Source organism: Micromonospora sp. SD19, from assembly GCF_054462275.1.
Genome location: NZ_JBTLMN010000011.1, coordinates 1 through 110,183, shown reverse-complemented (window position 1 = coordinate 110,183; position 110,183 = coordinate 1). Strand labels below are relative to the sequence as shown.

At 71.7% G+C, this 110,183-nt stretch carries 111 protein-coding genes, 1 tRNA gene, 1 other RNA gene and 4 pseudogenes (1 of these 117 running past the window's edge); 68 read left to right on the top strand and 49 right to left on the bottom strand.

Going from position 1 to position 110,183, the window contains the following annotated elements:
- A protein-coding gene (locus ACX27O_RS28235; RefSeq protein WP_458940365.1) for a lipoprotein crosses the window boundary here: on the bottom strand, nt 1-49 show its 5' portion. It extends 614 nt beyond the left edge of the window; the window shows 49 of its 663 coding nt (coding positions 1-49); the start codon lies at nt 47-49; its stop codon lies beyond the left edge, outside the window.
- A 132-nt stretch (nt 50-181) separates the two neighbouring features.
- On the opposite strand from ACX27O_RS28235, the gene ACX27O_RS28230 reads away from it, so the two are divergent.
- Nucleotides 182-400 (top strand): hypothetical protein, encoded by a 219-nt coding sequence (locus ACX27O_RS28230; RefSeq protein WP_030330279.1) that lies wholly within the window; start codon nt 182-184, stop codon nt 398-400.
- 48 nt (nt 401-448) lie between these two features.
- On the opposite strand, the gene fabF is transcribed toward ACX27O_RS28230, so the two are convergent.
- From fabF to ACX27O_RS28195, 7 genes are all read right to left on the bottom strand, one after another.
- Complete coding sequence (fabF, locus tag ACX27O_RS28225; RefSeq protein WP_030330277.1) at nt 449-1,675, bottom strand: beta-ketoacyl-ACP synthase II; 1,227 nt, start codon at nt 1,673-1,675, stop codon at nt 449-451.
- Between the two features lie 2 nt (nt 1,676-1,677).
- Nucleotides 1,678-1,917: an acyl carrier protein gene (locus ACX27O_RS28220; protein WP_030330276.1), complete on the bottom strand. Its 240-nt coding sequence runs from the start codon at nt 1,915-1,917 to the stop codon at nt 1,678-1,680.
- Nucleotides 1,918-2,002: 85 nt separating this feature from the next.
- Entirely contained in the window at nt 2,003-2,947 is a 945-nt protein-coding gene (locus ACX27O_RS28215) for a beta-ketoacyl-ACP synthase III (protein ID WP_030330274.1), read from the bottom strand.
- On the bottom strand, nt 2,944-3,870 hold the full coding sequence (locus ACX27O_RS28210) for an ACP S-malonyltransferase (protein ID WP_030330272.1): 927 nt from the start codon (nt 3,868-3,870) through the stop codon (nt 2,944-2,946). Before ACX27O_RS28210 ends, ACX27O_RS28215 begins: the two co-directional genes overlap by 4 nt.
- 78 nt (nt 3,871-3,948) lie before the next feature.
- Nucleotides 3,949-5,268 carry a PucR family transcriptional regulator gene (locus ACX27O_RS28205; RefSeq protein WP_374224270.1) on the bottom strand — a complete coding sequence of 440 codons (1,320 nt, stop codon included), beginning with the start codon at nt 5,266-5,268 and terminating at the stop codon, nt 3,949-3,951.
- Between the two features lie 3 nt (nt 5,269-5,271).
- On the bottom strand, nt 5,272-5,973 hold the full coding sequence (locus ACX27O_RS28200) for a response regulator (protein WP_210863430.1): 702 nt from the start codon (nt 5,971-5,973) through the stop codon (nt 5,272-5,274).
- Entirely contained in the window at nt 5,970-7,154 is a 1,185-nt protein-coding gene (locus ACX27O_RS28195) for a sensor histidine kinase (protein WP_358129013.1), read from the bottom strand. Before ACX27O_RS28195 ends, ACX27O_RS28200 begins: the two co-directional genes overlap by 4 nt.
- Nucleotides 7,155-7,462: 308 nt before the next feature.
- Between ACX27O_RS28195 and ACX27O_RS28190 the strand changes: the two genes are divergently transcribed.
- Nucleotides 7,463-7,792, top strand: coding sequence for a hypothetical protein (locus tag ACX27O_RS28190; RefSeq protein WP_030330264.1), 330 nt, complete (start codon nt 7,463-7,465; stop codon nt 7,790-7,792).
- A gap of 120 nt (nt 7,793-7,912) precedes the next feature.
- Here the strand turns inward: ACX27O_RS28190 and ACX27O_RS28185 are convergent, their stop codons facing one another.
- The gene (locus ACX27O_RS28185; RefSeq protein WP_279519068.1) at nt 7,913-8,563 is read right to left on the bottom strand and encodes a hypothetical protein; all 651 of its coding nucleotides are present in this window, start codon (nt 8,561-8,563) and stop codon (nt 7,913-7,915) included.
- A 253-nt stretch (nt 8,564-8,816) separates the two neighbouring features.
- On the opposite strand from ACX27O_RS28185, the gene ACX27O_RS28180 reads away from it, so the two are divergent.
- On the top strand, nt 8,817-9,422 hold the full coding sequence (locus tag ACX27O_RS28180; RefSeq protein ID WP_245233571.1) for a copper resistance CopC family protein: 606 nt from the start codon (nt 8,817-8,819) through the stop codon (nt 9,420-9,422).
- A 172-nt stretch (nt 9,423-9,594) separates the two neighbouring features.
- On the opposite strand, the gene gltX is transcribed toward ACX27O_RS28180, so the two are convergent.
- Genes gltX through ACX27O_RS28165 form a run of 3 tightly spaced genes read right to left on the bottom strand, consistent with a single transcriptional unit; the run spans nt 9,595 to nt 13,679 of the window.
- Nucleotides 9,595-11,004 (bottom strand): glutamate--tRNA ligase, encoded by a 1,410-nt coding sequence (gene gltX, locus ACX27O_RS28175; RefSeq protein WP_458940364.1) that lies wholly within the window; start codon nt 11,002-11,004, stop codon nt 9,595-9,597.
- A gap of 51 nt (nt 11,005-11,055) precedes the next feature.
- Nucleotides 11,056-12,333 (bottom strand): MFS transporter, encoded by a 1,278-nt coding sequence (locus ACX27O_RS28170; RefSeq protein WP_458940363.1) that lies wholly within the window; start codon nt 12,331-12,333, stop codon nt 11,056-11,058.
- On the bottom strand, nt 12,330-13,679 hold the full coding sequence (locus ACX27O_RS28165) for a GH1 family beta-glucosidase (protein WP_358129007.1): 1,350 nt from the start codon (nt 13,677-13,679) through the stop codon (nt 12,330-12,332). Before ACX27O_RS28165 ends, ACX27O_RS28170 begins: the two co-directional genes overlap by 4 nt.
- Before the next feature lie 188 nt (nt 13,680-13,867).
- On the opposite strand from ACX27O_RS28165, the gene ACX27O_RS28160 reads away from it, so the two are divergent.
- Nucleotides 13,868-14,314, top strand: a complete 447-nt coding sequence (locus tag ACX27O_RS28160; protein WP_030330254.1) for an SRPBCC family protein — start codon at nt 13,868-13,870, stop codon at nt 14,312-14,314.
- Between the two features lie 384 nt (nt 14,315-14,698).
- On the opposite strand, the gene aceE is transcribed toward ACX27O_RS28160, so the two are convergent.
- Nucleotides 14,699-17,437, bottom strand: coding sequence for a pyruvate dehydrogenase (acetyl-transferring), homodimeric type (gene aceE / locus ACX27O_RS28155; RefSeq protein ID WP_030330252.1), 2,739 nt, complete (start codon nt 17,435-17,437; stop codon nt 14,699-14,701).
- Nucleotides 17,438-17,608: 171 nt separating this feature from the next.
- Between aceE and ACX27O_RS28150 the strand changes: the two genes are divergently transcribed.
- The gene (locus tag ACX27O_RS28150; RefSeq protein WP_458940362.1) at nt 17,609-17,959 is read left to right on the top strand and encodes a hypothetical protein; all 351 of its coding nucleotides are present in this window, start codon (nt 17,609-17,611) and stop codon (nt 17,957-17,959) included.
- 26 nt (nt 17,960-17,985) lie between these two features.
- Nucleotides 17,986-18,390: a YjbQ family protein gene (locus ACX27O_RS28145; RefSeq protein ID WP_030330248.1), complete on the top strand. Its 405-nt coding sequence runs from the start codon at nt 17,986-17,988 to the stop codon at nt 18,388-18,390.
- 97 nt (nt 18,391-18,487) lie between these two features.
- Here the strand turns inward: ACX27O_RS28145 and ACX27O_RS28140 are convergent, their stop codons facing one another.
- Nucleotides 18,488-20,134, bottom strand: a complete 1,647-nt coding sequence (locus ACX27O_RS28140; RefSeq protein ID WP_458940361.1) for an alkaline phosphatase D family protein — start codon at nt 20,132-20,134, stop codon at nt 18,488-18,490.
- Nucleotides 20,135-20,402: 268 nt separating this feature from the next.
- Here ACX27O_RS28140 and ACX27O_RS28135 point away from each other — a divergent pair, with 268 nt between their 5' ends.
- From ACX27O_RS28135 to ACX27O_RS28100, 8 genes and pseudogenes are all read left to right on the top strand, one after another.
- On the top strand, nt 20,403-20,807 hold the full coding sequence (locus ACX27O_RS28135) for a MarR family winged helix-turn-helix transcriptional regulator (RefSeq protein ID WP_245233577.1): 405 nt from the start codon (nt 20,403-20,405) through the stop codon (nt 20,805-20,807).
- Nucleotides 20,808-20,858: 51 nt separating this feature from the next.
- Nucleotides 20,859-21,230, top strand: a pseudogene (locus ACX27O_RS28130) (transketolase); the annotation flags it as partial.
- 117 nt (nt 21,231-21,347) lie between these two features.
- Nucleotides 21,348-23,324 (top strand): annotated as a pseudogene (locus ACX27O_RS28125) (transketolase C-terminal domain-containing protein); the annotation flags it as partial.
- 112 nt (nt 23,325-23,436) lie between these two features.
- Nucleotides 23,437-23,874: a DUF3052 domain-containing protein gene (locus ACX27O_RS28120; RefSeq protein WP_030330240.1), complete on the top strand. Its 438-nt coding sequence runs from the start codon at nt 23,437-23,439 to the stop codon at nt 23,872-23,874.
- 88 nt (nt 23,875-23,962) lie between these two features.
- A complete protein-coding gene (locus tag ACX27O_RS28115) occupies nt 23,963-24,427 on the top strand; it encodes a peroxiredoxin (protein ID WP_030330239.1) in 465 nt (154 codons plus the stop codon).
- Nucleotides 24,428-24,501: 74 nt separating this feature from the next.
- Nucleotides 24,502-24,573 (top strand) — tRNA-Val (locus ACX27O_RS28110).
- Between the two features lie 103 nt (nt 24,574-24,676).
- Nucleotides 24,677-25,294, top strand: coding sequence for a DUF2625 family protein (locus ACX27O_RS28105; RefSeq protein WP_458940360.1), 618 nt, complete (start codon nt 24,677-24,679; stop codon nt 25,292-25,294).
- 158 nt (nt 25,295-25,452) lie between these two features.
- Complete coding sequence (locus ACX27O_RS28100; RefSeq protein ID WP_030330235.1) at nt 25,453-26,001, top strand: hypothetical protein; 549 nt, start codon at nt 25,453-25,455, stop codon at nt 25,999-26,001.
- Nucleotides 26,002-26,065: 64 nt separating this feature from the next.
- Here the strand turns inward: ACX27O_RS28100 and ACX27O_RS28095 are convergent, their stop codons facing one another.
- A complete protein-coding gene (locus ACX27O_RS28095) occupies nt 26,066-26,809 on the bottom strand; it encodes a 3-oxoacyl-ACP reductase family protein (RefSeq protein WP_358128955.1) in 744 nt (247 codons plus the stop codon).
- Between the two features lie 237 nt (nt 26,810-27,046).
- Here ACX27O_RS28095 and ACX27O_RS28090 point away from each other — a divergent pair, with 237 nt between their 5' ends.
- From ACX27O_RS28090 to ACX27O_RS28080, 3 genes are all read left to right on the top strand, one after another.
- Nucleotides 27,047-27,673 carry an HAD-IA family hydrolase gene (locus tag ACX27O_RS28090; RefSeq protein WP_458940359.1) on the top strand — a complete coding sequence of 209 codons (627 nt, stop codon included), beginning with the start codon at nt 27,047-27,049 and terminating at the stop codon, nt 27,671-27,673.
- Between the two features lie 86 nt (nt 27,674-27,759).
- On the top strand, nt 27,760-28,239 hold the full coding sequence (locus tag ACX27O_RS28085; RefSeq protein WP_458940358.1) for a GNAT family N-acetyltransferase: 480 nt from the start codon (nt 27,760-27,762) through the stop codon (nt 28,237-28,239).
- Nucleotides 28,240-28,336: 97 nt separating this feature from the next.
- Nucleotides 28,337-29,479 carry a polysaccharide pyruvyl transferase family protein gene (locus ACX27O_RS28080; RefSeq protein ID WP_210862143.1) on the top strand — a complete coding sequence of 381 codons (1,143 nt, stop codon included), beginning with the start codon at nt 28,337-28,339 and terminating at the stop codon, nt 29,477-29,479.
- Nucleotides 29,480-29,487: 8 nt separating this feature from the next.
- Here the strand turns inward: ACX27O_RS28080 and ACX27O_RS28075 are convergent, their stop codons facing one another.
- Nucleotides 29,488-29,694 carry a hypothetical protein gene (locus ACX27O_RS28075; protein ID WP_030330229.1) on the bottom strand — a complete coding sequence of 69 codons (207 nt, stop codon included), beginning with the start codon at nt 29,692-29,694 and terminating at the stop codon, nt 29,488-29,490.
- Between the two features lie 82 nt (nt 29,695-29,776).
- Between ACX27O_RS28075 and ACX27O_RS28070 the strand changes: the two genes are divergently transcribed.
- A complete protein-coding gene (locus tag ACX27O_RS28070; protein WP_396820353.1) occupies nt 29,777-30,295 on the top strand; it encodes a DinB family protein in 519 nt (172 codons plus the stop codon).
- Between the two features lie 39 nt (nt 30,296-30,334).
- Here ACX27O_RS28070 and ACX27O_RS28065 read toward each other — a convergent pair whose 3' ends face one another.
- Nucleotides 30,335-31,207, bottom strand: a complete 873-nt coding sequence (locus ACX27O_RS28065) for a carbohydrate kinase family protein (RefSeq protein ID WP_458940357.1) — start codon at nt 31,205-31,207, stop codon at nt 30,335-30,337.
- A 185-nt stretch (nt 31,208-31,392) separates the two neighbouring features.
- On the opposite strand from ACX27O_RS28065, the pseudogene ACX27O_RS28060 reads away from it, so the two are divergent.
- From ACX27O_RS28060 to ACX27O_RS28050, 3 genes and pseudogenes are all read left to right on the top strand, one after another.
- A pseudogene (locus ACX27O_RS28060) lies at nt 31,393-32,515 on the top strand (ATP-dependent helicase); the annotation flags it as partial.
- Between the two features lie 107 nt (nt 32,516-32,622).
- Nucleotides 32,623-34,794, top strand: a pseudogene (locus ACX27O_RS28055) (DEAD/DEAH box helicase); the annotation flags it as partial.
- A 34-nt stretch (nt 34,795-34,828) separates the two neighbouring features.
- Entirely contained in the window at nt 34,829-35,773 is a 945-nt protein-coding gene (locus ACX27O_RS28050; protein WP_458940409.1) for an SWIM zinc finger family protein, read from the top strand.
- Between the two features lie 25 nt (nt 35,774-35,798).
- Here ACX27O_RS28050 and ACX27O_RS28045 read toward each other — a convergent pair whose 3' ends face one another.
- Nucleotides 35,799-36,056 carry a DUF3040 domain-containing protein gene (locus ACX27O_RS28045; protein WP_030330224.1) on the bottom strand — a complete coding sequence of 86 codons (258 nt, stop codon included), beginning with the start codon at nt 36,054-36,056 and terminating at the stop codon, nt 35,799-35,801.
- 430 nt (nt 36,057-36,486) lie between these two features.
- Here ACX27O_RS28045 and ACX27O_RS28040 point away from each other — a divergent pair, with 430 nt between their 5' ends.
- Genes ACX27O_RS28040 through ACX27O_RS28020 form a run of 5 tightly spaced genes read left to right on the top strand, consistent with a single transcriptional unit; the run spans nt 36,487 to nt 42,759 of the window.
- Nucleotides 36,487-38,565, top strand: a complete 2,079-nt coding sequence (locus tag ACX27O_RS28040) for a DUF1800 domain-containing protein (protein WP_210860898.1) — start codon at nt 36,487-36,489, stop codon at nt 38,563-38,565.
- Between the two features lie 8 nt (nt 38,566-38,573).
- Nucleotides 38,574-39,956: a DUF1501 domain-containing protein gene (locus tag ACX27O_RS28035; RefSeq protein ID WP_358128937.1), complete on the top strand. Its 1,383-nt coding sequence runs from the start codon at nt 38,574-38,576 to the stop codon at nt 39,954-39,956.
- On the top strand, nt 39,953-41,371 hold the full coding sequence (locus tag ACX27O_RS28030) for a ferredoxin reductase family protein (RefSeq protein WP_458940356.1): 1,419 nt from the start codon (nt 39,953-39,955) through the stop codon (nt 41,369-41,371). Before ACX27O_RS28035 ends, ACX27O_RS28030 begins: the two co-directional genes overlap by 4 nt.
- Before the next feature lie 13 nt (nt 41,372-41,384).
- The gene (locus ACX27O_RS28025) at nt 41,385-41,987 is read left to right on the top strand and encodes an FMN-binding protein (RefSeq protein ID WP_030330220.1); all 603 of its coding nucleotides are present in this window, start codon (nt 41,385-41,387) and stop codon (nt 41,985-41,987) included.
- A 49-nt stretch (nt 41,988-42,036) separates the two neighbouring features.
- A complete protein-coding gene (locus tag ACX27O_RS28020) occupies nt 42,037-42,759 on the top strand; it encodes an FAD:protein FMN transferase (RefSeq protein WP_458940408.1) in 723 nt (240 codons plus the stop codon).
- Between the two features lie 482 nt (nt 42,760-43,241).
- Here ACX27O_RS28020 and ACX27O_RS28015 read toward each other — a convergent pair whose 3' ends face one another.
- Nucleotides 43,242-43,913 (bottom strand): bifunctional DNA primase/polymerase, encoded by a 672-nt coding sequence (locus ACX27O_RS28015; RefSeq protein WP_030330217.1) that lies wholly within the window; start codon nt 43,911-43,913, stop codon nt 43,242-43,244.
- Nucleotides 43,914-44,161: 248 nt separating this feature from the next.
- On the opposite strand from ACX27O_RS28015, the gene ACX27O_RS28010 reads away from it, so the two are divergent.
- From ACX27O_RS28010 to ACX27O_RS27990, 5 genes are all read left to right on the top strand, one after another.
- Complete coding sequence (locus ACX27O_RS28010; RefSeq protein ID WP_030330215.1) at nt 44,162-45,391, top strand: helix-turn-helix domain-containing protein; 1,230 nt, start codon at nt 44,162-44,164, stop codon at nt 45,389-45,391.
- Nucleotides 45,392-45,407: 16 nt separating this feature from the next.
- Nucleotides 45,408-45,980: a flavoprotein gene (locus ACX27O_RS28005; protein WP_210862735.1), complete on the top strand. Its 573-nt coding sequence runs from the start codon at nt 45,408-45,410 to the stop codon at nt 45,978-45,980.
- 106 nt (nt 45,981-46,086) lie between these two features.
- Entirely contained in the window at nt 46,087-46,923 is an 837-nt protein-coding gene (locus ACX27O_RS28000) for a Nif3-like dinuclear metal center hexameric protein (protein ID WP_374224276.1), read from the top strand.
- On the top strand, nt 46,913-47,650 hold the full coding sequence (locus ACX27O_RS27995; protein WP_358128926.1) for a zinc ribbon domain-containing protein: 738 nt from the start codon (nt 46,913-46,915) through the stop codon (nt 47,648-47,650). Before ACX27O_RS28000 ends, ACX27O_RS27995 begins: the two co-directional genes overlap by 11 nt.
- Before the next feature lie 3 nt (nt 47,651-47,653).
- Nucleotides 47,654-48,832 carry a bifunctional RNase H/acid phosphatase gene (locus ACX27O_RS27990; RefSeq protein ID WP_458940355.1) on the top strand — a complete coding sequence of 393 codons (1,179 nt, stop codon included), beginning with the start codon at nt 47,654-47,656 and terminating at the stop codon, nt 48,830-48,832.
- Nucleotides 48,833-48,849: 17 nt separating this feature from the next.
- Here the strand turns inward: ACX27O_RS27990 and ACX27O_RS27985 are convergent, their stop codons facing one another.
- Genes ACX27O_RS27985 through ACX27O_RS27965 form a run of 5 tightly spaced genes read right to left on the bottom strand, consistent with a single transcriptional unit; the run spans nt 48,850 to nt 50,916 of the window.
- Nucleotides 48,850-49,092: a hypothetical protein gene (locus tag ACX27O_RS27985; RefSeq protein ID WP_030330206.1), complete on the bottom strand. Its 243-nt coding sequence runs from the start codon at nt 49,090-49,092 to the stop codon at nt 48,850-48,852.
- A complete protein-coding gene (locus ACX27O_RS27980; RefSeq protein ID WP_210859841.1) occupies nt 49,089-49,460 on the bottom strand; it encodes a YbaB/EbfC family nucleoid-associated protein in 372 nt (123 codons plus the stop codon). The genes ACX27O_RS27985 and ACX27O_RS27980 overlap by 4 nt, the downstream gene beginning before the upstream one ends.
- Nucleotides 49,460-49,873 (bottom strand): YbaB/EbfC family nucleoid-associated protein, encoded by a 414-nt coding sequence (locus tag ACX27O_RS27975; protein ID WP_167337285.1) that lies wholly within the window; start codon nt 49,871-49,873, stop codon nt 49,460-49,462. The genes ACX27O_RS27980 and ACX27O_RS27975 overlap by 1 nt, the downstream gene beginning before the upstream one ends.
- A complete protein-coding gene (locus ACX27O_RS27970; protein WP_210859843.1) occupies nt 49,870-50,601 on the bottom strand; it encodes a hypothetical protein in 732 nt (243 codons plus the stop codon). The genes ACX27O_RS27975 and ACX27O_RS27970 overlap by 4 nt, the downstream gene beginning before the upstream one ends.
- A 12-nt stretch (nt 50,602-50,613) precedes the next feature.
- Nucleotides 50,614-50,916, bottom strand: coding sequence for a hypothetical protein (locus tag ACX27O_RS27965; protein WP_210859844.1), 303 nt, complete (start codon nt 50,914-50,916; stop codon nt 50,614-50,616).
- Between the two features lie 202 nt (nt 50,917-51,118).
- On the opposite strand from ACX27O_RS27965, the gene ACX27O_RS27960 reads away from it, so the two are divergent.
- Together ACX27O_RS27960 and mctP are read left to right on the top strand one after the other, a co-directional pair.
- Nucleotides 51,119-51,364, top strand: coding sequence for a DUF3311 domain-containing protein (locus tag ACX27O_RS27960; protein ID WP_030330196.1), 246 nt, complete (start codon nt 51,119-51,121; stop codon nt 51,362-51,364).
- Nucleotides 51,364-53,013 (top strand): monocarboxylate uptake permease MctP, encoded by a 1,650-nt coding sequence (mctP, locus tag ACX27O_RS27955; RefSeq protein WP_358128909.1) that lies wholly within the window; start codon nt 51,364-51,366, stop codon nt 53,011-53,013. The genes ACX27O_RS27960 and mctP overlap by 1 nt, the downstream gene beginning before the upstream one ends.
- 535 nt (nt 53,014-53,548) lie before the next feature.
- On the opposite strand, the gene ACX27O_RS27950 is transcribed toward mctP, so the two are convergent.
- On the bottom strand, nt 53,549-54,097 hold the full coding sequence (locus tag ACX27O_RS27950) for a TetR/AcrR family transcriptional regulator (protein WP_458940354.1): 549 nt from the start codon (nt 54,095-54,097) through the stop codon (nt 53,549-53,551).
- 86 nt (nt 54,098-54,183) lie between these two features.
- Here ACX27O_RS27950 and ACX27O_RS27945 point away from each other — a divergent pair, with 86 nt between their 5' ends.
- Nucleotides 54,184-55,074 (top strand): NmrA/HSCARG family protein, encoded by an 891-nt coding sequence (locus ACX27O_RS27945; RefSeq protein WP_458940353.1) that lies wholly within the window; start codon nt 54,184-54,186, stop codon nt 55,072-55,074.
- A gap of 164 nt (nt 55,075-55,238) precedes the next feature.
- Here the strand turns inward: ACX27O_RS27945 and ACX27O_RS27940 are convergent, their stop codons facing one another.
- A complete protein-coding gene (locus ACX27O_RS27940) occupies nt 55,239-55,700 on the bottom strand; it encodes a MarR family winged helix-turn-helix transcriptional regulator (protein ID WP_030330188.1) in 462 nt (153 codons plus the stop codon).
- 54 nt (nt 55,701-55,754) lie between these two features.
- Between ACX27O_RS27940 and ACX27O_RS27935 the strand changes: the two genes are divergently transcribed.
- Nucleotides 55,755-56,987 (top strand): MFS transporter, encoded by a 1,233-nt coding sequence (locus ACX27O_RS27935; protein WP_030330186.1) that lies wholly within the window; start codon nt 55,755-55,757, stop codon nt 56,985-56,987.
- Nucleotides 56,988-57,142: 155 nt separating this feature from the next.
- Here the strand turns inward: ACX27O_RS27935 and ACX27O_RS27930 are convergent, their stop codons facing one another.
- Nucleotides 57,143-57,904 carry a sulfite exporter TauE/SafE family protein gene (locus ACX27O_RS27930; RefSeq protein WP_030330185.1) on the bottom strand — a complete coding sequence of 254 codons (762 nt, stop codon included), beginning with the start codon at nt 57,902-57,904 and terminating at the stop codon, nt 57,143-57,145.
- Between the two features lie 127 nt (nt 57,905-58,031).
- Here ACX27O_RS27930 and rnpB point away from each other — a divergent pair.
- An RNA gene (gene rnpB, locus ACX27O_RS27925) (RNase P RNA component class A) lies at nt 58,032-58,447 on the top strand.
- Between the two features lie 116 nt (nt 58,448-58,563).
- Here rnpB and ACX27O_RS27920 read toward each other — a convergent pair.
- Entirely contained in the window at nt 58,564-59,058 is a 495-nt protein-coding gene (locus ACX27O_RS27920) for an MmyB family transcriptional regulator (protein ID WP_458940352.1), read from the bottom strand.
- On the bottom strand, nt 58,980-59,408 hold the full coding sequence (locus ACX27O_RS27915) for a helix-turn-helix domain-containing protein (protein ID WP_458940351.1): 429 nt from the start codon (nt 59,406-59,408) through the stop codon (nt 58,980-58,982). The genes ACX27O_RS27920 and ACX27O_RS27915 overlap by 79 nt, the downstream gene beginning before the upstream one ends.
- A 128-nt stretch (nt 59,409-59,536) precedes the next feature.
- Here ACX27O_RS27915 and ACX27O_RS27910 point away from each other — a divergent pair, with 128 nt between their 5' ends.
- Entirely contained in the window at nt 59,537-60,523 is a 987-nt protein-coding gene (locus ACX27O_RS27910) for an aldo/keto reductase (protein WP_210857889.1), read from the top strand.
- Between the two features lie 40 nt (nt 60,524-60,563).
- Here ACX27O_RS27910 and ACX27O_RS27905 read toward each other — a convergent pair whose 3' ends face one another.
- Nucleotides 60,564-61,265 (bottom strand): TetR/AcrR family transcriptional regulator, encoded by a 702-nt coding sequence (locus ACX27O_RS27905; protein WP_458940350.1) that lies wholly within the window; start codon nt 61,263-61,265, stop codon nt 60,564-60,566.
- An 85-nt stretch (nt 61,266-61,350) separates the two neighbouring features.
- On the opposite strand from ACX27O_RS27905, the gene ACX27O_RS27900 reads away from it, so the two are divergent.
- Both ACX27O_RS27900 and ACX27O_RS27895 read left to right on the top strand, forming a co-directional pair.
- Complete coding sequence (locus tag ACX27O_RS27900) at nt 61,351-62,229, top strand: aldo/keto reductase (protein ID WP_210857887.1); 879 nt, start codon at nt 61,351-61,353, stop codon at nt 62,227-62,229.
- Nucleotides 62,230-62,351: 122 nt separating this feature from the next.
- Entirely contained in the window at nt 62,352-63,062 is a 711-nt protein-coding gene (locus ACX27O_RS27895) for an SDR family oxidoreductase (RefSeq protein ID WP_458940349.1), read from the top strand.
- A gap of 286 nt (nt 63,063-63,348) precedes the next feature.
- Here ACX27O_RS27895 and ACX27O_RS27890 read toward each other — a convergent pair whose 3' ends face one another.
- The 3 genes from ACX27O_RS27890 to ACX27O_RS27880 form a co-directional block, all read right to left on the bottom strand.
- On the bottom strand, nt 63,349-63,540 hold the full coding sequence (locus tag ACX27O_RS27890) for a DUF397 domain-containing protein (protein WP_030330172.1): 192 nt from the start codon (nt 63,538-63,540) through the stop codon (nt 63,349-63,351).
- 101 nt (nt 63,541-63,641) lie between these two features.
- Nucleotides 63,642-63,833 carry a DUF397 domain-containing protein gene (locus ACX27O_RS27885; protein WP_030330171.1) on the bottom strand — a complete coding sequence of 64 codons (192 nt, stop codon included), beginning with the start codon at nt 63,831-63,833 and terminating at the stop codon, nt 63,642-63,644.
- Complete coding sequence (locus ACX27O_RS27880) at nt 63,820-64,626, bottom strand: helix-turn-helix domain-containing protein (protein ID WP_030330170.1); 807 nt, start codon at nt 64,624-64,626, stop codon at nt 63,820-63,822. The genes ACX27O_RS27885 and ACX27O_RS27880 overlap by 14 nt, the downstream gene beginning before the upstream one ends.
- 243 nt (nt 64,627-64,869) lie before the next feature.
- Between ACX27O_RS27880 and ACX27O_RS27875 the strand changes: the two genes are divergently transcribed.
- Together ACX27O_RS27875 and ACX27O_RS27870 are read left to right on the top strand one after the other, a co-directional pair.
- Nucleotides 64,870-65,202, top strand: coding sequence for a hypothetical protein (locus tag ACX27O_RS27875; protein WP_307857800.1), 333 nt, complete (start codon nt 64,870-64,872; stop codon nt 65,200-65,202).
- Nucleotides 65,199-65,462: a hypothetical protein gene (locus ACX27O_RS27870; RefSeq protein ID WP_030330167.1), complete on the top strand. Its 264-nt coding sequence runs from the start codon at nt 65,199-65,201 to the stop codon at nt 65,460-65,462. The genes ACX27O_RS27875 and ACX27O_RS27870 overlap by 4 nt, the downstream gene beginning before the upstream one ends.
- Before the next feature lie 58 nt (nt 65,463-65,520).
- On the opposite strand, the gene ACX27O_RS27865 is transcribed toward ACX27O_RS27870, so the two are convergent.
- Nucleotides 65,521-68,316, bottom strand: coding sequence for a TIM-barrel domain-containing protein (locus tag ACX27O_RS27865; RefSeq protein WP_357636585.1), 2,796 nt, complete (start codon nt 68,314-68,316; stop codon nt 65,521-65,523).
- A 135-nt stretch (nt 68,317-68,451) separates the two neighbouring features.
- On the bottom strand, nt 68,452-68,808 hold the full coding sequence (locus ACX27O_RS27860; RefSeq protein WP_156057391.1) for a hypothetical protein: 357 nt from the start codon (nt 68,806-68,808) through the stop codon (nt 68,452-68,454).
- Between the two features lie 236 nt (nt 68,809-69,044).
- Between ACX27O_RS27860 and ACX27O_RS27855 the strand changes: the two genes are divergently transcribed.
- Genes ACX27O_RS27855 through ACX27O_RS27845 form a run of 3 tightly spaced genes read left to right on the top strand, consistent with a single transcriptional unit; the run spans nt 69,045 to nt 72,006 of the window.
- Complete coding sequence (locus tag ACX27O_RS27855; RefSeq protein ID WP_030330161.1) at nt 69,045-69,386, top strand: YciI family protein; 342 nt, start codon at nt 69,045-69,047, stop codon at nt 69,384-69,386.
- Nucleotides 69,383-70,579 carry an RNA polymerase sigma factor gene (locus ACX27O_RS27850; protein WP_030330159.1) on the top strand — a complete coding sequence of 399 codons (1,197 nt, stop codon included), beginning with the start codon at nt 69,383-69,385 and terminating at the stop codon, nt 70,577-70,579. The genes ACX27O_RS27855 and ACX27O_RS27850 overlap by 4 nt, the downstream gene beginning before the upstream one ends.
- A gap of 53 nt (nt 70,580-70,632) precedes the next feature.
- Nucleotides 70,633-72,006, top strand: a complete 1,374-nt coding sequence (locus tag ACX27O_RS27845; protein WP_210865444.1) for a hypothetical protein — start codon at nt 70,633-70,635, stop codon at nt 72,004-72,006.
- Nucleotides 72,007-72,057: 51 nt separating this feature from the next.
- Here ACX27O_RS27845 and ACX27O_RS27840 read toward each other — a convergent pair whose 3' ends face one another.
- Nucleotides 72,058-72,975, bottom strand: a complete 918-nt coding sequence (locus ACX27O_RS27840; RefSeq protein WP_458940348.1) for an expansin EXLX1 family cellulose-binding protein — start codon at nt 72,973-72,975, stop codon at nt 72,058-72,060.
- A gap of 55 nt (nt 72,976-73,030) precedes the next feature.
- On the bottom strand, nt 73,031-73,633 hold the full coding sequence (locus ACX27O_RS27835) for a TetR/AcrR family transcriptional regulator (RefSeq protein ID WP_030330154.1): 603 nt from the start codon (nt 73,631-73,633) through the stop codon (nt 73,031-73,033).
- A gap of 132 nt (nt 73,634-73,765) precedes the next feature.
- Here ACX27O_RS27835 and ACX27O_RS27830 point away from each other — a divergent pair, with 132 nt between their 5' ends.
- Nucleotides 73,766-74,614 carry an SDR family oxidoreductase gene (locus ACX27O_RS27830; RefSeq protein ID WP_458940347.1) on the top strand — a complete coding sequence of 283 codons (849 nt, stop codon included), beginning with the start codon at nt 73,766-73,768 and terminating at the stop codon, nt 74,612-74,614.
- Nucleotides 74,615-74,656: 42 nt separating this feature from the next.
- On the opposite strand, the gene ACX27O_RS27825 is transcribed toward ACX27O_RS27830, so the two are convergent.
- Nucleotides 74,657-75,277 carry a TetR/AcrR family transcriptional regulator gene (locus ACX27O_RS27825; RefSeq protein WP_210860473.1) on the bottom strand — a complete coding sequence of 207 codons (621 nt, stop codon included), beginning with the start codon at nt 75,275-75,277 and terminating at the stop codon, nt 74,657-74,659.
- A 141-nt stretch (nt 75,278-75,418) separates the two neighbouring features.
- Here ACX27O_RS27825 and ACX27O_RS27820 point away from each other — a divergent pair, with 141 nt between their 5' ends.
- From ACX27O_RS27820 to ACX27O_RS27810, 3 genes are all read left to right on the top strand, one after another.
- Nucleotides 75,419-76,198 carry an SDR family oxidoreductase gene (locus ACX27O_RS27820; protein ID WP_030330148.1) on the top strand — a complete coding sequence of 260 codons (780 nt, stop codon included), beginning with the start codon at nt 75,419-75,421 and terminating at the stop codon, nt 76,196-76,198.
- Between the two features lie 198 nt (nt 76,199-76,396).
- Nucleotides 76,397-77,620, top strand: a complete 1,224-nt coding sequence (locus ACX27O_RS27815) for an epoxide hydrolase family protein (RefSeq protein WP_030330146.1) — start codon at nt 76,397-76,399, stop codon at nt 77,618-77,620.
- Nucleotides 77,621-78,562, top strand: coding sequence for a redoxin domain-containing protein (locus tag ACX27O_RS27810; RefSeq protein ID WP_458940346.1), 942 nt, complete (start codon nt 77,621-77,623; stop codon nt 78,560-78,562).
- On the opposite strand, the gene ACX27O_RS27805 is transcribed toward ACX27O_RS27810, so the two are convergent.
- Nucleotides 78,549-79,433, bottom strand: coding sequence for a transglutaminase domain-containing protein (locus tag ACX27O_RS27805; RefSeq protein WP_030330143.1), 885 nt, complete (start codon nt 79,431-79,433; stop codon nt 78,549-78,551). The two genes, ACX27O_RS27810 and ACX27O_RS27805, sit on opposite strands and share 14 nt — an antisense overlap.
- Before the next feature lie 65 nt (nt 79,434-79,498).
- Between ACX27O_RS27805 and ACX27O_RS27800 the strand changes: the two genes are divergently transcribed.
- On the top strand, nt 79,499-80,089 hold the full coding sequence (locus tag ACX27O_RS27800) for a GNAT family N-acetyltransferase (RefSeq protein ID WP_030330141.1): 591 nt from the start codon (nt 79,499-79,501) through the stop codon (nt 80,087-80,089).
- 142 nt (nt 80,090-80,231) lie between these two features.
- On the opposite strand, the gene ACX27O_RS27795 is transcribed toward ACX27O_RS27800, so the two are convergent.
- The gene (locus tag ACX27O_RS27795) at nt 80,232-80,822 is read right to left on the bottom strand and encodes a GrpB family protein (protein ID WP_081883752.1); all 591 of its coding nucleotides are present in this window, start codon (nt 80,820-80,822) and stop codon (nt 80,232-80,234) included.
- A 165-nt stretch (nt 80,823-80,987) separates the two neighbouring features.
- Between ACX27O_RS27795 and ACX27O_RS27790 the strand changes: the two genes are divergently transcribed.
- Genes ACX27O_RS27790 through ACX27O_RS27780 form a run of 3 tightly spaced genes read left to right on the top strand, consistent with a single transcriptional unit; the run spans nt 80,988 to nt 83,312 of the window.
- Nucleotides 80,988-81,320: a PadR family transcriptional regulator gene (locus ACX27O_RS27790; RefSeq protein ID WP_030330137.1), complete on the top strand. Its 333-nt coding sequence runs from the start codon at nt 80,988-80,990 to the stop codon at nt 81,318-81,320.
- A complete protein-coding gene (locus ACX27O_RS27785; protein WP_210865447.1) occupies nt 81,314-82,324 on the top strand; it encodes a hypothetical protein in 1,011 nt (336 codons plus the stop codon). The genes ACX27O_RS27790 and ACX27O_RS27785 overlap by 7 nt, the downstream gene beginning before the upstream one ends.
- 31 nt (nt 82,325-82,355) lie before the next feature.
- The gene (locus ACX27O_RS27780; protein ID WP_245233570.1) at nt 82,356-83,312 is read left to right on the top strand and encodes a hypothetical protein; all 957 of its coding nucleotides are present in this window, start codon (nt 82,356-82,358) and stop codon (nt 83,310-83,312) included.
- A gap of 3 nt (nt 83,313-83,315) precedes the next feature.
- Here ACX27O_RS27780 and ACX27O_RS27775 read toward each other — a convergent pair whose 3' ends face one another.
- Nucleotides 83,316-83,813 carry an NUDIX hydrolase gene (locus tag ACX27O_RS27775; RefSeq protein WP_030330131.1) on the bottom strand — a complete coding sequence of 166 codons (498 nt, stop codon included), beginning with the start codon at nt 83,811-83,813 and terminating at the stop codon, nt 83,316-83,318.
- A 176-nt stretch (nt 83,814-83,989) separates the two neighbouring features.
- Here ACX27O_RS27775 and ACX27O_RS27770 point away from each other — a divergent pair, with 176 nt between their 5' ends.
- From ACX27O_RS27770 to npdG, 4 genes are all read left to right on the top strand, one after another.
- Entirely contained in the window at nt 83,990-84,193 is a 204-nt protein-coding gene (locus ACX27O_RS27770) for a hypothetical protein (protein ID WP_030330129.1), read from the top strand.
- Between the two features lie 83 nt (nt 84,194-84,276).
- Nucleotides 84,277-85,089 carry a hypothetical protein gene (locus ACX27O_RS27765; protein ID WP_081883751.1) on the top strand — a complete coding sequence of 271 codons (813 nt, stop codon included), beginning with the start codon at nt 84,277-84,279 and terminating at the stop codon, nt 85,087-85,089.
- A gap of 80 nt (nt 85,090-85,169) precedes the next feature.
- A complete protein-coding gene (locus ACX27O_RS27760; RefSeq protein WP_458940344.1) occupies nt 85,170-86,600 on the top strand; it encodes an RNB domain-containing ribonuclease in 1,431 nt (476 codons plus the stop codon).
- Between the two features lie 101 nt (nt 86,601-86,701).
- The gene (gene npdG / locus ACX27O_RS27755) at nt 86,702-87,400 is read left to right on the top strand and encodes an NADPH-dependent F420 reductase (RefSeq protein WP_030330123.1); all 699 of its coding nucleotides are present in this window, start codon (nt 86,702-86,704) and stop codon (nt 87,398-87,400) included.
- Between the two features lie 52 nt (nt 87,401-87,452).
- On the opposite strand, the gene panB is transcribed toward npdG, so the two are convergent.
- Both panB and ACX27O_RS27745 read right to left on the bottom strand, forming a co-directional pair.
- Nucleotides 87,453-88,298: a 3-methyl-2-oxobutanoate hydroxymethyltransferase gene (gene panB, locus ACX27O_RS27750; RefSeq protein ID WP_458940342.1), complete on the bottom strand. Its 846-nt coding sequence runs from the start codon at nt 88,296-88,298 to the stop codon at nt 87,453-87,455.
- Between the two features lie 195 nt (nt 88,299-88,493).
- Nucleotides 88,494-90,251 carry an NAD+ synthase gene (locus ACX27O_RS27745; RefSeq protein WP_210862815.1) on the bottom strand — a complete coding sequence of 586 codons (1,758 nt, stop codon included), beginning with the start codon at nt 90,249-90,251 and terminating at the stop codon, nt 88,494-88,496.
- Nucleotides 90,252-90,533: 282 nt separating this feature from the next.
- Between ACX27O_RS27745 and glnA (ACX27O_RS27740) the strand changes: the two genes are divergently transcribed.
- The 4 genes from glnA (ACX27O_RS27740) (at nt 90,534) to ACX27O_RS27725 (ending at nt 93,890) form a co-directional block, all read left to right on the top strand.
- Nucleotides 90,534-91,883 carry a type I glutamate--ammonia ligase gene (glnA, locus tag ACX27O_RS27740; RefSeq protein WP_030330117.1) on the top strand — a complete coding sequence of 450 codons (1,350 nt, stop codon included), beginning with the start codon at nt 90,534-90,536 and terminating at the stop codon, nt 91,881-91,883.
- Between the two features lie 88 nt (nt 91,884-91,971).
- Nucleotides 91,972-92,397 (top strand): DUF350 domain-containing protein, encoded by a 426-nt coding sequence (locus ACX27O_RS27735; RefSeq protein WP_030330115.1) that lies wholly within the window; start codon nt 91,972-91,974, stop codon nt 92,395-92,397.
- Nucleotides 92,398-92,624: 227 nt separating this feature from the next.
- Nucleotides 92,625-93,317 (top strand): helix-turn-helix transcriptional regulator, encoded by a 693-nt coding sequence (locus ACX27O_RS27730; RefSeq protein WP_030330114.1) that lies wholly within the window; start codon nt 92,625-92,627, stop codon nt 93,315-93,317.
- Nucleotides 93,318-93,506: 189 nt separating this feature from the next.
- A complete protein-coding gene (locus tag ACX27O_RS27725) occupies nt 93,507-93,890 on the top strand; it encodes a VOC family protein (RefSeq protein ID WP_210863893.1) in 384 nt (127 codons plus the stop codon).
- Nucleotides 93,891-94,439: 549 nt separating this feature from the next.
- Here ACX27O_RS27725 and ACX27O_RS27720 read toward each other — a convergent pair.
- On the bottom strand, nt 94,440-94,916 hold the full coding sequence (locus ACX27O_RS27720) for a hypothetical protein (protein ID WP_210865450.1): 477 nt from the start codon (nt 94,914-94,916) through the stop codon (nt 94,440-94,442).
- Nucleotides 94,917-95,097: 181 nt separating this feature from the next.
- Between ACX27O_RS27720 and ACX27O_RS27715 the strand changes: the two genes are divergently transcribed.
- The gene (locus ACX27O_RS27715; RefSeq protein ID WP_210863583.1) at nt 95,098-95,976 is read left to right on the top strand and encodes a Vgb family protein; all 879 of its coding nucleotides are present in this window, start codon (nt 95,098-95,100) and stop codon (nt 95,974-95,976) included.
- A 36-nt stretch (nt 95,977-96,012) separates the two neighbouring features.
- Here the strand turns inward: ACX27O_RS27715 and ACX27O_RS27710 are convergent, their stop codons facing one another.
- Together ACX27O_RS27710 and ACX27O_RS27705 are read right to left on the bottom strand one after the other, a co-directional pair.
- A complete protein-coding gene (locus tag ACX27O_RS27710; protein WP_458940337.1) occupies nt 96,013-96,975 on the bottom strand; it encodes a S66 peptidase family protein in 963 nt (320 codons plus the stop codon).
- Nucleotides 96,976-97,003: 28 nt separating this feature from the next.
- On the bottom strand, nt 97,004-97,420 hold the full coding sequence (locus ACX27O_RS27705) for a VOC family protein (RefSeq protein WP_030330104.1): 417 nt from the start codon (nt 97,418-97,420) through the stop codon (nt 97,004-97,006).
- 76 nt (nt 97,421-97,496) lie between these two features.
- Here ACX27O_RS27705 and ACX27O_RS27700 point away from each other — a divergent pair, with 76 nt between their 5' ends.
- From ACX27O_RS27700 to mptB (ACX27O_RS27675), 6 genes are all read left to right on the top strand, one after another.
- Nucleotides 97,497-98,087 carry a TetR/AcrR family transcriptional regulator gene (locus tag ACX27O_RS27700; RefSeq protein ID WP_030330102.1) on the top strand — a complete coding sequence of 197 codons (591 nt, stop codon included), beginning with the start codon at nt 97,497-97,499 and terminating at the stop codon, nt 98,085-98,087.
- A 74-nt stretch (nt 98,088-98,161) separates the two neighbouring features.
- Nucleotides 98,162-98,929 (top strand): type 1 glutamine amidotransferase, encoded by a 768-nt coding sequence (locus ACX27O_RS27695; protein WP_030330100.1) that lies wholly within the window; start codon nt 98,162-98,164, stop codon nt 98,927-98,929.
- Complete coding sequence (locus ACX27O_RS27690; RefSeq protein ID WP_458940334.1) at nt 98,929-101,976, top strand: bifunctional [glutamine synthetase] adenylyltransferase/[glutamine synthetase]-adenylyl-L-tyrosine phosphorylase; 3,048 nt, start codon at nt 98,929-98,931, stop codon at nt 101,974-101,976. Before ACX27O_RS27695 ends, ACX27O_RS27690 begins: the two co-directional genes overlap by 1 nt.
- Entirely contained in the window at nt 101,969-103,585 is a 1,617-nt protein-coding gene (locus ACX27O_RS27685) for a hypothetical protein (RefSeq protein WP_458940332.1), read from the top strand. The genes ACX27O_RS27690 and ACX27O_RS27685 overlap by 8 nt, the downstream gene beginning before the upstream one ends.
- A gap of 48 nt (nt 103,586-103,633) precedes the next feature.
- On the top strand, nt 103,634-105,034 hold the full coding sequence (gene mptB, locus ACX27O_RS27680) for a polyprenol phosphomannose-dependent alpha 1,6 mannosyltransferase MptB (RefSeq protein ID WP_458940330.1): 1,401 nt from the start codon (nt 103,634-103,636) through the stop codon (nt 105,032-105,034).
- Between the two features lie 14 nt (nt 105,035-105,048).
- On the top strand, nt 105,049-106,512 hold the full coding sequence (mptB, locus tag ACX27O_RS27675) for a polyprenol phosphomannose-dependent alpha 1,6 mannosyltransferase MptB (protein WP_458940328.1): 1,464 nt from the start codon (nt 105,049-105,051) through the stop codon (nt 106,510-106,512).
- A 57-nt stretch (nt 106,513-106,569) separates the two neighbouring features.
- Here mptB (ACX27O_RS27675) and ACX27O_RS27670 read toward each other — a convergent pair whose 3' ends face one another.
- The 3 genes from ACX27O_RS27670 to glnA (ACX27O_RS27660) all read right to left on the bottom strand — a co-directional run bounded on the left by ACX27O_RS27670 (nt 106,570) and on the right by glnA (ACX27O_RS27660) (nt 109,441).
- Entirely contained in the window at nt 106,570-107,553 is a 984-nt protein-coding gene (locus ACX27O_RS27670; protein ID WP_458940326.1) for a hypothetical protein, read from the bottom strand.
- A complete protein-coding gene (locus ACX27O_RS27665; protein WP_030330089.1) occupies nt 107,550-107,915 on the bottom strand; it encodes a PadR family transcriptional regulator in 366 nt (121 codons plus the stop codon). The genes ACX27O_RS27670 and ACX27O_RS27665 overlap by 4 nt, the downstream gene beginning before the upstream one ends.
- A 101-nt stretch (nt 107,916-108,016) precedes the next feature.
- Entirely contained in the window at nt 108,017-109,441 is a 1,425-nt protein-coding gene (glnA, locus tag ACX27O_RS27660; RefSeq protein ID WP_030330087.1) for a type I glutamate--ammonia ligase, read from the bottom strand.
- 263 nt (nt 109,442-109,704) lie between these two features.
- On the opposite strand from glnA (ACX27O_RS27660), the gene ACX27O_RS27655 reads away from it, so the two are divergent.
- Nucleotides 109,705-110,103 carry an RDD family protein gene (locus ACX27O_RS27655; RefSeq protein ID WP_030330085.1) on the top strand — a complete coding sequence of 133 codons (399 nt, stop codon included), beginning with the start codon at nt 109,705-109,707 and terminating at the stop codon, nt 110,101-110,103.
- Nucleotides 110,104-110,183 lie beyond the last annotated feature (80 nt).

The following is a 110,183-nucleotide window of genomic DNA, read 5'->3' as shown; positions in this document are numbered from 1 at the left end:
GGCCGAGGGCGAGCAGCGCCGACACGGCAACGCGGGTACGAGTGTCCATGGTGGTGATCCCCGTCAGTCGATCTTCAGTCGGCCCATCTAAGCCGGGCGCTGTCCCGGCGTCAATCGGCATCGGCTCCGCGCCACCGAAATCAGGTCGCCCCGAGCCCGGCCGGTCTGACAACCTCCCCCCATGGGAGCGGCAGCGGGATTCCGGCACACGCAACGGGCGGACGGCACAGTGGTGATCACCCACCACGGACGGGTCGCCGGGACGCTGCGCGGCGCGCGGGCCGAGGAGTTCCTCGCCGAGGTCGACGACGATCCGCAGTTGGTGATGGCCCGCTGGACCGGCAACTACCGCCACGGCAACGAACGCACCGCGAAACAGCACCCCCGCAACCGGGGCTGAACGACGTAAGGGCCCCTCCTCGTCGAGGAGAGGCCCTTACGCGGGAGCTCAGGGTCGGGCGAAAACGAGCGCCACGTTGTGGCCGCCGAAGCCGAACGCGTTGTTCAACGCGGCCGGGATCTCCATCGGGCGGGCCTTGTGCGCGGCGACGTCCAGGGTGAGGCCGGGCTCCGGGTCGTCCAGGTTGATCGTCGGCGGGACGATGCTGTCGCGGATCGCCAGGATGGTGGCGATCGACTCCAGCGCGCCCGCCGCGCCGAGCAGGTGACCGGTCATCGACTTCGTCGCGGACAGCACCGGGTGGTCGCCGAGCGCCTTGTGCAGCCCGCCGATCTCCAGCATGTCCCCGACCGGGGTCGAGGTGGCGTGCGCGTTGACGTGCACGATGTCGCGCTTGGCGATGTCCGCGTCGGCGATCGCCTTGGCGATGGCCCGGATGGCGCCCTCGCCCTCGGCGTGCGGCTGCACGATGTCGTACGCGTCGGAGGTGATCCCGGCGCCGGCGAGGCGCGCGTACACCCGGGCGCCCCGGGCTGCGGCGTGCTCGGCCCGCTCCAGCACCACGATGCCGGCGCCCTCACCGAGGACGAAACCGTCCCGGCCCCGGTCCCACGGGCGGGAGGCCCGCTCCGGGTCGTCGTTGCGGGTCGACATGGCCCGCATCGAGCTGAAGCCGGCGATCGGCAGCGGGTGGATGACCGCCTCGGTGCCGCCGGCCACCACCACGTCGGCCCGGCCGGAGCGGATGATGTCCAGGCCCAGGGCGATCGCCTCGGCGCCGGTGGCGCAGGCGCTGGCCACCGAGTGCACGCCGGCCTTCGCGCCGAGCTCCAGGCCCACCCAGGCAGCCGGACCGTTCGGCATCAGCATCGGGATGGTGTGCGGGGAGACCCGCCGTGGCCCGGAGGCCTCCAGGATGTCGTCCTGGGCGAGCAGGGTGGTGGCACCGCCGATGCCGGAGCCGACGCTGACGGCCAACCGCTCCCCGTCAAGGTCGGAGCCGGCGAGGCCGGCGTCCGCCCAGGCCTGCTGCGCCGCGATGATCGCGATCGCCTCGGAACGGTCCAGGCGGCGCAGGCGGACCCGGTCCAGCACCTCGGACGGCTCCACCGCCAACTGGGCGGCGATCCGGACCGGCAGTTGCTCGGCCCACTCCTGGGTGAGAGCACTCACCCCGGAGCGGCCGGCGAGCATGGCGTCCCAGGTCGACGCGACGTCCCCGCCAAGCGGGGTCGTCGCGCCGAGCCCGGTGACGACGACGTCGGAACGACTCATGATCAGGACTGGGCCGCGATGTAGCTGACAGCGTCACCGACGGTCTTGAGGTTCTGCACCTCGTTGTCCGGGATCTTGACGCCGAACTTCTCCTCGGCCGCGACCACGACCTCCACCATGGAGAGCGAGTCGACATCGAGGTCGTCGGTGAAGGACTTCCCCTCGGCCACGTCGTCCGGGTTCACCCCGGCAACCTCTTCGAGGATCTCGGCGAGGCCGGTGGTGATCTCGTCACGGGTCATTGCGGTTGGTTCCTTTCATCGGGATTATCCGGCGGTCGGCGTCGCCCACCGCCGCTCCTCGACGCGTACGCGCCCGAGGGGGTCATCAGGGGCAGCGGACGACCTGACCGGCGTAGGTCAGACCGCCGCCGAAGCCGAACAGCAGCACCGGCGCGCCCGAGGGCACCTCCCGGCGCTCGACCAGCTTGGACAGGGCCAGCGGAACGCTCGCCGCGGAGGTGTTGCCGGACTCGACGATGTCCTTCGCGATGATCGCGTCGGGGATGTTGAGCCGCTTGGCGATGCCGTCGATGATCCGGGCGTTGGCCTGGTGCGGCACGAACGCGGCCAGCTCCGACGGCTCGACCCCGGCCCGCTCGCAGGCCTGGAGCGCGAGCGGCGCGATCGCGGTGGTGGCCCAGCGGAACACCGCCTGCCCCTCCTGCTGGATGTACGGGCGCCAGCCCTCGATGCGGACCGCGTCGCTCTTGTCCGGCACCGAACCCCAGACGACCGGGCCGATTCCGGTCGGCTCGTCGTCGGCGGTGGCGGAGACCACCGCGGCACCGGCCCCGTCGGCGAAGATGATGCAGGTGGAGCGGTCGGTCCAGTCGGTGAAGTCGGACAGCTTCTCCGCACCGATGACGATCGCGTTGCGCGACGCCCCGGCCCGGATGGCGTGGTCGACGGTGCCCAGCGCGTAGGCGAAGCCCGAGCAGGCGGTGTTGAGGTCGAACGCGCCCGGCGCGGTGATGCCCAGCTTGGCGGCGACGCGGCAGGCCACGTTGGGGCTGCGGTCGATGGAGGAGCAGGTGGCGACCACTACCAGGTCGATGTCGGCGGCGGTCAGGCCCGAGTTGGCGAGCGCCTTGCCGGCGGCCGCGGCGGCCATGTCGGCGACCGTCTCGCTGTCGGCGATCCGCCGGCTGACGATGCCGACCCGGTCACGGATCCACTCGTCGTTGGTGTCGACGAGCTGGGCGATGTCGTCGTTGGTCACCACCCGGGACGGCTGGTAGTGCCCCATCGAGACGATGCGACTGCCAGTCATGAACGACCTCCGATACGGGCGATCAGGTCCCGTGCGGCCGGCAGGTCGTCCGGGGTGTTGAGGGTGACGATCTCCGGGGCGCCGTCGCCCTTGAGTTCCCGCTTGACCAGACCGGCGAGGGTGCCGGCCGGGGGCAGTTCGATCACGCCGGTGACGCCGAGGTCGGCCAGCGTCCGCATGCACAGGTCCCAGCGCACCGGCGCGGTGACCTGACGGACGAGGCGCTGCACCATGGCCGCGCCGTTGTCGACGGCGGTGCCGTCGAGGTTCGACAGCAGGGTCCGGGCCGGGTCGGCGGCGGCGATCCCGGCGGCCGCCGCGGCGAGCGCGGTCTCCGCCGGAGCCATGTACGGGGTGTGGAACGCGCCGGCCACCTGGAGCCGGATGACCCGGGTCCGGGCCGGCGGGGCGGCGGCGAGCTTGTCGAGCCCGTCCAGGGCGCCCGCGGCGACGATCTGCCCGGCGCCGTTGCGGTTGGCCGGGTAGAGCCCGTTCGCCTCGATCGCGGCGATCACCTCGTCGGGGTCACCGCCGAGCACGGCGGCCATCCCGGTCGGCTCCAGCGCGCAGGCGGCGGCCATCTCCCGGCCGCGGACGCCGGCCAGGGTGATCGCGGCGTCGGCGGAGAGCACTCCGGCCAGCGCGGCGGCACCCAACTCGCCGACGCTGTGGCCGGCGGTGAGCGCGACGCCGTCCAACGGCAGGTGCTCGGCCGCGAGCAACGCCGCGGCGACCAGCAACGGCTGGGTGCGGGCAGTGTCCTTGATCTCGTCGGCGTCGGCGGCGGTGCCCAGGTGCAGCAGGTCGACCCCGGCCAACGCCGACCACTCGCGCAGTCGCGCCTCAGTGCCGGTCAGGTCGAGCCAGGGGGTCAGGAAGCCGGGTTTCTGAGAACCCTGGCCGGGACTAAGTACAGCGAGCACGCCTATGACTCTCCCGGATAAAGGCGGGTAACGCTGTGCCGCCTTCGACCAAACCGTACTAGGACCTTTGGAGGTTTCCTACAAAGATCGGCGAGGATCACCCTCGTTTTGCGGGGATTTCCGGGCGGCCGGGGTCATTGTCTGAGTCGGGACCGCAGAGGCGAGCGGGGCAACCGGGTCCAACCGACCCACGGTCAGCGCGACCTGGAGGGCGAACGCGTCGCGCGGAGACAACGGCGAGAACCCGGTCACCTCGGCGATCCGGCGCAACCGGTAACGCACCGTGTTCGGGTGCACGAACAGTGCCCGGGCCGCGCTCTCCAACGTGCCACCCGCGGCCAGGAACGCGTCCAGGGTCGCCAGCAGTTCCCCGCCGGCACGCACCAGCGTCGCGTACACATCGTGGCGCAGCCGCCGACGGGCCTCCGCGTCACCGGCGAGGGCCCGCTCCGGCAGCAGGTCCGCCGCCGGCACCGGGCGGGGCGCGCTGGGCCATGCCGGCGCGGCCCGAAAGCCGGACAGCGCGGCCCGCGCCGACTCGGTCGCCTCGTCCAGGCTCGGTACGGCGGGACCGACGACCACCGGGCCATCCCCGAACGCGCTCAGCAGCTTCGCCGTGGCGGTCAGCGGATCCGGTGCGCCGCCCAGCACGATGACCAGCCGGTCGCCGTGCACACCGCCGATCACCTCCACGCCGATCCGGCGGGCCTGCCGGTAGACCACGTGCAGCACCGCGGAGACCTCGCCACCGGGCGACCGGCCGACCGCCACCGCCACCGGCGGCGCGTCCGTCCAGCCGAGCGCGGCGGCCCGACTGGCCAGCACGTCCGGCGAGTCACCGCGCAACAGGGCGTCGACAAGCAGCGCCTGCAGCCGGGCGTCCCACGCGCCGCGCGACTCGGCGGCCCGCGCGTACACCCGGGCGGCGGAGAACGCGATCTCCCGGGAGAAGCGCAGCACCGCCTCGCGCAACTGCTGCTCCTCGCCCTCGGCGGCCAGGTGCGACACCTGCTCCTCGACCACGTCGATCGTCACCTTGATCAACGCCACGGTCTGCTGGAGGGTGATCGACCGGGCCAGCGCCTGCGGGGCGGCGGCGAAGACCTCGTCCGAGACCTCCTGGGTGCTGTCCGCCGTGCCGCCGCCCTCGCGCAGCCACTGCACCAACGACCTCGCGCCCGCCTGGGCGACCAGCATCACCCAGGAGCGCTGGTCGGCCGGCAGCGACCGGAACCAGGGCAGCGTCTCGTCCATCCGGGCCACGCTGGAGGTGGCCAACGCCCCCGCCGATCGTTCGATACGGCGCAGCGTGGCCGACAGCTCCCCACCGCCCGGCGTGCTCACCGCCCTAGCCTGACACGTCGTGAGCAGGCCAACCACGTCGGCACCGGTCGGCACGGCTCACGGCTGCGGGGGAGCGGGCAGACCCAACTCCTGGGCCAGGATGGCGGCCTGCACCCGGCTGCGCAGGTCCAGCTTCGCCAGGATCCGGCTCACATGGGTCTTGGTGGTGCTCTCCGCCAGTACCAGCCGGTCGGCGATCTGCTGGTTGGACAGGCCCAACCCGAGGCAGGCCAGCACGTCACGCTCGCGCGGGGTGAGGGTGGTCAGCGCGGCCCGGGTGTCCGCCGACGCGCCCGGCGTGGTGGCCGCGAACGCGGTGATCAGCCGGCGGGTCACAGTGGGCGCGATGAACCCGTCGCCCCGGGCCACCGTCCGCACCGCGCTGACCAGACCGTCGGCGTCGGTGTCCTTGAGCAGGAACCCGGCCGCGCCGGCCCGCAACGCCCCGAAGACGTACTCGTCGAGGTCGAAGGTGGTGAGCACCAGCACGTCGGCGAGCCCGTCGGCGACGATCGCCCGGGTCGCGGAGATCCCGTCGGAGTGGGGCATCCGCACATCGAGCACCGCCACGTCGGGGCGCAGCTCCCGGCACAGGCGCACCGCGGCGTCACCGTCGGCAGCCTCGCCGACCACCCGGACACCCGGTGAGCCGTTCAAGATCAGGGCCAGTCCCGCGCGTACCGCCGGCTGGTCGTCGGCGAGCACCACCCGTACCGTCGCCGCGCCCGCGTCGTCCGCGGGCCGCGCCGCCCCGGTCACCCGGCCTCCCCGGTGGGCAGGGCCGCCCGCACCTGCCAGCGACCGTCGCACGGCCCGGCAGTGAACCGCCCGGCCAGCAGCGTGGCCCGCTCCCGCATGCCGATCAGCCCGGCCCCGGCGCCCGGCAGCCCGGCCGCGCCCCGGCGGACCGGGTTCTCCACCGTCAGCACCACCTCGGCCGGGCGGTACGCGATCGTCAGCTCCGCCTCACCCGTACCGTGCTTCAGCGCGTTCGTCAGCGACTCCTGCACGATCCGGTACGCGGCGAGGTCCACCCCCACCGGCAGCGCGCCCGGCGTGCCATCGGTCCGGACCCGCACCGTGAGACCGGCCGCCCGAGCCCGCTCGACCAGCCCGTCCGCCTCGGCCAACCGCGCGGTGACCACCTCCGGCGCGGCCTGGCCACCGCTGCTCCCGGGTTCGCGCAACACCTCGATCATCTGACGCATCTCCGCCAGCCCCTGCACGCTGCTCTCCCGGATGACCCGCAACGCCGACTCCACCTGACCGCGATCCAAGCCGGGCACCGACAGCACGGCGGTGGCGTGGATGGCCACCGCGCTGAGGTGGTTGGCGACCACGTCGTGCAACTCCCGGGCCATCCGGGCCCGTTCGGCGCTGACCGCCTGCCGACGGTCCAACTCGACCAGCCGGGCGGTCTGCTCGGCCCGCGCCCGCTCGGCGGCGGCCTGGTCGCGGTACTGCCGCACACTGATGCCGGTCAGCACCGGCAACAGCCCGGCGAGCACCACCAGCACCCCGAGCGCCGCCCCACGCCAGTGGCCGTACCTGAGCACCCCGACGACCGTCCCGAGCAGGCTCAGCGCCACGGTGATCCGCAGCAGCCACCGCCACAGCCGGGGCGGGCCGTACACGCAGGCGTCGTAGAGCACCTGTGTGTAGACCAGGACCGTGCCCAGCGAACTGCCCAGCGCCGTGTCGACCACCAGCGCGCCGGTGCCCAGCGCCAGGCTGGCGCGCGGTGCGACCCGCCGAAGAGCGACGGCGACGCACACCGCCACCAGCGGCGGCAGGAACAACGCCGAGGGCACCTCCGCGTTCGGGCGGACCTGCGGTTGCCAACCCAGGGCGTGCAACACCAGACCACCGGCCAGCGACGCGCCGGCCAGCACGAGATCACGGCCGAGGGTGCCGGAGTCGAGCCACGGTGGCGGACGCATGACCCGATCCCACCACAGCCGTCGCCGGTCTAACTCCGACCGGGGGAGGACCTCGACGGCACCGCCATGCGCCGAAAGGGGTACGCGCACCGCGCCCCGCCCGGTCCGCCCTCCGGCGGGCCCTTCGGTGAACGGCACGAAAAGATGCTGTGAACTGCGTAACCGGGTTCCGTGCTCGGCGGCGTCGCCGGGGACCGGCCCGTCCGGACGCCGGGTACGCTGCGCGCGGCCCGTCGGTCCCGGCCAGTACGGTGACAGGGCACCTCGGGGAGAGCACCCGAGGGTGGGGCGAGCGTGAGGAGACCGGGATGGCGCACGGGGAGGCCGAGCACGGCTGCGCCCAGGGCGAGCCCTGCCGGCCGGGGCACCACGACCCGCAGGCGGCGGGTAAGCACCGCCGAGCGGTCGGCGGCGCACCATCGCACCCGGCGGAGCCGCTCACCGGGCGGGCTGACGACGAGCCCGTGCTGCCGCGCCAGCGCTCCGCAGAGCCCAACACCCTCGGCGAGCCCGACTTCGACGTCCCCGCTGGTTGCCTGAGTGAACTTCCCGGCTGGGCCGGGGCGCACCGGCACGGCCCGGTCCGACCGCGTCCACGGGCCACCCGCCGGGAGCGCCCACCGCGCCGCTGGTGCTGACCAGCGCCGGTTGAGGCGCTGGCCAGCACGTGCGCCGGTGCCAGCGCCGGCTCAGTGTCAGTGTCGGCTCAGCGTGTGCGGCGCCGGCCGTGTGCGGCGCCGGCCGTGTGCGGCGCCGGTTCAGCGGGTGCGGCGGCGGATCAGCAGGGCGATCCCGGCGAGGCCGACCGTGATGGTCAACATCACGCCGACGTTGAGCAGCAGCAGGCGTTGCAGGTCGCCCAGCGCCTCGTCGAGGTCCTTCGCCGGGTCGAGCGTGTCTTCCGGGAGCACCCGCTCGCCGCCGCCCGCGCCGCCGCTGACCGTGTCAAACTGCCGCTCCAGCGGCACACCGGCGGTGCGTAGGGTCTCGGACATGCTGAGCCGACCCAGGAACCAGCCGGCGCTGGTCTTGCGGCCGTCCGGCTGCTTGGCCGGCCGGTAGACGCGGGGGCCACCGACCGCCTTCGGATAGAGGTCGTAGGTCTGCTTCGGCGTATCGCCGGCGAGCACCACGACCGTGTATTTCGGACCGAGGTTGGCCGCCTTAGGACCGGTCGGCATGCCGGTGCGGGCGAGGAAGTTGACCTGGTCGATGATCGCGCCCACGAGAGCGGGCTCGGTGTCCGCGTGCATTCGCAGCGGCTCGGACAGCCCCGTGCCGGTGATGTCCACTCCGGCGGGTGCCGGCTTCGGCGCGGCCGAGGCCGAGCCGGCGGTGCCCAGCGACAGCAGTGCCGCCGCCAGCGTGCCCGCCAACACGGCGGCCAACCGCCTCATGTGTCGGACCATCCCGCCTCCTCGCCCCGCTCGATGGATGGCTTCGTCGTGACGTCCGGACCGACCTGCCGGTGCGGGCATCGACCAGATGGCCGCGTCCACTCCTACAGACTCCGCAGAACGTCGATGAGTTGCAGCTTTCGGAACAGTAATTGGAACTATCTGCGATCTCTGCTCGACTAATGAGGAGCCGTTTGATCAGCGGGCGGATCGTACCCTTACGGAGGGGTTCATGGGGGGCAGGGTTACACGTACGGTGCGGGTCATGCCAGTGGTCCTCGGCGTGGCGTTCGGTGTGTCGTTTCTGGTGCCGCCCACACCGGCCGCCGCCCACAACGAGCTGACCGGCAGCAACCCGCGCGACGGTGCCCGCGTGGCGACGGCACCCGCCCGGGTCGAGCTGCGGTTCCTCGCCACGCCGTCACCGACAACGACGAAGATCACCATAACCGGACCGGACAATGTGGTCGCTGGCGGCCCACCGGTCTTCGCCGGCAGCCGGGTGCGGGTGCCGTTCAAGCCCGCGGCGGCGGGTCTCTACATCGTGGGCTACCAGCTCGCGTCCGCCGACGGGCACCCGGTGAAGGGCGAAGTGCGGTTCACCCTCACGACCGGTACGGCCGCCGACCCGTCCGCCTCGCCGTCGACCGCCGCCGGGACCACAGCTACCGGGTCGCCCTCGGCTGGCGCGTCGCCCTCCGCCGTGCCGGCGTCGACCACCCCCGCCAGCTCGACGGCGTCGACGGTGCCGGCCGCGTCGGAGCAGTCCGACTCCGGCGGCCGCTGGTGGCTCTGGGGGCTCGGCGGCGTGCTGCTGCTCGCCGCGCTCGGAGCCGGCCTCGTGTTCCGCCGCCAGCGAGGGGTTCGGTGACTCTCTGACACTCACCAACCCGGGTGGGTCAGGTGTGCGCGCCATCCTTTGCTCTGCACCCGCGGAAGCGACGGTTACGGTCTGCGACCGGTGCCTATTGGGGTGCAGAGCAAAGGCGGGGCGATGCGGAGTTGGGCCGGCGACGCGCCCGTGACGCGTCGATGCGCAACAGTCAGACCAGGCGGAGGCGGGTGGCGCGGATGCGGGTCAGGGTGCGCTCGCGACCGAGCACCTCCAGCGACTCGAACAGCGGCAGACCCACGGTGCGACCGGTGACAGCAACCCGTACGGGTGCCTGCGTCTTGCCGAGCTTGAGGCCCCGCTCGGCGCCGACCGCCTCCAGCGTCGACTTCAACGACTCGGCATCCCAGGACTCCAGCGCCTCGAACGCCGCGACGGCATCGTCCAGCAGCTCGGCGGAGCCGTCCTTCATCGTCTTGGTCCAGGCCGCCTCGTCGATCAGCGGCGTGGCCAGGAAGAGGAAGTCGACGTTCGGCACGATCTCGCTGAGCACCGCGATCCGGGTCTGGGCCAGCGGCGCCACGGCGGCGAACGCGTCGGCGTCGAACTCCTCGGGCTGCCAGGGTGGCGGCGCGATGGTGTCGGTGCCGGTCAGCCACGGCTGGCAGGCGTCGATGAACTCGGCCACCGGCAGCGCGCGAATGTACTCGCCGTTGAACGCGCGCAGCTTCTTCTCGTCGAAGAACGCCGAGGAGAGGTTGACCTCGTCCAGCCGGAACTCGTCCTCGATGACCGACCAGGGCACGATCTCCCGGTCGCCGGAGGGGGCCCAGCCGAGCAGCATGAGGTAGTTGCGCATCGCGCCGGCCAGGTAACCCTCGTCGCGGTACGCCTCCAGGGCGACCTTGTCCCGGCGCTTGGAGAGCTTCTGCCGCTTCTCGTTGACCACCACCGGCACGTGCGCCCAGACCGGCGGCTTGACCCCGAGGGCCTCCCAGAGCAGCTGCTGCTTGGGCGTGTTGGGCAGGTGCTCCTCGGCCCGGATCACGTGGGTGATCCCCATGGTCATGTCGTCGACGACGTTGGCCAGCAGGAAGACCGGCGAGCCGTCGCCCCGGGCGATGACGAAGTCCTCGATGAGCTTGTTCTCGAAGGTGGGCTCACCGCGGATCAGGTCGACCACCACTGTCGTGCCCTCGTCCGGCGTACGGAAGCGCAGCGCGCGACCCTCACCGGGGCCGAGGCCGAGGTCGCGGTGGTAGCCGTCGTAGCCCTGGTACTGCGAGCCGGTGCGGGCCTGCACGTCCTCACGGGTGCAGTCGCAGTAGTAGGCACGGCCCGACTCGTACAGGCGCGCGGCGGCGGCCCGGTGCTCACCGGCGTTCGCCGACTGGAAGTAGGGGCCCTCGTAGCTGCCCCGGGTGATGCCGATCCAGTCCAGGGCGGAGAGGATGCCCTCGGTCCACTCGGGCTTGTTGCGCGCCGCGTCGGTGTCCTCGATCCGCAGCACGAACACGCCGCCCTGCTGCTTGGCGTAGATCCAGTTCTGCAGCGCCGAGCGGGCGCCGCCGACGTGGAACATACCGGTCGGGGAGGGGGCGAAGCGCACACGTACTGTCACGTCCCCCAGCCTACGGCGGGCGGCGAGCGCTTTTGGGCACGGCCCCCTGACTCAGGGCACCGAACGGATCTTGACGACCAGGGCGCTGCCGAGGAGGGTGACCACGGCGGTGACCGCGTAGAGCGTGGGATAGCCGCCCAGATACACCACGAGCGGGGCGGAGAGCGCCGGGCCGAGCACCTGCGGCGCCGAGTTGGCGATGTTGATCACGCCCAGGTCCTTGGCCCGGTCGGTGGCCCGGGGCAGCACCTGGGTGATCAACGCGGCGTCCACCGAGAGGTAGACGCCGTAGCCGGCGCCGAGCAGCAGTGCCGCGACGATGGCCACCGGCCAGAGCGGGGCGACCGCGAGCAGCAGCGCCGCCACCGCCATGATCAACCCGGAGACGATCACGTAGACCTTGCGGCGGCCGGACCGGTCGGACAGTCGGCCGGCGACCACAGCGGTCAGCATCATGCCGAGCGTGTAGAGCAGGATCAGCACCAGCAGGCCGCCCTCGGGGTCGGGGTGACGCACCCCGTCGCTGAGGAAGTACAGCAGGTAGAGGGTGCCCAGCGCGTTGCCCAACTGGACCAGGAACCGGGTGATCCAGGCCCAGGCGAAGTCCGGGTGTCGGCGCGGGCTGATCCACATCGAGGCCAGCAGCGCCCGCGTCCGGAGCACCGGTCGGTGCGTCCGCGGCAGTGGCTCGTCGGGGGTGAGCAGCGCGAACGGCAGCGACAGCAGCAGGATGGCCACGGCGATGGCCAGGTAGCCGGCGGTGTTGCCGGTGACCACTGCGGTGACGAGCACCGCGCCGAGCACCAACCCGAGCGCCTGCGGGATGCCCACCCAGCCCGAGACGCCACCGCGCTGGCGCACCGGCACCCGGTCCGGGACGGCGGCGCTGAGGCTGGCCAGCATCGCGTTGAAGCAGACCTGCGCGGCCACCCAACCGAGGGCGACACCGAGGATGGTCCGCTGCTGGGCCAGCAGCACCAGGGCCGCCGCGCCGAGCACCGCCCCGCCCACCGTCCAGACGTGCCGACGACCGAACTCGCGGCCGGCGATCCGCAGGCAGGTCCGGTCGGAGAACGCGCCCGCGAGGGGGTTGGCCAGCACCGCGGCCAGTGCGCCGAGGCCGGTGACCACGGCCAGCATGTTCTCCTTGTCGCCGGGCGCGATCTGCTCGATCTGCTGCGGCAGCAGCACCTGGATCGGCGTGAAGAACGCCATCCACACGCCGAGGTTGGCCGCGAAGATCAGACCGACCCAGCCGCGCCGGACCGGCACCGTCGGCTCGGCGAGCGCCGCCGGCAGCGATGCCGGCGTCGGGTCGAGGGTGGTCACCGCGCCGACCCCGGCCGGCTGGCCGCGATCACGTCCCGCAACCAGGTGTACGACGACTTCGGCGTACGGGTCTGGGTGGCGTAGTCGACGTGCACCAGACCGAAGCGCTTGGTGAACCCCTCGGCCCACTCCCAGTTGTCCAGCAGCGACCAGACGAAGTACCCGCGGACGTCCACCCCGTCGTCGAGGGCGGCCCGGACCGCGCGCAGGTGCCCGTCGAGGTACGCGATCCGCTCCGGGTCCGCCACCTGCCCGTCGGCGTCGGGTGCGTCGTCGTACGCGCAGCCGCTCTCGGTGATCTCGATGGGTGGCAGCGCGTCGCCGTACGTGTCGTGCAGCCAGCCGAGCAGCTCGCGCAGCCCGTCGGGGGCCACCGGCCAGTCGAAGGCGGTACGCGGGTAGCCGTCCAGCGCAACCAGGTCGAACGGCAGGGGTGAACCCTCCTCGGCGGCCCGTACCCCGGTGGGGTTGTAGTAGTTGACCCCGAGCACGTCGATCGGCGCGGCGATCGTGTCGAGGTCGCCGGGGTGGACGATGCCCGGGTCGAGGCCGGGCAGTTCGGGGTAGCCGCGGCCGAGCAGCGGGTCGGTGAACAGCCGGTTGTGCAGCGCCTCGTACGCCGCCCCGGCGGCCCGGTCGGCGTCACTGTCGCCGAGTATCCGCACCGGCGAGTAGTTGTTGGCGATCGCCACCGGGCTGGTGGTGTGGGCCCGTAGCGCGGCGACGGCGAGCCCGTGCCCGAGCAGTTGGTGGTGGGCGGCCGGGAAGGCGTCGAACAGCAGCATCCGGCCGGGGGCGTGCTGGCCCATGCCGTAGCCGAGGCTCATGTGGATGAACGGTTCGTTCAGCGTGATCCACAGCCGGACGCGGTCGCCGAGTCGGGCGGCGGTCTTCTCGGCGTACTCGGCGAACCGGGCGGCGGTGTCGCGGTGCAGCCAGCCGCCGGTGTCTTCGAGGGGTTGCGGCAGGTCCCAGTGGTAGAGGGTGGCCACCGGGTCGACGTCGGCGGCCAGCAGCTCGTCCACCAGACGGTCGTAGAAGTCCAGGCCGGCCGGGTTGGCCGGGCCGGCGCCGGTGGGTTGGATCCGGGGCCAGGCGATGGAGAACCGGTACGCGTCGACGCCCAGGCCGGCCAGTAGCGCCACGTCCTCGGTGTGCCGGTGGTAGTGGTCGCAGGCGACCGCGCCGCTGCTGCCGTCGCTGATCCGCCCGGGTGACTGGGCGAAGGTGTCCCAGATGGACGGACCTCGGCCGTCGACAGTGGCGGCGCCCTCGATCTGGTGGGCCGATGTGGAGACGCCCCAGCGGAAGCCGGTGGGGAACTGGGGCATCGGTGCTGTCGACATACGCCCTCCCGGTCAACGTGAAACGTGCTCGGGACTTTAGGGCGCTGTCGATGAATGCGCCATAGGCCGGCCTGGCGCATTCCGCAATGGTTGATCGGCGTGTCTTTTTCCGAACCCGTCCTGGTAAGTCCGATTTAACGCATAGAGTGCCGATATCGTGGGATGTCCTCACCGGAGGAAAGACGGAAATGATCCTCGTGGAACGCAGTGCGCACGTGGCGGCGCCAATTGAAGTGGTCTGGGATGTCGTGCAGCGGGCCGAGCAGTTGCCGGCCTGGCTGGCCGGGGTCCGTGCGGCCGAAGTGCTCTCGGGTGAGGGCTTCGGACGACGACAGCTGGTCCAGGCGGGGCGCGGCTCGGCGCATGAGGCCGAGGTGATCGCCTACCAGGAGCCGACGCTGATCGGCTGGCGGGAGCGGGCCAAGGGCGCCGGTGCTCGTGCGGAGGCGCGCACCGAAATCTACGTCCAGCTCACCGCCGACGAGGAGGAGGGCGGCACCATCGTGCGCCTCATCGTGGTCCGCTGGCCGGCTGGCCCGGTCAAGGCGGCCCTGCTGCGCCTCGGACTGCGTCGGGTCGGCGCCGACCTGGAGGACTCGCTGGCCCGGCTCACCGACCTGGCCGCCGTCGGCTGACGAGCGCCCATCCTCCCGGCGTCACCCGCGACGGCGGTGGTCCGGATCCCCGCCAGGGCTCCCGGACCACCGCCGGATCGCGTCCTGAGGGTGTGCGCTCGCGCCACTTCGCGCGCGTTGCTGGACCCGGCCCGGCCCGGCTCGGCCCGGAGGCCCCGAGCTCGTGGAGATCGTGCTCGATCCTGGATGTGGTGGCCTCACCGCTGGCCGAAGCCACTACGTCCACGATCGAGCGTGATCTTGCGGCGGGGCGGCGCTTGGCCGCGGCGGTGCCCGGTCCGGGGGCGGCGTCCAGATGGGCGGGGACGGCGCGGGGGCGTACCGAAAGACGAGGGCCCGGCACGCGGTCGCGTGCCGGGCCCCTTCGTCCGGGTGAACCAGGATCTAGCTGTCGCCGCCGGTCTCGCCGACCGGGGCGGCGTTGACGTCGTCGATCGCGTACTTCTTGGCGGCCTCGGCCGGCACCGTGGCCGGCACCGCGCCGCTGCGGGCGAGCTGCCGCAGCGTGGCCACCACGATCGACTCCGCGTCGACGTGGAAGTGCCGGCGCAGCGCGTGCCGGGTGTCCGACATGCCGAACCCGTCGGTGCCGAGCGACGTGTAGTCGCCGGGTACCCAGCGGGCGATCAGGTCCGGTACCGCGCGCATGAAGTCGCTGACCGCGACCTTCGGCCCGTCCGCGTCGGCCAGCTTCTGCTGGATGTACGGAACCTTCGCCTCGGCGCCCGGGTTGAGCAGGTTGTACTCCTCGGTCTCCACCGCGTCGCGGCGCAGCTCGGTCCAGGAGGTCACCGACCAGACGCTGGCACCCACCCCCCAGTCCTGGGCGAGCAGCTGCTGGGCCTTGAGCGCCCACTGCATCCCCGTGCCCGAGGCGAGCAGGTTGGCCTTCGGGCCGTCGACCTGCGGGGCCGGCGAGTAGCGGTAGATGCCCTTGAGCAGGCCCTCCACGTCCACGTCGGCCGGCTCGGCCGGCTGCACCGTCGGCTCGTTGTAGACCGTCAGGTAGTAGAAGACGTTCTCCTGCGCGTCCCCGTACATCCGGTGCAGACCCTGCTCCATGATGTGCGCGATCTCGTACGCGAACGCCGGGTCGTACGCGACCACGGCCGGGTTGGTGGCGGCGATCAGCAGCGAGTGCCCGTCCTCGTGCTGAAGACCCTCACCGTTGAGCGTGGTCCGACCGGCGGTGGCGCCGAGCAGGAAGCCGCGGGCCATCTGGTCGGCCGCCGCCCACAGCCCGTCGGCGGTGCGCTGGAACCCGAACATCGAGTAGAAGATGTACATCGGGATCATCGGCTCGTCGTGCGTGGCGTACGACGAGCCGGCGGCGGTGAACGAGGCCACCGAACCGGCCTCGTTGATCCCCTCGTGCAGGATCTGCCCGGTCGTCGACTCCTTGTACGACAGGAACAGCTCGCGGTCGACCGAGGTGTAGCGCTGGCCGTGCGGCGAGTAGATCTTCGCGGTCGGGAAGATCGAGTCGAGACCGAAGGTGCGGGCCTCGTCCGGGATGATCGGCACCCAGCGCTTGCCGAACTCCTTGTCCTTCATCACGTCCTTGAGCAGCCGGACGAAGGCCTGCGTGGTGGCCACCTTCTGCTTGCCCGAGCCGCGCTTGACGTCGGCGAACCGCTCCGGGCCGGGGATGGCCAGCCGCTTGGTGCTGGTCCGCCGGGACGGCAGGAACCCGCCGAGCTGCTCGCGCCGCTCCTTGAGGTATGCCATCTCCTCGGACTTCTCGCCCGGGTGGAAGTACGGCGGCAGGTAGGGGTTGTCCTCCAGCGCCGAGTCCGGGATGTCGAGGTAGAGCCGGTCGCGGAAGGTCTTCAAGTCCTCCAGCGTCAGCTTCTTCATCTGGTGGGTCGCGTTGCGGCCCTCGAAGTGCGAGCCGAGCGTCCAGCCCTTGATCGTCTTCGCCAGGATGACGGTGGGCTGACCGGTGTGCTCGGTGGCCGCCTTGTAGGCCGCGTAGAGCTTGCGGTAGTCGTGCCCACCCCGCTTGAGGTTCCAGATCTCGTCGTCGCTGAGCGGCTCGACCATCTTGCGGGTCCGGGCGTCCCGGCCGAAGAAGTGCTCCCGCACGTACGCGCCCGACTCCGCCTTGTAGGTCTGGTAGTCGCCGTCGGTCGTGGTGTTCATCAGGTTGACCAGCGCGCCGTCGGTGTCCGCGGCGAGCAGCGGGTCCCACTCGCGACCCCAGACGACCTTGATCACGTTCCAGCCGGCACCCCGGAAGAACGCCTCCAGCTCCTGCATGACCTTGCCGTTGCCCCGGACCGGGCCGTCCAGCCGCTGCAGGTTGCAGTTGATCACGAAGGTGAGGTTGTCCAGCTCCTCGCGGGCGGCCACGCCGATGGCGCCGAGCGTCTCCGGCTCGTCCATCTCGCCGTCGCCGAGGAACGCCCAGACGTGCTGCTGGGAGGTGTCCTTGATGCCGCGGTGCTGCAGGTACCGGTTGAACCGGGCCTGGTAGATCGCGTTCAGACCGCCGAGACCCATCGAGACGGTGGGGAACTCCCAGAAGTCCGGCATCAGCCGAGGGTGCGGGTACGAGGGCAGCCCACCGCCGGGGTGCGACAGCTCCTGGCGGAACCCGTCGAGCTGGTGCTCGCTGAGCCGCCCCTCCAGGAACGCCCGCGCGTACATGCCGGGGGAGGCGTGGCCCTGGTAGAAGATCTGGTCGCCACCGCCCGGGTGGTTCTTGCCCCGGAAGAAGTGGTTGAAGCCCACCTCGTAGAGCGACGCCGAGCTGGCGAAGGTGGAGATGTGCCCGCCGACGCCGATCTCCGGGCGCTGCGCCCGGTGCACCAGCATGGCGGCGTTCCACCGGACGTACGCCCGGATCCGCCGCTCGACGTGCTCGTCACCCGGGAACCAGGGTTCGCGCTCCGGTGTGATGGTGTTGATGTAGTCGGTGGTGGTCAGGGGCGGAACCCCGACCTGGCGCTCACGGGCCCGCTCCAGCAGGCGCAGCATGACGTAGCGGGCGCGCTTGGCACCGCGTTCGTCGATGACACCGTCAAGCGACTCGACCCATTCGCTGGTCTCTTCAGGGTCGATGTCCGGAAGCTGGCTCGGTAGGCCGTCGCTGATCACCGGGCGCTTGCGTTCCGTAGCCACAGGCGTTCCCTCGGTTGTGTGTGGGATAGGTCTCTAGCGCCATCCTGCCCCCTGGTGGCACCCCTCGTCACGTCTAGGTGCCCTGGACGCGACGCTCAACACAGGTACTCGCCGGTAACTTAGCGCTACGACCCGCTTTCGACGCTTGTTCTGGCTTCCTACCGTGGTGGCATGGACGGACGGCGCGTGATTGTCGGCGGTGTGCTGTTGGCAGTCGGGGTGCTCCCGGCGGTCCCGGCGACCTGGGTGCTGGTGTCGGGTGAGTCCGCCGCGCTCCCGATCGTCATCTTCGGTCTGGCCGCAGCGCTCTTCGGCGCGATCCAGGTGCGTGCCGGCCTGCGGGAACCAGCGGCCCGGAGGGTGCGGCCCGTGCCCGGCCAGCGCGCCAGGCACGCGGACACCAGCACGCCGGCGAGCTACTACGGAAGCGACTCCGGCGGCTGGGACTGGGGCGGCGGCGGTGGCGATTCCGGCGGCGGTGGCGGTGGTGGGGACTCCGGCGGCGGTGGCGGCGGTTCCTGAGCCTGCCCTGGGGCAGAATGCGGTGTATGCGCAGCGACGTGATCACCGTCCAGACCGGGTCCCGGCCGGCCGTCCGGGACATCACCGCGGAGGCCCAGCAGTTCGTCTCCGGTGAGGGCGACGGCCTGCTGCACGTCTTCGTGCCGCACGCCACCGCCGGCCTGGCGATCATCGAGACCGGGTCGGGCTCCGACGACGACCTGCTCAGCGCGCTGGCCGACCTGCTTCCCACCGAGGACCGCTGGCGGCACCGACACGGCTCGCCCGGGCACGGCCGCGACCACGTGCTGCCGGCGTTCGTCCCGCCGTACGCCACGGTGCCGGTGCTCGGCGGCCGGCTGGCGCTGGGCACCTGGCAGTCGATCTGCCTGGTCGACACCAACGGCGACAACCCGACCCGTCAGGTGCGCTTCTCCTTCCTGCCCGGCTGACCGCCCGGCCGCCCCGCGTCACGATCCACGCGGCGTCCCCGCACCGCCCCGGCGGGAGAGGGCGGCGCCGTGCGCGGATCGTGACGCGTCGGGCGGGTTACGGGCGGACGGTCTCCTGGTCGACGGTCTGCTGACCGAGGTCGACGGACGGCGAGCCGCCCCGCAGCGCCGACGGCAGCGGGTTGTCCGCCGTCTGGTGCAGGCCCGGCACCCGGTCCTCGATCACGAACGACGCCCTGGTGTACGCGGGCGCGTCCGGCCGGCTGACGTACGGCAGCACGTCGAAGTCGGCGGTGAGCTGCCCCGGGGTGATCGTGGTGCGCACGTACCCCCGCAGGTTGTTCTGGAAGCGCAGGTGCGGGTTGAACGCGAACCACGGGTGCGAGCCGGACGCCGAGTCCGCGCCGTCACCGGTCGAGGTGATCGAGGAGCAGACCAGTTCGGTGCCGACGGTGCGTGAGGTCGGGTCGGCGTAGTCCAGCTTGAGATCGCTGGCCCAGTGGGCGTGCACGTCGCCGGTCAGCACCACCGGGTTGCGTACCCCGGCGGCCAGCCAGCCCCGGGTGATGCGGTCCCGGGAGGCCACGTAGCCGTCCCAGGCGTCCATGCTGGTGACGGTGAGCGGGCCGGAGTTGTTGTCCCGCTGCGCGAAGAAGACCTGCTGGCCCAGGATGTCCCACTGGGCGTCCGAGCGGCGGAAGCCGTCCAGCAGCCACGCCTCCTGCTCGGCCCCGGTGATCGACCGGGCCGGGTCGGATGCCGCGGCGCAGTCCCGGTAGCCGTCGCCGCAGGCCTGGTCGTCGCGGTACTGCCGGGTGTCGAGCAGGTGGAACGTGGCCAGCCGCCCCCAGCGCACCCGCCGGTAGAGCTGCATGTCGATGCCGCGGGGGATCGAGGTGCGCCGCAGCGGCATGTTCTCGTAGTACGCCTGGAACGCCGCCGCCCGCCGCGCGGGGAACTCCGGGTCCGGCGCCTCGGGCACCTCGTCGGCCCAGTTGTTCTCCACCTCGTGGTCGTCGAAGACCACCGCCCACGGCGCCACCGCGTGCGCGGCCTGCAGGTCGGGGTCGGTCTTGTACTGGGCGTGCCGCTGCCGGTAGTTGGCCAGCGTCCGGGTCTCCGGTCCCTCGTGGTCACGGGGGTTGCCGCCGGGCACGTTGTACGTGTCCGGGGCGTACTCGTACTGGTAGTCGCCCAGGTGCAGGATCAGCTCCGGCTCGGTCTCGGCCAGCCGCCGGTAGGCGGTGAAGTAGCCGTGCTCGTACTGGGAGCAGGAGGCGAAGCCCATCGCGAGGGTGGCGGGCATGGTCCACGGTGCCGGGGCGGTGCGGGTGCGTCCGGTCGGCGAGATGTGCCGCTCGGCCCGGAACCGGTAGAAGTACTCGCGCCCGGCCAGCAGGCCGGCCAACTCCACGTGCACGCTGTGCGCCGAGCGGGCACGGGCGACAGCGACGCCGCGGCGCACCACGTGCCGGAACCGCTCGTCGGCGGCCAACTCCCAGTGCACCGGCACGTCGCGGTCCGGCATGCCGCCGAGGCCGTCCTCGGCCAGTGGCTGCGGGGCCAGGCGGGTCCACAACACGAACCCCTCGTGGTCGGGGTCGCCGGAGGCCACCCCGAGGGTGAACGGGTAGGCCAGCGGCCGGCCCGCCGCCGCGCCGGCCGCCGTCGGCAGCCCGGTGACCGCGCCCGCGGCGCCGATCGCGGCGCCGGACAGCAGGATGGTACGTCGGGACAGTGACACGAATCCTCCCCAGAGTCCGATCTTCGTGACTCCGGGAGCCTCGCGAGCCCCGGTGGCCGACAGGTGACAGCGAGTCGCCCTGCTCGTCGCCGGCAGTCGAACACCGATGACCACAGTCGATTCGTGCTGGTCGCCGACGGGCCGGCCGCGCCGGCGGGCCCGGACGACGCCCGTCACTGCGTACGATGTGGCAGTGACGCAGGAGGTGGGTCCCGCGGCGGGCGCACCGGTGGATCGCGCCGGTCTCGCCTTCGACGTGGTGCGCCGGATGGCGCACGTCACCGCCGCGCTGCGACACCGGCAGGGCTCCGCGTTCGCCGAGTTGGGCCTCACCCCGGCGGCGGCCCGGGCGTTGCAGGAGCTGGACCCGGATCACCCGCTGCCGGCCCGCGACCTCGCCGGTCAGCTGGGTTGCGACCGGTCGAACGTGACGGTGCTGGTCGACAAGCTGGAGCAGGCCGGGCTGGTCGAGCGCCGCACCGATCCCACCGACCGCCGGCAGAAGACGTTGCTGGTGACCGGGGAGGGTCGTGTCGTACGGGCCCGGGTGATCGAGGTGATGTCCGACTCCCGACTGCTGTCCGGGCTGACGGACGAGGAGCTGAACACCCTTCGTGACCTGGTCTGGAAGGTGTCCGACGGCGGCTGCCCGGAGTCCTGCGAGTCACAGTGAACGCACCCCGGCCGGCCGTGTCCCACTGGGCGAGCCGGGCTCCCGTCGGTAATGCTGTCCGACGTGACCACCCCGCAAGATCTCGACGACCGGTTCCGGGAGACGCTGGCGGCGCTGCCCGCCGCCGAGCGACGGCGTGACCCCGCCGACCCGGTCACCGACGACGCCCCACTGACCGGCGCGCAGCTGCTGGACCTGTTCGACGCACAGGTGACCAGCCGGCAACTCGACCTGGCCGGCCGCTGGTTGCGCAGCTTCGGGGAAGGCTTCTACACCATCGGTTCGGCCGGCCACGAGGGCAACGCCGCCGTCGCCGCCGCGCTGCGTCCCACCGATCCGGCGTTGCTGCACTACCGCTCGGGCGCGTTCTACTGCCTGCGCGCCGCCCAGGTCGCCGCCGATCCCGCGCCGAGCACCGAGCCGAGCACCGAGACCGAGTCGACCACCGAGACCGAGCCGACCTCCGCTCGGGTGCCCTCCGCCGACGCGGCGGTGTCCGAAGCGGAGCCGTCCGGGTCCGAGCGGGTCACCGGTGGCTTCACGGCGTACGCCGACGCGGCCCGGGACGTGCTGCGCGGGATGGTCGCCTCCAGCCTCGAGCCGATCGCCGGTGGCCGGCACAAGGTGTTCGGCCGCGCCGACCTGGCCATCGTGCCGACCACCTCCACCATCGCCTCGCACCTGCCCCGCGCCGTGGGCATGGGGCTCGCCGTGGAGCGGTTGCGCCGGCTGGACAGCGCCGGACGGCGTACCGGGGCCGGGGTGCGAGTCGGCAGCGGCGCCGGCGCCACACACGCCCCCTGGCCACCGGACGCGATAGTGGTCTGCTCGTTCGGCGATGCCTCGGTCAACCACGCCAGCGCCACCGCCGCGTTCAACACCGCCGGCTGGTACGACCACGCCGGATTGCGCATCCCGGTGCTCTTCGTCTGCGAGGACAACGGGTTGGGCATCAGCGTCCGCTCGCCGGAGGGCTGGGTCGAGGCGACCCTGCGGGCCAAGCCGGGCATCCGCTACTTCAGCGCGGACGGAAGCGACCCGGTGCAGACGTACGCGGTGGCGGCGGAAGCCGCGGCCTGGGTGCGCCGCAACCGGCGCCCGGCCGTGCTGCACCTGCGCACCGTGCGGCTGATGGGGCACGCCGGGGCGGACGCGGAGACCGCGTACCGGAGCCCGGCCGAGCTGGCCGAGGACCTGGACCGGGACCCGGTGGCCGGCACCGCGCGGCTGCTGGCCGCCGCCGGCGTGGCGACCGGTGCGGAACTGCTCTCCCGGTACGACGAGACCGGCTGGCAGGTCCGCCGGCTGGCCGAGGAGGTGCTGGGCGAGCCGAAGCTGGCCGGCGCGGCCGACGTGGTGTCGACGCTGGCGCCTCGCCGTCCGGTGCGGGTGGCGCGGGCGGTGGCCGACGCCGCGGCGCGGGCCAGCGGGCCGGGCGCGGCCGCCCGGGCGGAGGCGTTCGGCGGTAAGCCGCCGGAGCTGGCCGGCCCGATGACGTTGGCGCAGAGCATCAACGCCGCGCTCGCCGACGGGATGCTCGACCACCCGCAGATGGCGGTCTTCGGTGAGGACGTGGCCGCCAAGGGCGGCGTGTACGGGGTGACGAAGGGGCTGCGCGACCGGTTCGGGGCGGCCCGGGTCTTCGACACCCTGCTCGACGAGACGTCGGTGCTCGGGCTGGGCCTCGGTGCCGGGTTGGCCGGGATGCTGCCGGTGCCGGAGATCCAGTACCTGGCGTACCTGCACAACGCCGAGGACCAGCTGCGCGGTGAGGCGGCCACCATGCGGTTCTTCTCCCAGGGGGCGTTCCGCAACCCGATGGTGGTGCGGGTGGCCGGCCTGGCGTACCAGGAGGGGTTCGGCGGGCACTTCCACAACGACAACTCGGTGGCCGTACTCCGGGATGTGCCCGGTCTGGTGATCGCGGTGCCGGCGCGGCCGGACGACGCCGCGCCCATGCTGCGAACCTGTCTGGCGAGCGCGGCGGTGGACGGCAGTGTGTGCGTGTTCCTGGAACCGATAGCGCTCTACCACACCCGCGACCTGTACGCCGACGGTGACGGAGAGTGGCTGGCCGGCTATCCGGAGCCGGGCGGATGGGTGGCCGGTCACGTGCCGATCGGGCGGGCCCGGGTCTACCGCGTCGGGTCGGCCGACGACCTCACCATCATCACCTTCGGTAACGGGGTGCGGATGTCGCTGCGGGCCGCGGCCGTCCTCGCCGAGGAGGGGGTGGGCACCCGCGTGGTGGACCTGCGTTGGCTGGCCCCGCTGCCGGTGGCCGACATCATCCGGGAGTCCTCGGCGACCGGCCGGGTGCTGGTGGTGGACGAGACACGCCGCTCCGGCGGGGTCGGCGAGGGCGTGATCGCCGCGCTCGTCGACGCCGGATATGTCGGTGCCGCGCGGCGAGTGGCGGGAGTTGACTCGTTTGTACCATTAGGTCCGGCAGCACGTCACGTACTGGTCTCCGCGGAAGCCATTACCGACGGTGCCCGTACGCTGCTGGCACGGTAAATTCCGTTCCACCCGGTGCGCCACTTGCGCGCAGACCCACAAGTGTGTGGACTTTGCCTGACGGCGTCGCACCGACGCCGCGAGCAGGGACGAGATGAGGAGGCACGCGACAGTGAGCGCGACCGCTGGTCAGGCCGCCGACGGGGTACGCAGCCTGGCGGACCGGTTCGGGATCGAACCGGGGATGGTCGTCATGGAGATGGGGTACGACGACGACGTCGACCAGGATCTCCGAGACGCCCTGACCGACCGCTGTGGAGATCTGGTCGACGAGGACACCGACGAGGTGGTCGACGCGGTGCTGGTGTGGTACCGGGACGGCGACGGCGACCTCTTCGAGCTGCTCGTCGATGCCCTCGGCCCGCTGGCCGACAACGGCGTCGTGTGGCTGCTCACCCCCAAGGCGGGGCGCGAGGGGCACGTCGAGCCGAGCGAGGTCGCGGAGTCCGCGCCCACCGCTGGCCTTCAGCAGACCTCGACCGTGAACGCCGGCCGGGACTGGAGCGGCGCACGTCTGGTGCTGCGCCGAGGGGCCAAGGCCAAGAAGTAGCCAGCGCCGCTCTGCGCGCCCGACGGTCCGCCCACCGCCGGGTGGCAGGCCGCTGCCGTTCACCCGACTCGACCCGAGGAGAGTGCGCATGCTCATCGAGGTTGGTGCCGAGGCACCGGACTTCGTGCTCAAGGACCAGAACAACCAGGAGGTCCGACTGTCGGACTTCCGGGGCAGGCGCACCGTGCTGCTGGTCTTCTACCCGCTCGCCTTCACCGGCATCTGCCAGGGCGAGCTGAGCGAGATCCGAGACAACCTCGACGAGTACGTGAACGACGACGTCCAGGTGCTGACCGTCAGCGTCGACTCGGTCTACAGCCACAAGATCTGGGCCGACCGTGAGGGCTACCAGTTCCCGATGCTGGCCGACTTCTGGCCGCACGGTGCCGTCGCCCAGGCGTACGGGGTCTTCAACGACGTGGCCGGCTTCGCCAACCGGGGCACCTTCGTCATCGACAGGACCGGCGTGGTCCGCTTCGCCGAGATGAACGGTCCGGGCGAGGCCCGCGACCAGCAGGGTTGGCGCAAGGCCGTCGCCGAAGCGACCAACTGACCGGGGTACGCCGTGCACCCGGGTCGGTGGCGGGCAGGTAAGCTTGCCAGCCACCGGCCCGCCACGGGCGATCCGGGCGCGTAGCTCAGTGGGAGAGCACTCGCCTTACAAGCGAGGGGTCGCAGGTTCGAAACCTGCCGCGCCCACAACAGGCAAAACTCGGAGGGCGTGCAGCACGTTCCATACGCTTGATCGTTCAGCGAGCACTCGCTCAGCGAACCACCGGAGAGGCTCTGCGAGGCTGAGAGGGTGGAACAGTCTGCGTGGTTCGAGATTTCGGCGCTGGTGGCAGCAGCTCCGTATCCGGTGGAGGTGCTGCCGGCCGATCCTCAGCGGGCGGGAGCATGCCTGGGGGCTCTGGAAATCACGACCAGGTCGTGGCTCGGGGCGGTGGTGGTCAACAGCGGCGGGCTGGTAGTCGATCACGGTTGGCTCCGGGTGCTGGGCGGTGGGCACGACGGGCTGCCGGATGTGGCGGCCGAGATGGTCGCGGGAGTTGGTCGTCCGGTCGTCGCCTTCGATGTGATGGGCGGGCAGTTCGCGTGGTTGCAGGCGGAGCCGGGCGCGAGGCCGACGGTGCACTATTTCGGCCCGGAGGACCTGGCTTGGCAGGATCTTGAGCTTGGGTATGGCGAGTGGCTGGAGGCGATGCTCGCCGGTGCAGTGACGGGGTTTTATGAAGGCTTGCGGTGGCCGGGGTGGGAGGCCGAGGTTGCGGGCGTTGCCCTGGATCAGGGGATCAGCGCATTGCCACCGCCGTGGACCACGGAGGGCAAGGATCTCTCGATGGTGTCTCGCAAGCCGATCCGGCTTGCTGAACTCGTTTCGGTTCACCAGGAGTTCGCGCGTCAACTCGGCTCTCTCTAGATCATCGCCCCCGGGACGACGGGCCGAACCCGGCCTCATCGCGGCGTCCATCGGGCAGGCTCGTCGGTCATGCCGACCTGATCCGGGAGTCGGTGGACGGGCTCACCGGCGAGGACCCGACGCGGCCGGGTCCGGAGTGATCACGCCATGATGGGTGGGTGCAGGACACCGTCGCCGTCGCGCTGATCACCTCACTGTCCACCTTGGCCGCCGCCACCCTCACCGGGCTGGTCGGCGCGCTCAGCACCCGCCGGCAACTGGCCCACCAACTCACCGTCGCCCGGCAGGAGAGCGTCGAGCGGTGGGCGACGCGTCGGGACGAGTTGCGCCGCGACGCGTACGTCGGGTTTCTGGGCGCCTGCGACCAGGCGTACCGGCAGTTGGACCGGCGGTGGCTCGAACCCGGCGGGGGCGAGCCGGTGCCCGGCTTCGACGAGGCGTACGCGGCGATGCGCGCCGTCGACGAGGCGTACAACCTGGTGTTGCTGGAGGGCCCGGCGGAGGTCGCGGCGGTCGGCCGGGCCGTGTTGACCAGCCTCACCGCGGAGCACGCCGACCAGCGCCGCCTCGGTGACGAGCCGGGCGACCGGGGTGCGCCGCTGCGCGACCGGCACCGGGAGCGCTGGCTCGCGGCGATCGAGGTACGCACGAATCACCGGATCTCGTTCGTCGACGCGGTACGCCCGGTGCTGGGCCACGACGGCTGACGAGCCGGCATTGGGTTGGTTGAGCCCGGGGCGGCGTCGGATGGCGCCGACGCCGCCCGGGTGCTCAGCTGTTGAAGCCGCCGTCCACGTTGACCACCGCACCGGTCACGTAACCGGCCTCGGGGCTGGCCAGGTGCGCGACGGTGGCCGCGATGTCGGCGGGGCGGGCGTACCGGCCGACGGCGGTGAATCCGGTGATCGCCGCCGCGTTCGGCCCGTCCGCCGGGTTGGCGTCGGTGTCCGTCGGCCCCGGGCTGACCAGGTTGACGGTGATGTTTCGGGGACCCAGTTCCCGGGCCAGGCCCCGGGTCAGCCCGACCAGGGCGGACTTGCTCATCGCGTAGAGCGTCAGCCCGGGAAAGACCACCCGTTCACCGACGTTGCTGCCGATGCTGATGATCCGTCCGCCCTCGCCCAGGTGCCGCAGCGCCGCCCGCGCGGCGACGTACGGTGCCCGGATGTTGACCGCGACGGTCTGCTCCACCTCGGCCGAGCCAAGCTCGTCCATGGCGCCGACCGTGAACACCGCGGCGTTGTTCACCAGGATGTCCAGCCGACCCAGTTCGGCGGCTGTCCGGTCGACAGCGCCCTGCACGGCGGCCGGGTCGGCGCCGTCCGCCTGGATCGCCAGCGCCCGTCGGCCCAGCGCCTCGATCTGCTTCACCACTGTCGCGGCCCGCTCGGCGTCCTGCCGGTAGGTCAGCGCCACGTCGGCCCCGTCCTGGGCCAGACGCAGGGCGATGCCGGCCCCGATGCCCCGGGAACCTCCGGTCACCAGTGCGACCCTGTCGTTGAGTGTCGTCGTCATGCAAACGATCATCTGGCCGCGCGGCCTCGTCGTCTGGCGGCTATCGGACCCCTCGTTGCGACCCCCAGGTCCGATTCCCGCGATCCTCGACGGCCTGCGGACGTGGTGGGCCGCCATGATCCGCGCGACTTCACGGATCCTGCTGCCTCACCCGGCGACGAGACAGCAGGATCACCGAAGTTGCGCGGATCTTGCCAGGTGGGGGAGGGTGGAGCGAGCGATGCGGGGAGAGTGGTCGTGGAACTGGCAGGCATCGGCGCGGTGCTGTTCGACATGGACGGCACCCTGGTCGACTCCGACCCCGCCGTGGAGCGGGCCTGGGAGCGGTGGGCCGGCGAGTACGCCGTCGATCCGGCGGCGGCGTTGGCCATCGCGCACGGCAGCCCGGCCGACCGGACCATCCGCCGGCTGCTGCCCGCGCTCGACGACGACGCGGTCGCCACCGCTGCCGCGCGACAGTTGGCGTTGCAGTACGACGACCTGTCCGACGTGACAGCCACCCCCGGTGCGCACGAACTGCTGAACGTGCTGGCCCGACTGGGGTTGCCCTGGGCGGTGGTGACCAGCGCCGACGCGCGGCTCGCCGAGGCCCGGCTCGACGCCGCCGGCATCAAGGCGCCGGTGCTCGTCACGGTCGACGACGTCAGCGTCGGCAAGCCGGACCCGGAGGGCTACCTGCGGGGCGCGGCGCTGCTGGGCGTACCGGTGGCGCGGTGCCTGGTCGTCGAGGACGCCGAGGTCGGCCTGCGGGCCGGGCGGGCGGCCGGGGCGATGACCGCCGCGCTGAAAGGGCTCGACGGCGACCTGCGGCTGCACGACCTGACGCAGTTGGCCCGCCAACTGGACCCGCCGACGGCATCCTGACCCCGCCCGCCCTGGCGGTGAATCTGTTGGCGTGTCCAGGCCGGTTCTGCTGCACTGCCTGCTGGCGACGATGAAGGGGAGACGCGGTGGAGTTGACGTTGACGCCGATGACGGCGCCGGAGCTGGCCCGCCTGCTGGGGGCACTGGAGCAGGGGTACGCCGAGGACCTGGTGGCCCACCGGGGGATGACCCCGGAGGCGGCCCGTGAGCGGACGGTCACCCAGATCGGGGAGTCGCTGCCGGCCGGCGTGGACACCGAGGGCGTGTTGCTGCGGATGGCCCGGGTCGGTGACACCGAGGTCGGCTGGATCTGGGTGACCCTGCCGACGGCCGCCGCACCGAACCAGGCGTGGATCCACAACATCGAGGTGCACGAGGAGCACCGGGGACGCGGGTGCGCACGGCGGATGATCCAGCTCATCGAGGCCGAACTCGCCCAGCTCGGCGTGCCGGAGCTGGGTCTGAACGTCTTCGGTACGAACACCGTGGCGCTCGGCCTCTACCGCAGTCTGGGCTTCGAGGTCACCTCGCAGCAGATGGCGAAACGCGTCACCCCGGCGGGCTGAACCGCCGCCGACGCCGTGCACTGTCGGTCCTCCCGGCAGGACTGTTCACCTGCCCAGCGGGAAACCGGCGCGGACCGCACCTGGGGAGGAGCGACGGATGACGCACGGCGCCGGACTGACCATCGGTGTGCTCGGCTCGTACGGTGGGCGAAACCTCGGCGACGAGGCGATCCTCACCGGCCTGCTCACCGATCTGCGGACGCAGGAACCGAACGCCCGGATCATCGTCTTCTCCCGGAACCCGGAGCACACCCGGGCCGCGCACCCGGACGTCGAAGCGGTGCCGTGGGAGGGCGTGAGCCGTACCGACTCGGCCCTGGTCCTGGCCCAGCTCGACCTGCTCATCCTGGGCGGTGGCGGCATCCTCTACGACCGGGAGGCCCGCCGTTACCTGCGGGTGGTCCGGGTCGCCCAGGAGCGGGGCCTGCCACTGATCACGTACGCGGTGGGGGTCGGGCCGCTCAGCGACGGGGTGGACACCGGCATGGTCCGGGAAACGCTCTCCAGCGCGACTCAGGTGACCGTCCGGGACCAGGAGTCCCGGATGGTGCTGGAGGAGGCTGGCCTGCTCAACCCGATCACCGTCACCGCGGACCCGGCGTTCCTCCTGCAACCGGAGGAGTTCCCGGCCCACCTGCTGGCCGAGGAGGGGGTGCCGGTCGGCAAGCGGTTGGTCGGGATAAGCGTGCGGGAGCCGGGCCGGGCCGCCGAACGCCTCGACGTGGACGGTTACCACCGGCTGCTGGCCCAGATCGGTGATTTCCTGGTGCACCGGATCGACGCGTACGTGCTGTTCGTGCCCATGGAGCGGGACGACATCCGGCACGCCCACGGGGTGCTGTCGCACATGGTCGCCGCCGAGCGGGGTCGGATCCTGCACGGCACCTACTCCCCGCAGCAGGTGCTGGGGCTGATGCGCCACTTCGACCTGGCCGTCGGCATGCGCCTGCACTTCCTGATCTTCGCGGCGATGGTCGGTACGCCGTTCCTGCCCCTGCCGTACGCCGGAAAGGTCTTCGACCTGGCCCAGCGGCTCGGTGTGCCGGCGCTACGCGGTGTGGAGCGGGAGGTCGAGGGGCCGCTGCTGGCCGAGGTCGACCGACTGTGGGACGAGCGGGAGCAACGCGCCGACGCCACCGCGCGACGGGTGGCGGAGGTGTGCGAGCAGGCGCGGGGCACCTCGGAGGTCACCCGTGGCGTGTTGGAGAGTTTGCGCAGCCAGACCCTCACCCGGGTCTGAGCCGGCGGTCACACCGCCGGGCCGGTCCACCGGTAGCGCCACTCGCGGGCGTCCTCGCGGAAGTTCTCCAACTCGTAGATCTGCGCGTCGGCAAGCCCACCGGAGCCGAGGTGATGGTGGGTCAGCGGCGGGCGACCGTTGCTGTCGAGCTCGACGGTGATGGTCTGCCCGTCCGCCGTGCCGCCGACGAGAGGGATCTGCACGGAGGAAGCCATGCGCCCATCCTGCCCGGCGCAGCGCCCGCTCGCAGCGGATAGCGGGGCAGCGGGGTGACCGGCCCGTGGCTAGGGTCGGCGAATGGAGCAGACGATCGATCCCACGCTCGGTCCGGTGCTCGCCCGCACCGGCGACGAGCGCGCCGTGCTGACCTCGTTCCTCGACTTCCACCGGGCCGTGCTGCTGCGCAAACTGCGCGGTCTCTCCGACGCCGACGCCCGCCGCCGGCTGGTGCCCTCGGCGACCACGCTCGCCGGGCTGGTCAAGCACCTCACCCTCGTCGAGCGCAACTGGTTCCCGACCCTGTTGGCCCCCGAGCCCGGCGACGTCTACCTGACCTCCGAGGAGGACGCGGTCGCCAGCTTCATGCTCGACGACCAGGAGACCGTCGCCGGGCTCGTCGAGGCGTACGAGCGGGCCTGTGAGCGGTCCCGGGCGGTCGTCGCGAGCGTCGACCTCGACCACGTGGTGCCGCATCCGCAGCTCGGTGAGGTGTCGGTGCGGTGGATTCTGGTGCACCTGATCGAGGAGACGGCCCGGCACGCGGGCCACGCCGACATCCTGCGCGAGCTGACCGACGGCGAGTGCGGCGCGTTCTGAGCCCTGCCCGCCGTACGCCGTCGGCGCGGCGGCGTGCCGTCAACCGCTGGGCAGCAGGCCCGGCGGGTACTCCATCCCGTCATGGGCGCAGGCCGCGGCGGCGACCCGCGCCGCGTACCGGGCCGCGTCCGCCAGCGGCTCGCCACGCAACCGGGCGGCGATCAGCCCGGCCGCGAAGGCGTCGCCCGCCCCGTTGGTGTCAACCACCGGCGCGGGTGCGGTGGCGGGTGGCACCGGCGTCACCGTGCCGTCGCCCGGGAACAACTCGGCGCCGTCCGCGCCCCTGGTCACCAGCACTGTCCGGGGGGCCAGCGTGCCGGCGAGCGACGCGGCCCGGTCGCCCAGCCGCACCCCGCTCACCAGAACGAGGTCGGCAACGTCGGCGAACGGCCGATGGTAGGTGTTCTCGCCGTCCCAGTCGTGCAGGTCGGTGGAGAGCGCCACGCCTGCCGCAGTGGCAGCCCGCACGGCGGGCAGCAGCGGCACCGCCCAATCCATGATCGAGAGATGGACGTGCCGGGCGTCACGAACCAGCGCGGCCACCTCCGCGGCGGAGAACGGCGGGCCGCCCCGCCACGGGCGCGGGTCGTACAGCGACGTGCGTCGCCCACCCGGGTCCACGAGGTTCACCGAACGGCGGGTGCCGTCCGGGTTCTCGGCCAGCACCGCCGGAACCCCGGCCCGGGTCAGCGCCGCCCGGACCAGCTCACCGGCCGGGTCCGCGCCGAGGGTGTCCACCACCAGCACCCGCAGGCCGAGCGCCCGGGCGGCCAGCGCCACCCCGGCACCGGTGTTGCCGATCCGCAACTCGATCGGCTCGACGGTGTGGGAGTCGGCGACCGGCAACGGCAGCGCGGGCACCCGGACCCGCACATCCACCCCGAGCCCACCAAGAACCAGCAGATCGACCACGCCGCCGACGCTAGCCTGCTGCCGCGCGAGCCTCCAGGCCACGCGATCGTGCACTTTCTGCGGCGACAGAATGAGGCCTTCTTCGCAGAACACCAACACCAACTGCAAGATCACGCAGGTGGGGGTGTCGGTCCGGCCAGGTTGGGCCACCTATCCTGGTCGCGGGCGACGACGAGGGGGAACGGGTGCTGGTCATCCACGGGCTGTGGTTGCCCGACACCAGCTCGACCGGCGCCAGCTCGACAGGTGGCCTCGCCGTCTGGGCCGAGGACAGCGCGGCGCCGATTCCCGCTGCTCGTGCGGGCCGCCCGGCCCGGGACCGCCCGCACCCCTTCGCCGCCGGGCACACCGACCTGGCCGCCGTCCTCGCCGAGGCCGCCGAGCCGACCCGACCGGACACCGCGCTGCTCACCCTGCCCACCCGGGCGGGCGCGCCGACCGACTCACCTGAGCTGATCCGCACCACCGTCGCACCTGCGGCCCGCGGCCGGCTCACCCTGGCCAATTGGCGGGTGCCCATTCTGGTGTACGCCCCGGACGACGCCCTGTCGCTGCTGCACACCCTGGACGACATCCCGGCGGTGGCCGGGGCCACCCTGCGGCACCTCGCCGAGCTGGCCGACTTCGCCGCCGACCTGGTGACCCGTGGCCGGGTCCTGCCCGGCGTACGCACGACGCCGGACGACCAGCTGCCCGGCGCTGGTGCGACGCCGGACGACCAGCTGCCCGGTGCGACGGTGGGTGACCAGCCCCCCGGCGCTCGCGGAACGGTGGCGTCTTCCGGGGCTGCCGCGCGGGTGCCCGCGCAGGCGGTCTGGCGTCCGCTGCTGACCGGCACCGATGCCGCCTGGGCGCGATCGCTGGCGCTGGCCCTGCCACCCGCCGCCCGCGCCGCCGTCCTGCCGGCCACTGCCGCCGGCTCGCCAACGCCTACCCCCGCCGCTGCTGCTCAACGGTCCGACGAGAGTGCTGCCGCTGCTGGTCAGCGGACCGGTGAGAGTGCCGCCGCAGCGACCGCCGGTTCTGGTGACCGTGAGCTGACCGCCGCCGCGCTGGTCGCGGACGCGCTCGACGCGTTGACCGACGCCGCCGCGCGGGCCGCGCTGGCGACCACCACGCTGGCCCGGGGGCTGCGCCCGGGTGGTCCGGCGCCGGCCTGGTTGGCCGCGCTCGCCGGCCCGCAGCGGGACTTCACCATCGACCCGGCCGGGCTGGCCACGCTCGGCGCGGAACTGGACGCCTGGCAGCGCGACGCCGCCGGGGGCCCGGTGCGGGCCAGCTTCCGACTGGTCGAGCCGGCCCCCGACGAGGTCACCGAACCGTTCCTGGCCACCCGGCCAGCACCGGCCGACTCCACCCGGGCACTGGCCGACTCCGCGCGGGCACCGGTCGACTCCGCGCCGGTGCCGGTCGGGTCGGCCGGTGGCGGCCGGTGGCGGCTGGAGTTCGGGTTGCAGGCCGCAGACGAGCCTGGCCTGCACGTCGACGCCGGGGAGGTCTGGCGCGGGCCGCAGACACCCGGTGGCCTGGCGGGCCGGACGGCCAGCCCGCAGGAGACCCTGCTCGCCGAGTTGGGCCGGGCCAGCCGGCTCTGGCCGGACCTGGACGCCGCGTTGCGGACCGCCGCCCCGGAGGCGATGGAACTCGACGTCGAGGGAGCCCACCGGTTCCTCAGCGCGGGCGCCCCGGTGCTGCACGCGGCCGGCTTCGGGGTGCTGCTGCCGTCCTGGTGGCAGCGTCCGTCGGCGCGCCTGGGTGCCCGGTTGCGGGCCCGCAGCCGTACCGCGCCGGGCACGGTCGGTGGCGTCGACGCCGGCGTCGGTCTGGACGCCCTGGTCGACTACCGCTGGGAGATCGCCCTCGGCGACCAGCCGCTCTCCGCCGAGGAGTTGGCGGTGCTGGCCGAGATGAAGACCCCGCTGGTCCGGCTGCGCGGCCGGTGGGTGGAGTTGGACCCGGGGCGGCTCGCCGCCGGTCTGCGCCTGCTCCGCTCCGCCGGCGAGCTGACCGTCGCCGACCTGCTCCGCCTCGGGCTGGCCGACGGCGAGGCCACCGGCGCGCTGCCGGTGCTGGAGGTGACCGCCGACGGGGCGCTGGGCGACCTGCTCGCCGGCGCGGTCGAGCGGCGGCTCACCCCGCTGGACCCGCCCCCGGGCTTTGAGGGGACGCTGCGGCCGTACCAGCAGCGTGGACTGGCCTGGCTGGCCTTCCTGCGCTCCCTCGGCCTGGGCGGTGTGCTCGCCGACGACATGGGGCTGGGCAAGACTGTGCAACTGCTCGCGCTGCTCGCCGGGGACCCACCGGAGGCCGGGCCGACGCTGCTGGTCTGTCCGATGTCGCTGGTCGGCAACTGGCAGCGGGAGGCCGCGCGGTTCACCCCGGGGCTGCGGGTGCACGTACACCATGGTGCCGAGCGGGCGCGGGGGGCGGAGTTCACCGCGGCCGCGCACGGCGCGGACCTGGTCCTCACCACCTACTCGGTGGCCGCCCGCGACGCCGCCGACCTGGCCGGCATCGACTGGCACCGGGTGGTGGTGGACGAGGCGCAGGCGATCAAGAACGCGTCGACGCGGCAGGCCGAGGCGGTCCGGGCGCTGCCCGCCCGGCAGCGGGTGGCGGTCACCGGTACGCCGGTGGAGAACCGCCTCGCCGACCTCTGGTCGATCATGCAGTTCGCCAACCCGGGCCTGCTCGGGCCGGCCGCGACGTTCCGCAAGCGGTTCGCCGAGCCGATCGAGCGGCACGGCGACGCCGAGGCCGCCGAGCGCCTGCGTCGGATCACCGGGCCGTTCGTGCTGCGCCGGCTCAAGACCGACTCGTCGATCATCTCCGACCTGCCGGAGAAGCTGGAGATGGAGGTGCTCTGCAACCTCACCGCCGAGCAGGCCGCGCTGTACCGGGTGGTGGTCGACGACATGCTCGCCCGGATCGAGACCAGCGACGGCATCGAGCGACGCGGTCTGGTGCTGGCCACCATGACCCGGCTCAAGCAGGTCTGCAACCACCCCGCCCAACTGCTGCGCGACGGCTCGCCGTTGGAGGGCCGTTCCGGCAAGCTGGCCCGGCTCACCGAGATCCTGGAGGAGGTGCTGGCGGCGGGGGAGCGGGCGCTGCTGTTCACCCAGTACGCCGAGTTCGGCGCGATGTTGCGCGGTCACCTGTCGGCGCGCTTCGGCCGGGAGGTGCTGTTCCTGCACGGTGGCGTCGGCAAGGCCGAGCGGGACACCCTGGTGCAGCGCTTCCAGTCGGCGGAGGGTCCGCCGCTGTTCGTCCTGTCCCTCAAGGCCGGCGGCACCGGGCTGACGCTGACCGCCGCGAACCACGTGGTGCATGTGGACAGGTGGTGGAACCCGGCGGTCGAGGACCAGGCCACCGACCGGGCGTTCCGCATCGGGCAGCGCCGACGGGTGCAGGTCCGCAAGTTCGTCTGCGCCGGCACTGTCGAGGAGAAGGTGGCCGCGCTGATCGCCGACAAGCGCAGCCTCGCCGAGCGGGTCGTCGGCACCGGCGAGCAGTGGATCACCGAGCTGTCCACCGGCCAGTTGCGGGACCTGTTCGCCCTGGAGGCCGGGGCGGTGGTGGAGTGAGCGAGCGGAGCGAGCGAACCGTCAGGCACAGCCAATTTGTGCCTCGCGTCGGCACGGAGCGCAGCGGAGTGCCGACGTGAGCGACTTCGCCGACTACGGGCGTCCCCGCCGGGTCGACGGGGGTCTGCGGGCCCGCAGCGCCCGGGGCGCCATCGGCCGGTCCTGGTGGTCGCGGCGTTTCCTGGAGGTGCTGGAGTCGTTCGCGCTCGGCACCCGGTTGACCCGGGGCCGGTCGTACGCGCGGGCCGGTCAGGTGCTCACACTCGACATCACACCCGGGCGGGTCAGCGCGGTGGTGCAAGGCTCCCGGCCGCAGCCGTACCAGGTGTCGATCGGGGTGCGGCCGTTCCCGGCCGCGCTCTGGTCCCGAATCGAGGACGAGCTGGCCGGGCAGGCGTTCTTCAGCGCCCGGCTGCTCGCCGGGGACCTCCCCGACGAGTTGGAGGAGCTGTTCGCCGCCGCCGGCGCGCCGCTGTTCCCGGCGGCCGTCGACGAGCTGACCCAGCGCTGCAACTGCCCCGACTTCGCGGTGCCCTGCAAGCACCTCGCGGCGACGTTCTACCTGCTGGCCGAGGCGTTCGACGCGGACCCGTTCGAGCTGTTGCACTGGCGCGGTCGGTCCCGCGCGGAGTTGCTCGACGAACTCCGCGCCCGCCGGGCGGCGGCCACCGGTGTCACCCCACCGCCCCCGCCGGTCGACGAACCGTCCGAACCGGACGGTGCCGGGTCGGCGGTGGACGTCCGGACGCCGGTCGGTGCCGCCCGTGCGCTCGCCGGGCTGTCGGCGACGCCGTTGGCCGAGGCGGCGGACCGGTTCTGGTCGGCGCCGGTGCCGCTGCCGGACCGGCCGCCCCGACTGGTGACCGGCACCGACCTGCTGCTGCGCCAGCTCGGAGCGCCGGCCGCGACCATCGGTGGGCCGGGAACGCTCGAACGGTTGCGTCGCGCGTACCGGGCGTTCGGCCCGGCCGACCGGTGAGCCGTCCCGTCGAGCGGTGGAGCAGTCATGTCCAGCGGCGGCGGAACCGCCACATGATCGCGGCGTTGGCCACCAGCACCACCGCGCAGATCGCGCCGGTGAGCCGACCGGCGAATACGGCTATCGCCGGCAGTGACGCCCACAGCACGATGGTCAACAACATCAGGTAGCGGCCCCTGCGGGCCCGAACCCGGTGGTCCAGCTTCTTGAAGAAGGCCGGGTCACTTTCCCGGAGCTGACGGGTGATCTGGTCGAATCTGCGCTGATCCTCTTTGCTGAGCATGGCGCTGCCTTCCCCTCACGCGTTCAGCGGTTCGGCGGCATACCCGCTGCGGTGGCGGCTCACGCTCGCCCGTTGCTGCTACTTTTCCTCCACGCGAGCGCCCCTCATGTCCGGCTTACCCGGACCTTAAGTTTGTCTTTGGTGGTGAACGGCGCCGAAAGTGTCGGCTACGGGCAAGTGGTCCGATCCGTACTCGGCTGACGCGCGTACGCCCTGCTGGGAGAGTCTGCGGTCGGCCACCGCCCACCGCCCGCCGCGAAGGCAGCACTGAACGCTGTCTTAAGTGCCCTCACGGGTGTGTTCCGGCCACCTTGAAGGGCCCTGGGGCCTTGGTTACTTTGCCGTAGCAACTCCCTCAGGCAACAGTCGCCGCACTGCCGCACCTGCCCGGTAGCAGCTTCCGGCGCTCATCAGAAATCGGGATTGGTACATGGCCGACCAGAATGTGCCACCACGTCGACCGCGGGACGACCGCGGTTGGGACGGACGCCAGCACCACAACGCTGACGGCTACGGCGACCCCCACCCGCCCGCGCCCTACGGCTACGATTCGCCCCACCAGCAGCAGGGCGGCTACGCCGCGCCGGTCGACCCGCGTGAGCAGTACGCCGGGCAACCGGCCCCCGCGCCCCGCGGTCCGCAGTGGATCGGGCCGGAGGGCCTCGGCCGCCCGGCTCCGGCCCGCCCGGCCGGCACCGGACTGCCCACCCTCGACGACGACGACGATCCGGGTCGCAAGGTCGGCCGACGCAAGGCGATGGTGGCCCTCGGCGGCACCGCCGCCGTCGTCGCCGGTGGCGCGGCGCTCGCCATGACCCCGCAGTTGCGAGGCCTCTTCGGCGACGAGGCGGTGGCCGGCGACGCGACCGGCAGCACGGTCACCGACGGCACCGCGGCACGGCCCAGCGGCCAGCAGCCCAGCACGGTGCGTACCTACACCGAGCAGAACGAGAGCTACATGGGCTCGCGCGCCGGTGAGGCGCTGAAGAAGAACGCGCCGGCCGGTGGGCGCACCTACTCCGGCCCGGCCGCCGCGGCGGCGGCGACGAAGGTGACGGTGAAGACGGTCCTGGCCAAGGACCCGATCCTGCACCTGGCCCGGCGCGCCACCTTCGGCGTGACGCCCGCGCTGCTCGCCGACATCAAGCGCGAGGGCATGGACGCCTGGATCCGGGCCCAGCTGGACCCGGACAAGTTGGAGCCGAGCAAGGGTGAGCTGAAGCTCGCCGAGCTGCCGACCCAGAAGCTCTCCACGCAGCAGCTGCGTGACCAGCGGGACAAGCTCAACGAGCAGGGTGCCCAGCCGGAGCAGGAGATGGTCGACGCCACCATCGCCCGGCAGATCTGGTCCAAGCGCCAACTGTTCGAGGTGATGGTCGACTTCTGGAACGACTTCCTGCACGTCGCCGCGGACTTCGACGGCGGCGAGGTGTACCGCTCCTCGTTCGACCAGGACGTCATCCGCAAGCACGCCCTGGGCAGCTACCCGGAGATGCTGGTCGCCGCGAACAAGCACCCCGCGCTGCTGATCTACCTGAACCAGAAGGACTCCCGCAAGGACGCCATCAACGAGAACCTCGCCCGGGAGAACCTCGAGCTCTACTCGGTCGGCGTCGACGGCGGCTACAAGGAGCCGGACGTCCGGCAGGCCGCCATGCTCCAGACCGGCCGTGGGGTCCAGGACGGCAAGTACGTCTTCCGCCCCGAGCAGCACTACGTCGGCAAGGTGAAGATCCTCGGGTTCACCCACGCGAACAACTCGGCCGACCCGAAGAAGGCCGAAGCGGCCATCGACGCGTACATCACCTACATCGCGACGCACCCGTCGACGGCGAAGTACGTGGCGCAGAGCCTGGCCACCCGGTTCGTCTCGGACACCCCGCCCAAGTCCCTGGTGGACCGGCTGGCCAAGACGTACACCACCAACAAGGGCATGATCAAGCCGGTCCTGATGACGCTCTTCTGCTCCTCGGAGTTCTGGGCCGGTGTGGGCCAGAAGGTGCGCCGGCCGATGGAGTACCTGGTGGCCACGTACCGCACCCTGGGCGTCTCGCCCGAGGCGTCGCCGAAGCACAACAACGGCGACAGCAAGCGCACCGCGTACGCCCGGGGGCTGCGCCAGATCAACGACAAGCTGCGCGAGTTGGGCCACTACCCGATGGGCCAGCCCACTCCGGACGGCTACCCGGACGTCTACGTCGCCTGGACCTCGGCCGGCACCATGGTCAACGGCTGGAACGAGGCGGGCGAGATCCTGGCCGGCTACCGCACCACGTTCACGTACACCGCGCCGGAGAAGCTGGTCGCCAAGCCGCCGGCGACGGCCGGGGCGTACGTGGACGCGCTCTCCCTGCGGCTGGTGGGCCAGAAGTTCAGCACGCGGGAGAAGAACCTCATCCTCGGCGTGGCCGGTGTGGCGGCGACCGCCAAGGTCGACGCCACGTTCAACGGGGCCATCACCGCCGTCGCGCGGGCGATCCTCGCTTCCCCCCAGCACCACCTCCGGTGAGGCACCCGATGGAGAAGACTGTGTACAACTCTTTCCCCCTGCACCCCGAATGCCCGGACGTGCGACGGCTGGCCGACAACCCGGCCGAGGCGTTGCTGCGCGCCGAGGCCGACATCGTCGCCGCCGAGAACGCCGCCGAGTTCGACAGGTACCGCACCCTGGAAAACCTGGAGGAGGCCCAGCAGGACGGGCGGGGCGTGACCCGGCGGACCTTCGTCGCCGGTGCCGCGGCCACCGCCACCGCGCTGGCCACCGCCCAGTTCGTCACCACCTCGGCGTCGTTCGCGGCGACCAAGACCGGCACCCTGATCCACGTCTTCCTCTACGGCGGGCTGGACGGGCTGAGCCTCGTCGCTCCGGACAACGACCCGGTGCTCGCCAAGGCCCGCCCGGACCTGCTGCTCGGGAACGACTCGTTGGCCCTGGGCCGCGGCTTCAAGCTGACCAGCGCGTTCAAGCCGCTGGAGAAGTGGCTCACCGCCGGTCAGCTGGGCTTCATCCCGGCGGTCTCGGACGAGCGGCTGTCCCGCAGCCACTTCCAGGCCGCGGACGCCTGCAACCTGGGCGGGCTGCCCAACGAGACCGGTGGTCGGGGTTGGCTCGACGGGCTCGTCGACAACCTCGGCAAGGGCACGGCGTTCCGCAGCGTCGGCATCGGCAGCACGCTGCCCCGCTCGCTCGTCGGCAACAACGGCGCGCTCTCGCTGAACAGCGTCGGCTCGCTGCGGCTCAACGGTGACGAGAAGTTCCGGGCGGCCACCGAGAAGGCCATCAAGGGGCTCTTCACCGGGATCAACCACCCCGTCGAGGAGGCCGTGCAGGAGGGCATGGGCGCGCTGGCCACCGCGCAGAAGCTCGCCGCCAAGCCGTACCAGCCCGCCGCGGGCGTCACGTACGAGGGCGTCGGCCGGGCGTTCCAGCAGCTCGCCCAGCTGATCAAGGGCGGCGCCAACGTGCGGGTCGCCACCGTCGGCATGGGTGGCTACGACACCCACGAGAACCAGGGCACCCGCGAGGGTGGCCAGCTGCACCGCCGGTTGAACGAACTGGCCAGCGCGATGGCCGCGTTCTTCACCGACCTCGGCCCGCGGGCCGCCGACGTGACGATCATGGTGTCCAGCGAGTTCGGCAGGCGGGTCGGCTCCAACACCGGTGGCACCGACCACGGGCACGGCGGCGTGGTCACCCTGCTGTCCGGCAAGAAGCTGGCCGGTTCGCTGCTGGGCACCTGGAACGGTCTGGACAAGCTGGACTCCGGTGACGTGCCGGAGTACAACAACATGTTCAACGTCTACGGCGCGGTGGCCCAGGGCCGGTTCGGGCTCACCAACGCGGAGGTCGACAAGATCTTCCCCCGCCAGAAGTACGCCCCGATGAAGCTGTACGCGTGACGTATTCGCACACCCACGCCGCCGGCCGTCGTACCGGGACCTCGTCCCGGCACGGCGGCCGGTCGGCCGCACCCGTACCCCCGCAGAGCCCGGCCCGGCGCGGACCCGGCGGCCGGCGGCTGCTGGGCGTGCTGCTCCTGGTCGGCCTGTTCGCCAGCGTGCTCCCGTGGTGGTTGGGCACCCCCGCCGGATCGCTGCGCACCACCGCCGCCACCGTCACCGCGGCCGGCCGGATCACCGGCCTGGTCGCCGGCTACCTGCTGCTGGTGCAGGTGCTGATGATGAGTCGCCTGCCGGTGCTGGAACGGTGGATCGGCGGCGAGCACACCGCCCGCTGGCACCGGGACATCGGGGCCACCCTGCTGGTCACCGTGCTGGCCCACATGTCGCTGATCCTCGTCGGCTACGCCGACCTGCGTAACCAGTCGATCCTCGCCGAGGTCGGCACGTTGCTCGGCGACTACGAGGACATGGTCTCCGCGTTCGTCGCCACCGGCATCATGGTGCTTGTCGGGTTCACCAGCATCCGGGCCATCCGGCGGGCGTTGCCCTACGAGCTGTGGCACCTGCTGCACCTGTCCAGCTACCTGATCCTGCTGCTCGGCTTCGGCCACCAGTTCACCCACGGCGCGCAGCTGTACAAGCCCGGCCCGGTGCGCACCGGCTGGATCGCGCTCTACGTCCTGGTGGTCGCCGCAGTGCTCTGGGGCCGGGTGATCGCGCCGCTGGCGTTCAACCTGCGCTACAAGCTGCGGGTCGCCGACGTGGTCGCCGAGAGCACCGACACCATCTCCATCTACCTCACCGGGGAGCGGCTCGGCCGGCTGGCGATGCTCGGCGGCCAACACTTCCGTTGGCGGTTCCTCACCCGGGGCTGTTGGTGGCAGTCGCACCCGTTCTCCGTCTCCGCCGCCGCCAACGGCCGCTGGCTGCGGATCACCGTCAAGGTGGTCGGCACCCACACCGCCGACCTGCGCGACCTGGACCCGGGCACCCGGGTCTGGGCCGAGGGCCCCTCGGGCACCTTCACCGCCGCGCACCGGCTGCGCGAGCGGGCGCTGCTGATCGCCGGCGGGAGCGGCATCACCCCGATCCGGGCGATGCTGGAGGAGTTGCCGCCGGGCGCCGCGCTGATCTACCGGGCCCGCACACCGGCCGACGTGCTGCTCAGCCGCGAGTTGGACTGGCTGGCCCAGGAGCGCGACACCTCGCTCTGGTACGTCATCGGTTCCCGCGACGACCCCGGACCCCGCCAGCTGATGAGCCCGGACGGGCTGCGCCAACTGGTGCCCGACGTGGCCCGGCGCGACGTCTACCTGTGCGGGCCGCCCGGGTTGGTGGAACAGTCGGTGCGGGCGCTGCGCCGGGCCGGCGTGCCCCGGCGGCAGATCCACCTGGCCACGTTCGAGCTGTAGGAAGGGCATACCCATGCGTCGCGCGCTCCTCGCGATCACCGGCCTGGCCGCCAGCACCACCGCGCTGGTGGTGTTCAAGGGCTCGCCGGGCGCCACCCAGGTCGCCCAGAACCTGCCGACCGCCCAGCCGGTCAACCCCACCGCGCCGGGCGCCGACCCGAGCGCCGACCCGGCCGCGCCGGGCACGGACCCGGCCGGGGAGGTGGCCACGCCGTCGAAGACGGCCGACGCGCCGGTGTCGCCCAAGCCCGGCAAGACCACCGCCCGCCCGTCCGGCACGAAGACCACGACGAAGGCCCCGAGCACCCCGCGTACCACCAAGGCACCCCAGCCGACCACCCGCCGGGTCACCGGCAACGGCTTCGACAACGAGTACGGGTACGTGCAGGTGCAGATCGTCGTCTCGGGTAACCGGATCGTCGAGGCGGTCGCGCTGTCGCTGCCCAGCGGGGGTGAATCCGACATCCACAGCGGTGACGTGCGCGACCGCTACGACGGCAGCGGTGGAGAGGTGGTGCAGAAGCAGAACGCCAACCTCAACACCGTCTCCGGGGCCACCGAGACCAGCAACTCCTACAAGCAGTCGCTGCGGTCCGCCATCGAGCAGGCATTCTGACGTGCGGGCCACGCTGACCCGGCCCGGGCTGTGCCGGGTCGAACAGATCATGGGTACGGCCGTCACAGTGGACCTCGCCGACGATCTGCCCCCGGCGACCCTGCGCGAGCTGGCCGATGAGGTCTTCGCCTGGATGCACGAGGTGGACGCGCGGTTCAGCACCTACCAGCCGGCGAGCGAGGTGTGCCGCTTCGACCGGGGTGAGGTGCTGCTCTCCGAGGCGTCCGCGGACCTGCGGTACGTGCTGGAGACCTGCGCCGACCTGTGGGGCGCCACCGACGGGTTCTTCGACGCGTACGCCACCGGTCGGCTCGACCCGTCCGGCTTCGTCAAGGGCTGGGCGGCTCAGGTCGCCTCGGACCGCCTCGTCGCCGCCGGCGCCGTCAACCACTGCGTGAACGCCGGCGGTGACGTGCGGGTGCGGGGCCTGTCGCCGTCCGGGGAGCCGTGGCGCATCGGCATCCGGCACCCGTGGGACGCGATGGCGGCCTGCCTGGTGCTCACCGGGACGGACCTGGCGGTGGCCACCTCCGGCGTGTACGAGCGAGGCCGGCACGTGCTGGACCCGCGCCGGGGAACGCCGGCCAGTGGGCTGCGCTCGGTGACGGTGGTCGGCACCGACCTCGGGGTGGCCGACGCGTACGCCACCGCCGCCCTCGCCATGGGCACCCCCGGCCTCGGTTGGTTGGCCCGCCTGGACGACCACACCCACGCGGCGATCACCGACAACGCCCGCCAGTATCTGTCCGTCGACCTGCCCCTGACCGACTGACCTCCTCGGCCCCCTCGGGCTCGGCCCCGCGCCCCTCACGCCCGCACCCCTCACGCCCGCACCCCTCACGCCCGCACCCCTCACGCCCGCGATCTTGCAGTTTCGGTTGGCGCTTTGTCCCGTTGCATGGAGATTGTCGGGACAGAAAGTGCAAGATCGCGGGGCGCGGGGCGCGGGCGCGGGCGGGGCGTGGGGGAGAGGAGGGGCGGGCGGGGTCAGCGGAGGGGGCGGTGGGTGCCGGCCGGGCGGGAGCCGGTGGGGCGTGGGCGGCCGGGGCGGGAGCCGGCCGGTCGGGTGCCGGCCCAGCGGTGCCGTCGGTGGCTGCGCCGGGGCGGCTCGGTGCCGCCGGGATGAGGCGCCCTGTCGTTGGTGGACATCGTTCCCCCGTTCGTGGCGCGCGTTCGCACCGTCCCCCTGTCAACGAGGACCGGCGCTCCGGCGACGCTGTCGGCCACCGGATCGAATCGTCGGGCGGGCCCGTCTCACATGCCTCGTCGGGGCAGCGGCAGGTGACCGGGGAGCAGGTCCGGGGTGAGCGTCACCCCGGTAGCGCGCAGCGCGCCGATCAACGTGTTCTGCACGAGGTACGAATCCGGAAGCTGCCAGCGGGCCTGCTCCGGGGCGACCGCCCAGCGGACAGTGCCCTCCGGCAGTCGGGTGGGCGGCGCGGGGATCCACGAGCCCGGCCCGTGCCGGACCACGTGGAAGCAGTGCTCCAACTCCGGCCGGAGCGGGTCGCCGGGGCGGACCAGGAACATCCACCGCCCGGTGGGCGTGACCAGCACCGGCCCGCGTACGCCGGTGCCGGCCGGGTGGATCTGGACCGCGTCGAGCACGTGCCGGCCGAGGTGGGCGGGCACCTCCAGCACATCGAAGGCCCGACCGGTGGGCAGCAGCACCCCGTGCGGGCGGCTCCGCCACCAGGTGGCGACCCGGGCCGGGTCGGCGCTGGCGGCCAGCTCCCAGTTCTCCAGCGCGGGATGGCAGCCCACCGTGGGACAGCCGGCCCGGCCGCAGACGAAACGGCTGCGGGCCAGGCAGGCGCCCGGCGTGACCTGCCAGCCGTGTGCGGCGTACCGGATGGCGACCCGGCGCAGCCGGACCCGTTCCAGCGGCGACAGTTCGGCGACGCGCGGTCCGACATTCCCCCACATGTGTGCCAACTCCTCTCGTCGGTCCCGGCGTTCGCCAGGTCGCATGTCGAGCACCGTCACTGCCGTAACCCACGATCGTTGAGGTTGACGAACGGCTCGTGCAACTTGCACGAAAAGTACGAGGACCAGCTGTACGGCTGACGTACATCCTGTGCGACCAGCCAAAACCTGAAAGTGAAAAGCGGCCGCCGCACCCGCGGACATCGCCCCGACTCGATTGGTCGTCGGTGGCAGGGGAGGATGGGGAGATGGACGAGCTACCCATAGGACGGCGAGTGGCCTACTGGCGGGGGCGACGCAAGATGTCCCAACAGGTCTTCGCGGACCGGCTGGGCAAGTCCAAGAGCTGGGTGGACAAGGTCGAGCGCGGCGTCCGCCGGCTGGACAAGTTCTCCGTCCTCTACGAGATCGCCGACATCCTCCAGATGGACGTCCAGCTGCTGATGGGCAAGGATCCGGAGCGCCGCGCCGACGCCCTCAACTGCATCGACCAAGTCGAGGTGCAGGAGATCCGGGCGGCGCTGGAACGCTACGACTCGATGAGCGCGTACTTCGACGCGGCGCCGTTCCCGCCGCCGATGGACGACATGCGCAAGGCCGTCAACCACGCCTGGCTCACCTACCAGTACGGCCGCTACGGGATGCTCACCCGGGCGCTGCCCAAGCTGCTGCGCGACGCCCAGGCGGCCGACGCCGCGTACGGCGGTGAGCAGGCCGCCGAGGCGGCCCACCTGCTCGGCCAGGTCTACCAGATCGCCTCCTCGGTGCTGCGCAAGCTCGGCGAGTGCGAGCTCGCCTGGTTGGCCGCCGACCGGTCGATGGCGGTGGCCCAGCGCGCCGACGACCCCCTGCTGGCCGGGATCGCCACCACGCGGGTGTGCAACGCCCTGGTCGCGATGGGGCGGGCCCGTCCCGCGCTGGAGCTGAACGTCCAGATCGCCAACCGGCTGGCACCGGGTGGGAGCAACGAGGTCTCCCCGGCCCGCCTCTCCGTCTACGGGATGCTGCTGCTCCAGGGCGCGATGGCCGCGTCCCGCATCGGCGACTCGGCCAGCGTCGACGACCTGATCAACGCTGCGCAGGAGGCGGCCAACCTGCTCGGTGGCGACCACAACCACTACTGGACGTCGTTCGGCCCGACCAACGTCGAGCTGCACCGGGCCGCCGCCGCAGTGGAGCTGGGCGACGGTGGGCGGGCCGTGGAGGTGCACCGGCTGCGCATCGCGGAGCCGTCCTTCAACGCGCTGCTGCCCGAGCGTCGCGCCCACCACCTGCTCGACATCGCCCGCGGCTACGCCCAGATCGGTGACGTGGCGAACGCCGGCGAGATGCTGCTGCTCGGTGATCGGCTCGCCCCGTCGGAGATCCGCTGCCGGCCGATCGCGCACGAGGTGATGTCGGACATCCTCCGTCGCACACGTGGTGCGCCGCCTTCTCCGGTAGCGGAGTTGGCTGAGCACATGGGAGTAGGGGTATGAGCGCGGAGCCGGTCTGATGGCCGGTACAACGCGCAACAGCGGGCACCGCGAGGTGCTCTACGTCATCGCCTGCGGTTCGCCGCTGGCACGGCACGTCGGTCGTCTGGTCGACCTCGCCCAACAGGACGGTTGGGACGTCTGCGTGATCACCACGCCGGACGGGGCGAAGTTCGTCGACCAGTCGGCCCTGATTCGACAGACCGGCCATCCGGTGCGGATGCACTACAAGAATCCCGGCGACCCGGACGTGCTGCCGCCCGCCGACGCCATGATCGTCTGCCCGGCCACCGTCAACACCGTCAACAAGTGGGCGGCCGGGATCACCGACACCCTGGCGCTCGGGCTGCTGGTCGAGGCCCAGGGCAAGGGCGTCCCCATCGTGGCGGTGCCGTACACCAACGCGGCGATGGCCTGCCACCCGGCGTTTCGGGCCGGGGTGGCCCGGTTGGCCGAGTGGGGCGTCACCGTGCTCTTCGGCGACGACGTGATCGCGCTGCATCCGCCCGGGACGGGGGAACAGCACATGCATGCCTTCCCCTGGGCGATGCCGCTGGCCGCGTTGCAGACCGTCTCCTGGACCGCCGCCTAGGGCGTCCGCCCGACGCGGCCGGGCCGGGTGTCACCGCCCGGTGGCCGCCACGCCGGTAAGCTGGCCCGCCGTGAGCACAAGCGGACCCGCCCCGACTGTCGGCGACGTGGTGGCCGAGCTGGAACGGCGTTTTCCGCCGGTCTGGGCGGAGGAGTGGGACCGGGTGGGCCTGGTGCTCGGCGAGCCGGCCGCCCCGGTCCGCCGGGTGCTCTGCGTGGTCGACGTGGTGCCCGAGACGGTCGACGAGGCGCTCGCCGCCGACGCGGACATGATCGTCTCGCATCACCCGCTGCTGCTGCGCGGGGTGTCGTCGGTCGCCGCGACGACCTTCAAGGGGCGGATCATCCACCGGTTGATCCGGGCCGGGGTGGCGCTCTACACGGCGCACACCAACGCCGACGTCGCCTCCCCGGGTGTCTCCGACGCCCTCGCCGCCCGCTTCGGGCTCACCGGTCCACGCCCACTTCAGCGGCCGGCGCCCGGCTCGCCCGCCCACGGTGACGACCGGGGATTCGGCCGGATCGGCGAGCTGCCCGAGCCGATGACCCTCGCCGAACTGACCCGGCACGCCGCCGCGGTGCTCCCCGTCACGTCCTGGGGAGTTCGCGCGGCGGGGGATCCCGGGCGTATGGTTCGTACCCTCGCCGTCAGCGGCGGGTCGGGGGACAGCTTCCTTGGCGCCGCGACCGCCGCCGGGGTGGACGCGTTCCTCACCGCCGACCTGCGGCACCACCCGGCTGGCGAGCACCTCGCCGCCGATGGTCCCGCCCTGATCGACGCCGCCCACTGGGCGACCGAACGACCGTGGCTGGACGACCTGGCCGCCTTCCTCCGGGAGGCGCTGGACGTCGAGACGCTGGTGTCCGACCTGGACACCGACCCGTGGACCGTGCACGCCGCCGCACCCGCTGTGGACGACAAGGAGCCCGACCGTGAAGGCTGACCCTCAGGTGCAGCGCCGCCTGCTCGACCTCCAGGCGATCGACACCAACCTCGCCCAGCTCGCCCACCGCCGGCGTTCGCTGCCCGAGCGCGCCGAGCTGGAGGCGCTGGCCCGCGAGTTGTCGTCGATGGAGGACGAGCGGGTCCGCGCCCAGGTTGCGGTGGACGACCTGGACCGGGACATCGCCCGGTTGGAGAAGGACGTCGAGCAGGTCCGGGCCCGCAAGGAGAAGGACGAGAACCGACTGGCCGCCGGCACCGGCCCGGCCCGGGAGCTGGAGGCGCTCCAGCACGAACTGGTCTCGCTGAAGCGCCGCCAGGGCGACCTGGAGGACGCCGAGCTGGAGCTGATGGAGCAGCGGGAAACCGCGCAGGGCGTACTGGACGGCGTGGAGCAGCGGCTGGCCGAGACCCGGGACAAGCGGGCCGCCACCGAACAGCGCCGCGACGAGGCACTGGCCGAGATCGCCAAGGAGGAGGAGTTCAAGCGGGGCGCCCGTCAGCCGCTCGCCGCCGACCTCCCGGCCGAGCTGGTCAACCTCTACAACAAGATCCGCGAGGACACCGGGCTGGGTGCCGCGCTGCTCACCGCGGGCCGCTGCGGCGGGTGCCGCCTGGAGCTGTCCGGTGCCGACCTGGCCCGGATCCGCAAGGCCGCCCCCGACGACGTGGTCCGCTGCGAGGACTGCCGACGGATCATGGTCCGCACCAACGAGTCGGGCCTGTAGGTCGTGGCGCCGCGCGTGGTCTCCGTCGAGGCCGACGGTGGGTCCCGGGGCAACCCCGGCCCCGCCGGCTACGGCGCTGTGGTCCGCGACCCGGAGACCGGCGAGGTGCTCGCCGAGCGCTCCGAGTCGCTCGGCACGGCCACCAACAACGTCGCCGAGTACCAGGGCCTGATCGCCGGGTTGACCGCCGCCGCCGAGCTGGGCGCCGCCGAGGTGGACGTCCGGATGGACTCCAAACTGGTGGTCGAGCAGATGTGCGGCCGGTGGCAGATCAAGCACCCCGGCCTACGGCCCCTCGCCGCCCAGGCCGCCGCGCTGGTGGGCCGGTTCACAGCGGTCCGGTTCAGCTGGATCCCACGCGAGCAGAACCGGCACGCCGACGCCCTCGCCAACGCCGCCATGGACGCCGCCGCCGGCCGCCCACCGGCCACCGCGACCACCGGCCGTCCCGCGCCGGCTGACACCGTGGGCCGTCCCGCGTCGCCCGCCGCCGGCCAGCCGGCGACCGGCAGTGACCCGGCGACCGCGCCGGCCTCCTGGGAGCCACGGCCCACCTTCACCGCCACCCGGCTGATCCTGGTCCGGCACGGCGAAACCCCGTACACGGAGCAGCGACGCTACTCCGGGCGCGGCGACGTGCCGCTATCCGAGCGTGGCCGGGCCCAGGCCGGCGCCACCGGTGCCCGGGTGGCAGAGCTGGCCCCGTCCGTCGCGGCCGTGCTCAGCTCACCGTTGTCCCGCTGTACGGCCACCGCGGCGGCGATCGCCGGGGCCCTCGGCGACGTGCCGGTCCGCACCGAGGACGACCTGATCGAGTGCGACTTCGGCCAGTGGGAAGGGCGCACGTTCGCCGAGGTGCGCGACCAGTGGCCGGGGGAGATGGACGCCTGGCTCGCCTCACCCCGGATCGCGCCGCCGGGCGGGGAGTCGTTCACCCACGTCGCCGAACGCGCCAACCGGGTCATCGCCGGACTGCTCACCGCGTACCCCGGTGAGACAGTGGTGGTCGTCTCGCACGTCTCGCCGATCAAGCTGGTGCTGCGCGACGCCCTCGCGGCCGGCGACGGTTTCCTGCACCGGCTCTTCCTGGACGCGGCCGGCATCTCGGTGCTCGACATGTGGCCCGACGGCGGCGTGGCCGTGCGGACGGTCAACGACACCGCCCACCTCGCCGCGCTCTGATCAGCGGCGGTCGGGGCTCACCGGCTCGTCCGGTCCTGCCCTGGCCGGGCCGGTTGCCCGGCGGTGCCTCTGCGGTGCAGCCACCGCAGCAGGTAGAGGGTCGGCAGGGCGAGACCGGCCCAGAGCAGCGCCAGCGCCAGCCGGATCAGGCCGGGCATCTCGCCGTCGAGCGCGAGCCCGCCCAGCAGCAGGGTCACGGCGACGAACCAGACCAGCAGGATCGCGCTGTTGGCCCGGGGGGAGCGGGGTCGGCGGCTCACGTCGCCGCCTCCGCGCCAGGCCCGTTCCGCAGCAGGCGCTGCGGGTCGCGCAGCACCTCACCAACCCGGTGGTCGCCGATCGGCAACGAATCCAGCAGTGCCTGCCGGGCCTGGTCGACCTCGCGGCCGGCCGCCCGAATGGTCTCGGCGACCAGGTCACCGAGGGTCAGGTTGTCGACCGTGCGACGGGCGCGGGGGTCGATCCGGACGGTGAGCAGCTCCCGGTTGCCGGACATCTCGACTGTCACTTCCCCGTCGGGCGACGAGACCACGTGCCTCCGGTCGGCGGCCTGCTCGGCGAACTCCACGGTCGCGGTGATGAGCGCGTTCATCTGTCGGGTCAACGCGCCCAGATCGGGACGCCCCATCAGCTGGCCCTCCCCGCCGCAGTGCGGAACTCGTCCAGGGCCTGCCGCAGGCTGACCGCCTGGTCCACCCCGTCGTTTCCGGTGATCTCCTGAAGTCGCTCGCCGAGCACTGCGGCGAGTCGCGTCTGGGCTTCGCGGACCGCCTCCACGCAGGCGTTGCCGAGCGCGTCCGCGTCGAGGTCCCGAATGGCCTGTGGGCTGATGTACACCCCGGCGACCTCCCCGTCGCCGGTCACCCGGACGGTCACCGTGCCCGTCCCGTCGCTGGCGGAGACGCTCTCCTCCCGCAGCGACGCCACCCGTTCGTTGAGCTCGTTCACCCGGCTCTGGACCTGCCGCAGCGACGCCTCCGTGTAGCCCTGCCGCTGGGCCTCCCGCGCCGCCGCCGCAATCGCCTCCGCGTCCCCCGTCACCGCGTCTCCCACCTGCTCGGATCACCGATCTCGATCTTCAACGACTCGGGCAGCTGGACGCTGCGGGTATCGATCTTCCCGGCCTGGTCGGCGAACTTGTTGGCGAGGGCGTCGTTTGCGTCGCCGAGGCTCTTCGCCGACTGCCATACCAGCAACGCGAAACCCACCAGGAGGCCGATGACAGCGACCGCGAAGCCCGCCCAGGCCACGAAGATCGCCACCTTGACCGCGGGCGACACCGGACCGGAGGCGTTCGCCGCGATCGCACCACCGATGGCGGCGGCCGTGCCGACCAGGAAGGCCGCCAGCGTGGTGCTGACCCCGACGGCCATCTGCGCGCAGTACGAATCCATCAGCGCGCAGGTCTGGGTCAGCCGATCCAGGGCGGGCAACAGGTCGCCGGTGGCGAACGCGTGGAACTGGCGGGCAGCCGAGTCGTCCCAGTAACCGTTCACCTTCTCGATCTGGCTGAGCAGCTGCGCGTGCATGCTGTCGTAGGTGTTCTTCAGCTCGCCCCAGGTGCCCGAGTTGCCGAACCACGGCTCCGGGTCGACCACGTTCGGCATCACCAGCAGGGCGGTCACCGACGCCGCCGCCATCCCCGACCCGGACGGTTCGAGGGCGACGATCAACGCGCTCGTCGCGGCCACCACGAGACCACGCATCAGGAACGTGTCGAAGGCGTCGCTGTCCGGATCGGTCCACGATCCCTCGTCCCAGCCGGACACCCCGTGCTCCTCTCAGTTGTGCGGGGACCGGAAGCCGTCGGCCTGGTCGGCCTCCAACTGGTCGTAGTGCCCGGCGACCCGGTGCAACGCCGTGCCGATCGCCTCGAACGTCTCGCGCAGGGTGGCCGTCACCGCGCCCACGGCGGAGAGGGACCGTTCGTAGTCGTCGACGGCGGACAACGCGAACAGGGGGAACGCCTCCGACGGCATCTCCAACCCGGACAGGGCCCAGTTGGTCTGCTGGTCCAGCTCGTCGGCGTAGGTGCTGAAGGACGTGCCCAACGCCCGCATGGCCTCGACTTCGTACCGCGACACGGTGATCACCCCGCAACCCTTGGTCGCCATCAGGCTAGTAGGCAGGCACCGTCTGCGCTGTCCCGTGCCGGCGGGGCGTCATTCGGCGCACCACACTCGCCGCTCGGCGCACGACGCGCCTGACGGGTCACGTGACGGACGCCACAAAGCCATAGCCTCCGGCCGTTACATCGAGATCCACGACTCCCCGGAGGTGTGTCAGATGGCTGCACCCGAACCGGAGGCGCCCACCACCACGGCGCCGACCAGGGCGAAGGACCACAGCCCCTGGAACTGGTTGCTGTTCATCCCCATCGTGGTGCCGCTGGTCCCGGTCTTCTTCAATGGCGACTCGCCCCGGGTCTTCGGCTTCCCGCGTTTCTACTGGCTGCAACTGGCCTTCATCCTGCTCGGCGTCGGCACCACCACGTTGGTCTACCAGATGACAAAGAAGCGGGGAGGTCACTGATGTGGCGGGACCATCTCACCGAGATCATCGTCTTCTCGTTCCTGTTCCTCCTGGTCAGCGTGATGGGCTTCGTGGCCGCCCGGTGGCGGGCCCCGAAGGACATGGCGCACCTGGACGAGTGGGGGTTGGGTGGGCGCAGCTTCGGCGGCTGGATCACCTGGTTCCTGGTCGGCGGTGACCTCTACACCGCGTACACCTTCGTGGCGGTGCCGGCGTTGATGTTCGGTGCCGGTGCGGCCGGGTTCTTCGCCGTGCCGTACACCATCGTCATCTACCCGCTGGTCTTCCTGGTGCTGGTGCGGCTCTGGTCGGTGTCGCACCGGCACGGCTTCGTCACGCCGGCCGACTTCGTCCGCAACCGGTTCGACTCGCCGGTGCTGGCGCTGCTGATCGCGATCACCGGCATCGTCGCCACCATGCCGTACATCGCGTTGCAGCTGGTCGGCATCGAGGCGGTACTCAAGACGATGGGCGTCACCGGCGACAACGCGCTGGCCCGGCACCTGCCGATCATCATCGCGTTCGCCATCCTGGCCGCGTACACGTACCAGTCGGGGTTGCGCGCGCCAGCGCTGATCGCGTTCGTCAAGGACAGCCTGATCTACATCGTGATCCTGGTGGCGGTCGTCTACCTGCCGTACAAGCTGGGCGGCTGGGATGACATCTTCGCCGCCGCGGACGCGAAGTTCGACGCCTCGCCCAACCCGAACGACGGCATCCTGCTCAACGGCAACAACCAGCTTCAGTACGTGACGTTGGCGTTCGGCTCGGCGTTGGCGCTCTTCCTCTACCCGCACAGCATCACCGGTGTGCTGGCCAGCCGGAACCGCGACGTGATCAAGCGGAACATGTCGGCGCTGCCCGCGTACAGCTTGTTGCTCGGGTTGATCGCGCTGCTCGGCTACATGGCGATCGCGGCCGGTGTGAAGCCGCTGCCCGGCGCCAAGGAGGGCACTGTCGACAGCAACACCGTCGTGCCGCTGCTCTTCGACCAGCAGTTCCCGGACTGGTTCGCCGGTGTCGCGTACGCGGCGATCGGCATCGGCGCGCTGGTGCCCGCGGCGATCATGTCGATCGCGGCGGCGAACCTGTTCACCCGCAACATCTACAAGGAGTACCTGAAGCGGGACGCCTCCCCGGCCCAGGAGGCGAACGTCTCGAAGATCACCTCGCTGGTGGTGAAGGTCGGCGCGGTGGCCTGCATCGTGTTCCTCGATCCGCAGTTCTCCATCGACCTCCAGCTGATCGGCGGCGTGATCATCCTGCAGACGCTGCCGGCGGTGGCGCTGGGCCTCTACACCCGCTGGTTCCACCGCACCGGCCTGATCGTCGGCTGGGCGGTCGGCATGGGGTTGGGCATGTGGATGCTCTACCAGGTGGCCAGCCCGACCCGGAAGCACTTCGGCGGCTCGGCGTTCCCGCTGTCGGAGTTCGGGTTCGACACCACCAAGACGATCTACGTGGGCATCGTGGCGGTGGCGGTGAACCTGGCCGTGGCGGCGCTGGTAACGCTGGCGCTGCGGGCCGCGAAGGTCGAGGAGGGGGTCGACGGCACCGAGCCGGACGACTACTTCGCCGACGAGGGCGACCCTCGGGTCACCCCGGGCACCGAGCGCGACGCCGACTCGGCCCGCGAGCCGGTCGCCTGACACCGCTGATACGCCCGGGTGCCGACGGGGGTCGGTGCCCGGGCGTATCTGTGTCCAGGCCGTCGCCCGGGCTGGTCGTCTGGGGCTGGTCGCCTCGGCTTGGTCGCCTCGGGCCGGTCGTCTCCGGGTCGTCGCTGTGGAAGGCGTTGTCGCGGGGGCCGTGAGGTGCCTTCAGATGCTGTAGAGCTGATGTCGCAAACGAATCAGGCACCCTCCAAGAGGGACGGCGAGGGAGGGTGGGGTCAGCAAGGGCTGCCAGGCCGGGCCGGCGATCCGACAGGGGTGGCGGGGACTGCCGGGCCGGCGACCGGAGAGGGTGGCGGGGACTGCCGGGCCGGGCCGGCGACCTGGCGCTGTTCGGCTGTCAAGATCGTGCTCGATCGTTGTTGTAGTGGCATAGGCCGTGCGTGAGGCCACTACAACCAGGATCCGGCGCGATCTTGGTGCGCCGCACGCTCGCCGACGCGGGCCTGCCGGCCGACTAATGGGCTGAGCTCTCGCGTCGGTGCATCAGGGGCGGCGGTGTCTATGCGGCTCAGGGCTGTGGCCGGACCGCTGGCCCGATTCCCCGCAGGGCAAGGGTCAGCAGTTGTTCCGCCTTGGCCGCGCCCATCGGTTGTGCCGCGAGTGAGATGCCGTTGGCGAGGATCATCAGGTCGGCCATGGTGATGTCGGGTCGTACCGATCCCTCGTCGACGGCTCGGCGGAGCAGTGGTTCACCGGCGGCGACGAGCGTCGCGCCGCAGGTCTCGGACTCCTCGGCGGGTTCGTTCAGGAGCGAGTCCGCGAGGCCGCGGGTCGTCGTGGCGTACGCGGTCACCTCGTGCAGCCAGGTCGTCAGCGCGTCGAGCGCGTCCGACGCGGCGAGCAGATCTCCGGCGCGCGCCGCCAGGTTGCGGACACATCCGCCGAAGACCGCCTGGAGCAGCGACCACCGGGTGGGGAAGTGCCGGTGCAGGGTCGCCGAACCGACCCCGGCGGATCGGGCGATCTCCTCCAGCGAGGCGTACGCGCCGTCGCGGGCGATCGCCTCGGACGCCGCCGTGACGATGAGGTCGTAGTTGCGCTTCGCGTCCGCTCTCATGGCCCGCCTTGCAGAAATGGGGTGGTCCCCCGTATCGTAGCCGACGAAAAGTGGGGGGACACCCCACTTGTTTCGTGGGAGGCATCATGGCTGTTCTCGTCATCGGCGCGACGGGCAAGCAGGGCGGGGCCACGGCCCGGGCGCTGCTCGACCGTGGCGTCCCGGTCCGCGCCCTGGTTCGCGATCCCGGCGCCGACAGCGCCCAAGCCCTGCGGGAACGGGGCGCCGAACTGGTCACCGGCAACCTGGACGACGCCGACTCGCTGCTCGCCGCGGCATACGGGATGGACGGCCTCTTCTCCATCCCGTACCCGGACGTGACGGACATGCAGGGCGACGCCGAGGTGACCCGCGGCCGCAACGTCGTCGAGGCGGCGCGCCGCGCCGGCGTGGCGCACGTCGTGCACAGCAGCGTCTCAGGTGCCGGGGACTTCCACCGCAACCAGCCCGGCTGGGCCGAGGGTCGGTGGGACACGCACTACTGGGAGAGCAAGGCGGCCGTTGACGAGATGGTGCGCTCCGGTGGCTTCGCGCACTGGACCATCCTGAAGCCCTCGACCTTCATGGAGAACCTGCTCGGCTGGTCCTACCTCTTCGGCGACTGGTCCAGCGGCACGATCATCACCGGCTTCGCCGAAGACACGCGGATGCCGTGGATCGCCGTCGACGACATCGGCGAAGCCGCCGCGCTCGCGTTCACCAACCCGGGGAAGCTCGACGGCCTGGACGTCGAACTCGCCGGCGACCTGCTCACCATGACCGAGATCGCGGCCATCCTGAGCGAGGTCACCGGCCGGGCGGTCACCGCTCCCGTGCTCACCCCACAGGAGGCCGTCGAGCGCGGCCTGCTGCCCGCCATGGTCAAAGCGGTCGAGCAGATCAACGAGAACGGAAGCCCGGCCCGTCCGGAGATGGCCCGCGCCCTCGGCCTGCCCACCACCGACTTCCGCGCCTGGGCGCGCCGAACGTTCTCCTGAAACCCGGCCGGCCCGGGCGGGCTCGGCGGGTGGCCGGGCGGGCTCGGCGGGTTCACCGTCAAGATCGTGCTTGATCCTTGTTGTAGTGCTGTCGGACCGCGAGGGATGCCACTACCACCAGGATCTTGCGCGATCTTGGTGGTGGCACAGGTGTCGCAGGTCGTTCAGCGGGGGCGGTTGCGGTTTATCAGGGCCTGGTTGAGGCGGCCCAGGAGGACGGCGAGGGTGGCGCGGTCCTCGGCGCTCCAGTCGGCCAGCATGTCGCCGTAGAGCCGGGTGCGGGCGGCCTGCACGGCGGCCATCCGCTGCAGGCCGGCCGGGGTGGGGGAGATGACGGTGCCGCGGCCGTCGGACGGGTCCGGGGTACGGGTGATCAGGCCGTCGCGCTGCAGCGCTGACACCTGCCGGGTGACGGTGGAGCCGTCCAGGTTGAGTCGGGCGGCGAGCGCCGAGACGTTCTGCGGGCCGGCGTCGGCCAGGTGGCGCAGGATGACGTACGCCGCGCGGTCCAGCACCCGGTGCTCGGCGGTGCCGGTGGCCCGCCTTGTGGCCTCGCCGAAGCGCATCAGCAGGGCGACCTCGGTCTCGATCTGGCCGAGGGTGCTCTCGTCACTGTCGTCGCTCATAGCTGTATGATACAGAATAAATACCTGTACGATACAGCTATCTGAGGAGTCGGAGTGGATCGGCGTTCCGAACCGAACCGCAGTGCCATCTACGCCACCACCCTGGTGGCCTTCCTCGCCATCGCCGGCATCGCCGTCGTCGACCCGATCCTGCCGGCCATCGGCGACGCGATCGGCGTCACCGCCTGGCAGGTCGAACTGCTGTTCACCGCGTACATCGCGGTCATGGCCCTCGGCATGATCCCGGCGACGCTGGCCAGCGGCCGGTTCGGCTTCAAACCGGTGCTCATCACCGGCGTCTCCGTGGTCGGCCTCGCCGCGATCCTCGCCTCGTTCAGCGACAACATCGTGCAGCTCTCCGTGCTGCGCGGCGTCTGGGGGCTGGGCAACGCGATGTTCTTCGCCACCGCCATGGTGGTGCTGGTCAACCTGGCCATCGACCGGGAATGGGTGGTCGGCCTCTTCGAAACCGCCCTCGGCCTCGGCTTCGCCGTCGGACCGCTGATCGGTGGCCTGCTCGGCGAGATCAGCTGGCGGCTGCCGTTCTTCGTCTGCGGCGTCTTCATGGTCCTCGCCCTCGGCGTGGCCTCCCGCAAACTCCGCGAACCCACCAACCGGCAGGCCCCGGTACGCCTCGGCCAGATCTTCAGCACCTACCGCCGGCCGGCGTTCATCGCCCTCTGCGCGGTCACCGCCGCGTACAACTTCGTGTTCTTCGTGGTGCTCGGCTACACGCCGCTCTTCCTCGGCCTGGACATCATCCCGCTGGGGCTCGCGTTCACCGGCTGGGGTCTCGGCCTGGCCACCGGCATCCTGGTCATCGGTCACCGGCTGGCCCACCGCATCGGCGCGGTGCAGACCGTCGGCGTGGCCATCGCCGGCCTGCTGGTCTGCATGGTCCTCTTCGCCACCTCCAGCAGCACCGCCGAGTCGCTCGTGGTCCTGGTGCTCGCCGGGCTCTGCATGGGGCTCGCCAACGCCAACCTCACCGACCTGGCGCTCGGCCTCGGCTCCAGTGACCGTCGGGTGGCCACCGGCGCGTTCAACCTGGTCCGCTGGGGTGCCGCCGCGCCGGCACCGATCATCTCCGGCAAGCTCGCCGAGCAGTCGCTGTCGCTGCCGTTCTGGGTCGGCTTCGGGGTGCTCGCCGTCGGCGTGCTCGTCTACCTGGCCTTCGCGCACGTGATGGCCGCCGGCTACGGCGAGCGGGTGCTCTGGTCCCGCTGGAACCGCAGCGCCGCCAGTGCCGAGAACACCGCCGAGGAGCCGGTCGGCGAGGCGTACTGACGCCGGCGCCGCCCGCCACCCCGGGCTCGCGACCGCCGGCCAAGATCCGCGCACTTTCGGGGAAACTGCTGCCTCAACGGCGATTGAGGCGGCACTTTCCCTGATGTTGCGCGGATCTTGGCTGGCGTCGGGGTGGAGCCTGCGGATCTCCGGCCTCAGTTCAGGGCGCGCCAGAGCAGGTAGAGGCCGATCGTCGTACCGAACACCACGATCACCGTCTTGAGCACCACCGGCGGCAGCCGACGGACCAGCCGGGCGCCCGCGTACCCACCAATCAGGGTGGCCGGCGCGACCACCGCGACGGCCGCCCAGTTCAACGGGCCGAACAGGGCGAACACCACGAGCGTGGTGCACCCCACCAGCGCGGAGAGCAGATTCTTGATCGCGCTCACCCGGGCCAGGGTCGCGTCCAGCACCAGGGCCAGCCCGGCCACCAGCATCACCCCGAGCGCCGCACCGAAGTACCCGCCGTACACCGCCCCCAGCGCGACCATCGTCTGCACCGCGACCGTCCGCTGGCGTGGCGACATGTCCCGGGGGTGACCGACCAGCCGGCGCAGCGGATCCTGGAACGCCAGGACCGCTGTCGCGCCGAGGACCAGAAACGGTACGACCAACTCGAACGCGCGGGCCGGAGTGGCCAGCAACAGCAACGCCCCGACGATCGTGCCCACGATGGTCGTGGGCACCAGCGTGGCCAGCGCACGGGGACGCGGCAGGTCCTGCCGGCTGCCCGCCACACTGGCCAGGTACCCGGGGAACACCGCGACGGAGTTGCTGACGTTCGCCGGCACCGGCGGCAACCCGACCGCGATCATCGCCGGAAAGGTGATCAACGAACCCCCACCGGCCACCGCGTTGACAGTGCCAGCGGCGAGACCGGCGGCGAGCAGCAGCGCGGCGTGGGAGAGATCCATAGCCCCACGAGGCTAGCCGTCGCCCCGCAAGACGGATTCGGCGGACCGTTCATGAACTGGGCGATCTTGCCCAGGCGGGGCGGCAATACCGGCAGCACGCTCGTCGTTAGGATGAGAGCGCGACGGACGAGTCGACCGGGCGGCCGCGTCGGCGGGCTTCGGCCCGCCGCCGAGGAACGTCCGGACTCCACAGGGCAGGGTGGTTGTTAACGGCAACCCGGGGCGACCCGCGGGACAGTGCCACAGAAAACAGACCGCCGACCCCAACGGGGACGGTAAGGGTGAAACGGTGGGGTAAGAGCCCACCAGCACCCCGGGTGACCGGGGTGGCTCGGTAAACCCCACCCGGAGCAAGGCCAAGCAAGGGCCGTCACCGCAAGATGACGACCCGGCGCAGACGCTTGAGGGCTGCCCGCCCGATGTCTGCGGGTAGGCCGCTGGAGCCTGCCGGCAACGGCAGGCCGAGATGGATGGCCGCCGCCGGCGCAAACCCCTCGGGGTACGCGCCGCGCACAGAATCCGGCGTACAGGTCGACTCGTCCGTCGCCCACCAAGCCGCCTGGGACGCCGCGCACCTGGATTACCCGTTCAAGGCTGCATGGCAAGGGCGCTAGCGCATGGCCGTCTTTGTGTAGCTCGGCCGCAGTTTGCGACCAGGGTCAGTGCGGCGCGGCGGCCGGGAACTCCTCGACCCCGAGCACGCGCAGCAGCTCAAGCTTCTCCCGGTCCTCGGCGTCGGCCGGGGTCAGCACCAGCAGCTGCTGGCCGAGGTCGGGGGTGACCAGGGTTTCGCAGTCCATCGTGATGCGGCCCACGCGCGGGTGCAGGAACGTCTTGCGGTCGGCCCGGCGTACCGCCACCTCGTGCTCGGCCCACAGCCGCCGGAAGTCGTCGCTCGCTGCCCGCAACCGTTCGATCAGGCCGGTCACGGCCGGGTCGCCGGCCCGCCGGCCGGCCACCGCGCGCAGGTCGGCGACCTGCTGGCGGGCGTGCCGCTGCCATTCTTCGGGGCCGTGGAGGTCGCGGATGACCGGGTCGGTGAAGTAGCGGTAGGCGACGTAGCGGCGGTCGCCGGTCAGCCCGGTGTGGTCGCCGGTGAGCAGGATCGACATGCGGTTCTGCGCCAGGACCTCGCCGAGGTCGGACAGGACCATGGCGGGGGTGTCGCCCACCAGGTCGAGCAGGCGGACCAGGCCGGCCCCAGGCGGGCGATGCCGTCGGCGGGCGGCGGCTGGTGGCCGGCCAGGTGGAACAGGTGGCTTCGCTCGTCGTCGCTCAGACGCAGGGCCCGGGCCAGGGCGGCGAGCAGCTGGGTCGACGGCTGGCTGCTGCGGCCCTGCTCAAGGCGGACGACGTAGTCGACGGACATGCCGGCGAGCATGGCGACCTCCTCGCGGCGCAGGCCGGCGGTGCGGCGGCGGGGGCCGTCGGCGATGCCGACATCGGCGGGGCGGATGGACTCGCGCCGGCGCCGCAGGAAGTCGGCGAGCTGCTCACGCTGCATGCCTCCATGCTGCCCCGGGACTGTGCACCGAGCCAGGGAGCGGCGCTCCCACGATAAGCGCTCCGCTGCCGGCGGGCCGGAAAGCGGCGCAGGGTGGAGCCGACATCGACCGATGAGGGAGAGTTTCGATGCAGACACGCACTCTGGGCAACACGGGTCCCACGGTTTCCGCGGTGGGGCTGGGGGCGATGAGCATGTCGGGCACGTACGGCCCGGCCGATCGCGAGGAGAGCATCGCCACCGTACGGGCCGCGTTGGAGGCGGGGGTCACGCTGGTCGACACCGGTGACTTCTATGGCATGGGGCACAACGAGCTGCTGTTGTCGGAGGCGTTGCGGGGACGCGACCGGGACAGCTATCTGCTGAGTGTGAAGTTCGGGCAGCAGGTGGGGCCGGGCATGCGGTTCGCCGGTCAGGACTCCCGCCCGGCTTCGGTGCGGAACTTCCTGAGCTACTCGCTGACTCGGCTCGGTGTCGACCACGTGGACATCTACCGGCCGGCCCGGCTCGACCGGTCGGTGCCGATCGAGGACACGATCGGCGCGATCAAGGAGATGATCGACGCCGGTTACGTGCGGTACGTGGGGCTCTCCGAGGTTGACGCGGAGACCGTCCGGCGGGCGCACGCCGTACATCCGATCGCTGATCTTCAGATTGAGTATTCGCTGCTGTCGCGGGCGGTCGAGGCCGACGTGCTGCCCACGCTGCGGGAGCTGGGCATCGGGCTGACCGCGTACGGGGTGCTGGGCCGTGGCCTGCTCTCGGGGAACTGGGTGCCGGGGCGCGCGGACGATCCGCGTAATCACAGTCCCCGCTTCTCCGCCGAGAACGCGTCGCACAACCTCGCCCTGGTGGAGGCGTTGCGCCGGGTTGCCGACGCGAAGGGGTGCACAGTGGCGCAGTTGGCGATCGCGTGGGTCGCGGCGCAGGACCCGTCCATCGTGCCGCTGGTCGGTGCGCGTACCCGGCAGCGGCTGGCCGAGGCGTTGCCGACGCTGGACGTGGAGCTGTCGGCCGATGATCTCGAAGAGATCGAGGCGGCCGTGCCGAAGGGTGCCGCGCGCGGTGACCGTTACCCGGCGGCGTTCATGTCGAGCCTCGGCGTCGGCAACTAGGCCGTGTCTGACACATGACCTTCGAGGGGCCCGGCTCGTCCTAGTGGGCGAGTTGCTGGAGCCAGTCCTGCAAGAGTGCGGTCTCGACGGGGCGGAGCGGGACGACAGCTGGATCCGCCCCGCCGAGGGCGGCATCGAGCGCGAGGGCGCGAGCGGCGAGGGTGGAGTCCGGGGCTGGGCTCGTGTCGGTGGTCAGGGCGTCGATGAGTGCTTCCCGCATGCGCGGTGAGACCTCCGGGTCGCGTTCGCTCTCGGGGATGCCGATCAGGGAGAGCGTGGTGCCGGTTACCGCTGCCAGCGTGAGGTGGGCGGCAAGGACGGGCGGCACCCGTAGGCGGCCGTCGGAGGCGACGCGGCCGAGGAACGTCATGAGGAGTTCTTGAGCCTCCCGCGCGGCAGGTGGGCGCCGGCCGGGACGGTCGGTGCCGTACATCAGCAGGTAGAAGGCGGGGTGTTTCAGGCCGAAGTCGACATGCATGTCCCATCCGCGGCGCATGTCGTCGACCGGGTTGCCGCTCGACGACACGGTGTGCTTTTGCGCCATGTAGAGGTCGAAGGCGTGGATGGCCAGCGCCGAAAGGAGCCCGTCCTTGTCGCCGAAGAGCTGGTACAGGGAGGCGGCACGGATGCCTGCCGCCGCTGCGACGGCGCGGGTGGAGAGCGCCTGGGCGCCCTCCCGTTCCAAGAGCTCGGCTGCGACTTCCAGGATCTGCCGGCGACTGCGGGTCTTCGCATCCTCCACGGTTGCAATGCTACGGCATAAGGCGTATCACTGGTTCGGCAGCGATACGGGAAATACCGTCGCAGTGATACGGCAGGAGAGGTCGATGAATCGTGTGGGATACGGCGCCATGCAGCTCGCGGGCCCCAAGGTCTGGGGATTCCCGGACGACCCGGAGGCGGCGCGGCGGGTGTTGCGCCTGGCTGTCGAGCTGGGCGTGACCTTCTTCGACACCGCGAACGCCTACGGCCCACGAACGGTAAACCAGCTGATCGGGCAGGCGCTGGGGCCGATCCCCGAGGGCGTGATCGTGGGCAACAAGGTCGGCGCGGAGCGTGGCCCGGACAAGTCCTGGGTCGTCGACGGTCGCCCGGAGACGATCCGGCGGCAGGTTCACGAGGCCCTCACCGACATGGGAACGGACGCGAGCGAGCTGACCTACCTCCGACTCGTCGGCGACACCCCCGGCGCGCACCAGGACGTACCGCTGGAGGAGTCGCTCGGCGCACTCGTCCAGTTGCGAGACCAGGGGCTGATCCGCCGCATCGGCCTGTCCGGCGCGTCCCCGCAGGTGCTGGCCCGCGCCCAGCAGATCACCCCCATCGCGGCGGTGCAGAACCGCTTCAACCTGCTTGACCGCAGCGGCGTCCAGGTCCTCGCCGACTGCGAGACCCAGGGCATCCTCTTCATTCCCTACTTCCCGCTGGCCGCCGGACGGCTCAGCGGCCACCACGAGCTGACCGGCCCGGCAGAGCGCCTCGGTGCCACACCGGCCCAGATCGCACTGGCCTGGCTGCTGCGCCGTTCGCCCTCCATGGTCGTCATCCCCGGCACGAGCAGTACCGACCACCTGCGGTCCAACATCGCAGCGTCCGAAGTTGCCGAACAATTGACCGACACCGAGGTCGCGCGCCTGACCGGACTCGTCGACGAGTCGCAAGCGGTCCTCGGCCAGCCCACGCCCCCCACTGATGGCCACCGCTGAAAGGGCCCCGGGGTCGCTATCGGCCCGATCATTATCAGGCATGGCCTAGCGCCTACCCGTACAGTGACCCACCTCGCACATATTTGCCTCTGACGTTAACGTGAGGTTTTAGCGTGGGGGGCATGCAGATCAACGGTACGAAAGCCCTCGTGACAGGTGCCAACCGTGGACTCGGCAAGGCCTTCGCCGAGGCGCTGGTCGCCCGCGGGGCCACCACCGTCTACGCCACCGCCCGCCGGCCCGAGAGCATCGACATCCCCGGCGTGGTGCCCCTTCAGCTGGACATCACCGACCCGACGTCCATCGAGGCTGCGGCAGCCGAGGTGGGCGAACTTGACATCCTCATCAACAACGCCGGCATCTCGACGAACGCGCCGCTGCTCGGCCCCTCCACGGAAAACATCCGCCGCGAGTTCGACACCAACTTCTGGGGCACCCTCAACGTCGTCCGCGCCTTCGCTCCCCGGCTCGGCGGGGGTGCCATTCTCAACGTCATCTCAGCGCTGAGCTGGTACACCTTCGCCCCTGCCAGCAATGGCTACGCCGCCTCCAAAGCCGCCGAATGGTCTCTCACCAACGGCATCAGACTCGAGCTGGCCGACCAGAAAACCCAGGTCACCGCCCTGGCCCTGGCGATAGCCGACACCGACATGATGGCCGCCTACGACATCCCCAAACTCCCGCCCCACGAGGTGGTCGCTATGGCGCTGGACGGCCTGGAGGCGGGCAAGCTCGAAGTAATCGCCGACAGCCCCACCGCCAAGGTCAAGGCCTCGCTCTCCCGCGACCCGGCGCTCTTCTACGCCGACATCTCCGCCGCCCTCTTCGGCTGACACCACCGCCTCCCGCGCAGCAGGCAAGGGCTCATTGCAGGAAAGGTCTGCTGTGAACTGCGGTGACGGTGTCGTTGGTCCGTAGACGTTGCAGCAGCCACCGCCGAGTCTCGAAGGTCGCGCCGACCCAAGACGAGGCGGTGGCTGCCGCCGCTACGAAAACCGCAGTTGGCGGGCCAGCTGATGGGCGCGAGGCGTCCGGCAACTGCATAGGGGATCTCGACAGTGCGCCAAGTGGGCATGCCAGCCCAATGCGCCCACGCCCAATCCCCCTCGGGGACGGGCGCTACGGCCGCTCGGTGAGCTGGGCGACGAACGCGGCCCAGGCGGCTGGGGGAAAGGCCAGTGCTGGTCCGGCGACGTCCTTCGAGTCGCGGACGGCCACAACACCGGGCAGGTTGCTTGCCACCTCGACGCAGTTCCCGCCGCTCGCGCCGCTGCGGGTGGACTTGCGCCACCGGGCGTTACTGAGGTCCATGATGGCTCTCACCCTCCTTCAGCAGGTCGATGGACTGCCGCAGTGATCTGTGACGTTCCCGATTGCGGCACCTTGGTTCGGCGCGAAGCCCGTCGCGGCAGTTACGGTCGCTCGACGAGCCGGGCGATGAACGCCCGCCAAGCCGCCGGACCGAAGGTCAGGGCCGGGCCGGCAGGGTCCTTGCTGTCCCGTACGCCGACGACGCCGGGCAAATTGTCGGCGACCTCGACGCAGTTGCCCCCGGACGATCCGCTGCGCCGGGACTTGCGCCAGGTGGCGTTAGTGAGGTCCATGATGGCTGTGCACTTCCTTCATCAGCTCGTTGGACTGTCGGCGCGGGAGTGCCTCGTTCCTTACGTTCTCCCACCTCGTCTGAAGAGTATGAAGGCCATCTTCGTTATCGACCACGATGCCGCCCAGCTGATTTTCGAGGTGCCCAACCCAGGCCCCGTCGCCGGCTCGCGCGAGCGCGAACGGCCCGGACAGCCCGATGTGGAGGCCAGCGCCCGCCGGGATCACGTGGATGTGAACGTGCGGCAGCTCGGCGACGGTGATGAGGTGGGCGATCTGCTCGGCCATGATGCCGGAGTGCTCGTCGCCGGCGCGGCGCAGCGTTGACTCGTCCAGCACGGCCACCACCTGCGGTGGTGCGTCGCCGGTGAGGATCTTGTGTCGGCTCATCCGGGCGCTGACCTGCTGGTCGACCTCGGTGGCGGACATGAGGTCGTTCAAACGCATCACGACGCGGGCGTAGTTCTCGGTCTGGAGTAGGCCTGGGATCAGGAGCGGCTCGAACAGACGAAGCTGTCGCGCGCCGCGCTCGGCGTCCAGCCACGGCAGAAACCACGACGGTGCGCCGAGTTTCACCACCAGGCGTCCGAACAACCCGTCGTTGTTGAAGGCGCGGTCGGCTCCCCGGATGAAGTCCATCGTGAGTGCCCGGGTGCCGCTTTCCACGGCGCTGACGTGTGAGGCGCTGAAGCCCGCTGCCCGGCCGAACGACTCTTGCGTCATTCCGGACGCTCCGCGAGCGCGGCGGATCTCGCTCACGATGAAGTCCGCGAGAGGGCTCGGCACGTCAGCCATTCAACGCTCCTCAAATCGGAGATCGACTACCCGAGATGCCACACGTCTGGACCCCGTTTAGCCAGGTCAGCCCGGACGACGGAAGCACCTTCCGAGCGTAGTGGTCTCCACAGCAGAGTGTCACCAGGCGGCGCGGCTGGTGAGGACCACGAAACCCGGCGGTCGCGTTCGTAGCGGGGCCGCTCCTGACGGGCGAGCACTCACGGGAGCGGCCCCTTCCCAACGGCATCGAAGGGGGAGACCGTGCCCGACGACAAACCCGAGAAGCCCATTCCGGAGCCGGTCAGCACGCCGGGCGCGTACCCGAAGATGAAGGCCGGGGACGTGGTTTGTCTGACCACCGCGGCGAGCGTGCAGTTCCTGCACCCGATCTTCGTACGCGTCATCCGTGAGCTGCCCGAGCGGCACACGTACCACGGGTGGGTCTGGTTTGAGGGTTACCAGCTGAACGCGGCGGGCGACGCGGTGGCGCGCCGCGAGCTGTACGTGCTGCGCGCGGGCGTGCGATTGCAGGCCCTGCCCGTCGCACCGAGCAGGCCGGTCAAACGGCGGCGATCTCCGGTGCGGGTCGGATGAGCGTGCGTCCCCGCCCGCACCTGCCGATGCGCCCGGCGTGGTTGTGTCGAAACTGTGCTGCGCCCTGGCCGTGCCGCCCGGCCCAGCTCGCCCTCGCGGCGGAGTTCTACGGCCATTCGATCGCGCTGGCGTTCTACCTGGCCGTGTCGATGCGGGAGGCGCTCGACGACGCGTACGGCCTGGGGCTGTGCCCGGACCTGGCCGCACTGCACGCCCGGTTCCTCGGCTGGTTGTCGATGACTCGGCGGTCACACGGCTAGCCGGAAGACGAACCGGCCGGGTGGGGCAACCCACCCGGCCGGTCTCAGGAGCGCCGTCTCAGTGCTTCTTGAACACCGGCATGGTGTCCAGGGTGGTGGTGATGTTCTGCGTGGTGCCGCCCCGGTACGTCTTCCCGGTGAAGATGTCGGTCCAGCTGTTGCCCGGCGGGAACCACACCGACGTGGTGGCGGTGGTGCCGGGCGTCGTCACCGGTGCCACCAGGTAGTCCGGGCCGTAGAGGTACTGCGATCCGGCGGTGGCGTACGCGGCCTGCTCATTCGGGTACGCCAGGTACATCGAGCGGACGATGGGCGTGCCCGTGCGGGTGGCCTCCTTGGCGGCGGCGTAGGTGTAGGGCTGCAGTTCCTTGCGCAGGTTCAGGAACTTCTTGGCCGATGCGTTGGCCGCCGGACCGTACTGCCAGGGCAGCCGGTCGCTGTGGTTGGAGTGCAGCCGGTCGATCGGCTGGAACGTGCCGAACTGGACCCACCGGGCGTAGAGGTCGTCGGGCAGCTTGGTGCTGCCCGGCTCGGTGCCCGGCTCCTGGAGGCCGGCGGTGTGCCCACCGATGTCGTGGCTGACAGCGGCCAGCCCGGTCGCTGCCGACTCGCCCGGCGTGTAGCCGACCTCCATCTGCAGGGTCGACCAGTCGGAGGTGGTGTCGCCGGTGAAGTGCAGCGTGGTGCGCTTGTCGGCCCACGGTCCGGTCGACACCGGGGTCGGGCTGCCGTAACCGCCGGCCTGCAGCGAGCCGTACGCCCGGGAGAAGGCGAAGCCGGTCTTGTCGGCGTACTGCTGGTTGATCCAGGCGTCCCCGGTCACCCCGGCGAGCGAGGACTTGGTGTTGTCGCAGCACCAGTCCAGCCACCACAGGTCGGGGCCCTTGCTGCCCTTCGGCAGCATCCCGTCGTGGAGCTGCATGTATGCCTTGAGCTGGTCCGGGTCGCCAAAGTCGAACGCGTAGCAGTCGGGGCCGCCGTTGCAGCCGACGCGCTGCAGCTTGCCCTTCGCGGTGGCCTGCGCCTGCGCGAACTTCGGGTCCGAGCCGAGGATGCTCGGGTGGATGTTGATGCCGGTGTGCAGGCCCTGCTTCTTCGCCCAGGCGAAGAACGCTTTCGGGTCGGGGATGCGGGTGGGGTCGATGCTCCAGCCGTTCCACTTGTCCGGGGCCTTGACGTCGGTGTCGAGGACGAGCACGTCCAGCGGCACACCCTCGGCCTTGGCCCGGTTCACCAGGTCCTGGAACTCGGTGGCGGTGCGGTCGTAGTACTCGGAGTACCACACCCCGTACGCCCACCGGGGCAGCAGCTTCGTGGGCCCGGTCAGGGTCGACAGGTCCTTGAGACCACGGGTGAAGTCCTGCCCGTACGCGAAGACGTAGCCGTCCTGTTCAGGGGCGGGCCGGGGCTTGGTGTCGCGCAGGGCCGAGGCCGAGTCGTCGAGGAGGTACCAGCCGTCCTGGTAGAGCAGGCCCGGGGCGGTGAGCGCGGCACCGGTCACGCCGTCCAGACCGCGGCGGTAGCCGCCGAGCGGCGCGTGCGGGGCGAGCAGCGGGGAGTCCTTGCTCGTCACGGCGACGGTGTCGACGTTGACGTTGCAGCTGGCGTCGGTGGGGCAGCCCAGGGTCACGGTGGTGGTGCCGCGGTCGAGGTGGACCGGCACGGAAACGGTGTTCCAGTAGTCCCACCCGCTGGTCGGCGCAAGAGTCGCCGTGACCGGTGCCGCCGTCCCGGCGGTGACCGACATGGTGCGCGCCTGGCTCGGCTGGGCACCGGCCTGGCCGTTGGCGTAGCGGATCTGCAGCTGGTAGTCGCCGGCAGCCGGAACATCCGTCACGGTGAGCGCGACGGCGGACGTGGTGCTTTCCAGGCCAGCCAGGAATCCCGTACCGGAAGCGCCGTTGTGGTCGTTCGCGGGCCTCGCGCCGCCGGTCAGCGCGCCGGTCTCGGCCTCGCCCAGGGTGCCGAACCGCAGCGACTGCGGCTGGGGCGCGGCCGGTGCCGGGTACGCCGCATCCGGGTTCACCACCGCGAGGCTGTCGATGTTCACATTGCCGGAGTCGTTGGGGCCCCGCACGATGCTGATCTCGTGACGGCCCGCGGTGAGGTCGACCGGCACGCTGGCCAGGGCCCAGGTGTCCCAGTTCGCGGTGGGCGGCAGGGTCAGCGTGCGGCCGGCGTCGCCGTCGACCTGAACGGTGAGGGTGCGGGCCACGTTCTGGCCGTCGCCGCCGGTGCTGTTGGCGTAGCGGACGGTGAGCTGCTTCGTCCCGGCCTCCGGTGCGTCCAGCGCGAACGTGGCCGAGTCGCCGGACGAGGCGAAACCGGCAGCGAAGCCGCGCCCGGTGTGTCCCTGGTGGTCGGTCGCCACACCGGGGCCGTTCAGCTGTAGCGACTCGGCCTCGCAGAGCGCGCCGAACGCGCAGGCCGGCGCGGTGTGGCCGGCCCAGGGCTGGCCCTGCACGAGCTGCTTGCCGGTCTTGAGCTGCACGGTGAGATTGTCGGCGGTGAACGCCCCCGAACCGACCTGGTAGCGCAGCGTCATCGCGCCGGTGTCGATGGTGAGCCAGCCGTGCTCGACGCGCTGGGTGAAACGCGTACGGGGGAAGTCGTCGCGCCCGATGGCGTTGAAGGTGGCGGCGTCGGTGAACCTGCCGTGCTTCTGGTACTCGGTGCGGATCAGGGTTGGGGACAGCACCTCGAAACGTGCGTTGCCCGACCGAACGGCCCCGTCTTTCGCCTTGTCGCGGCTGGCCTGGGCCGGCGCGGACGGGGCGAGCGCCAGCCCCGTGACGAGAATGCCGACTGCGGCGGCTGCTGTCGCACGGCGGTGCGGTGAGTGCCGATAGAGCAAGATGTGCTCCTCGTCTCATATGGAGGAAATGAGTCGATGACAACGCTGTCACTCGCCCGAAACGGCTGTCAACATGCGTCGGAGGGTGTCCCTTCTCTCTTTCCCGCCCGGTCAGCAGCTCGACACGTACGGGGTCTAGGGACCGGCGTCTTCGGCGTCCCAGCCCAGCTTTCCGAGTGCCCGCACTACCGCGCCCGCGCGCGGAGTCCAGAACAGCAGGACCTGGTCGCGCCCCTCGACCTCGAAGGAGACAGCCGTCGCCGGCAGCGGGAACCGCCCGTGGAACGGGCGGTGCGCCAGCGCGGTCACCCAGAAGTGTTCCAGGGTGTCTGATCCGGTACGCGAGGTGAAGGTCAGCGTGCTGTCATCGGCGTGCAGCTTCACCGTCGGCCAGGCCATTCGACGGACGGCTCTGAGGGGGTTGCCCCGGGTGAAGTCGAGGCGGTCCACGTAGGTGAGCCCGCCACGGGTATCGAAGGATTCCGAAATCACCGCCGGATGCTACGCCGGGTACGAGGGCGGAAGCCCGGGATTCGCTCTCGCAGCGTTCCTGACGCCGGAGGTCGACCGCCGCCGGAACGGGGTGTGGTCACCGCAGTGCCGCGCCCGGTCGTTGACAGGTACCCGGGAACAGGTTCGGCTGGTTGTCGGATGGGGGCCCTCGCTGGTCGTCTGGTTGGTGGAGGCGCTTCACCCGCCTCGTCCCGTAGACCGCTGCTGGAGGAACGATGAAGTACGTGCTGATGTTCGTCGACACACCACAGTTCGCCGCCGACCTGGCCGCCATGGACGAACCCGAGCGCAACCGGGCCTACGCCCGCGTGCAGCAGTGGTTCGCCGACCACCACGACACCATCACTCATCACGCCTACCTGATGCCGTCGGACACCGCCACCACGCTGCGGCTGGACCGAGGCGAGCCGCTGGTTTGCGATGGTCCGTTCGTGGAGGGCAAAGAGATCATCAGTGGCTACGCCGAAATCGAGGTGGCCGACCTTGACGAGGCGCTGCGGATCGCCAGGTCCTGGCCGGCCTGCCCGGTGGTGGAGATCCGTCCCATCGCCGGATGAGCAAACCGACACACGCCGAACTGGCCCGCGTGGTCCGCGATCACGCGGGCCAGCTCGCCGCGTCCCTGGTGCATCTGGTCGGTGATTTCAGCGCCGCGGAGGACCTCGTCCAGGACGCCATCGAGGCCGCGCTGACCCATTGGCCGGTCGAGGGCATTCCTGAGCGGCCAGCTGCCTGGATGTACACAGTGGCCCGCCGCCGTGGTCTGGACCAGATCCGCCGCGACCAGCGTCACCGACGCAAGCTCGCGCTGGTGGCGTGGCCGGTCGAGCCACCACCGGACGACCGACTTCGGTTGATCTTCACCTGCTGCCATCCGGCGTTGCCTCGGGCCGCCCAGGTCGCCCTCACCCTTCGGGTGGTGTGCGGTCTGAGCACCGCGCAGATCGCCCGAGCGTTTCTCGTTCCGGAGAGCACCGTAGGGCAGCGCATCACCCGCGCCAAACGGAAGATCAGCGACGCGGCCATCCCGTACCGGATCCCGTCGGAAGACGATCTCGGCTCGCGGCTCATCGAGGTCCTCGCGGTGATCTATCTGCTCTTCAACGAGGGGTACCTGTCCACTGGCGGCGACCGGGCCCAATCCCGCGACCTGGCTGACGACGCCGAGTTCCTCGCAGCCCTGCTGCATCAGCTCATGCCCACCGAACCAGAGGTCGCGGGTCTGCTCGCGCTCATCCGGCTGCACCGGGCCCGGGCCAGCGCCCGCTTCGACCGGGACCACGAGATCGTCCAGCTTCAGCACCAAGACCGAGCTCTCTGGGACCACCGGTCGATCGCCGCCGCTGGCCGGCTGGTGGCCCAGGCAGCAGCGCGGAAAAGACCGGGCCCGTACCAGCTTCAAGCGGCCATCGTCGCCTGCCACGCGGAGGCCGGCCGGTGGGAGGAGACCGACTGGACCCAGATCGCGGTGCTCTACGACATGCTGCTGCGCCTGGCACCATCACCTGTCACTCGGCTGCACCGGGCGATCGCCCTGCGCTACGTCAGCGGGCCGTCAATCGCGCTCACCGAAGTCGACGCCCTGGCCGGTGAACTGAACGACTACCACCTGTTCCACGCCACCCGAGCCGAACTGCTCCGCGACCTCGGCGACACCACCCAGGCACGCACCGCCGACGAACGCGCCCTCGCCCTGGCCACCAACCCGGCCGAACGTTCGCTCCTGCGCCACCGCCTCAACTGGGCCTGAGCTCACCTCGCCGTTCGTGGCGAGGGCTTGACCTCGTGCTCAACGATGAGCTGGTGAAGGTACGGCAGCCGTACTTCGACCGTCTCGTCCTCCTGCTGTTCGGGATGCTGTTGCTCACCGGCGCTGTCGGGATCGCGTACGCGATGCTGGACGTCGCCTGGGTCGGCCTGTTCCTGAGCGCGGCGGCCGTGGCGTTCGGCCTGGCGACAGGTGGCCGGCTGGTGCGGGACGCGGTGTTGCCGTTCCGCGTCGATGTCGATCCGCAAGGCTTGTCGGTGCGGACATCGAAGCTCAACCGCCAGTTGCGGTGGGACGAGGTCGACGCGGTCGTGCTCGCCGACCCACCCGCGACCGCCGGCCGGCACCTGCTGCGGGGCCCGCGCCTGCTCCTGGTGCCGGCGGCCGGGGTGAGCCTGGGTGTCCCGCTGCCCGAGAAGAGCCCGGTGGACGGCCGGCCGGCCATCGAGCTGTTCGAACTCGCTGAGGTGGCCTACGACGAGGACGAGTTCACGCGGGACCTGGCGGTGCTGGCGGGTGAGCGCTTCCAGCAGCTGAGCCGACAACTGGTCCCGCCGGCCGACGGGGTTCCCCTGCGGCGCTTTCCGGACCAGCCCGAGCGTGCCCGGCTCAACCGGTGGCTGGACCGACGCCGGGCCGTGCTGTTCGTCGGCTGGTACCTGGTCGTCCTCGTCCCGGCGCTGGTGCTCGTCGTCGTGGCGACACAACGCAACGAGCTGCTCGGCGCCATCGTGCTGGTCGTGTCCCTGGTGGTGGTCGGCATCGTCACCACAGTCGTTCGGCGTCTCACCGAGAGTTGCCGAGACCTGATCGACACCGAAGCGATGATCGACGGCGCTGACCTGGTGATCGGTTCCGCTCCGGCATCGCCGCGGATCAGCCTGCTCTCCGGGATCGTCACGGTGTTGCGACCGGGTCAGCTGAACGGCTTCGGCGATGCGTGGCTGCTCGCTCGCTCGACGGACGAGGAACCCCTGGTTCCGCTGCTGCTCCTCGGTGATCCACGTACCGGGCTGCTCCGTGACCGGGACGACCTGCGCGCGCTGGAGGCGGTGCTGCGTCGTTCCGCCGACGAACGGGACCGCGCCGCGGGCCGGCAACTCGACGAATTGGCGGCGCGGGCACCGTCGTCGCCCACCGTGCCCCCGGCGGGCGCCCGGCCCGCTCGGGCCCACGCGACAGCCCTGTGGCAGGCGTCGAAGGGGGTGGGACGCGCCGTCGTGCTGCTCGGCGTCGTGGTCACGGTGGTGATCGCGGGCGGCTGGGTGGTGGAGGAAGCGGCCTTCGTGGGGCCCGCCCTGATCGTCACCGCCGTTGGCATGCTCGGCGTCTGGATCGTGTACGCGGTGTACCGCGTACTGGTGTTCGGTGCGGCGCTACTGACGATTGTCGCGCGGGTGTTCCGCTGAGGCGGATCCTGCGTGCCCCGCAAGGATTGACGACGGTGTTCGGCAGGTCGGTCAGCAGCGAGGGGCGTCGAGTCCGGCGGCGCCGGCGAGCGCCTCGACTGTCGCCGTCGGCGCTGCCGATTCCGTCGCTGTCGGCGAAGGCGCGGCGCTGGGGGTCGGCGGGGCCGCGGGGGAGTTGCCGGGTGTGGGGGAGGCGCTGGCGAGGGTGGCCGTGCTGCGCTGCACCTGCTTGGTGACCATCCGGATGGTGGTCGCGGTCGCCTGGCGTCCGTACACGTCGGTCACCCTGATGCTGTACGGCCCGGGGCCGATCCCGCCCTCGATGGTCCAGTGGTTGTCGCTCTGGCGGACGGCCTTGCGGAAGCCGCCACCCGGCCCCTTCGCCTCGACCGAGCGCAGTGGGTTGCCGTGGTTGCCGACCTGCACCGCGAACCAGTACCGCGAAGCGCCGCCCTTCATCCGGAAGGTGAGCCCACCGTCGAGCGAAGGGTTCACCACCGCCCGGTACGTGACGGGCGCGATGCCCTGCGACCGGTCGGCGATCCTGGTGAACGCCTCGGTGGAAAGGTCGATCTTGCTGGGTCCGCAGCCGCCGCACTGGTCCATCACCATGACCCGGACCGTGCCCTTCGGACCACTCACCTGCAGGTAGCTGCCGCAGGCCGCCGATCCGGAGTACTGGGCTGCGCCGAGAGCCACGTAGAGCCGGTCCGCCGGAGGGCCCGGGAAGGAGCAGTTGCCACCCGAGCGGCCCGCGTCGTAGAAGCTGGCCTTGCCCTTGTGGACGGCGTTGCCGGTCGGCGGCGCGGCGCAGGCCGGGGTGGCGCCGCCGCGTACGGCGAGGGTGATGCCGAGGACGGCGGCCAGGGTGGCCACCCCGGCACCGGCCAACCAGTGTCTGACCCGCCGACTCACCCGGGGCGTGCGGGCCGGGAGGTCGTCGTCGGGGGCCGTGCCTGGTACCGTCACGGCGCCTGATGTTGCCGCACCACGCTGCGGCAGCGCAAAGTCGTCCCACCGATCGTCACTCGTCGGATCGGCGGGGGCGCAATCCGTTGAGGGCGGTGCTGACGACGAGGTCGGCGTACTCGGCGGTGAGCGGGCCGCTGCGGTGCAGCCAGCGACTGAGCAGCGGCCCCCAGATCAGGTCCACCGCCACGTCGAGGTCGACGTCGTCGGCGATCTGGCCCGCCTGCTGGGCGCTGCGCAGGCGCTGCCGCTTGGCCTCCTTCAACGGCCCGTCCAACCGTTCGGCGTACGCCGCGGCCAGCTCGGGGTCGAGCGCGATCTCGGTGGCCAGCGCCCGCATCGGTTGCTCGAAGCGGGGGTCGTTCATCTCCTCGACCGTCGCGCGCAGCACCACTGTCAGGTCCGCCGCCAGGTCGCCGGTGTCCGGCAGCGTCGGCGGCCCACCCTCGGTGGCCTCGCTGAGCATGAGGAAGGCGTCGAAGATGACAGCGCCCTTCGACGGCCACCAGCGGTAGATGGTCTGTTTGCCGACGCCGGCCCGCGCGGCGATGCCCTCGATGCTGAGCTTCGCGTACCCCGTCTCCTGAAGCAGGTCGAAGGCCGCGGTGAGGATGGCGCGCCGCGAGGTCTCGCGCCGGCGGGCGGTGTTGGGCGTCATGGGGCACCACGATAGCAACGACGAGACGGACCGTCTCGTCTTGACGTGGTGTCGGGGTGGGTCTAGCCTTCAGTCGTAACGAGACGAACCGTCTCGTCTTGTCTCGTCTCGTCAAGAGGAAAGAGGCTTCGCATGCGCACCCCCTCCGACGCCGCCCCCCGTACCTGGTTCATCACCGGCGCCAGCCGCGGCCTGGGCCGCGCCTTCGCCGACGCCGCGCTCGACCGCGGTGACCGGGTGGTCGCCGCCGCCCGGACCATCGCGCACCGCGACTTCGACGAGAAGTACGCCGACCGGCTGCTGGCCCTGACCCTCGACGTCACCGACCGCGCGGCCGTGATCGCGGCCGTGGGCACCGCCGTCGAGCACTTCGGCCGGCTCGACATCGTCGTCAACAACGCCGGCACCCTGTCCATGGGCATGATCGAGGAGTTCACCGAGGCCGAGGCGCGCGCCCAGTTCGAGGTCAACCTCTTCGGCGCGCTCTGGGTCAGCCAGGCAGTGCTGCCGCACCTGCGCGCCCAGCGGTCCGGCCACATCGTGCAGGTCTCCAGCATCGCCGCGCTCGGCGGTTTCCCCAGCACCGGCCTGTACAGCGCGAGCAAGTTCGCCCTGGAAGGGATGAGTGAGGCGCTGGCGATGGAGGCGGCGGCCTTCGACGTCACCGTCAGCATCGTGCAGCCGGGCGGCTACTGGACCGACCTCTACACCAGCGTGCGCGCCACCACTCCGATGGACGCCTACGCACCACTGCGTGCCGAGATGGAACGCCAGTGGGCGGAAGGCTCGATCGACAGCGAACCCCGGCTGGCCGCCGAGGCGCTGCTGCGGCTGGTCGACAGCAACGACCCGCCGCTGCGGCTCCTGCTCGGCAGCATGGTGTACGACCTGGCGTTCGACATCTCCCGCCGGCGGATGGACACCTGGGCGGGTTGGGAGCAGGTCAGTCGCGCCGCCGAAAAAGCCGTCGAGCGCCCGTGACCGGTCCTGCCGGGCGTCGGTGCCGTGCGCGGACGTCGGTGGTCACGTCGTGGCGTATCGGGCGGCGGTGGTGCGGACGGCCTCGTCGACCACCTGGGCGGTGCGTTCGGCGCTCACCTCCCAGCCCGGCACCAGCAGCGTCGGCCAGAAGACGTAGTTGGAGATCATGCCCAGGAACTGGGTGGCCGCGAGTTCGGCGTCCTCGACCCGCACCGTTCCCGCCTCGTGCTCAGCCAGGAGGTAGCTGCGGACGGACTCGAAGTAGGGCATCTTCCCGCGCGAGAACTGCGCATGGGCCAGCTCGGGGAACCGCGGCAGTTCGGCGATGACGATCCTGAACAGGTCGGTCATCTGGGCGCGGCCCAGCAGCGCGGCGTAACGGCGGCCGATGATGCTCAGCCCGGCAACGACGTTGCCCGTGGGCGGAGGGTCCTCCTCGTCGGCCGTCGACCAGGACTCGGTCACGATGGCGTCGAACAGCGCGGCCTTGGTCGGAAACTGCTTGAACAGGGTGGCCCGCGAAACTCCTGAGCGCTCGGCGATCCGCGCCAGCGACGTCCGGTCGTAGCCCAACTCGAGAAACAGCGCGGTCGCGGCCGTCACGATCAGCGCCCGCTTCTCCTGGGCGACGCGCTGGTGATACGTGGTCAAGGCCCTGCTCATGGGCCGAGCATACGAGGTGAGTGGCTTGACTCGCCTCTGCCGTCCACCTAGTGTCAGGCCAGTGGTGAGTCGACCGGCTCACCACTGGCCGCCCGGTCATCACCACGACGGTCATCCACCCCCGTACCGAAGGAGCATCTGATGCCCCGCTTCGACAACCAGACCGTGCTCGTCACCGGTGGAACCGGCGGCCAGGGCGCGAGCCACGTGCGCGCCTTTCACGCCGAGGGAGCGAACGTGGTGATCGGCGGCATCGACGCCGAGCGCGGCGCCGCTCTCGCCGACGAGCTGGGAACCCGCGCTCGTTTCGCCCGCCTCGACGTCACCGACGAGAGCTCGTGGTCCGCCGCTGTGCTGGCCGCCGAGAGCGCCTTCGGCGCCCTGAACGTGCTCGTCAACAACGCCGGCGTGCAGAATCCGCCGGCGACGATCGACAACACCGAGCAGGCCACGTGGTCGCGCATCCTCGACATCAATCTCACCGGGACCTTCCTCGGCATCAAGGTCGCGGCCCCCGCGCTGCGCCGGGCGGGAGGGGGAGCCATCGTCACCATCGGCTCGACAATGGGCCTGGGCGGCACGGCTCACTACGCGCCGTACGTCGCCAGTAAGTGGGCCGTGCGAGGCCTCACCCAAACGGCGGCACTCGAACTCGGCCGCGACCACATCCGGGTGAACACCATCCACCCCGGCGTGATATCGACCCCCTTCATCCACGAACCAGCAGCTGGCGCAGTCGCGGCAATCGCCGACTTCTACTCACCCGAGCCGTTCGCGATCCCCCGGCTCGGGGAGCCGACCGATGTCAGCCGACTTCTCCTGTTCCTCACCTCATCGGACGCGTCGTTCATCACGGGCTCGGAGTACGTCATCGACGGCGGACTCCTCCTCGGCCCCGCCCTCCAGGCCGAGACCGCATGAGGTCGCTGTCCGCTGTGTCGACCGGCGTCCGGAAGGCAGTTGAGCAAGTGTCGACTTCACCGACCATGGCGGTCGGCCGACACTAGGCTCCGAGATATGGCGGCGGCGTGCCCATTCATTGGCACCTGAGTCCGGGCAGAGCCTGCACCCGATGCTTTCTCCTCGCGAGGCGCAAACCTAGACGGAGAGGAAAAACGCATGGCTGTCAAAACCAAGACTCGTCCGGGCACCACGGAGATCCGGCCGTTCTCGGTCGACATTCCCCAGGCCGACCTTGACGACCTGAAAAGGCGCATCAAAGCCACCCGCTGGCCGGACAAGGAAACGGTGGACGACCAGTCGCAGGGAGTGCAGCTTGCCACAATGCAGGCCCTCGCGCGTTACTGGGAAAAAGAGTACGACTGGCGCAAGGTCGAGGCGAGGCTGAACGCCCTACCACAGTTCATGACCGAGATCGACGGCCTCGACATCCACTTCCTCCACATCCGTTCGAAGCATGAGGACGCCCTACCGCTCATCGTCACGCACGGGTGGCCGGGCTCGGTGATCGAACAGATGAAGATCATCGACCCGCTCACCAATCCCACCGAGCACGGCGCGAGCGCCTCGGATGCCTTCCATCTGGTGATCCCGTCGATGCCTGGTTACGGCTTTTCCGGCAAGCCGAGCATGCCCGGCTGGGACCCGCAACACATCGCCACCGCCTGGATCGAGTTGATGAAACGCCTGGGCTACACGCGATTCGTGGCGCAGGGTGGCGACTGGGGTGCGCTCATCACGGATCTGATGGGGGTGCAGGCACCTCCGGAACTGATCGGCATTCACACCAACATGCCGGGTGTGTATCCGCCCGACATCGATGCGATGCTCCAGTCCGGTATCACTGGTGCTAACAATCCCCTCGCCTCGCTCCCGTCCAACCTCTCCGACGATGAGAGGCGCGCCTGTGAGCAGGCGGACTTCTTCTGGAAGCATTCCAGCTACGCCCTTGAGATGGGACGCGCGCAGACGCTGACCGGTTTGGCTGACTCGCCCGTCGCCTTGGCGACCTACATGCTCGACCATGACGCCGCCAGCCTGAAGCTCATTTCCGAGTCCGTCGCCGGGCAGCCCCGAGGCATCACGCCGGAGGACCTCCTCGACAACATTTCGCTCTACTGGTTGACGAACACCGGGGTCTCCTCGGCTCGGCTGTACGCGGAGAACAAGCTGTCGTTCTTCGCCGCCAAGGGCGTGAAAATCCCGGTCGCCGTGAGCGTCTTCCCCGACGAGCTGTACGAGGCGCCGCAGAGTTGGGCCGAGCAGGCGTACTCCAACCTCATCTACTACAACAAGCTCGACGTGGGCGGGCACTTCGCGGCCTGGGAACAGCCGAAGATCTTCTCCGAAGAGCTTCGCACCGCCTTCCGGTCGCTGCGCTAGATGGCCGTGCACCTGCCCCCGTTCAACGGGGCGGCCGAGTGGCTCAACTCCGAGCCACTCGGCCCCGCCGACCTGGGCGGACGCGTCGTCCTGGTCAACTTCTGGACGCTGACCTGCATCAACTGGCTGCGCCAGGAGCCGTACGTGCGCGCCTGGTCACAGGCCTACCGCGACGACGGGCTTGTCGTCGTCGGGGTGCACACGCCCGAGTTCGGCTTCGAGCACGACGTCGACTGGGTGCGGCGGGCGGTCGCTGCCCGGTCCATCGACTACCCGGTGGCGGTCGACAACGACTACGTGATCTGGCGTGCCTTCGGCAACCACTACTGGCCGGCGCTCTACTTCGTGGACACCGACGGCGTCATCCGCGACGACCACTTCGGCGAGGGACGCTACGAGCAGTCCGAGCGGGTGCTCCAACAACTGCTCGGCATCGAGCGCGCACCCGTACCCGTCGAGGGGGTCGGCCCGGAGGCGGAGGCCGACTGGGCCAACCTGCGCACGCCCGAGACGTACCTCGGTTTCAGTCGCGGTGAACACTTCGCGTCGCCGAACGAGCCGGCGCTGGACGAACGCCGCGAATACCAGGTGCCGCAGAGCCTCGACCTCAATCAGTGGGCCCTGGCGGGGGAGTGGACGATCGGTTCGGAGAACGTCGCGCTCGACCGGGCCGGCGGCGGCGTCGCCGTCCGGTTCCACTCCCGCGACGCGCATCTCGTGCTCGCCCCCGGGGCGGGACGGTCGATCCCGTTCCGGGTGCTGCTCGACGGCGCTGCTCCCGGCCCGTCGCACGGCGTCGACGTCGACGCCGACGGCAACGGCGTCCTCCAGGACGGCCGCCTCTACCAGCTCGTCCGCCAGGACGACGCGATCCGCGAACGGACCCTGGAGATCACGTTCGGCGAGCCCGGGGCCGAGGCGTACGCCTTCACCTTCGGCTGACGCGCAGCTCGACGGTGCTCACCGTGCCGGAGACCGGCGAGAAGCTGCGCACCCGAGCGCCGGGACGCAGCCGGCTGTCGGTGGCGTACCGGTCGGCCAGCGCCTTCTCCGCGGCCTCGTCGCCGTCGTCCGCCTGGAGCAGCAGCGCGGCGATCTCGTCGGCGAGCGTGAGGTCGGCGTCGGCGAGGTCGTCGGTCATCGCGCCGAAGCTGTCCCACAGCAGCAGCTCATCCTTCTGCCGATGGGCCAGCTCGTGCATGACGTAGTTGTAAATGAACCAGGCGCCGTGGACCGGCAGGTCGGGAGCCACGCCGTAGACGTCGGGATCGGTCGCCCCCGCCCGGTACGCCGACCACACCCGCGCCGCCGAATCGAAGAGACCCGCCCCCGGATCGATGTCGTAGCCGTCGAACCGCCAGTCGCCAGCCGGGTCGAGCTCCGGGTCCGCCCAGACCCAGCGGTGGCCGTTCCAGTACTCGACCAGGACGTGATCGTGATGCCAGCCGGGCGTGAAGTAGGAGGCGAAGCCGACCCGGCTGCGGCTGGGAATGCCGTGCTGGCGCAGGATCGCGACCGACAGCAGTGTGTGGTCCCGGCAGCAGCCGGCCACCCGTTCGGCTGCCGGGCGCCCGCTCGTGAGCGGCAGGGGAAAACGGGACTGGTCGGTGTCGAGGATGCGGTCCATCCAACGGTGGTTCACCTCCTCCAGCCGGTCGTCGGGCAGCTCCACGCCGCCGGCCCGGTAGTGGACGATCACGTTGCGGACGGTCGCCGCCACGGTGGGGATGTCGGTCGCCACGGCGTCGAGGAGCCCGCCGTGCCGGCCGGGAGCGCTGTAGGGGGAGTGGTTTCGGTAGTCATCGAGGTTCATGGCGGCAGTCTTCGGCCCGCCACCGTGTCAGGGTCAAGGCGCATTTCCGGCTAGTGTCGACTGCTGTGACAACGCCCGAGATCACCATCGCCACCCCAGCCGACCGCGACGCGGTGGTCGGTTCGCTGGTCGCCGCGTTCGTCAAGGACCCCGTGCTGCGGTTCCTGTTCCCGGACGAGGAGACCTACCCGCGCTACGCCGCCATCTTCTTCGGGAACCTCTTCGACAAGCGGGTGCACTGGTCGTCGATCTGGACGATCGGTGCCGGCGCGTCCGCCGCCATCTGGGAGCCGCCGGCGGCCGAGCAGCCGGGCATCGTGCCGGCCGTCGTGTCCGGGTCGCCGAAGGAAGATCCCTACCCGGCCGATGTGCTGGCCCGGGTGCAGGGCTACGACGACACCGTGCACGACGCCCTGCCGACGTACCCGTTCTGGTATCTCGGTGTCCTGGGCACCCACCCCGACAGCGCCGGACGCGGTTGGGGTCGGGCCGTCATGCGGGCCGGGCTGGCTCGTGCCGCCGCCGACGGCCTGCCGGCGATCCTGGAGACCAGCAACCCGGGCAACGTCGAGCTGTACCGCCGGGCCGGCTGGGAGGTGGTGGGCTCCCTGTCCGAGCCGGTGCCCACCTGGATCATGCAGCAGCCGCCGCGCTGAAACGTCACGGTTGGGGGATCAACCCCGGACCGTCGGCTGGCGGTCCGCACCCGCGGCCCACCGCCCGATCTTGGACAGTTTCCGTTGGCTAGTAACGGAAACTGTCCAAGATCTGCGCGTGGACGGCGGCGACACGAGGTCGTCAGGCGGCGAAGACGCGGGCGTAGATCTCGTCGATCACGTCGTTCTTCGCCAGGCTGTAGTCGCGGGGCCGGTGCGCCGTGTCGCGCGCGAGGCGGCGCTTGGTCTCGGCGTACCGCTCCCGGTCGTCCGGATGCGAGCGCAGCCAGTCGCGGAAGAGCCGGTGCCGGACCGGCTCGGGCGCGCCCTGCGGCCAGACATGCAGGTTGACGTCCTCGGCCGGGCCGACGAGCATCCGATGCCCGTGCCACCAGGGCTCGCGCAGGACGAGCCGGTACCCGAGCCGCTCCAGCGCGGGGAGATAGGCAGGCTCCGTCGCGGTGTCCTCGACGGTGAGGTCGACGTCGATGATCGGTTTGGCCGCCAGCCCCGGCACCGCCGTGGACCCCACGTGTTCCACACCGAGGGCCACGTCGCCCAGCGCTTCGACGATCGACGTGCGGACGGCGGCGAATCGCTGCGCCCAGGCCGGGTCGTACTCCTCGATGACGATGGACGCCCAGGTCCGGGGCGGCTCGCCGACCAGGCCGGCGTCGACTTGTTCGGGGGTGGCGTGGAAGCGCTGCACGACGTCCTGCGGGTACTCGGCCACGTCAACCTCCTCGGAAGAAGCAAAGTCCGCCAGACTACGTGACCGCCGCGCCGCCAGCCGACCGCGCGGTGCGGCGGCGACGCCACGACGATCGATGCGGCCCCACCCGACCGACGCGCGGAGAAGGTGCTCCCACCCTATGTAGAGTTCCGATACAGTGGTCGGATGCGGATCACGATTCCGGTCGCGAAGGTGCTCGCGGCGCTGCTCGCCGAGCCCGACGAGCAGCACTACGGGCTGGACCTGATGCGACTGACCGGCCTGCCCAGCGGCACCCTCTACCCGGTGCTGCACCGGCTGCAGGGGGCCGGCTGGCTGGCCTCCGACTGGGAGGCGATCGACCCCGCCACGGCCGGCCGACCGGCTCGCCGCTACTACCGGCTGACCGCCGAAGGCGTGGCGCAGGCCCGACGGACGCTCGCCGAGCTGCGGGCCGCGATCCCCGACGGTCGTCCGTCCTGGGGCGTCACCGAACCCACCGGGGCGCCAGCGTGGTGACCCGCCGGGCCGCCGAGCTGCTGCTGGAGTTGGCCGCCCGGCGCTGGCCGGCCGAGGTCCGCGACGACCTGCGCCGCGAATGGGCCGCCGAGCTGCACGTGCTCGCCGAGACTGGTCGTTGGACGACGATGGTCGGCTTCGCGGCGAGCCTCGCCGTCAGTCGTGCCGGTGCCCCGCTCGTCGACCGCACCCTGATGCGTGGTCGAACCGGCCGCACTGTCGCCGCGTTACTGCTGTCCCCGATCGCCTGCGTCGGGATCGTGGCCGTCGGTGCGTTGGTGATGTTCCCGGTCCACAACTGGTTGATGTTCCGGGCAGGTTGGGCGGAGCGGGCGCAGAAGCCGATCTGGACGACTGTCGTCATCGTGCTGGCGGTCGTGTTGGCGGTGTTCGCTGCCCGCTGGGCCCGGTACACCGCCCTCGCCAGTCCGTTGCGCATAGCGCTCGGCGTGGTCATCCCGCTCGGCGCGGCCGTCATCCTGTTCGTGCGCGTCACCAGTCCCGAGAGCCTGGCCGGCGCCGTACCCGGTCTGTTGCTCTGGTTGGCCGGCCTGACCCTCGCCCTCTGGGCCGCGGCGAGCCTCGCCGCCCGGGGTCGCCTCCGCGCCGCCTGGTGGGTGGGCGTCCTCGGCGCGCTCGTCGCCGCCGACCTCGCGGTGATCCTCCCCGTCGTCGACACCTACCCGGGCGGAATCGGCGCCGGTCCGGTGATCGAGGCACGGGAACGCGTCGACCCGATCTCCGCGCCGCTGTGGCTCTTCGCCTGCTGGACGGACTGGAACTTCGGCCTGCCCCGGCCGATCCAGTGGGAGATCTTCCTGATCACCAACCGGGTGCTGGTGGAGCCCATGCTCTACCTGGCCTGCATGCCGTACGCGCTCGCCTACACCATCCGGGCGGCCCGGTTCGCGCCCGCCGCTCTGGGGGCGACGCGCAGCGCCACCGGCTGGACGTCCACGTCGAGCCGAAAGCCCAACCCGGGCACCCGAGCGGCGAACGGGTGAACGCCACGCGAGCAACCACCGGAGCGCCGGCATGCTGACCCGTCGGATCGCCGAGCTGCTGCTGGGGCTGGCCGCGCGCCGCTGGCCGGCCGACGTCCGCGACGACCTGCGCCGCGAATGGGCCGCCGAGCTGCACGTGCTCGCCGAGAACGGTCGCCGGACGACGATGGTCGGCTTCGCGGCGAGCCTCGCCGTCAGCCGAGCCGGTGCCCCGCTCCTCGACCGCCGCCTGATGCATCAGCGGGCCCGCCGTACCGCCGCCGCCCTGCTCCTGGCCCCCCTCGCCTGCGCCGCGATCGTGGTCGTCAGCGCGCTGGCCATGGCGCAGGTCTACAACTGGCTGTCGATGCTGGTGAGCTGGTCGAGCGCGGTGCAGTTGCCGCTCTGGTCGATGTTGATCCTCGGCTTCGCGGTGCTGTTGGCGAAGTACACGGCACGGTCGGCCCGGCACACCGCACTGCACGGGCCACTGCGCATCGCGCTCGGCGTGGTGCTCCCCGTCGGTGTGGCCGCACTCGGGCTCATGTCCGTCATCAACGGCAGTGTCCTCGGCAGCTTCGTACCCGGTCTGCTGCTCTGGTCGGCGGGCCTGACGCTGGCCCTCTGGGCTGCGGCGAGCCTCGCCGCCCGGGGCCGGGTCGGCGTCGCCTGGTCGGTGGGCCTCGTCGGCGCGCTCGTCGCCGCCGACCTGGCCGTGATCCTCTTCGTGATCCAGACCATTCCGGGGCCTGGCACCGTTGCGGCCGACGCGATGACAGCGGACAGCGTCGACCGGATCTCCGCGCCGTTGTGGCTCTTCGCCTGCTGGACCGACTGGAACTTCGGCCTGCCCCGCCCCACGTCGTGGGAGATCTTCCTGATCACCGACCGCCTGTTGCTGGAGCCGATGTTCTACCTGGCCTGCATGCCGTACGCGCTCGCGTACACCATTCGGGCGGCCCGGTCCGCGCCCGCCGTGCCCGTCGCCCTCGCGCCGACCCCGGTGTGAACCTCAGTCGGGCACGTCGTCCCACGTCGTGCCCGGCTCCAGGTAACCGGCCAACTGGTTTTCCCGCAGCGCGTACGCGATGACCAGCAGGGCGTGCTTGTCCAGTTCGGGCAGCCGGTCCAACGGGAACCACCGCACGTCCAGCGACTCGTCGTCGTTGACCCGGGCGGTGCCGGCCATTAGCCGACACAGAAACCCCAGGTTGAGGTATTCGCACCGGTCCCCGTTCGGGTACGTGTGCGGGTGCGACACGGCGCTGGACATCCGCACCGGCGCCACGTCCAGCCCCGTCTCCTCACGCACCTCGCGGACCAGCGCGGTGGCCGGCTGCTCGCCCGGCTCGACGAAACCACTGATCACCGACCAGCGCCCGTCGTCGGCGCGCTGTCCGAGCAGCAGCTCACCGGCGTCGTTGCGGACCACCGCGCTGACGCTCGGCAGCCAGAGCAGGTCGTGGCCGACGTGCTTGCGCATGCCCACGATGTAGTCCGGAATCGCCATCCGGCGATCATAGAGGCGACGCCACCGCGCGGCTCACCTGCGCATCTTCTGGTGTTCCAGTCCCACGCGTTTCGCCGTTTCGGCCCGACAGAGCCGATGCATATCTACTGTGGAGATCGTCGGCGACTTGTGCGATCCGGTGGCGGCCGGCCGGTTCGCGGTGCACAGTGATTCCCATGAGCGACAGCGAACGTGGTGGGCAGTTCTACTGGTGCACCCGACATCACCGGGTCGAGACGGACGCCAACGTGTGTCCGGCGAAGCACGTTCTCGGGCCGTACGACTCGGCGGCCGACGCCGAGAACGCCCTGCAACGAGTGCAGGAGCGGAACGAGGCGTGGGATGCCGAGGACGCTCGTTGGGCCGGGGACGACAGATAGGCGGCGCGGGACGGCTCGCGCCGAGGCATTTCGTGCTCCGCGAGGACGCACGCGAGAGCACGTCCCCCGAGGAGGGAACCACGATGGCCGAAGCACAGCAGGCCACCAAGCGCCCGGCCGCCCGACGCACCACCGCGAAGAAGACCGCCGCGGCGGAGCGGAACACGGCGGCGAGCCGGACCACCCCCGTGCGCAAGTCCACCGCCGGTGCCGCGAAGGCACCGGCCCGCAAGGCGGCCGGTGCGGCAGGCCGCGCGCCGGCCAAGAAAACCACCACGGCGGCGAAGAAGGCCCCCGCGAAGAAGGCACCGGCGAAGCGGACCACGACCAAGACCACCGCCGCGGCCAAGAAGGCGCCGGCGAAGACCGCTGCCGCCACCCGCAAGACGACCGCCACCGCCAAGCGCGCTCCGGCGTCGGCGGCGCGCAAGACCACCACCGCCGCGAAGAAGACCACCGCTGCGACGAAGAAGACGGCGAGCGCGGCGAAGAAGACGACGGCCTCGGCGGCGAAGAAGACCACGGCCGCGAAGGCGCCCGCCCGTAAGACCGCCACCGCGGCGAAGGCCCCGGCGCGCAAGGTCGCGACCACGGCGTCCGCCGCCAAGAAGACAGCGGCGAAGAAGACGACAGCGGCGAAGAAGACCGCGTCCACCCGCCCCAGCGGCGGCGCGCGCAAGGCCCCGGCCAAGAAGGCCCCGGCCGCGAAGGCGACCGGCACCTCGTCGACCACCGCCCGCAAGGCGGCGGCGAAGAAGGCCCCGGCGAAGAAGACCGTCGCGGCCAAGGCGCCGGCGCGCAAGGTGACCGCCCGCAAGTCGCCGGCCCGGCCGGTCGCCGCTCGGGCCACCGCACCGAAGGGCGCCCGCTCCGCCGCCCGGAAGGCGACAGGCTGAGCACGGACCACCTCTTGCCAGGTGGAATTCCCGGCCGGTCACCGGAAGCGGATCACCGGTGGCACTGTCAGGATTGACCCGTGGTCATCCGACGCGTACTCGCGCCCCGCATCGACTTCGGCGCGTTGCGCCGGGAACTCGGCCTGCCCGAGGATTTCCCTGCCGACGCCCAGCGTGAGGCCGACGAGGCGGCTGCGGCACCGCCGCAGCCGCCCGTCGACCGCACCGACATACCGTTCGTCACCGTCGACCCCGCCACCTCGCGGGACCTGGACCAGGCGATGCACCTCGCCCGCCGCCCGGGTGGCGGCTACCGGGTGCGGTACGCGATCGCCGACGTCGCCGCGCACGTCACCCCTGGTGGGGCGTTGGAGGCGGAAACCTGGCGGCGGGGGCAGACCATCTACCTGCCCGACGGGAACGTGCCGCTGCACCCGCGCACCCTCAGCGAGGGTGCTGCCAGCCTGCTGCCCGACGTCGACCGGGCCGCGGTGCTCTGGACCATCGACCTGGACGCCGACGGCGCCACCGTGGCCGTCGAGGTGGCACGCGCCCTGGTCCGCAGTCGCGCCAAACTCGACTACCCAGGTGTGCAGGCGGCGGCCGAGGCCGGACGGCTGGCCGACCCGATCGCCCTGCTGCCGGAGATCGGCGACCTGCTGACCGCGCGGGGGTTGCGGCGCGGCGCCATCAACCTGCCGCTGCCCGAGCAGGATCTGGAGCCTGACGGTGAGGGCTGGCGGCTGGTGCTGCGCGCGCCGGTGCCGATGGAGGAGCACAACGCGCAGATCTCCCTGCTGACCGGGATGGCCGCCGCCGACATCATGCTGGCCGGCCGGGTCGGCCTGCTGCGGACCATGCCGGCGCCCAAACCGGAGGCGGTGCAGCGGCTCCGGGCCGCCGCCGCCCCGCTGGGCGTGCACTGGCCCGACGACGTGGGCCCGGGACAGGTCATCGCCGCTCTGGACCCGGCCCAGCCGCGCGCCGCGGCGTTCATCGACCAGGCGGCCGAGCTGATGCGCGGTGCCGCGTACACCGCCTTCGACGGGGAAGTGCCGGAGCAGCCGGAGCACGGCGGTGTGGCAGCCGCGTACGCCCACGTGACGGCCCCGTTGCGGCGGCTTGCCGACCGGTACGCCACCGAGGTCTGCCTGGCCCTGCACACCGGCCAGCCGGTGCCCGACTGGGCCCGCGCCGCCCTGCCCCGGCTGCCCGAGGCGATGGCGAGCACCGACCGGATCGCCTCGTCGGCCGCTCGTGGCGCCGTCGAGCTGGCCGAGGCGGCGGTGCTGGAACACCGGGTCGGCGAAACCTTCGACGCGGCCGTCCTCGACGTCGACGCCCCGCCCAACGGCAAGTCCCGGCCCCGCCCGCCCGGTGGCACCGTCGCGCTGGACGCCCCGCCGGTACGCGCCCGCTGCCTCGGCCAACTGCCGCTCGGCGAACGCGTGCGGGTCCGGCTGGTCACCGCCGACCCGGCGGCCCGGAGCGTCCTGTTCGAGCTGGCCTGAGCGCTGCCGGTGTTCGTGAGCGCCGGGGGAGTCCGGGGCAGCGGGGATTCTCACAACGCTCGGCGCTGCTGACCCACCGGGCGGTTTGCGAGGATGAGGCCATGGCATACGACGCGAGCACGCTGCCCGACGTGTCCGGGCTGACGGTCGGCATCATCGGTGGCACCGGCGACCAGGGGCGGGGCCTCGCCTACCGGTTCGCGCGGGCCGGTCAGACGGTGCTGATCGGATCGAGGTCGGCCGAGCGGGCCGCCGAGTCCGCGGCCGAGATCGCCGCCCTGCCCGGGGTGCCGGCCAGCGGCAGCGTCACCGGTGCCGCCAACGACGAGGTGGCCCGACGCAGCGACGTGGTGATCATCGCGGTGCCGTGGGACGGTCACGCCGCCACCGTCGCCGCCCTCGCCGAGCCGCTCGCCGGCCGGATCGTCGTCGACTGCGTCAACCCGCTCGGCTTCGACAAGCAGGGCCCGTACGCGTTGACGGTCGACGAGGGCAGTGCCGTGCAGCAGGCCGCCGCGCTGCTGCCCAACTCCCGGGTCTGCGCCGCGTTCAACCACGTCAGCGCACCGCTGCTGGCCGACCCCGAGGTCGACCGGATCGATCTGGACGTGCTGATCTGCACCGAGGACCGTGAGCTGGTCGACATCGTCGGCGCGCTCGCCGCCCGGATCCCCGGCATGCGGGGCATCTACGCCGGCCGGTTGCGCAACGCCCACCAGATCGAGGCGTTCACCGCCAACCTGATCGCCATCAACAAGCGCTACAAGGCCCACGCCGGCATCCGCGTCACCGACCTCTGAGCCTCGGCGTCGGGGTGTCCCACCCGTGCGGGGGACACCCCGACACCGCTGGCTAGAAGGTGTGCTCGGCGGCGGGGAACTCGCCGCCGCGGACCTCGTCGGCGAACCGGCGGGTGGCGTCGGTGAGCGCGCCGGCCAGGTCCGCGTACCGCTTGACGAACCGGGGGGCCTTGCCGGTCCGCAGCCCGGCCATGTCCTGCCAGACCAGCACCTGCGCGTCGGTGTCCGGGCCCGCACCGATGCCCACTGTGGGAATCGGCAGCTCGTGGGTGATCCGCTTGGCCACCTCGCCGGGCACCATCTCCAGCACCACAGCGAACGCGCCCGCCTCCGCCACCGCCCGCGCGTCGGCCAGCACCTCGTCGGCGGTGTCGCCCCGGCCCTGCACCCGGTAGCCGCCCAGGGTGTGCTCGCTCTGCGGGGTGAAACCGATGTGCGCCATCACCGGAATGCCGGCCCCGACGATCGCGGCGATCTGCGCGGCGTTACGGCGGCCACCCTCCAACTTCACCGCGTGGCAGCCACCCTCCTTCATGAACCGGACGGCGGTCCGCAGCGCCTGGGCCGGGCACTCCTCGTACGAGCCGAACGGCAGGTCACCGACGATCAGCGCCTGCCGGGTCGCCCGCACCACCGCCCGCACCAACGGGAGCAGCTCGTCGACGGTGATCGGCAGGGTCGTCTCGTAGCCGAACACGTTGTTCGCTGCCGAGTCGCCGACCAGCAGCACCGGGACCCCCGCCTGATCGAAGATCGACGCCGTGTACTGGTCGTACGAGGTGAGCATCGGCCACCGCTCGCCGCGCTCCTTGGCGGCCATCAGGTCGCGGGTGCGGACCCGTCGGGTGGCCAGGCCGCCGTACAACGCGGTCACCTCGTTCGGAGTGGACTCCACCATCTCTGTCTCCCTTCCTCGAGGCCGCCTGCGCGGTCCCCGGGTTCCGTCGCGATCGTCGCACCGCGCGACGGGCTGACGGCAGGGCCCAGTGCAAGATGTCACTCCGGCCGGGCGAGAAGGCGGCGACGTGACCGCCAGGTCACCGTGCGGCGGCGCCGGGCCGCGTCACCGACCCGGCACCCCCAGGGGTACGGCTCAGCCGTGCTCGCGCCACCGGTTGGTGATCGGCAGACGGCGGTCCCGACCGAACGCCTTCATGGAGATCTTCGTGCCTGGCGCCGACTGCCGTCGCTTGTACTCGGCGGTATCCACCAGCCGCAGCACCTTGTCCACGATCGCCGGGTCGTGACCCGACTCGACCAGCCCGTCACGGCCGAGGTCGCCGTCGACGTAACCGATCAGGATCGGGTCCAGGACGTCGTAGTCGGGCAGGCTGTCGCTGTCGAGCTGGCCCGGGCTCAGCTCGGCGCTGGGCGGCTTCCCGATCGAGTTCTCCGGAATCGGTGCGGTCTCGCCGCGCCGCGCCGCGTCCATGTTCCGCCACTTGGCAAGCCGCCAGATCAGCGTCTTCCAGACGTCCTTGACCGGGTTGAAGCCGCCCACCGAGTCGCCGTACAGGGTGGAGTAGCCGACCGCCAGCTCGCTCTTGTTGCCGGTGGTCAGCACCAGGTGGCCCTCCTGGTTCGACAGCGCCATCAGGATCACGCCACGGACCCGGGCCTGCAGGTTCTCCACTGCCACCCCGGACAGCGACAGGTTGGCCAGGAAACCGTCGACCATCGGCTGGATCGGCTCGACGCGGTAGTCCAGGCCGGTGCGCTTGGCCAGGTCGGCGGCGTCCTCCCGGGAGTGCTCCGAGGAGTGCTGGCTGGGCAGCGACACCCCGACCACCCGGTCCGGCCCGAGCGCGTCGACGGCGAGGGCGGCCACCACCGCCGAGTCGATGCCGCCGGAGAGGCCGAGCACCACCGAGGGGAACCGGTTCTTGTTGACGTAGTCGCGCAGGCCCAGCACCAGCGCCTGCCACACCTCGGCCTCGTCGGCCACCGGCTCGATCAGCCCGCCGGTGACGGCCGGGCCGGCCGGCAGGGGCGGAACGCCGTCCAGGATGCTGTGCACGATCCGCATGCCGTCCGCCACCGTCTCGGTGGTCGGCGCGGTGCCGGCGGCCGGTAGCTCGACATCGTGTACGAGCAGATGCTCGACGAACTGCGGGGCCCGGGTCAGCAGCTCACCGTCCGCGGTGACGATCATCGAGTCGCCCTCGAAGACCAGCTCGTCCTGGCCGCCGGTCATGTTGACGTACGCGATGGCGGCACCCGCCTCGGCGGCCCGGCGGCGGACCAGCGGCAACCGGATGTCGTCCTTGTTCAGCTCGTACGGCGAGCCGTTGATGTTGACGACCAGCCCGACGCCGGCCCGCCGGGCGGCGGCGAACGGACCCCCGGCCTGCCACAGGTCCTCGCAGATGGTCAGCGCGACGTCCACACCGCCGATCCGCACCACGGTCAACTCGTCACCGGAGACGAAGTACCGGTCCTCGTCGAAGACCCCGTAGTTGGGCAGGTGGTGCTTGAAGTAGCGGGCGGCCACCACGCCCCGGTGCAGCAGCGCCGCGGCGTTACGGGCACCCCGGCCCGCCTCGGCGTCCCCGCTGACCTGCGGCGGCCCGTCGGCGTCCAGGTAGCCGACCACCACCGGCAGCTCGCCGAGACCGTCGGCGGCCAGGTCGGCGGCCAGCCGCTCCACGGCGGCCCGGGACGCGGCGACGAAGGACCGCCGGAAGACCAGGTCCTCGACCGGGTAACCGGTGAGCATCATCTCCGGGAAGAGCACCAGTTGGGCACCGGCATCGGCGGCCTGGCGGGTCCAGCTGCGGACCAGGTCGGCGTTTCCGGCGATGTCTCCGACGGTCGGGTTGACCTGGGACAGGGCGAGACGCAGGGTGGGCATGCCTTCATCTTGCCCCAGCCTCGTGGCGACAATCCGTACCCTCGGACGAGATTGCCGCCACCTGCCGCCACGGGCCGGCCGGGCCGCGACGGCAGGAGCCCGGCCCGCCCGGCGGCGGACGTCGCGGGTCCGGCCGGGGCCCCGCTCGCCGGGCGGGACACGAGGGGACGGGCGGCGGCAGTTCGCGTAACGTCTGCGTAACCAGGCCCGGGAAGACTGGGCGATCAGGTCGGGCGCAGCCCGGCCAAGGCGGACAAAACAGTGTCGCGAGGGGTTGGGGAAGTGGACCGTCAGCAGGAGTTCGTCCTCCGGACGCTGGAAGAGCGGGACATCCGGTTCGTCCGGCTGTGGTTCACCGACGTTCTGGGCACGCTCAAGAGCGTTTCGGTGGCGCCCGCCGAGCTGGAGGCGGCCTTCGAGGAAGGCATCGGCTTCGACGGCTCGGCGATCGAGGGCTTCGCCCGGGTCTTCGAATCGGACATGGTGGCCATGCCCGACCCGACCACCTTCCAGGTCTTCCCCTTCGAGGGCGGGGTCAGCGGCGAGAGCGCCCGGATGTTCTGCGACATCCTGCTGCCCGACGGCAGTCCGTCCTGGGCGGACCCCCGGCACGTGCTGCGCCGCGCCCTGTCCAAGGCGGCCGAGAAGGGCTTCACCTTCTACACCCACCCCGAGATCGAGTTCTTCCTGCTGGAGAACGGCCCGCAGGACGGCTCGGTGCCCACCCCGGTCGACACCGGCGGCTACTTCGAGCACACCACCCACGCCGTGGCCCGGGACTTCCGCCGTCAGGGCGTGCTGGCGCTGGAACGGATCGGCATCTCGGTGGAGTTCAGCCACCACGAGGTCGCGCCCGGCCAGCAGGAGATCGACCTGCGCTACGCCGACGCGCTGACCACCGCCGACAACATCATGACCTTCCGGCACGTGGTCAAGGAGGTCGCGCTCTCCACCGGTGTGCAGGCCAGCTTCATGCCCAAGCCGTTCACCGACCAGCCGGGCAGCGGCATGCACACCCACCTGTCGCTGTTCGAGGGGGAGCGCAACGCCTTCCACGACAGCGGCGACCCGATGAAGCTGTCCAAGGTGGCGAAGTCGTTCATCGCCGGCCTGCTGGTGCACGCCCGGGAGTACACGGCCGTCACCAACCAGTGGGTCAACTCGTACAAGCGGCTCTTCCCGCAGCACCTGCCCGACCGGATCACGGAGAGCCCGGCGTACGTCTGCTGGGGGCACCTCAACCGGTCCGCGCTGGTCCGGGTTCCCGCGTACGGCAAGCCCAACTCGGCCCGGGTCGAGGTCCGCTCACTGGACTCGGCCACCAACCCGTACCTCGCCTTCGCGGTGCTGCTCGGCGCCGGCCTCAAGGGCATCGAGGAGGGGTACGAGCTGCCGCCGGGCGCCGAGGACGACGTCTGGTCACTGACCAGCGCGGAACGGCGCGCCATGGGCTACGAGGCGCTGCCGGAGAACCTCGCCGAGGCGATCGACGTGATGGCCGGCTCCGAGCTGGTGGCGGAGGTGCTCGGCGAGCACGTCTTCGACTTCTTCCTGCGCAACAAGCGGGCCGAGTGGGAGCAGTACCGCCGCGAGGTCACCCCGTACGAGCGGCAGCGCTACCTGGCGCTGTAGGCGCGGGGCTGACGCGATTGCGCGCTGCCGCTATCGTCTCGATCACCGCGCCGGTACCCCTCCGGGCGGAGAGTCGGGAGGCAAGTCGGTGCTGGAGGATCTGCTCAGCGGTGCCTGGCAGAGCGTCGTGTTCGGGATCGTCGGCGTCGGGCTGATGGCCGCCGGGTTCGGGCTCGTCGACCTGCTCACCCCGGGCCGGCTACGGGACCTGATCTGGGTCGAGCGCAACGCCAACGCGGGGTTGCTGCTCGCCGCCAACCAGCTCGGCATCGCCGGGATCGTCTTCACCGCGATCCTGACCAGCTACAGCGACTTCGGCAAGGGGCTCGCCTCCACGTTGCTCTTCGGGCTGGTCGGGTTGGCGATCATGGCGTTGGCCTTCGTGGTGCTGGACCTGCTCACCCCCGGCAAGCTCGGCGAGGTGATCTGCTCCCCGGAGCCGCACCCGGCCGCCCGGGTCAGCGCCGCCACCCACTTCGGGGCTGCGCTGATCGTCTGCGCCTGCATCGCCTGAGGTCGTGCGCCTGAGGCCGTGCGCGTAAGGCCGTGCGCGTGAGGCCGTGCGCGTGAGGCCGTGCGTCTGCGGGCGCGCGTCCGCGGGCGCGCGTCTTCGCGCATGGAGATCTTGGACAGTTTCCGTCAGTCGCTGACGGAAACTGTCCAAGATCTCCGACGGTCGAGACGCGCACGTCACCGGGCGGTCGCCGGCGGGCGTCGTACCCCGGCCGTAGCGTGCCGGGCATGAACCGCACGGATCGCCTGTACGCGCTGGTCGAGGAGCTGCGGGCGGTGTCACCACGCCCGCGCAGCGCCCGCTGGCTGGCCGCCCGCTTCGAGGTGAGCAGCCGGACCATCGAACGGGATCTCGGCGCGTTGCAGGAGGCCGGGGTGCCGATCTGGGCCGAGCCCGGGCGCACCGGCGGCTACGTCCTGGACCGCGCCCGCACCCTGCCGCCGGTCAACCTGACCGCCGCCGAGGCGGTGGCGATGGCGGTGGCGCTGCACCGGCTCGCCGACTCGCCGTTCGCCGGGCCGGCCGGCACCGCGCTGCGCAAGCTGGTGGCGGTGCTGCCGGCCGCCGACGCCGCCGAGGCACACCGCCTCGCCGGCCGGGTGCACCTGATCGGCGACGGGCCGGCCACGCCCGTCCCGGCCACCGTCGCCGAGGCGGTCACCGCGCGGCGGGTGCTGCGCATCCGGTACGCCGACCGCGCCGGCGCCGACTCGACCCGTGACGTCGAGCCACTCGGCTACCTCGGCAACTCCCGGCACTGGTACCTGGTGGCCTGGTGCCGGCTGCGCGACGAGCTGCGCTGCTTCCGCACCGACCGGATCCGGACGGTCCGGGCGCTGCCCGACGTGGTGGCCCGGGAGCTGCACCTGACCGATCTCGACATCCCGCACGAACGGCTCCGCCCGCTGAGCCTGGTCTGAAACGGCTCGACGTCGACGACCACCCGGCCGGGGTGGACCGCGTCGACGACCACCCGGCCGGGGTGGGCCGCGTCGACGACAACTCGGCCGGATGATCCGGAAACACCGACAGGACGCTGTCGCGAACGGCCTCGAGACTGCTGGGGACGGCGGCCGAACGGCCGGCCCGGAAATTTCTGGAGGCAACAGATGTCCAGGTCCACCACGCCCATCACCTGGTTCGAATTCGGCGCCGACCGGCCCGAGGCCGCGGAGAAGTTCTACGGAGAGCTGTTCGGCTGGACCTTCGAGGAGCAGGGGCCGGCCAACGGCGCGTCCTACCGGGTGACCGGAGCCGGTGGCGACACCGGGATCAGCGGGGCGATCCGCGCGACCGACGGGAGTTCGCCGAACTACGCGGTGTTCTACGCCGAGGTCGCCGACGTCGAGGAGACCTGCAAGCGGGCCGAAGCGGCCGGCGGTCGGGTGCTGGTGCCGGCGCGTACGGCGCCGAGCGGTCTCACGTCGGCCCACCTGCTCGACCCGACCGGCAATCGCGTAGGCGTGTTCTCGCCCCCGCCCCAGCAGAGCTGACCACCCGTTCCAGGGCCGGCCCTGCTTCGCCCGGCCCTGCTCCGGCCTGGCGTGGTCTGGTCTGGTCTGGCCTGGCCGGCCCTGGTCCGGCCTGGCCTGGCCTGGCCTGGCCGGCCCTGCTCCGGCCTGGCCTGGCGTGGCCTGGCTGAAGCCGGAGCCGGTGATCAACTCCGTTTTCAGGAAGTCGGGGTATCCGACGCACTCGGATGCCCCGACTTCACGAAAGCCGAGTGGATCAAGCCGCAACGGGCCGGGTGGGGCCCGTTCCGGCAGACGGACCGGGGTCGCCGGTGGTCTGCCGAGGCCGGCCCGGGCCGGGTCGACGCGTGCCGGGGTCGCGCGTGGTGTACGAAGGCCGGCCCGGGCCAGGTCGGCGCGTGCCGGGGTCGCCGGTGGTGTGCCAAGGCCGGCCCGGGCCGGGTCGGCGCGTGCCGGGTCGCCGGTGGTCTGCCGAGGCCGGTCCGGGCCGGGTCGGCGCGTGCCGGGTCGCCGGTGGTGTACGAAGGCCGGCCCCGGTCGGTCAGTGCCTGCCGGGGCCGGACCGTCGGATCACTTGCCGGGCGTACCGTCGCCGTGCTGGCCACCGGGACCGTGCGGGCCGCCCGGGCCACGGTGGCCGCCCGCGCCGGGGAAGACGCCGGCCTCGACGGCCTTGGTGATGGCGTCGGCCTGCTCCTGGGTGAGCTTGCCGTCCTTGACCGCCTGCTCCAGGCGCTGCTTGAGCGCGGCCTGCCGGTCCTCGGCGGACGGCCGCTGGGGCCGGTCGGTCGGCCGGTGCTGCTCGCGGATCTTCTCCAGGGCGGCGGTCACCTTGTCGGTGGGCACGCCCAGTTCCTTGGCGAGGGCCTCGGCGAACTCACCCTGCCGGTCGGCCTTGGCACCCGGAGCCGGGGCGGTGCTGGTGCTCGGAGCCGGCGTGGGCGTGTCGGCGGCGAACGCCATCGTCGGGGCCGCGATCCCGACGCCGAGGACGCCGGCGGTGGCCAGGCCGGCCAGCAGGTGCTTCCTACGGATGGTGCGGGACATGCTGTCCTCCAGAGGTTCGGTGATCGTGCGCTGTCGTGACCGACAGTGACCGGGCAGCCTGGGCGGAAGCCATGGCGACCCTGTCAGCGAGCTGACAATCCTGGCCGGCGGTAGCCGAAATCGGTTGTGTCGTCGCTGGCTGAGCGGTCAGGGTGGACGATCACCGACGGAAGGACGCGACATGACCGTCGAAATTCGGGAGATTCCACTCACCGGGCCGGATTCTGGGCCGTACGGCATCACGCCTGGCCCGGACGGCGCGTTGTGGCTGACGCTGGCCCAGGCCGGCGGGATCGCCCGGTTCTCGCCCGACGGCGCGGTCCGGACCTACCCGCTGGAGCCGGCGGGCAGCCGCCCGCTGATCATCACGACCGGGCCGGACGGGGCGCTCTGGTTCACCCGCTCGGGCGACGACCGGATCGGCCGGATCACCGTCGACGGCGAGCAGCGCACCATCGCCCTGCCCGCCGGCACCGGGCCGTGCGGCATCGCGGCCGGACCCGATGGCGCGCTCTGGTACACCGGGATGACCTCCGACACGATCGGCCGGGTGGAGACCGACGGCACCCACAACGCGTTCCCGCTGCCGGTGACCGGCGGGTTCGCTTCGATGATCACTGCCGGCGCGGACCGGGCGCTGTGGTTCACCCTCAACCAGGCGAACGCGGTCGGCCGGATCGACCTCGACGGCACCGTGACGCTGTATCCGCTACCCACAGTGAACGCCGGGCCGGTCGGTATCACCTGCGGCGACGACGGCACCATCTGGTTCGTGGAGATCGCGGCCGGCCAACTCGGCCGGATCGACCCGGATGGCGAGATCGTCGAGATCCCTTTGCCGGACCGGGCGGCCCGTCCGCACGCGATAGTGGCCGACCCGGACGGCGGCGCGTGGTTCACCGAGTGGGGCGCCAACCGGATCGGTCACCTCGATCCCACCGGGCGGATCGAGAGCTACCCGCTACCCACCCCCAACTCCGAACCCCACGGCATCACCCGCACCCCGAAGGGCATCTGGTCAGCCCTGGAAACAGGAGCAATAGCCCACCTGACCCCCTAACCCCACCCCGGGCCAGGGGGAGGGGAGGAGAGGGGGTTATTGGACCGCGGGGGTTGTGGTGAGGGTTGCGGTGGCGGTGTCGAGGGTGGCCTGGGTGCCTACCGGGACGGTGAGTTGGTTGGGTCCGTGGCCGATCGGAAGGCCGCCGAGGACCGGTACGCCCAGGTCCCCGAGGCGTTCGGAGAGGACGTCGACGATCGTGGTGTCCCAGCCGTCGCCGCAGTCGGTGAACTGCCCGACCGCCACCCCGGCCAGCCCGTCCAGTGCGCCGGCCCGGCGCAGGTGGGTGAGCATCCGGTCGACCTTGTACGGGGGTTCCTGCACGTCCTCGATCAACAGCACCGCACCGGTCAGGTCGGGCAGGTCCGGGGTGCCGATCGACGCGGCGATCATGCAGAGGTTGCCGCCGAGCAGGGTGCCGGTGGCGCGACCCGGGACGCGTACGCCGAAGGTCTCCTCGGTGGGGACCGCGGTGATCGACACCGGTTCGGTCGTCATCAGCGCCGCGTGCAGGGACTCGGCGGAGCGCAGCGGCGTGCGCTCGTCGCGCCAGGCCGCCCCGGGGCCGTGCACGCCGGCCAGGCGGGCGCCCCGCCAGAGCGCGAACTGCAACGCGGTGATGTCCGAGAAGCCGGCCACCACCTTCGGATCACGGCGGACGGCGGCCATGTCGATGGCGTCCACGATCCGTTGGGCGCCGTAGCCGCCACGGGTGCAGATCACCCCGCGCACGTCCGGGTCGGCGAAGGCCGCGTTCAGGTCGGCGGCGCGCAGGTCGTCGGTGCCGGCGAGGTAGCCGTGGCGGGCGTACGCGTTCGGTGCCGGCACCGGGCGAAGGCCCCAGCCGGTGAGCAGCTCCATGCCCCGGGCCACCCGCTCCGGCGAGGTCGGCCCGGACGGCGACACCAGCAGCACCGCGTCACCCGGGCGCAGCACGGGCGGGCGGACGGCGGCGGTTACCTCGTGGTGGTTGGGCACAGCGGCAGGGCTTACGGGCACAGCGGCACAGCTTAGCCTCGCTGGTGACTCAATTGTCGGTGTACCGCTCGGCCCAGTCCGGTGCCGGCGGGATGGGTGTGATCACGTCGATCAGCACGCCCGCGGGGTCGGCGAGGATGAAGTGCCGTTGCCCGAAGTCCTCGTCGCGCAGCGTCAGTTCCGGGTGGAGCCCGCCGTGGACGACAAGCCTTTCCCACTCCGCGTCGACGTCGGTGACCTCGAGGTTCAGCAGCAGCCCCCGCACTGGCTTCCGGTAGGCCGCCGGGACTGTCGGATGCCGGTGGTCGAGCAGTGCCAGTTCGTACGCCGGAGGGCCGGGGCGGCGCAGGCTCACGTACCAGTTGGCCTCGAAGGTCGTCTCGAATCCCAGGAAGTGCCGGTAGAAGTCGTGGCACTCGGCCAGCCGGGTCGTGCAGATGACCGGGTAGAAGCTGGTGAGATTCACTGGGACTCCTTCGCGTACCGTCGGTATGTCAACTACCGTATTTCGCATACCGTTGGTATGTCAATTGGGAGGCATGATGGGCCAGGGAGTGCGCGAGGAGCGGCGGGACCAGACCCGGCGGTCCCTGTTGCTGCAGAGTCGGCAGCTCTTCGCCACCCGTGGCTATCAGGCGGTCGGTCTCGCCGAGATCGTGAGCGCGGCCGGGGTTACCAAGGGTGCGCTCTACCACCACTTCGCGAGCAAGGTCGAGCTGTTCCAGGCGGTGCTGACCCAGGTGCAGCAGGAGGTGGGGGACCGGGTCGCCGCCATCGCCGATGCCCAACCGGACCCATGGTCCCGCCTCACCGCCGGCTGCCAGGCGTTCCTCACGGCCAGCGCCGATCCCGAATTCCAGCGGATCATGCTGATCGACGGGCCCGCCGTGCTCGGCTGGCACGAGTGGCGGGCCCTGGACGAGGCCGCCTCGGGTCGCCACCTGGCCGACGCGCTCGCCGACCTCATCGCGGCGGGCATGATTGCCCCGCAGCCGGTGGCGCCACTGTCCCACCTGCTCTCCGGCGCGATGAACGAGGCGGCGCTCTGGCTGGCCGGATCGACAGACCCGGCCGACCTGGCCGCCACCCAGGCGGCGCTGTCCCGATTGATCGACGCGCTGCGGGTCAGCTGAGCCGCAGCGGGCCCGCTCACCGCCACCCTGTGCCGGGGCGTGGCGCCGTGCGGCGTACCGGCTAGCCTCGACGGGTGGCAACCGCGCTGGTGATCGAGAACGACCCGACGGACGACGCGCGCCGGCTGGGTGAGTGGCTGACCGAGGCTGGGCTGGAGCTGTGGGTGGTTCGCCCGCACGCCGGCGACGAGCTCCCCGCCGACCTGGAGGGGTACGCGGCGCTGGTGGTGCTCGGCGGCGACCAACAGGCGTACCCGTTGCCGGACGGCTCGCCCGGCGCACAGTGGTTTCCCGCAGTGGAGGGCCTGCTGCGCAAGGCGGTCCGGTACCGGGTGCCGACCCTGGCGGTCTGCCTGGGCGCGCAGCTGCTCGCCACCGCGCACGCCGGCCTGGTGGAGCGCAGCCCGTCCGGGCCGGAGATCGGTCCCGGCGTGGTCGGCCGGCGCGACGCCGCCGAGAACGATCCGCTGTTCCGGTACGTGCCGTTGATCCCGGACGTGCTCCAGTGGCACTCCGACGAGATCACCGAGCTGCCCCGGGGTGCCACCCTGCTGGCCGCGTCCACCCGCTACCCGCATCAGGCGTTCCGCCTCGGTGACCGGGCGTGGGGGTTGCAGTTCCACATCGAGTGCGACGCCGCGATGATCGCCGACTGGGCCACCGACTCGACCCAACTCGCCGAGCTGGGCTACGACCCGGAGCTGGTGGTAGCGGCCTGCGCCTCGGTGCTGGCCGACATCGAGGAGGTCTGGCAACCGTTCGCCGCCCGGTTCGCCGCGCTGGCCCTCGGCGAGTTGGACGACAGCACGACGCGGCGCGGCCTGCCGCTGCTCGGGCACTGATGAGCCGGCCGACCAGGGCACCGGGCCGGCTCGCCCGGTACGGCTTCGGCACCGCCAAGGGCGACGGCGGCGCGCGCGCCGCGGACCTGCTCGGCCCGCAGGGGCTGCGGCTGTGGCAGCCGGCCGAGCAGGAGCCGGTCGACGAGGCCGCCGCGGAGTTGCTCGCCGCGCTGTCCCGGGCCGCCGACCCGGACCTGGCGCTGCGGCAGCTGCACCGCATCGTGGAAGCGGAGAGCCGCAGCGCCGACGGCACCGCCGGGAGCCGCGCCACCGATGGCGGTGTCGAGTCGCCGCTGCTCGCGGACCTGCACAACGACCCCGGGCTGCGGCGGCGGCTGGTGGCGGTGCTCGGCGCCTCGTCGGCGCTCGGCGACCACCTGGTGGCCCACCCCGAGCACTACCAGGCGCTGCGGACCGCCCCGGACGGGCTCGCCCCGATCGCCGAGGGGCGGCTGGAGCCGGCCGACGGCGGCCACCCGGTGGCGGCGTTGCGGACCGCGTACCGCCTGGCGTTGTTGCGAATCGCGGCGGCCGACCTCACCGGCGGCCGCGGCCTGGAGCAGACGATGGCCGCGCTCTCCGCGCTGGCCGACGCGACGCTGTCAGCGGCGTACGAGATCGCTGTCGCCGAGCTGGCCGACGGCACCGAGCGGCCCCGGCTGGCGGTCGTGGCGATGGGCAAGTGCGGCGGCGGCGAGCTGAACTACGTCTCCGACGTGGACGTCATCTTCGTCGCCGCCGAGGACGCCGACCTGTCCGCCGCGACCCAGGTGGCGACCCGGTTGATCTCCATCTGTGGGCTGGTCGCCTGGCCGGTCGACGCCGCGCTGCGCCCCGAGGGCAGCCGGGGCCCGCTGGTGCGGACCCTCGCCAGCCACCTGGCCTACTACCGGCGCTGGGCACGCACCTGGGAGTTCCAGGCGCTGCTGAAGGCCCGCCCGGCCGCCGGTGACCTGCCGCTGGCCCAGGAGTGGATCGACCAGCTCGCGCCGCTGGTCTGGCGGGCCGCCGAACGACCCGAGGCGGTCGAGGACGTCCGCGCCATGCGTCGCCGGATCATCGACAACATCCCGCCGAAGGAGCTGGAACGCGAGATCAAGCGCGGTCCCGGCGGGCTGCGTGACATCGAGTTCGCCGTCCAGTTGCTGCAACTCGTGCACGGTCGCGGCGACGAGACGCTCCGCGAGCCGGGCACCATCCCGGCGTTGCGCGCCCTGGTCGCCGGCGGCTACGTCGGTCGGGCCGACGGCGAGGCCCTGCTGCGCGGCTACCGTTTCCTGCGCAGCGTCGAGCACCGACTGCAACTCCAAGGGCTACGTCGTACGCACACAGTGCCCGCCGAACCGGGCGCGTTGCGCTGGCTCGCCGCCGCGCTGGGTTTCACGGCCGCGCCGGGGCGCAGCGCGGTCGAGAGCTTCCGGGCCGAGTGGGTCACCCACGCCACCGAGGTACGCCGACTGCACGCCAAACTGCTGTACCGGCCGCTGCTGGAGTCGGTGGCCCGGGTGCCGGCCGACGGGTTGCGACTCACCCCGGAGGCGGCCCGCAACCGCCTGGAGATCCTCGGCTTCGCCGACCCGGCCGGGGCGCTGCGTCACCTCCAGGCGCTCACCGGCGGGGTGAGCCGCACAGCCGCCATCCAGCGCACGTTGCTGCCGGTGCTGCTCAGCGAGTTCGCCGACGCGCCGGAGCCGGACCGGGGGCTGCTCAACTACCGCAAGGTCTCCGACAAGCTGGGCAGCACCCCCTGGTATCTGCGGCTGCTGCGCGACGGCGGCCCGGTGGCCCGCCGGCTGGCCCGGGTCCTCGCCCTGTCCCGGTACGTGGCCGACCTGCTGGCCCGTGATCCGGAGGCGCTGCGGCTGTTGGCCGAGGAGAACGAGCTGGCCCCGCGCCCGCCGGAGGTGCTGCGGGAGGGGTTCCTGGCGGCGGCGGCCCGGCACGCCGACCCGGTGGAGGCGACCAGCGCGGTGCGCGCGCTGCGCCGTCGGGAACTGGTCCGGGTGGCCTGCGCCGACGTGCTCTGCCGGGCGGGTTCGCTCGCACCCACACCCACCCGACCGGACGGCGCGAACCGGCCGGCTCCCGGCCTGTCCGACATCACCCAGGTCGGTACGGCGCTCGCGGACGTCACCGACGCCACCCTGGCCGCCGCGCTGCGGGCCGCCCAGGCCAGCCAACCCGCGCCGGAAGGGTTGCGGTTCGCGGTGATCGGCATGGGCCGGCTCGGCGGGTACGAGTCGAACTACCTCTCCGACGCCGACGTGCTCTTCGTCTACGACCCGCCCGCCGGGGTCGGCGAGAGCGCCGCCAGCGCCGCCGCGCACGCGATCGCCGAGGAACTTCGTCGACTGCTCGGCGTGCCCGCCCCCGACCCGCCGCTGGGGGTCGACGCCGACCTGCGCCCGGAGGGTCGGCAGGGTCCGCTGGTCCGCAGCCTCGCCGCGTACGCGGCGTACTACGCCCGCTGGTCGCGGGTGTGGGAGGCGCAGGCGCTGCTGCGCGCCCGGTTCGTCTGCGGCGACGCGGGCCTGGGCGCCGAGTTCGAGGCGATGATCGAGCCGGTGCGGTACCCGGCCGACGGGCTGACCCGCGAGCAGGTCGTCGAGATCCGGCGGATCAAGGCCCGGGTGGAGACCGAACGGCTGCCCCGGGGTGCCGACCCGGCCACCCACACCAAGCTGGGTCGCGGTGGGCTCGCCGACGTGGAGTGGGCGGTGCAACTCGTCCAGCTCCGGCACGCCGGCGCGAACCCGGCGCTGCGCGGCACGCGTACCCTCGACGTCCTCGCGGCGGCCGAGCGGGCCGGCCTGATCGACCCGGCCGACGCCGCGGAGATGGCCGCCGGTTGGACCCTGGCCGCCCAGGTCCGCAACGCGTTGATGCTGGTCCGGGGCCGGGCCGGCGACCAACTGCCCCGGCACGGGGTGGAGTTGGCCGGGGTGGCCCGGCTGCTCGGCCGCGACGACCCGGGGGAGTTCCTCGACGAGTACCTGCGCACCGGCCGTCGCTCCCGCGCCGCGGCCGAACGGGTCCTCGATGCCTGAGGTGTCGCCACGCCCGCTCGGGCGGCGCACCGGCTGGGTGGCGGCGACCGGGGTGGCGGTGCTGCTCGCCGTCGCGTTCCTGCTCGCGCCCCGGATGGGCACCGACCTCGCGGCGCAGGTGGCCCGCGCCGACTTCGCCGACCGGTACGGTGCGACGCCCCTCGACCTCGGCTGGTACGGCGGCGTCAACCAGTACGGCTACAGCCTGTTCACCGCCCGGTTGGGCGCGTTGGTCGGGGTGCGTCCACTGGGGGCGGTCGCCGCCGTGCTCGGCGCGTTCGCGCTGGCCTGGCTGTTCGCCCGCAACCGGGCCCGACGCCCGCTGTTGGCCGGCGTCCTCGGTGCCATGGTCCTGGTCGGCAACCTGGCGAGCGGGCGGGTCACCTTCGCCGTCGGGCTGACGTTCGGCCTGCTGGCGCTCTGCGCGGTCAGCATCGAACGCCCGCCGCGTCCGGTCCGATTGGCCCTCGCCGCCGCCTGCGCCGCGGTGGCGACGGCGGCGAGCCCGGTCGCCGGCCTGTTCACCGGGCTGGCCGGGGCCGCGCTGCTGCTGGCGGCAGTGCGGCGCGGCGACGGGCCGGGGCGGGCGCTGGCGGGTGGATGGCGGGCCGAGGCTCCACTGGCCGAGGGCCTCGTCCTGACCCTGGCGCCGATCGTCACCGTGGCGCCGATCGCGGTCCTGTTCGGCAACGGCGGCACCCAGCCGTACTCGGCCGAGTCGATGCGGATCAACGTCGCCCTCGCCGTGCTGGTGGCGGTCCTGCTGCCGCGCCGCCGCCGGGTGCTGCGCATCGGCGCGGTGCTCACCGTGCTGCTCCTGATCGGGGCGTACTACCTGCCCAGCCCGATCGGTTCCAACGCGCTGCGGCTGCCGATGCTCTTCGCGCTGCCCGTGCTGGCCGGGTACGCGGCGTTGCCGACGCCGTGGCTGGCCGGGCTGCTCGCCGCGACGGTGTGGTGGCAGTCGCCGGTGATGACGAGCGACGTCACCCGGGCCGGTGCCCCGGAGAGCGCCCCGGCGTTCCACCGCCCGCTCGTCGAGGAACTGCAACGTCTCCAGCCCGCCGGACGGGTCGAGGTGGTGCCGCTGCGCGACCACTGGGAGTCCGCGTACCTGCCACCGACAGTGCCGTTGGCCCGGGGCTGGGAACGCCAGGTCGACAGTGACCGCAACGCGCTGTTCTACGACGGCACCCTGAACGCGCAGACCTACCAGCGGTGGCTCCACGACGAGGCCGTGACGTACGTGGCGATCGCACCGGACGCCCCGGCCGACCGGTGGGGCCGCGACGAGGCCGCGTTGATCCGCGCCGGCCTGCCGTACCTGCGGGAGGTCTGGCGTGATCCGACCTGGCGGCTGTACGCGGTCGCCGACCCGACGCCGCTGGTCGGCGCACCCGGCCAGCTCGTCGCCGCCGACCGGGGCTCGGTGCGGCTGACCGCCGCGCCCGGCGACGTGCCGGTGCGGGTGCGCTGGTCACGCTGGCTGTCGCTGGACGGCCCGGACGGCTGCGTGCGACAGGGCGTGGACGGGTTCACCGAGGTACGGGTCCGCTCGGCCGGCGACTACACGATCTCCAGCAGCCTGGCCCCGGCCCAGCACTGCTGACGGTGCCTGCCGTCGCTGCCCGACCGGAGTGCTGGCAGCATGTCGGGCGTGCCTTCCCACCTCGCGCGCTGGACCGGCCTGGCCGGCTCGACGCTGATCGCGCTGTCCGCGTTCCTCGGGGGAGCGTTCCCCAGCGGCCCGCTGCGCAGCACCCCGGTCAGCATCTGGCAGGGCCCCAACGGCCCGCTGATTCTCGCCGCCTGGGCGGTCGGCACCGGCCTGCTGGCGTACGCCTGGTGGGCGCTGCGTGACGGCGTGCCGTCGACCCGTTGGGCGCTGGTCACCGTGGGCCTGTGGCTGCTGCCGCTGCTCGTCGCACCCCCCTTCGGCAGCCGGGACGTCTACGCGTACGCGTGCCAGGGCGCCAGCTTCGCCGCCGGCATCAGCCCGTACGAGCAGGGTGTGTCCGCACTGCCCTGCCCCTGGCTGGACACGGTTTCGGTCATCTGGCGGGACACCCCGGCGCCGTACGGGCCGCTGTTCGTGCTCATCGCGGGCGCGGTGGTCGAGGTCACCGGTTCGCTGACCGCCAGCATCGTGCTGTTCCGGGCCCTGTCGCTGGTCGGCGTGGCGCTGACCGCGTGGGCGCTGCCGGTGCTGGCCCGCCGAGCCGGGGTTCCGGCCGGCCGGGCGGTGTGGTTGGCGCTGGGCTGCCCGCTGGTCGCGACGCACCTGATCGGTGGCCCCCACAACGACGTGCTGATGCTCGCCGCGCTGGTCGGTGGGCTGGCCGTGGTGGCCGCCCACCCGGGCCGACGCGGGCTGCTGCTGGTCGGCGGGTTGCTCCTCGGTGTCGCCGTGGCGATCAAGGTCACCGCCGTGGTGGTGGTGCCGTTCGCCGCGCTGGCGGCCACCGCCGGGCCGTTCCGGATCCGGACGCTGATCCGCGACGGCGGCTGGGTGGTCGGCGGCGCGGTCGCCACAGTGGTCGGCGTGACAGTCGTCGGTGGGCTGGACTTCGGCTGGGTCGGCGGACTCTCCCAGGGCGGCGCCGCCATCGCCTGGACCTCCCCACCCACCGCCATCGGGCAGACCATCAACTATCTCGCGGTGCCGTTCGGCGCTCACATCGACGCGTTGCCGGCGACCCGCGCGATCGCCGTGGTGGTGCTGGCCGTCCTGCTCGTCTGGCTCTGGTGGCGTTCCCGCACCCGTGACCCGCTGTTCTACGCCGGCCTCGCGCTCGCCGTGACGGTCGCGCTCTCGCCGGTGGTGCACCCCTGGTACTGGACGTGGCCGTTGTTCGTGCTGGCCGCCACCGCCCGGCGGACCGGATGGTTCGTCGTGGTCGCCCTGGTCGCCTCGTTCCTGATCCTGCCGGACGGCACCGGGCTGCCCCGGTACACCAAGACGGTCGGGGCGCCGCTGATGACGCTGTTGGTGATCGTGGTGGTCGTCCGGTTGGTACGGTCGGCTCGGGCGGCCCGTCAGCCGGTCGCCGCCGACTGAGGGAAGGTGCGCCGGTGACCGCTCCCGGTGCCGCTCTGTCCCGGTACGCCGGTCTGCTCGGCGCCGTTCTGCTCGCCGTGGCCGCACACCTCGGCGGAGCGCTGCCCGACGCCCCGCTGGGCGTCACACCCGCGTCGATCTGGCGAGCCCCGGACGGCCCCGCCACGCTGACCTGCTGGCTGGTCGGCACCGTGCTGCTGGTCGGCGCGTGGTGGTCGCTGCGCGACGGTGCCCCGTCGACCCGATGGGCGTACGTCACCGCCGGGCTGTGGGCGCTGCCGCTGCTCGTCGCGCCACCGCTGGGCAGCCGGGACGTCTACTCGTACGCCTGTCAGGGCTGGACGTACGCGCACGGCGTCGACCCGTACGCGGTGGGGGTGGCGGCGGGCGGCTGCCCCTGGCTGGACACGGTCGCCCCGATCTGGCGCGACACCCCGGCACCGTACGGGCCGGTCTTCGTCCTGCTCGCCGCGCTCGCGGTGGGTGTCGGTGGCGGGTTGACCGGCACGGTCGTGACACTGCGGGTCATCGCCGTGGCGGGCGTTCTGCTGGCTGCGTACTGCCTGCCCGGTCTGGCCCGCGCCGCCGGGGTGCCGATCCGGCGGGCCGCCTGGCTTGCGCTGGCCGGGCCGTTGGTCGGGGTGCACCTGGTGGCCGGGGCGCACAACGACGCGGTGATGCTGGGTCTGCTGCTCAGCGGGCTGCTGATGGCGATCCGGCGACCGGGTAGGCCGGCGGCGCTGCTGCTGGCCGGGGCGCTGCTCGGCCTGGCGGTCACGGCGAAGGCCACCGCCGTGGTGGTGGTGCCGTTCGCCGTGTTGGCCGGGGTGCGCGGCCGGTACACCTGGCGGGCGCTGTTGCGCGACGGCGGCTGGCTGGCCGGAGGGCTCGTCGGCGCGGTGCTGGTCACCTCGGCGGCGTCCGGTCTCGGGTTCGGCTGGGTGGGCGGGCTGACGCACAGCGGCGACTCCGAGCAGTGGACGTCACCACCCACCGCCGTCGGCTTCGTCGTTGACTACGCCGGTGCGCTGGTCGGCCGGGACCCGCAGGCGGTGCCGGTGCTCCGCGCTGTCGCCCTGCTGCTGCTCGCCGGGGTGCTGGCAGTGCTGTGGTGGCGGGCCTGTCGGGCGCTGCGCGGTGCGGACGACGTCCCACGGGTGGCGCAGGTCGAGGGAAACGGCCCCGGGGTGGCGCTGCGCGGCGCGGCGCTGGCGCTGGTCGCCACCGTCGTGCTGTCCCCGGTCTTCCACCCCTGGTACGCGACCTGGCCCCTGGCGCTGCTCGCACTCACCGCCGGGCGGACGACATGGTTCGTGCTGCCGGCCTCGGCGGCGGCCTTCCTCACCCTGCCCGACGGCACCAATCTGGCCCGGTTCACCAAGGCTCCCGGCGCGGTGGCGATGACCGCCCTGCTCCTGACCGCGCTGGCAATCACCCTCCAGCGCCCCCGCGAAGATCGCGCTCGATCCCGGATGTAGTGGTGTCGGGCAGCGTCGGATGCCGCTACATCCAGGATCGAGCACGATCATGAGCGGTCAGGCCCGCGTTCCACAGGTGGGGCACTGTCGGCTCGGGGTCGGGGTGGTGGCAGGCCGGCGGGCGCGAACGAGGACTGTCAGGAGCAGTACGGCCGGACCGACGACCGCGACGGCGACCGCGCTCGCGGCCAGGTCCGTGAAGGTGACACCACCGTGTGCCGAGTTGAGGCTGTCAGCCAGGCCGGGCACCGTCAGGAAGCCGGCGGGGGTGAGCAGTGTGACGAGCGCCCAGCCGCCGCGGGTGTCCCCGCCCGCAGCCAAACCCGTCGCCAGCAGCGCCCCGACGACAAGCAGCAGTCCGCCGACGGAGGGCAGGAAGATCGTCATGGTGATGCCGTAGTAGCTGTCGACTGCGTCCAAGCCGACCAGCAACTCCGTCGCCACCAGCGTCAACAGTGCGGACAGCAGTGGCGTGAGCCGGATCGCCGTCGGAAGTCGGTCGGGCAGGGCGAGCCCGAGCAGGCCCAGGACCACCTGCGGCAGAAGCACGAACAGCGGTGGTCGGGGGGCGTCGAGCACAGCGGCCACCGGCGGCAGCGCCAGGGTGAGCAGGAGCGCGACGGTGATGGACAGCCGGGCGACCCGACTCGGCGCGACGGCCGTCACCACCGCCACCAGCAACCATGCCGCCCACGCGACGACACCGAGCGAGACGAAGGGGCCGACGTGCGGGACTCCCCACTCCGCGGGCGGCGGATGTTGCTCTGCCGCACCCCACACACCAGCGAGAGCGCTAGCGGTGACGAGCGACAGCAGCGCCGCGAGGCGTACCCCGGGAATCAGACCGGTGACGCCCACGGCCCGCAGCCGCTGGCGGAGGCCGCCGCGCACCAGGTCCGCGGCGTCCGCCGGTGTGGGCCAGCGTTGGTCACTGGCGGCCAGGTCGAGGTAGGTGCCGACGATTTCGGCGCCGCGGGCGCGCCGGTACTCGGCGGGGTACGCGCGCAACAGCCGGAGGTAACGCCGTTCCAGGTCGTTCATGCCAGCCCTCCGACCGTACGCGGGGTGACGGGGCGGGCGGCGCGAGCCCGCTTGGAGAGTTGGGTGGTTGCGGCTTCGACGTTGCGGCGCAGCCGCTCGGTCTCGGCGCTCAACGTGGTCTCGCCGCCGGGGGAGAGGCGGTAGTAGCGACGCAGCCGACCGTCCACCACCTCCTCCCGGTCGACCTCGACGAGGCCGGCGTCGACGAGCCGGTCGAGGGCCCCGTAGAGCGTCCCGGGGCGGAGCGACACGCGGTTGTCGGAGAGGGCGGCGACCTCGTGGATCAGTCCGTAGCCGTGCATCGGCTCGGCGGCGAGCGCGGTGAGGATCAGGAAGGTGGGTTCGCGTAGCGGTGTGTCCACCGCCGCAATATATCGGACGCGAAGGCATAGCGGGGGGGTCGAAACGGGCCGGGCCGGCCCCGCTGACGCGGAGCCGGCCCGGCCGGTGGTGCGGTGACTGCTCAGCAGTCGTAGTACATGGCGAACTCGTGCGGGGTCGGGCGCAGGCGCACCGGGTCGACCTCGTTGGCGCGCTTCCAGTCGACCCAGGTGGAGATCAGGTCGGGGGTGAAGACGCCACCGTCGAGCAGGTAGTCGTGGTCGGCCTCCAGCGAGTCGAGCACTGCCGGCAGCGAGCCCGGCACCTGCTTGACGTCGCCCCACTCCTCCGGCGGGAGGTCGTAGAGGTCCTTGTCGATCGGCGTCGGCGGCTCGATCTTGCTCTTGATGCCGTCGAGGCCGGCCATCATCATGGCCGAGAAGGCCAGGTAGACGTTGGCCGACGGGTCCGGAACGCGGAACTCGACGCGCTTGGCCTTCGGGTTGCTGCCGGTCACCGGGATGCGGGTGCAGGCGGACCGGTTGCGCTGCGAGTAGACCAGGTTGACCGGCGCCTCGAAGCCCGGCACCAGGCGACGGTACGAGTTGACCGTCGGGTTGGTGAAGGCCAGCAGCGACGGCGCGTGGTGCAGCAGACCGCCGATGTACCAGCGGGCCATGTCGGACAGACCCGCGTAGCCGGTCTCGTCGTAGAACAGCGGCTCACCGTTGAGCCAGAGGCTCTGGTGGGTGTGCATGCCGGAGCCGTTGTCACCGAAGAGCGGCTTGGGCATGAACGTCGCGGTCTTGCCGTTGGCCCACGCCTCGTTCTTCACGATGTACTTGAAGAGCTGGAGCTGGTCGGCGGCGTGCAGCAGCGTCGAGAACTTGTAGTTGATCTCGGACTGACCGGCGGTGCCCACTTCGTGGTGCGAACGCTCCACGGTGAAACCGGTGTCGACCAGCCGGCGCACGATCGAGTCCCGCAGGTCGGCGTAGTGGTCGACCGGCGGCACCGGGAAGTAGCCGCCCTTGTACGCGGTCTTGTAGCCGCGGTTGCCGCCCGGCTCCTCGCGGCCGGTGTTCCACGCGCCCTCGACCGAGTCGATGTAGTAGAACGACTGGTGCGCCGAGGTCTCGTGGCGGATCGAGTCGAAGATGTAGAACTCCGCCTCCGCGCCGAAGTACGCGGTGTCGGCGATGCCGCTCGCCGCCAGGTACGCCTCGGCCTTCTTCGCGACGTTGCGCGGGTCGCGGCTGTAGGCCTCGCGGGTGAACGGGTCGTGAATGAAGAAGTTGAGCGCGAGCGTCTTCTGCGCGCGGAACGGGTCGATGAACGCGGTGGCGACATCCGGGAGCAGGAGCATGTCCGACTCGTGGATCGCCTGGAAACCGCGGATCGACGAACCGTCGAACGCGAGGCCGTCGGTGAAGAGGTCGTCGTTGACGGACTCGACCGGCAGGTTGAAGTGCTGCATCACGCCGGGCAGGTCACAGAAACGAACGTCGACGAACTTCACGTCCTCGTTCTTGAGGTATCGCAGCAGTTCCTCGGGGTTGGCGAACACACATCCTCCTGGCACGTCCACGGGGTGGCTAGGCTTCTGGCGACGCTAGGGCCGGGGGGTTGCCCGGCCGTGTCTCCGTTGTTTCTGCCGTGTTACGTCCCTCGCGGAGGGTCAGCGACGCCCGTGTCCACGCCTGCGGCCCGCCAGGAACGCCGTACCGACTGTGCCAGTGTAGTGACATCTGATGCCTTTGGCCGGAATCGGCACACAGTGGCGGCGGCACCCGGCAGACCCTCATACCGGCGCGGATACCCTTGAGCGCTGTGACCAATCCGCACCTCCCGGCAGCGCCGGCCACCGACCCCACCTTCACCGCGCCGAGCCTCGGCCGGCGGTTCGGGGCGCTGATCATCGACTGGGTGCTCTGCCTGCTGGCGTCCAACCTCTTCGCCGACCCGGTACGCGACGGCTGGGCCCCGGTGCTGGTACTGGTCCTGGTGTACGGCATCTTCCTCGGCCTGTTCGCCCAGACGCCAGGTATGTACATCACCAAGATCCGCTGCGTGAACTGGCACGACGGCGGCCGGATCGGCGTGCTCCGGGGGCTGATCCGGGGCCTGCTGCTGGCCCTGGTCGTCCCCGCGCTGATCATGGACGAGCACCGCCGGGGCCTGCACGACCGCCTCGCCGACTCGGTCATCGTCGACGCTCCCCGCGGCTGACCCGCGACGAGGTGACGGCGATGGGCTCGCCCACCACCCTGCAGGGTGGATACACCTGGAACTTCGTCATGCCGCTGCTG

What these genes read in the sequence shown, in the direction of transcription:
- ACX27O_RS27715 (WP_210863583.1), top strand. Translation starts at nt 95,098, where the DNA reads ATGACCGTCGAAATTCGGGAGATTCCACTCACCGGGCCGGATTCTGGG.
- ACX27O_RS27895 (WP_458940349.1), top strand. Translation starts at nt 62,352, where the DNA reads ATGCAGATCAACGGTACGAAAGCCCTCGTGACAGGTGCCAACCGTGGA.
- ACX27O_RS27945 (WP_458940353.1), top strand. Translation starts at nt 54,184, where the DNA reads ATGGCTGTTCTCGTCATCGGCGCGACGGGCAAGCAGGGCGGGGCCACG.
- ACX27O_RS27930 (WP_030330185.1), bottom strand. Translation starts at nt 57,904, where the DNA reads ATGGATCTCTCCCACGCCGCGCTGCTGCTCGCCGCCGGTCTCGCCGCT.
- ACX27O_RS27700 (WP_030330102.1), top strand. Translation starts at nt 97,497, where the DNA reads ATGGGCCAGGGAGTGCGCGAGGAGCGGCGGGACCAGACCCGGCGGTCC.
- ACX27O_RS28230 (WP_030330279.1), top strand. Translation starts at nt 182, where the DNA reads ATGGGAGCGGCAGCGGGATTCCGGCACACGCAACGGGCGGACGGCACA.
- ACX27O_RS27940 (WP_030330188.1), bottom strand. Translation starts at nt 55,700, where the DNA reads ATGAGCGACGACAGTGACGAGAGCACCCTCGGCCAGATCGAGACCGAG.
- ACX27O_RS27775 (WP_030330131.1), bottom strand. Translation starts at nt 83,813, where the DNA reads ATGGCGATTCCGGACTACATCGTGGGCATGCGCAAGCACGTCGGCCAC.
- ACX27O_RS28095 (WP_358128955.1), bottom strand. Translation starts at nt 26,809, where the DNA reads ATGACGACGACACTCAACGACAGGGTCGCACTGGTGACCGGAGGTTCC.
- ACX27O_RS27870 (WP_030330167.1), top strand. Translation starts at nt 65,199, where the DNA reads ATGAGCGTGCGTCCCCGCCCGCACCTGCCGATGCGCCCGGCGTGGTTG.
- ACX27O_RS28165 (WP_358129007.1), bottom strand. Translation starts at nt 13,679, where the DNA reads ATGTCGACAGCACCGATGCCCCAGTTCCCCACCGGCTTCCGCTGGGGC.
- ACX27O_RS27730 (WP_030330114.1), top strand. Translation starts at nt 92,625, where the DNA reads ATGAACCGCACGGATCGCCTGTACGCGCTGGTCGAGGAGCTGCGGGCG.
- ACX27O_RS27830 (WP_458940347.1), top strand. Translation starts at nt 73,766, where the DNA reads ATGCGCACCCCCTCCGACGCCGCCCCCCGTACCTGGTTCATCACCGGC.
- ACX27O_RS27815 (WP_030330146.1), top strand. Translation starts at nt 76,397, where the DNA reads ATGGCTGTCAAAACCAAGACTCGTCCGGGCACCACGGAGATCCGGCCG.
- ACX27O_RS27690 (WP_458940334.1), top strand. Translation starts at nt 98,929, where the DNA reads ATGAGCCGGCCGACCAGGGCACCGGGCCGGCTCGCCCGGTACGGCTTC.
- fabF (WP_030330277.1), bottom strand. Translation starts at nt 1,675, where the DNA reads ATGAGTCGTTCCGACGTCGTCGTCACCGGGCTCGGCGCGACGACCCCG.
- ACX27O_RS28040 (WP_210860898.1), top strand. Translation starts at nt 36,487, where the DNA reads ATGGCCGACCAGAATGTGCCACCACGTCGACCGCGGGACGACCGCGGT.
- ACX27O_RS27850 (WP_030330159.1), top strand. Translation starts at nt 69,383, where the DNA reads ATGAGCAAACCGACACACGCCGAACTGGCCCGCGTGGTCCGCGATCAC.
- ACX27O_RS28180 (WP_245233571.1), top strand. Translation starts at nt 8,817, where the DNA reads ATGCCAGTGGTCCTCGGCGTGGCGTTCGGTGTGTCGTTTCTGGTGCCG.
- ACX27O_RS27720 (WP_210865450.1), bottom strand. Translation starts at nt 94,916, where the DNA reads ATGTCCCGCACCATCCGTAGGAAGCACCTGCTGGCCGGCCTGGCCACC.
- mctP (WP_358128909.1), top strand. Translation starts at nt 51,364, where the DNA reads ATGTGGCGGGACCATCTCACCGAGATCATCGTCTTCTCGTTCCTGTTC.
- ACX27O_RS27825 (WP_210860473.1), bottom strand. Translation starts at nt 75,277, where the DNA reads ATGAGCAGGGCCTTGACCACGTATCACCAGCGCGTCGCCCAGGAGAAG.
- ACX27O_RS27890 (WP_030330172.1), bottom strand. Translation starts at nt 63,540, where the DNA reads ATGGACCTCAGTAACGCCCGGTGGCGCAAGTCCACCCGCAGCGGCGCG.
- ACX27O_RS28160 (WP_030330254.1), top strand. Translation starts at nt 13,868, where the DNA reads ATGATCCTCGTGGAACGCAGTGCGCACGTGGCGGCGCCAATTGAAGTG.
- ACX27O_RS28025 (WP_030330220.1), top strand. Translation starts at nt 41,385, where the DNA reads ATGCGTCGCGCGCTCCTCGCGATCACCGGCCTGGCCGCCAGCACCACC.
- ACX27O_RS27745 (WP_210862815.1), bottom strand. Translation starts at nt 90,251, where the DNA reads ATGCCCACCCTGCGTCTCGCCCTGTCCCAGGTCAACCCGACCGTCGGA.
- npdG (WP_030330123.1), top strand. Translation starts at nt 86,702, where the DNA reads ATGGCATACGACGCGAGCACGCTGCCCGACGTGTCCGGGCTGACGGTC.
- ACX27O_RS27725 (WP_210863893.1), top strand. Translation starts at nt 93,507, where the DNA reads ATGTCCAGGTCCACCACGCCCATCACCTGGTTCGAATTCGGCGCCGAC.
- ACX27O_RS27980 (WP_210859841.1), bottom strand. Translation starts at nt 49,460, where the DNA reads ATGGGGCGTCCCGATCTGGGCGCGTTGACCCGACAGATGAACGCGCTC.
- ACX27O_RS27950 (WP_458940354.1), bottom strand. Translation starts at nt 54,097, where the DNA reads ATGAGAGCGGACGCGAAGCGCAACTACGACCTCATCGTCACGGCGGCG.
- ACX27O_RS28020 (WP_458940408.1), top strand. Translation starts at nt 42,037, where the DNA reads ATGGGTACGGCCGTCACAGTGGACCTCGCCGACGATCTGCCCCCGGCG.
- ACX27O_RS27670 (WP_458940326.1), bottom strand. Translation starts at nt 107,553, where the DNA reads ATGAACGACCTGGAACGGCGTTACCTCCGGCTGTTGCGCGCGTACCCC.
- ACX27O_RS27855 (WP_030330161.1), top strand. Translation starts at nt 69,045, where the DNA reads ATGAAGTACGTGCTGATGTTCGTCGACACACCACAGTTCGCCGCCGAC.
- ACX27O_RS28220 (WP_030330276.1), bottom strand. Translation starts at nt 1,917, where the DNA reads ATGACCCGTGACGAGATCACCACCGGCCTCGCCGAGATCCTCGAAGAG.
- panB (WP_458940342.1), bottom strand. Translation starts at nt 88,298, where the DNA reads ATGGTGGAGTCCACTCCGAACGAGGTGACCGCGTTGTACGGCGGCCTG.
- ACX27O_RS27880 (WP_030330170.1), bottom strand. Translation starts at nt 64,626, where the DNA reads ATGGCTGACGTGCCGAGCCCTCTCGCGGACTTCATCGTGAGCGAGATC.
- ACX27O_RS27900 (WP_210857887.1), top strand. Translation starts at nt 61,351, where the DNA reads ATGAATCGTGTGGGATACGGCGCCATGCAGCTCGCGGGCCCCAAGGTC.
- ACX27O_RS28150 (WP_458940362.1), top strand. Translation starts at nt 17,609, where the DNA reads ATGGACGGACGGCGCGTGATTGTCGGCGGTGTGCTGTTGGCAGTCGGG.
- ACX27O_RS27790 (WP_030330137.1), top strand. Translation starts at nt 80,988, where the DNA reads ATGCGGATCACGATTCCGGTCGCGAAGGTGCTCGCGGCGCTGCTCGCC.
- ACX27O_RS28080 (WP_210862143.1), top strand. Translation starts at nt 28,337, where the DNA reads ATGACGCACGGCGCCGGACTGACCATCGGTGTGCTCGGCTCGTACGGT.
- ACX27O_RS27835 (WP_030330154.1), bottom strand. Translation starts at nt 73,633, where the DNA reads ATGACGCCCAACACCGCCCGCCGGCGCGAGACCTCGCGGCGCGCCATC.
- ACX27O_RS27765 (WP_081883751.1), top strand. Translation starts at nt 84,277, where the DNA reads ATGGCCGAAGCACAGCAGGCCACCAAGCGCCCGGCCGCCCGACGCACC.
- ACX27O_RS27885 (WP_030330171.1), bottom strand. Translation starts at nt 63,833, where the DNA reads ATGGACCTCACTAACGCCACCTGGCGCAAGTCCCGGCGCAGCGGATCG.
- ACX27O_RS28035 (WP_358128937.1), top strand. Translation starts at nt 38,574, where the DNA reads ATGGAGAAGACTGTGTACAACTCTTTCCCCCTGCACCCCGAATGCCCG.
- ACX27O_RS27960 (WP_030330196.1), top strand. Translation starts at nt 51,119, where the DNA reads ATGGCTGCACCCGAACCGGAGGCGCCCACCACCACGGCGCCGACCAGG.
- ACX27O_RS27805 (WP_030330143.1), bottom strand. Translation starts at nt 79,433, where the DNA reads ATGAACCTCGATGACTACCGAAACCACTCCCCCTACAGCGCTCCCGGC.
- ACX27O_RS28075 (WP_030330229.1), bottom strand. Translation starts at nt 29,694, where the DNA reads ATGGCTTCCTCCGTGCAGATCCCTCTCGTCGGCGGCACGGCGGACGGG.
- ACX27O_RS28115 (WP_030330239.1), top strand. Translation starts at nt 23,963, where the DNA reads ATGCTCATCGAGGTTGGTGCCGAGGCACCGGACTTCGTGCTCAAGGAC.
- ACX27O_RS27810 (WP_458940346.1), top strand. Translation starts at nt 77,621, where the DNA reads ATGGCCGTGCACCTGCCCCCGTTCAACGGGGCGGCCGAGTGGCTCAAC.
- ACX27O_RS28185 (WP_279519068.1), bottom strand. Translation starts at nt 8,563, where the DNA reads ATGGTCCGACACATGAGGCGGTTGGCCGCCGTGTTGGCGGGCACGCTG.
- ACX27O_RS28015 (WP_030330217.1), bottom strand. Translation starts at nt 43,913, where the DNA reads ATGTGGGGGAATGTCGGACCGCGCGTCGCCGAACTGTCGCCGCTGGAA.
- ACX27O_RS28070 (WP_396820353.1), top strand. Translation starts at nt 29,777, where the DNA reads ATGGAGCAGACGATCGATCCCACGCTCGGTCCGGTGCTCGCCCGCACC.
- ACX27O_RS27920 (WP_458940352.1), bottom strand. Translation starts at nt 59,058, where the DNA reads ATGGTCCTGTCCGACCTCGGCGAGGTCCTGGCGCAGAACCGCATGTCG.
- ACX27O_RS27820 (WP_030330148.1), top strand. Translation starts at nt 75,419, where the DNA reads ATGCCCCGCTTCGACAACCAGACCGTGCTCGTCACCGGTGGAACCGGC.
- ACX27O_RS28010 (WP_030330215.1), top strand. Translation starts at nt 44,162, where the DNA reads ATGGACGAGCTACCCATAGGACGGCGAGTGGCCTACTGGCGGGGGCGA.
- ACX27O_RS27910 (WP_210857889.1), top strand. Translation starts at nt 59,537, where the DNA reads ATGCAGACACGCACTCTGGGCAACACGGGTCCCACGGTTTCCGCGGTG.
- ACX27O_RS27770 (WP_030330129.1), top strand. Translation starts at nt 83,990, where the DNA reads ATGAGCGACAGCGAACGTGGTGGGCAGTTCTACTGGTGCACCCGACAT.
- ACX27O_RS28215 (WP_030330274.1), bottom strand. Translation starts at nt 2,947, where the DNA reads ATGACTGGCAGTCGCATCGTCTCGATGGGGCACTACCAGCCGTCCCGG.
- ACX27O_RS28190 (WP_030330264.1), top strand. Translation starts at nt 7,463, where the DNA reads ATGGCGCACGGGGAGGCCGAGCACGGCTGCGCCCAGGGCGAGCCCTGC.
- ACX27O_RS27685 (WP_458940332.1), top strand. Translation starts at nt 101,969, where the DNA reads ATGCCTGAGGTGTCGCCACGCCCGCTCGGGCGGCGCACCGGCTGGGTG.
- ACX27O_RS27780 (WP_245233570.1), top strand. Translation starts at nt 82,356, where the DNA reads ATGCTGACCCGTCGGATCGCCGAGCTGCTGCTGGGGCTGGCCGCGCGC.
- ACX27O_RS27915 (WP_458940351.1), bottom strand. Translation starts at nt 59,408, where the DNA reads ATGCAGCGTGAGCAGCTCGCCGACTTCCTGCGGCGCCGGCGCGAGTCC.
- ACX27O_RS28195 (WP_358129013.1), bottom strand. Translation starts at nt 7,154, where the DNA reads ATGCGTCCGCCACCGTGGCTCGACTCCGGCACCCTCGGCCGTGATCTC.
- ACX27O_RS28045 (WP_030330224.1), bottom strand. Translation starts at nt 36,056, where the DNA reads ATGCTCAGCAAAGAGGATCAGCGCAGATTCGACCAGATCACCCGTCAG.
- ACX27O_RS28005 (WP_210862735.1), top strand. Translation starts at nt 45,408, where the DNA reads ATGGCCGGTACAACGCGCAACAGCGGGCACCGCGAGGTGCTCTACGTC.
- ACX27O_RS28145 (WP_030330248.1), top strand. Translation starts at nt 17,986, where the DNA reads ATGCGCAGCGACGTGATCACCGTCCAGACCGGGTCCCGGCCGGCCGTC.
- ACX27O_RS28135 (WP_245233577.1), top strand. Translation starts at nt 20,403, where the DNA reads ATGGCGCACGTCACCGCCGCGCTGCGACACCGGCAGGGCTCCGCGTTC.